The following is a 112525-nucleotide window of genomic DNA, read 5'->3' as shown; positions in this document are numbered from 1 at the left end:
GCCGGGCACTGACCGCGTTCCGGGGGCGCGAGTGAACACTCTGAAGATCATCTTATTCTCACTGTCGGCGGTCTCCTCGTACGCGGCCTTGCTGTACAAGCTTTTCTCGATGCGCCGCTCGTGGCGCGACCCGGCCTACATCGTGCTGATGACGACGCTGATCCTGCAGTGCGTCACCTTCACCCTCGGCGCGCTCTCGCTCAGCATCGGCTCGCTGTTCGGGATACCCAATCTGGCGATCTTGATCTTGCACCTGGCCGCGGTCGCGTACTGCATCAGCGCGCAGCTCCTGCTGATGCTCTGGGCGAATCCGCCCGCGGAAATCCGCACGCAGATCCGGGCGTGGATCGTTTCCGGCGCGGCGCTGTTCGTCGTGCTGACCGTGCTGTTCTTCATCGGCAACAAGCCGGGCACCCCGGGCACCGCTTTCGCGGTGGGCAGCAGCGACCCGGTGATTCTCACGTACCTCCTGCTGTTCATCATTTCGCAGGCAGTGCCGTGCGTGACGATCTACCTGCAATGCCGGCCGTACGCGCGAAGCACGTCGCGAGTGTGGCTGCGCCGGACGCTGCGGACGCTCGCGGTCGGCGCGGTGGTGCTGTTCTGCTACTGCGCCACGCGCGCGGTGAACATCGTGAGCCCGGCGCTCGGCTGGCGTCTCGGCCCGTGGGCGATCCTGCCGTCGGTGTTCAGCGCGCTGGGCATCGTGATCGTGTCGTTCGGGCTGACCATGCCGTCGTGGGGCGAGCACGTGTCGGCGCTCGCGCGCTGGCAGCGCAATTACCGTTCTTATCGCGCGCTCTACCCGCTGTGGCATTCGCTGTACGAATCCTCGCCGGGCATCGCGCTGGAACCGCCGACCGAGGGTGACCCGGATCGGCACTGGTCGGACCTGCACTACCGGCTGCACCGCCGGGTCATCGAGATCCGCGACGGCTGGCGGGCGCTGCGGCCGTACATGGACCGCGCCGACACCCCGGACGGCGACCAGGCGATGGCCGAGGCCCGCAAGATCCGCCAGGCGCTGGAGGCGAAGACCTCCGGCGTCGCTCCGTCGGAAAACCACGACAACGGCGCGTTCGACGACCACGACGCGAAAACGTTCGCCGCCGAGGTCGCCTGGCTCACCCAGGTCTCGGAGGCTTACGCCAAGCTGGGCTGAGGCTGGTCGCCCAGCAGCGTCTGGCCCTTCGTCAGCCACGCGAACCCGAATGCGAACACCGCGAGCGACTCCAGCCACAGCGTCGGATGCCAGGCCGCGGTGGCGGCGCTGAAGAACAGGCCATTCACCACGATCAGCACCAGGCACGCGAGCATCACGATGCCGCACGTCCGGTAGACCGCGTTGCGCGAACGTTTGCGCTTGGTCGGCGCGCCGTCGTCCTTGGTGAACAGGAAGAGGCAGAAGAACGCGAGGGTGAGGAAGAAGATCGCGGCGAACACGAGGTGCGCGACGCCGATCGCGTGCTGCGTGGGCGTCGGTGAGGCCGGCTGGGTCGGGAAGAGCGCGACACCGATGCCGGCGACCGCCGCGACGTTGGCCGCGATGTCGTCGACGCGGCCGTAACCGCGGTAGGCGATCAGGAAGACGCCGATCGCGCACAGCGTGCCGACGAAGACGTTCCGCAGATCGCTGTAGTAATAGCCGCTCAGCGAGCCGAGCAGGCCGCCGCCCTCGATCAGTTCCTTGCCGACGATCACGACGATCGGCAGCAGGATCCCGAGCACCCCGATGGCGCGGCGAAGGAACAGGTAAGAGCGCACGAAAGCGGTCATGGCACGGCTCCCCGAAGTCGTGCACTCTTTGTACCGGTTCCGTCACCGGGCCACCGGGCAACCGGGGAAATCCACCGGTTCAGCCCAGAAGTTCGTCCAATTCCGCGAGCAGTTTCGCCTTCGGCCGGGCCCCGACGAACGACGCCACCGGGGCTCCGTCGCGGAACAGCATCAGCGTCGGCAGCGCCATCACCTGATAGGCGCGCATCGTTTCGGGGTTTTCGTCCGTATTCAGCGCGCGCACGGTGAGTCCGGGGCGCTCCGCGGAAATCTCGGCGAGCACCGGCGCGATCATCCGGCACGGCGGGCACCAGTCGGCGGTGAAATCGACCAAAACGGGCTGGTCGTGTTCCAGCACGTCGGCGGCGAAGGTGGCGTCGGTGGTCATCGGGACTCCTCGAGTTCGGCAGGGGCGGCGCACGGATCGGCCGGGCGCGCGGTGGCGGCGGCGAGCTTGTCGAGCAGGGCGGAGCGGACCGCGGCGAGGTCGCGCATGCAGGCCTCGACCTCCTCCAGCTTCCGCCGGTACACCTCGACCGACGCCGGGCACGCGTCGCCCGCGTCGTGGCCGGTGCGGAGGCAGTCGACGAACGGGCGCGTGTCGTCGAGGCTGAACCCGACCGTGCGCAGGGTCTGGATTTCCCTGACCAGCCGCAGGTGGTTCTCGTCGTACTCGCGATAGCCGTTCGCCGCGCGCGCCGCCGGGAGCAGGCCCTGTGCCTCGTAGAAGCGCAGGGCCCGCGTGGTGGTCCCGGTCCGCTGAGCCAGTTCGCCGATCCGCATGTCTTCGACGCTAAACCTTGCCGTCCGCGTCAAGGCAAGGCATGCGCACGGGGTTGCGGGTATTCGCGGTACTTGACCGCGTTCGCCGCGCGGTTGCCCAGGTACTCGAAGACGCGGCGGCCGATCGGGCCGGCCAGCGAACGGTACATCCGGTTGCGCTTGCGCAGTTTTTCTTCGGTGGCCGGGACCAGGAAGTCGCCCGAACCGGCTCCGTTGCGCTGTCCGACGCGGGCGGGCTTGCGCAACCGCTGCTCGTAGCGAGCGAACGCGGTGACGTGGTCGTCGGCCGCGGCCAGCTCCCCGGCGAGCACCTGCGCGCCCATCATCGCGAGGCCGGTGCCGGATCCGCCCGGTCCGGCGCACCAGGCGGCGTCGCCGAGCAGTACCACGCGACCGCGCGACCAGCTGTCGAGCTTGATCTGGCCGACAGTGTCGAAGTACAGGTCAGGCGCGTCGGCCACGGCGGTGAGCAGCTGCGGGAGTTCCCATCCGGCGCCGGCGAAGACCTCGGTGACGATGTCCTTCTGCCGGGCCAGGTCGGGGCGGCCGTAGCCGTCCGGGTCGCCGCGGAAGGCGAGACCGACGGTGACCGTCGCCGGGTCGCGGTGGCTGGCGACGATCGCGCCGAGGCCGGGTTCGTTGTAGAGCAGGCCGGCGTGGTCGAGGCGCAGGTGGTTGGGCGCGGTGAACCCGGCGACGTGGTAGCCGAGGTCGGTGCGGAATTTCGCCTCCGGGCCGAACGCGGCCGTGCGCACGCCGGAGTGGACGCCGTCCGCGCCGACGACCAGGTCGAACCGGCGCGGCGCACCGTGGCGGAAGGTGACGTCGACGCCGTCGGCGGTCTCGGCGAGCGAGGTGACGCGGTCGCCGAAGACGTATTCGGTGTGGTCCTTGGTGTGCTCGTACAGGATGCGGGCGAGGTCGCCGCGCAGGACTTCCAGCTCGCCGTTGGTGAACCCGCTCGGCAGGGTGAACGCGGGTTTTCCGGCCGGGTCGAGCTGCACCTGCTCGCGCAGCGCGGTCTCGTGGTCCCGCAGGTCGTCGAGCAGGCCCATCGCTTCGACGAGCTTCATCTGCTCGCCGCGGAAGTCGACGGCCTGGCCGCCGGGCCGCAGCCGCGGCGCGGCCTCGACGACGGTCACCGAATAGCCGTACCGGTGCAGCCAGTAGGCGGCGGACGGGCCCGCGACGCTGGCGCCGGACACGAGAACGGTCTTGCTGGTCATCTCTGCTCCCCTGGATCGGTAGGCGATGCGGCAAGACTGCGGCGCACCGCTTACCGCGCCCGCACGGAGCGCTGACGAGCCCGGTCAGTCCTGCGCCAGCCGGGCGAGCATCCGGGAGAACACGCGGCCGAGCAGCTCCAGTTCGGGCCCGCTGACCTGGTCGAAGAAATACCGGCGCACGAGTTCGCCGTGCTGGTCCTTGGCCGCCGCGACCGCCGCCCGCCCGGCGTCGGTGAGCCGGACGTTCGCCCCGCGCGCGTCCTCGGTGCAGTTCTCCCGCGTGACCAGCCCGCGCTTGCACATCCGGCTCACGTGATGCGACAACCGGCTGCGGTCCCATTCGACGGTCGCGCCGAGTTCCCGCATCCGCAGCACGCCGTCCGGTTCGTTCGCGAGCGGCACGAGGAGGGCGTAGTCGGCCCCGGAGATCCCGGCGGCGCGCTCCAGCTGCCGGTCGAGCGCGCTGCCGAGCGCCCGCTGCACGCGCTGGTAGGAACACCAGACCTCGGCCTCGCGCCGATCGGTCGCCACGTCCGCCATCCGGTGATTCTACTAAGAGCGCGGGATTTCGCGTCGGTGCGTAAGTTGGGAGAGTGACCAGGTCCGCGCAAGAAACCTTCTTTCGTGCCTTCCACGCGAGCCATCCGGCGGTTACGTCGCGAATCTTCAGCGGCGGTCAGAACACCGGCGGGCGATCGAGCTACGAGCTTCTCCGGGACGAGATCGCCGGTGCGGGACGCGTGCTCGACCTCGCCTGCGGCGACGGATTTCTGCTCGACCTCCTTGCCGCGGCGGGACATCAGGCCGTCGGGATCGACCTGTCCAGTACCGATCTGGCCCTCGCCAAACAGCGTTCGGCGACGGCGGTGGAGGGGCGGGCGCAGCAACTGCCGTTCGCGGACCACGCTTTCGATGCCGGTGTCTCGCACATGGCGTTCATGCTGATGACTGACATCGACCAGGTGGCCGCGGAACTGGCTCGCGTACTGCGGCCGGGCGGGCAGCTCTCGCTTGTCCTCAGCGGCACCAGCGGCACCGCGGACAGAGGCGAAGCCCGCACGCTGTTCGGCAAGCTGTTGCGGGAAACCCTCTCCGAAGTCCCGGCTGAACAGCGGTTGTCTCCGCTCGGCGACAAGCGCACGAGGACGCGGGCCGGGCTGGACGAAATCCTCGGGGCGGCCGGGTTCGGCCCCGTTCAGTGGCGCACCGAGGAGATCGATTTCAGCGGTTCGCTCGATCAGGTCTGGGATTTCGTCTCGTCCGTCTACAACCTCTTCCCGCTGAGCGCAGCGGCTTCCAGCGCGCTGAAAACCGCCTTCTACACCGAAGCACCAGCACTGGCCCGGCCCGACGGACGAATTCCGCTTGTCTTCCCAATACATCTCGCCAGCACCCGAACCGTCCACAAAGGACAATGACCCGCCCTAGTGGCACCGGTCACCTTCTGGCAAGATCGAGGGCTCTGACGTCTCCAGTTCACGCCGAAGGGGCAGGGCATTGGGTCTGGGCAGGAAACTGGCCGTCGCCGCCGTCGCGGCGGTCACGTTGTTCACCGCGGCGCCGGCGAGCGCCTCGCCCGCCGCCATCGACTGGAAGCCGTGTCCTACCGCGCCGGGGGTCGAGTGCGGCAAGCTCACCGTGCCGCTCGACTGGGACCGTCCCGGCGACGGCACGATTCAGCTCGCGCTCGCGCGGCGCAAGGCCACCGATCCCGCGCACCGGATCGGTTCGGTGCTCATGGATCCGGGCGGGCCGGGCGGCGCGGGTGCGGGCGAGGTGCAGAGCGGCTGGTCGCTGTCGCCGAAGGTCGCCGCGCGGTTCGACACGGTCGGGTTCGATCCGCGCGGGGTCGGGGAAAGCACCGCGATCCAGTGCGGGCTCGACGAGATCACCGCGAAAAACCCGGTGCTGCCGAAGGATTCCGCCGAATTCCAGCAGCTGCTCGCGTACAACCGCGCGCTCGGCCGCAGCTGCGACCGGATCACCGGGCCGCTCGCCAGCCGCTCCGACACGCGCAGCGTGGTGCGCGACATGGACGCGATCCGCGCCGCGCTCGGCGACCAGAAGCTCACCTACTATGGCGTTTCCTACGGCACGCTGATGGGCCAGCAGTACGCCGAGACGTATCCGGACCGGGTGCGCGCGCTGGTGCTCGACAGCAACATGGACCACTCCATCCGCGGCACCTGGGAATTCCTGCGGGCGGAAACCCAGGCCACGCAAGAGTTGTTCGAGCAGTTCACCGGCTGGTGCGACCGGACGACGTCGTGCGCGCTGCACGGCCAGAACGTCCGCGCGGTGGTGGCGGACCTGTACGCCCGCGCCGAACGCGGCGAACTCGGCACCCCGGACGACCGGCTCGACCCGATGGCGTTCGTCGGCCTCGTCTCGCGGAACTTCTACGGCCCGACCTGGGACAAGCTCGCGAAGAGCCTGGTCGACCTGCGCGCCGGAAAACCGGCCGCGGCGGCCTTCGCCAAGGACGACCTCCCCATCCCGGACCCGTTCGCCAGCATCTTCTGCTCCGACTGGCGGCTGCCGATCGACAGCTACTCGCAGCTCGAACACTACCGGCGCGCGCTCTCCCGGGTCTCGCCCGACCTGCACTTCTCGCCGCTGGGCTGGACCGCGGCGGCCGGATGCGCCGGCTGGCCGAGCCCGGTGCGCAACCCGCAGCACCCGCTGTCGATCCGGCCGGGCGTGCCGATGCTGATCCTGAACAGCCGCTACGACCCGGCCACGCCGTACAGCTGGGCGGTGCGCGCGGCGCAGCAGTCCGGCGCGCCGCTGCTCACCTACGACGGCTGGGGCCACGGCGCGTACTTCAAGAAGAGCCAGTGCGTCACGGACGCCGCGGACGCGTTCCTGATCGACGCCGCGTTCCCGGGCCGCGGCAAGCATTGCCCGGCGGTCGAGCCGGAAGTCCAGTCCAGGATGGACGGTGTGCGGCCGCCGATTACGCAGCTGTACTGAGCCGGCGGCAAGCGGGGCCCTGATCGGATCAGGGCCCCGCTTGTTCGCCGTTCCGTCAGCTCAGTAGTCGTCACGCCCGGTGAACTGCTGTTCCAGCAGCTCGGCCGAACCGGCGACGAGTTCGAGCGGATCGGTGAACTCGTTGAGGTCGAGGTTCAGCAGCGGCAGCGAATGCCGCAGCACGAGGTGCTCGCCCATCACCACGAGCCCGCCGACCACCAGCGTCTGGCCTACCTCGGTGAGCACGGTGAGCAGATCCACCTCGTCCACGCGGGCGAACGGGGTCGCGATCTGCACCCAGTCCTCGCGCTGGTCGAAAATCTCCCTGGCGATCACCACGACCTGCGCGCGTCCCGTCGTCTCCGCGTCGTCGCCGAACAGGACCCGGATCCGGATTTCGCCCGGGTCGTCCCGGATCACCCGGTAGGTCTGCCTGATGTAGGCGACCAGGTCATTCCACTCCGCCACGCGCTTTCCTCCCGTTGGTAGGCAACGAAGATCAGCGTAGCGGGACAACCCGCGCGGCAGCGGGCGTCAGAGCAACTTCCACGCTCCGGTGAGCGCCTCGCGCAGAATCTGCTCCATCTCGTCGAACTGCGGCTGGTCGCAGATCAACGGCGGCGACAGCTGGACCACCGGCTCGGCGCGGTCGTCGGCACGGCAGTAGAGACCGCCCTCGAACAGTGCGTTCGACAGATAACCGCGCAGAATGCGTTCCGATTCCTCGGCGGTGAAGGTCTCCTTGGTCGCTTTGTCCTTGACGAGTTCGATGCCGTAGAAGAATCCGGTGCCACGGACGTCGCCGACGATCGGCAGATCGGTCAACCGGTCGAGGGTCGCCCGGAAGGCGGTTTCCTTTTCGAGTACATGGCCGTAAAGGTTTTCGCGCTCGATCAGGTCGAGGTTGGCCAGTGCGACCGCGCACGAAACCGGATGGCCGCCGTAGGTCGAGCCGTGCATGAAGGTCGCCTCGCCGCCGGCGAACGGCTCCATCAGCTTCTCGCTCGCGAGCACCGCGCCGAGCGGCGCGTAACCCGAGGTCAGCCCCTTGGCGGTGGTGATGAGGTCCGGCTGGTAGCCGTACCGTTTGGCCGCGAAATCGTAGCCGATCCGGCCGAACGCGCAGATCACCTCGTCGGAGACCAGCAGCACGTCGTGTTTGTCGCAGATCTCGCGGACTCGTTCGAAATACCCGGGCGGCGGGACAAAGCAGCCACCGGTGTTTTGCACGGGTTCGAGGAATACCGCGGCGACCGTGTCCGCGCCCTCGAATTCGATGGCCTGTTCGATTTGGTCGGCAGCCCAGCGGCCGTAAGCCTCGTAATCGTCGGCGTGCTCGGGTGCGCGATAGAAGTTCGTGTTCGGCACGCGCAGAGTGCTCGGCACGAGCGGTTCGAAATCGGCCTTCGCGCCCGGAATTCCGGTGATGGACAACGCGCCCTGCGACGTGCCGTGATACGCCAGCGCGCGGCTGATCACCTTGTGCTTAGTGGGTTTTCCGGTCAGCTTGAAGTACTGCTTGGCGAGTTTCCACGCCGTTTCCACGGATTCGCCGCCGCTGACGGTGAAGAACACGCGGTTGAGGTCGCCCGGCGACGCGGCGGCCAGGCGTTCGGCCAGTTCGAGCGCGGGCGGATGCGCGTGCCCCCAGAGCGGGAAGTACGCGAGCTGTTTCGTTTGGCGCGCGGCGGCTTCGGCCAGTTCCTCGCGGCCGTGGCCGACCTGCACCGCGAACAGCCCAGCGAGACCGTCGAGGTAGCGCTTGCCGGTGTCGTCCCAGACGTAGGTGCCCTCGCCGCGCACGATCACCGGGAAGTGCTCGGCCTGGCTGTGCCGGGTGAAGTGCAGCCAGAGGTGGTCGGATGCGGCGGCGCCCTGGACGGTGGCGATCCCGGCGGGTTCGGCGGTCGTGGTCATGGCTCCTCGAAACGGGCCTCGAAGCTGCCGGCACGCACCGTGGCGTACCGGCCGGACTTCTCGGTTATCGCACGAGCTGCCGCCGCTTGGCAAGCGGATCAGTCGTCGCTACCACCCACAACGACTAATTTCAGCAGTCTCATCGGGACAGACCTTCGGATTTCGTCGTCACCGCCGATGCGTGCCCCACTGGTACGACTGTTTCCGCAGCTTGAGGTACACGAGCGTCTCCGCGGTGCGCACTCCGGGCAGCGTCCGGATGCGGTTGGAGATCACGTCGAGCAGCGCCTCGTCGTCGGCGCAGAGCACCTCGCACAGCACGTCGAAGCGGCCGGCGCAGAGCACGACGTAGTCGATCTCGTCCATTTCGGCCAGTGCGTCGGCGACCGGATCGAGCGGGCCGTCGACGGTGATCGCGACCATCGCCTGGCGGAAAAGCCCGACCTGCAAGGGATCCGACACCGCGACGATCTGGATGACGCCCGAATCGGACAGCCGCTGCACCCGCTGGCGGACCGCCGCCTCGGACAGTCCGACGGCCTTGCCGATCGTCGCGTACGGCCGCCGTCCGTCCTCTTGCAACTGGGCGATGATCTGCTTCGAGATGTCGTCGACCACCGGCGGCGCGGGCCGGTTCGGGTCCTGGCTCTGCATCCCGGGATCATCTCCACTCGGCCCCCTCGCGGGCAACCGGGGGCGTGGCAGATCGTCGCGCTGAGTGTCCAGATGGGCCGTCCGCCCGCGGGTCCGACAACGGATTTCGTCGTCTTTCCGGCGTTGACAACGGCAAATCCGTCCTGTTCCATCCGTCGAACTCAAGCGCCGCCGACGGAGGGATCCCCATGCCGCCTCATCCGGTCCCCGTCCAGACCGACACTGCCGCCGGTTCGCCCGCGCGCCGCTCGCTGACCAGATCGATCGGGGTCGGCGGCGGAACTCTGCTGACGCTCAGCTGCGTGACCCCGGCGTCGTCGCTGTTCGTCCTCGTCCCGCCGTTGTTCGGCTCGCTCGGCACCGGCACCGCGCTGGCCATCGGGCTCGCCGTGCTGCTGTGCGTGGGAATCGCGTTCTGCTATTCCGAACTCGGCACACTGGTCCCGAGTTCGGGCGGCGAGTACGCCATGGTGTCCACAGTGGTCAGCCGGTTCGCCGGATGGATCACCTTCATGCTGTCGTTCATCGTGATCCTGGTGGTGCCGCCGATCATCGCGATTGGCGTCGCCGACTACCTGGCCGTGCTCGTGCACGTCGATCCGTCGGTGGCGGGAGCGCTGGTGATGCTGGCCTCCACCGGGATGGGCCTGGTGAACCTGCGCTCGAACGCCTGGCTGACCGGGATCTTCCTGGTGATCGAGATCGTCGCGATCGTCGTGGTGTCGGTGCTCGGATTCGCGCACACGGACCGGCCGGCCGCGGTGCTCGTGCGGCCCAGCATGGACGGCGTGCACCCGATCGCGCTGGTCTCGGTGATCGCCGGGCTGGCGGTGGCGTTGTTCGTGGTGCAGGGGTTCTCGACCGCGGTGTATCTCGCGGAGGAAATGCGGGAGCCGCACAAGACGGTCTCGCGGACCGTGTTCTGGACGCTCGGGGTCAGCGCGGTGGTCATCCTGGTGCCGGTCGTGGCGATTACGCTGGGCGTGCCGGATCTGGCGACGCTCGGGAACCTCGATCTGACCGCGCTCGTGGTGAGCTGGAGCAGTTCGACGTTCGGCACGATCGTCAGCCTGTGCATCGCGGCGGCGATCGTGAACGCGGTGATCGTGATGGTGATCCAGAACTCGCGCGTGCTGTACGCGTCGGGCCGGGATCACGCCTGGCCGGAACCGGTGAATCGCGCGTTGAGCGTGGTGAGCCCGCGATTCGGCGCGCCGTGGGTGGCGACGCTCGTGGTCGGCGTCTCGGAAGCGGTGCTGTGTTTCGTGCCGGTGGAAACGCTGAGCGGCGTGACCGGGGTGGCTGTGGTGGCGCTGTACCTGGCGATCGCGGTGAGCGTGCTGTGGGCGCGGCGTCCGGCGCACCGGCGTCCACACGTGTGGCGAATGCCGGGGTGGCCCGTGGTGCCGGTGGTCGTGGTGCTGGCGCTGGGGTACGTGCTGGTTTCGCAGAGCCTGCTGGACCTGGCTATTACCGCTGGGGTGCTGGTGGCTTCGGCGGGGTACTGGTGGGGGTACCTGCGTCGGCGGTCGGATCGGTGGCTGGTGACGGTTCCCTGATCCGAGGACGGACAGTTCGGTCGGGTGCCTTGAGGTCGAATCCGGCTTGGCCGAGGTGGTCGGTCAGCACTGGTTCTTCCTCGAGGTTGACCGCGACGAACGGGGTCCTGGTGCAGGCGTTCGCCTCAGGCGGCTTCGGCCGTCGGGACCGCCAGCGAAGCGTTCACCCGGGCGATGAATTCCGCATTGGACTTCGTCGTGCGGACCTGTTCCAGGAACTGTTCCGCGGCCCGCTTAGGGTCCTGGGTGGACAGCGCGCGGCGGACCTCGTTCATCACGGCCAGTTCCTGCGGCGGGACGATCAGCTCGTCGCGGCGGGTGCCGGAGCCGAAGAAATCTATTGCCGGGAACACGCGGTGGTCGGCGAGCATTCGGTCGAGACGGAGCTCCGAGTTGCCGGTGCTTTTCAGTTCCTCGAAGAACACCGTGTCCGCCAGCGAGCCCGTGCCGACCAGTGCGGTGGCGATGATGGTGAGCGAGCCGCCGCCTTCGATGTTCCTTGCCGCGCCTAGGATTTTCTTCATCGGGTGCAGTGCGCTGGCGTCGACGCCGCCGGACAGGATTCGGCCGGAGGTGCGGGCTGCCAGGTTGTACGCGCGGCCGAGGCGGGTCAGGGAATCCAGCAGCAGCACGACGTCTCGGCCGGTTTCGACCAGGCGTTTCGCGCGTTCCAAGGCGAGTTCGGCGACGGCGGTGTGCTCGGCCGGTTTGCGGTCGAAAGTGGACGCGACTACCTCGCCGTGCACAGAGCGGGTCATGTCGGTGACTTCTTCGGGACGCTCGTCGGCGAGCAGCACCATGAGGTGCGCCTCCGGGTGGTTGACCGCCACTGCTTGCGCGATCGCTTGCAGCACAGTGGTTTTCCCGGTGCGCGGCGGGGCGACGACCAGGGCGCGCTGGCCCTTGCCCAGCGGTGCCACGAGGTCGAGGACGCGCGTGGTGAGCTGGTGCCGGCTGGTTTCGAGGACCAGTCGCTGGTTCGGGTGAATGGGGGTGAGCTGGTCGAAATCGGGACGCTTTTCTCCGGGCGGGCGGCCGTTGACCGAGACGAGTTCTCCGTCGTCGAGGACGAGTTCGTCGCCGCGGCGCAGGCCGTGCGTGCGGATCAGGGACTGTGGCACGGACGGGCCGCCGGGGGCGTATCCCAAGGTGGCGGTCTTGCCGTGGAGGTCGAGAATTCCTTGCTGTGTCATGGTTTGGGCTCCTTGAGCGGGGACAGTCGACGCGGAACGCGGACCGCCGGATGAGACGAAGCGGGTCAGGCGACGAGCTTCGGGAAAGACGCCAATCCTCGTCGCGCGAACTCACGCTGGCGGAGGGGCGGAACCCCGGGGCGGCGGGGCCGACTTCCTGGGGTATGCGGTGAGAGTAGCGCATCGGTTCCGGCCGCACAAGCGAAAGGGGCCTCGTGAGCGTTTACGCCGGTGGGAACCGGCATCGCCACTCACAAGACCCCAACGCGCCCTGCCGCTGATCTATTCCGCGGCGGTCACAGCATCTCCCACGGAGCCTGCGGCAGCACGTGCCCGGTCTCCAGCAGCGACTTCAGGTTCGACAGCACCGCCGCCCAGCCGCCGGACACGTCCTGGTGCGCCTTCTCGTCCGGCAGGTCCTCGTGGGTCACCGTCAGCCGGACGATGCCCTCGTGCTGCTCGATGTCGAACATCGCACGCGACGGTTCCCGGCCCTTCGGGCCGTTCGGCTCGTGCCAAGTGGTGACCAGGCGCTTCGGCGGCACCGCCTCGAGCACCTCGCCCTCGACGTCGGCCACCCCGGACCCGTCGGCCCGCACGTGCGCCCACCGCGAACCCTTCTGCCAGTCGGATTCGTTGCGGTGGCCCCAGTACTGGGCGGTCAGCTCGGGGTCGGTGAGCGCCTGCCACACCTTCTCCGGCGTGCTCTCGATGTAGGTCACATACACAAAACTCGGCTTCATGGCTTCCTCTGCTCGACGTTTGACGGCACTGAGCATCCGCAGCCGCGGCTGCTCGAACCGGTTCACCCACCGCTCCTGCATTTCGTGCAGCGGCACCGGATTCAGGTAGTGCAGCTTTTCCCGGCCGCGGCGCACGCTGCTCACCAGATTCGCCGCCTCCAGCACGGCGAGGTGCTGGGTCGCGGACTGCCGCGTCATCTCCAGCCGGCGGCACAGCTCGCCCAGCGTCTGCCCGTTGTCCTCGCGCAGCTGGTCGAGCAGGTACCGGCGAGTCGGATCCGCCAGTGCCTTGAACACTTTGTCCAGGTCAGCTTGCACACATACAGTAAGGCAGGCAAATACCTGCCTGTCAAGCCAGCGTCCTCGAAAGCAGGTCAGCACCGAGGCGGGTTACGGACCGCCCCAGCGTTGACTACTCAGAGTGCTCAGAAGACCTCGGGGATGAGCGAAGGAGCCGCCATGTCGGGGTCGAACGGGAACATCGGCCGGACGATGCCGGAGTGGCCCAGCCGGAGCAGGTCTTGGTCGACGCCGCCGGGGGTGAGGGCCAGCAGCCAGTCCGCGGCCATGTCGTACAGCTCCGGCTCGAGGTAGCCGATCTTCACGATCACCACGTCCGCCTCGCGCGGGCGGAGGCCGAGCGCGTGGAAGTCGGATTCGAGGTGATACGGCTTGCGACGCGCGGTCACGATCACCCGCAAGCCGCCGACGGCCAGCACCACCGCGGTTCCGGCCACCGGATCGTCGGCGTCGATCGCCTCCACCCGTGCGGTGAGCGCGACCGGACCGTGCGGCCCGGAGTCGACCTTTCCGCCCAGTGCCACGGAAATCGTCGCCCCGACTCCGGCCTCCACGGCCGCCGCGACAGCTTCGGGGTCCACAATGGCCGCGTACAAAGTGGTCAGCGAAGAGTCCACAATGGCCGGTGTGTTGAGCAGGACGTCCAGACTCCACGACGTGTCCCCGGCACCGCCAGCGGTCGGGTTGTCGCCGGAATCGCTGATGAAGAACGGCCTCGATGGCGAAGCCACCGCCTGGGCAAGACATTCCGGCAGAGTGCCGGTCGGAGCGACGAAGGCGAAATCGTGCCGAGCGTCCCAATAGGACTGTGCGAGCCGCTCGGCTTCCTTGGTGATCAGCGGGACGTCGTCGCCCATCACCACCACCGCGGCCTGACAGCGCGGTTCGTCCGCCCACGCGTAGCCGACCCAGATCGCCGCGTCCAGCACTCCGTCCAGCGCTTCCACGGAATCCACTGCCGCGTAAACACTCTTCGCCGGTTCGAGCCGGGTGCTGGTCTTCTCCCCCGGCAACAGGACCGGAACCTGCACCCACGCCTTCTTCGGCCGGCCGCCGGACCGCAGCCGCGACACGAGATTCCGCACGGCCCGCTCGCGCGTCTCCCACGCGTCCTCGTGCGGGGCCATCCGATAGCAGGTGATCAGGTCCAGTGCGGTGACCAGTTCCCGCGAAACGTTGCCGTGCAAGTCCATCGACGCCGACACCAGGACGTCCGGGCCGACAATGGACCGGATCTCCCGCGCGAGCGAAGCCTCCACATCGGACCGTCCGACGACGCTCATCGCACCGTGGATGTCGAAGAACAACCCGTCCAGCTCGCCCGCCGAACGCAGCCGGTCCAGGATTTCCCCGGACAGCTCGGCGTAAGCCTCCTCGGTGACCGCGCCGCCGGGAAGCGACCGAGCGTCGACCAGCGGCACCCACTCGACATCGCGCGCCCAGTCCGCGTCGAGAAAGTCGTAGCGGGCAAGCAAAGCGGAACCGCGCAGCACCCGGAAGTCGTCCACAGTGGACCGATGCGGCGAGAAGGTACTCGATTCGATGGCGATTCCGGTGATCCCGACCCGCAGCTTCTTCATCGTCCACTCCGTTTGATCGCTTGCTCGAACACCGCGTCCAGCGCGAGCGCGCCCGCGCCGTAAAGTCCCGCGTCCGCACCGAAGCGCACCCGGTCGATCCGCAATTCCCTGGTAGCCAGGGGAAGACACCGTTCGTACAGCGCGCCGCGCACGGCCGCGACGAACGCTTCCGAACCGGACAGCGCACCGCCGAGCAGCACTTCGTCCGGGTTGCTGAAGTTGACCACCGTGGCCAGCACCTCGCCGAGCCGCAGCCCGGCGCGTCGCACGGCCGTGGTCGCCTCGGGATGTCCGTCCTCGGCGGTGGCCATCACCTGCGCGGTGGTTTCCAGCTTCAATCCCTGCGCCCGCAGCTGTTCGACGAGCGCGGCGCCGCTGGCCACCACTTCCAGGCAGCCGCGATTCCCGCAGGTGCACGGCTGGTCCTCGGCCGCGGGCACGCGGACATGGCTGATGTCGCCCGCGACCCCGGCCCGGCCGCGGTAAAGCTCGCCGCCCAGCACGATTCCCGACCCGATGCCGGTACCGGCCTTCACCACCAGCAACGTCCGGCCGGGCGCGCCGGAGACGGATTCGCCCAGCGCCAGCATGTTCGCGTCGTTGTCCACGACCACCGGCAGCTCGAAATGCCCGGCGAGCGCTTCCCGCACCGCGAAACCACGCCAGCCGGGCATCCGCGACGGCAGCGTGATGGTGCCCGCGTCGACGTCCACCGGACCGGGGAACGCGACGCCGAGACCGAGCGCGCGGCCCGGGCAATCCGCGCCTGCCATCACATCGCGCACCGCGGCCGCGAGCCCGGCGACCAGTTCGCGCGGCTCCTGGCTGATGTCCAGCGGCCGCTCGTGCACCTCGAGCAGGTGGCCCGCGATGTCGAGCGCGCCGATCCGCACGTGCCGCGAACCGACGTCGGCGGCCCAGACGTGGCCGAACTCCGCGTTGACCGACAGCAGCTTCGGCCGCCGCCCGCCCGCGGACCGGCCCTCGCCGGACTCGGTCAGCACCCCGGCGGACAGCAGCGCCTGCGTGCGCACCGACACCGTCGATTGCGGCAGCCCGAGCGCTCGCGCCAGGTCCATGCGCGACGTCGCGTGGCCGTGCGCGACCAGCCACAACAGCCGCAGCGGTCCGGCCGGATCCACCGCGTCACCTCTTTCATCAGAACTGATGTAACAAAACTATGCGACCGGACTCTTGGCAATTCCCGTCTCTCATGCGAGATTACTCGACAGCCAGGACACCGCATAGCACCTGGCACTGGTCTTTCATCAGAGTTGTTGGAAGTGATGCGAATGGCTCGACTCCCGTGGCGCGCCGCGCTCGGGGTCACGCTCGCCGCCGCGCTGGCGCTGTCCGGCTGCGCGGCGGGCCGGGAACCGCACGGCGGCGGTTCCGGCACCCCGAAAACCGGCGGGACCGTGCGGTTCGCGATGCCCCCGTCGGCGACGCCGAACTGGATCATGCCGTTCTCCATTCCCGGCTACAGCGGGTCGTACAACGGGATGATCCGGTCCACCATGTACGTGCCCCTGTACAGCTACGACGCCAGTTCCGGCTCGGTCACCCTGGACGACGCCGCGAGCGCCGCGAACGCGCCGAGCTACTCCCCCGACGGCAAGACCGTGACCATCACGCTCAAGCCGCTGACCTGGTCCACCGGCGAGCCGATGACCAGCCGCGACGTCGAGTTCTGGCTCAACCTCGCCCGCGCGGGCAAGGACAACTGGAGCAAGTATTCGAAGGGCCTGATCCCGGACAGCATCACCGGCTTCCGCGCCGTCGACGACCGCACGTTCACGTTCACCCTGGACAAGGCGTACAACCCGGACTGGTTCACCGCCAACCAGCTCAGCCTGATCGTCCCGATGCCGCACGCGTGGGACCGCACCAGCGCCGCGGGGCCGGTCGGCGACCACGACCGCACGCCCGGCGGCGCGAAGAAGGTCTTCGATTTCCTGGTGAGCCAAGCGAAACAGCTCGGCACCTACGCGACCAATCCACTGTGGAGAGTCGGGAATGGACCGTTCACGTTGGCCGGGTTCACCACGTCCGGCGAGGTGACGCTGCGGAAGAACCCGAAGTACACCGGCCCGGACCCGGCGAAGATCGACACCGTCCGGTTCCTGACCTTCACCAGCTCCTCGGCGGAGTACAACGTGCTGCGCGCGGGCGGCGTCGATTACGGCTACCTGCCGACGTCGAACCTCGGCCAGCGTTCGAAACTGGAGCAGCAGGGCTACCGGGTCGAACCGTGGAACGGCTGGTCCATCACGTATTCGCCGTACAACTTCAACAATCCGAAGCTGGGCAAGGTGTTCTCCCAGCTGTATGTCCGGCAGGCGATCCAGCACGCGGTCGACCAGGACGCCATCACCTCGGTGATCTGGCGCGGCGCCGCGCGCGTCGGCTACGGCCCGGTCCCGCAGGACAACGACACGAAGTACCTGTCGCCCAAGCAAAAGACCAATCCGTACCCGTTCGACCTGGACAAGTCGAGGCAGCTGTTCGCCGACCACGGCTGGAAACCCGGCTCGGACGGCGTCCTGCTCTGCGCGGACCCGGCGAAATGCGGTGAGGGCATCGCCCAAGGCACCCGCCTGTCGTTGACCATGCTGACCGAATCCGGTTCCGACGAGACCGACGGCACCATGCAGGAGCTGCGCTCGGAGCTGTCGAAGGTCGGCATCGAGATGAAGATCAACGCACAGCCGCTGAACACCGTGCTGGCCAACGGAACCACCTGCGAAGCGAAGGACCCGTCGTGCAGCTGGCAGCTGTCCTACTTCGGCACTCAGGGCAGCTGGTACTTCTCGGCGAACCCGAGCGGCGAGGAGCTGTTCGCGACCGGCGCGGGCACGAACTTCGGCGGCTACACCGATCCGAAGGCGGACAAGCTGATCGCGGCCACCAACCTGGCGTCGGACAACGGGGCGATGCTCGAGTACAGCGCTTACCTGGCCGAGCAGCTTCCGGTGCTGTGGCTGCCGAATCCGCCGTACCAGGTTTCGGCGATCGACACCGCGCTGCACGGCGTTTCCCAGGACCCGCTGGCCGGCCAGCTGCTTCCGCAACGCTGGTTCTGGACGAGGTGAGGACATGACGCGCTACATCCTCCGCCGGCTCGCGCTGGCCGTGGTGGTCGTGCTGCTGGTCACCGTGGTGACGTTCGTGCTGCTGCATTTGCTGCCCGGCGGCCCGGCCCGCGGCGTCCTCGGGGTGAAGGCCACCGAGGCGCAGATCGCCGCGTTCAACCACGCGCAAGGCTTCGACCAGCCGCTTCCGGTGCAGTACTGGGATTACCTGCTGCGCTTGCTGCGAGGCGACCTCGGCGAGTCGTACACGCAGAACTCGCCGGTCAGCACCCTGCTGGCCGAGCGGATGCCGAAAACCTTGCTGCTCACCGTGGTGTCCACCGCGCTCGCGATCCTCGTCGCGCTCCCGCTCGGGGTCTGGCAAGCGGTTCGCCGCGGCCGGACCGCGGATGTGCTCACCACGGCGATCACCTTCGTGCTCTACGCGACGCCGGTGTTTTTCCTGTCGCTAGTGCTGATCATCCTGTTCGCGCAGGTCTTGCCGTGGTTCCCGGCGCAGGCCGCCCAGGGCGAAACGATCGGCGAACTGCTGTCCCAACCAGGCGCGCTGGTCCTTCCAGTCCTCGCCGGGACCGGGGCCGCGCTCGCCGCGTTCAGCCGGTATATGCGGGCTTCCACTCTGGACAGTCTCGCCGAGGACTTCGTGCGCACCGCGCGAGCCAAGGGAACGCCGGAGCGCACGATCATCTGGCGGCACGTCTGGCCGAACTCGCTGACCTCGGTGGTTTCCATGCTCGGCTACTACGTGCCGGTGGTGTTCGGCGGTTCGCTGGTCGTCGAATCGATGTTCAACTACCCCGGCATCGGCCTGCTGTTCTGGACCGCGACCCGCACCGCCGATTTCCCGGTGCTGCTGGGCGTCGTGCTCGTGATCGCCGTGGCGACCGTGCTCGGCTCCCTGCTCGCGGACCTGCTCCAGCTGGCGATCGACCCGCGGGTGCGGGTGAAGGGAGCGCGGTCGTGACTGTCCTTTCGCGGCTGGTTGCCCGCAAATCCGCCGTCGTCGGAGCGATCCTGCTGCTGCTCGTGGTGGCGTTCTGTTTCCTCGGGCCGGTGTTCTACGGCACCGACCAGTCCCACACCGACCTCGCCTCGGCCCGCCTCGGACCGGGCGGAGCGCATCCGCTCGGCACCGACGACCTCGGCTACGACATCCTCGGCAGGCTGATGGTCGCCGGCCGGACGTCGCTGGTCATCGGCGTGCTCGCCGGGCTCATCGCGACCGCGATCGGCGCGGTGTGGGGCGCGGTCGCCGGGTACACCGGCGGCTGGCTCGACACCGTGCTGATGCGGATCGTCGACACCGGCGTCGCGATCCCGGCGCTGTTCCTGCTGCTGGTGGCCGCGACGCTGGTCACCCCGAGCGTCGGCGTGCTGGCCCTGCTGATCGGCGCGGTGTCGTGGCTGGTGCCCGCGCGGCTGATGCGCGCGGAAACGGTGAGCCTGCGCGAACGCGACTATATCCGCGCGATCACCGTGCTCGGCGCGAGCCGCACGCGCGTGGTGTTCCGGCACATCATTCCGAATGCGATCGGCACCGTGGTGGTGAACGCGACGTTCCAGATCGCCGACGCGATCCTGCTCGTGGCGTACGTCAGTTTCCTCGGCCTCGGCGTGCCCGCCCCCGATACCGACTGGGGCGCGATGCTGTCCAAAGGAATTACCTACACCTTCGACGGCGCGTGGTGGCTGATTCTGCCTCCGGGCATCGCGATCGTCCTGGTGGTGTGCGCGATCAACTTCCTCGGCGACGGGCTGCGCGACGCGTTCGCGGTGAAGGGGCGACGATGAGCGAAGCAGTGCTGGACATTCGTGACCTGCGGGTGTCCTATTCCGACGGCGCGACGGCGGTCGACGGGCTGAGCCTGTCGGTCGCGCCCGGCGAGATCGTGGCGGTGGTCGGCGAGTCCGGCTCCGGCAAGAGCACAGCGGCGCTCGCGGTGCTCGGGCTGCTGCCGGGCTCCGCGCGGGTCGCCGGGTCGATCGAACTGGCCGGGCAGAACGTGCTCGACCTGCGCGGCGAAGACCTGCGGAAACTGCGCGGGCCCGGTGCCGGGATGGTGTTCCAGGAGCCGATGACCGCGCTGAACCCGTTGCGGACCATCGGGTTCCAGCTCGCCGAGGCGATCCGCAACCACGATCCGGAGAAGCTGCGCCACCGCCGGTACTACGACCGGTGCGCCGAACTGCTCGACCGCGTCGGCGTGCCGGAACCGGCCGCGCGGCTCAAGCAGTACCCGCACGAGCTGTCCGGCGGGCTGCGGCAGCGCGTGATGATCGCGATCGCGCTCGCCGCCGGACCGAAGCTGATCATCGCGGACGAGCCGACCACCGCGCTCGACGTCACGGTGCAGCAGCAGATTCTCGACCTGCTGCGCGATATCCGCGACCGCGAAGGCACCGCGACTCTGCTGATCACGCACAACATGGGCGTGGTCGCCGATGTCGCGGACCGCGTCGCGGTGCTGCGGAACGGCAAGCTCGTCGAAGAAGCTCCGGCGGCAGAACTGTTCGAGGCGCCGAAGGCCGAATACACCCGGGAACTGCTGGCCGCGGTTCCGCAACTGGGTTCGTTCTCGCACGAACCAGCGGGCGAGGAAACCCGGAAGCCGGTGCTGGCGCTGTCGAAGGTGGTGGTCGAGTACAGCGGACGGCGGGTGGTGAACGACGTTTCCCTGTCCGTCTCACCCGGTGAGATCGTCGGGCTCGTCGGCGAATCCGGTTCGGGGAAAACCACGCTCGGGAACTGCGCGCTGGGCCTGGTCACACCGAAATCCGGCGCCGTCGAAGTGCTCGGCGGGCCGCTGCCGAAAGGCACCGGCCGTTCCGCGCGGGCGGTCCGGCGGCAGATCGGCGCGGTGTTCCAGGACCCGGCGTCGTCGCTCGACCCGCGGATGACGGTCGCGCAGACCGTCGCCGAACCGCTGGTGGTGCACACCTCGGCCGGCCGCAGCGAGCGCCGGCGGCGGGTGCGGGAACTCCTCGACGCGGTGGAGCTGCCGGAAAGCCTGCTCGACCGGTACGGGCACGAGCTGTCCGGCGGGCAGCGGCAGCGCGTGAGCCTCGCCCGCGCCCTGGTGCTGGGCCCGAAGCTGCTGATCGCCGACGAACCGACGAGCGCGCTGGACGTATCGGTGCAGGCAGCGGTGCTGGAGGTGTTCCGGCGGCTGCACCGCGAGTTCGGCTTCGGCTGCCTGTTCGTCAGTCACGACCTGGCGGTGGTCGACAGCCTGTGCGACCGGGTGGCCGTGCTGCGCGCGGGCGAACTGGTGGAGGAAGGGCCGGCGGACACGGTGTTGCGGACTCCGGAACACCCGTACACGCAGGCGTTGCTGCTTTCCTCGCCGGTGCCGGATCCGCAGCTGCAGCGAAGCCGGCGCGAGGCGCTGGCCGGCGCGGACCCCGCGGCGTGACGGGGTTGCGGGCCGGAGTCGACATCGGCGGGACGAAAACCCTGGTGGTGGTGTGCGACGAGGAAGGCAGGGAACTCGGGTCGGCGTCCGCGCCGTCGGAAGCGCACCGGGGCGGCGCGGCGATCCTCGACCGCGCGGCGGAGCTGGTCAGCTCGCTGGTGCCGGACCGCGCGGCGCTCGCCGGGGTCGGCGTCGGCGCGGCGGGCGTCGTCGACCCGGTGACCGGAACAGTGCTGGTCACCGGGGATTCGTTCACCGGATGGGCGGGCACGCCGGTCAACGCCGAGCTGTCCGCGCGGCTCGGCGGGGTGCCGGTGCGCACCGTCAACGACGTCGACGGCTTCCTGCTCGGCGAGCTGCTGCCGGGCGAGCGGAACGTGCTCGGCGTAGCGGTCGGGACCGGCGTCGGCGGCGCGTTGTTCGTGGACGGGCGGCTGCTGTACGGCGGCGCGACCGGGGCAGGCGAGATCGGGCACGTCGGCCGCTACGGGGAGGAACGCTGCACTTGCGGGCAGATCGGACACCTCGAGGCGTACGCGGCCGGACGGGCGTTGTCCCGCCGTTACGCCGAAGCGACCGGTCGAACCCGCCCCGCGGAGTCCGTCGCCGCGGAAGCGCTCGCCGGGGACCAGGCCGCGCAAGCGGTCTTCGCCGACGCGGGCCGGTTCCTCGGCCAGGCGATCGCGCACGCGGCCGGGCTGCTCGGCCTCTCGACCTGCGTGCTCGGCGGTTCGGTGGTCAAGTCCTGGGCCCTGCTGGAGAAACCGGTGCGGGAAGCGCTGCGGGAACGGCCGCTGCTGTCCGGGGAACCGGTGTCGATCCGGCTCGCCCGGCACGGGGCGAAATCCGTGGCGCTGGGCGCGGCCGGCCTCACTGATGGTATCCGGCGGTCACCGGACGTGAGCAACCCCTAAACCAGTCCTCTGTGGACCATCGAGAAAACCGCGGCCTCGGGGTATACGCTGTCGGGCACCGACGGAGCCGGGGGCAACGATGCGCGCGAAGCTGGGCGGAACGGGACAGGCGAGAACTGCGCGGGACCACGCGCGTGAGCGTGGTCTCCACCCCGCTGACAGCAGGTGACTTGGTCTATACCATTCCGGTGATCATTTCCCGTCCGGTGGCCAACGAGGGGATCCCATGCCCGTCATCAGGCGCAATATCGTCCCGCTCCGGTATTCCGACCCGAGCGTCGTGGCCTACGTGCGCAGCCCGAGCGACTGGATGGTGTCCAACTGCGGGTGGATCCGGGGCAGGGAAGGGGTTCTGCTCGTCGACACCTGCGGCACCGAACGCGACACGCTCGACCTGGTCAGCGACGTCCGCAAGTACTCGACCCGCGAAATGCCGCTCACGCTCGTGCTGACCCACGCGCACGGCACCCACCACAACGGAGCCGGGGTCGCGCTGCGCAACGGCGGCCGGATCCTGGCCGCGCCCGCCGCGGTGCCGATCATCCGCTCCGGACCGCAGTGCCACGAGGAGATCTTCGCCTGCGCGAACTGGGGCAAGCTCGAGGCGCCGCCGGCCGACGCGGTGCACGCGGTGATCGAACCGGTCGAGGTGGACCTCGGCGGAGTCGTCGTGGAGGTCGTCCCATTCCCCGGGACCGCGCACACCGACGGCGACCTCGTGCTGTTCGAACCGCGCACCGGCACGCTCTTCACCGGCGACCTGCTGTCGGTCGGGTCCACGCCGTTCGCCGTGCACGGCTCGATCCCGGGCTGGCTGACCGCATTGGACTGGCTCGACAAAATGTTCCCGGACGTCCGCACCTTCGTGCCCGGGCACGGCGGGCTCAGCCATCCGGGCAGTTTCCCGGTCGCGGTGCTGCGCACTTATCTGCACTGGCTGCTCGACGCGACCGCGGGCCCGGGCACGCCGGACTTTTCCGCGCTCGCCGCGATCGCCCGCCGCCGCTGGCCCACGTGGACGGTTCCGGAACGGCATATCGGGAATCTGCTGCGCGCGCACGCCGACCAGCACGGGGAACAACTCTCGTCCGCCGACGCGATGCGCGCGATCCGCGACGCCGCCGGCGGCAAGATCGACCTGGACGCACTGCTCGGACTCGGCAAGTCTTAACCGCGGGAAATCGATTCCCCGGCCCGCCGCCACCCGCTTCCGGCACGGCCGCGCGGCGGGGAAACCGCTATTTCCCCCTGGCAGCCAGAAGGGCGCCGCCGGGAATCCCGGCGGCGCCCGCACCGCTGATCACTAGCCGCGGCCCCCGCGGCACAGCTGCCGAAAAGAACGCTCAGGCGCTGGCCTTCTTGCGCGTCGCGCGCTTGCGAGCCGGCTTGGCCGGAGCCTCGGTGTCGCGCTCCTCGTAGGCCTTCACGATCTCCGCCGGGAGCCGGCCCCGGTCGGACACGGTGAAACCGTTGGCCTCGGCCCACTCGCGCATCGCCTTGTTGCGCTCGCGGTCCGCGGCGGTCGAGGCCGGCCGCGGGGACTGCCCGGCGGCCATCCGGACCTTGCGGCCGCCGACCCGGCGCGAGGCGGCGACGTAACGGGCCAGCTCTTCCCGCAGTGCGGCAGCGTTCTCTTCGGACAGATCGATCTCGTAGCTCACGCCGTCGAGACTGAACGGGACGGTCTGCTCGGCGATGCTGCCGTCGATGTCGTCCACCATCTCGACATGGACTTTTTGCGCCATGATTCGCGTTCCTTCACCTTCTACAGGATGTGCCTGCGATTACCCTATCGTGTCGAGTGACGGACCGCGCAGCGCGACTCCATTCTTGTCCCGGATCCCGTCCTTTCCCGGGCGCCTTCGGCGCCCAATCCGCGACTGCGCGCACAGTTCCCGCGCACTGGAAAATTTCCAGCATCGCGGTATTCGCACGTCGTTTCCCGCTGAGCGGACGGGAGACCGGCCCGGAAACGGCCGAAGGCCACCGGGTCGAAACCCGATGGCCTTCGGTGCGCGAGGCGAAACGCGAGCTAGTGCCGCCCGGTCGGAGCCCCGGTCTCCGGGTCGAGCGGGAGCTTGCCCGCCTGCGGCCGCCAGAAGTTGAACATGTTCCAGAGTCCGCCCGCGCGAGTGTCGAACGAGCCGTTCCCGACCCGGCCGGAGAACCAGTTGTCCTCGATGAACTTGAGCACCGAGGTCTGGTCGGTCCGGGTGTGGTCGACGAAGTTCACCTTGCTGTAGGGCGAGACGACCAGCAGCGGCAGCCGAGGGCCGTAGCCGCAGCGGTCGGCGTGCCCGCCGAGCCCGGCCGGCTTGCCGGTGCAGACGGCCTGGTCCTGCGACGCGTCCTGCGAACCGTTGACGATCTTGGAGTTCTCGTGGTCGTACCAGCCGTCGGAGTCGTCGTAGGCGAGCACGATCGCCGTCGAACGCCACTCCGGCGACTGCTGGATCTTGTTGATCTCGTCCACGACGAACCGCTGCTCGTCGAGCGGGTCGGAATAGCCCGCGTGTCCGTCCTGGTACTCCGGGGCCTTGAGGAAGCTCACCGCGGGCATCGAACCGGCCTTGAGCGCGTCGTCGAAGTCGCTCGTGTCGTACTGGTGGTTGGCCCGGTCGGTCTGCCCGATCGCCCGCACCGACGACGGCGGCAGGTGGTGCGGGTTCGAAGTGGACTTGTAGTACTGGAAGGGCTGGTGGTGCGGGCTGTAGTCCACGGAGGACTGATTGCCGATGTTCGCGTGCTTCTGCCCGCAGACCGCGTAGCCGTTCTCGGTGCCGGTCGGCTTGAAGCCGCCCTGGAACCAGCCCCACGTGACGTGCCGGTCGTTCAGCAGGTCGCCGATGTTGCGGCCCCGCATCGCGCCGAGGTTGTCCTTCGCGGTGTGGTTCTTGTCCGAACAGTCGTCCCACGCCGGGTCCGGGTCGTTGATCACGGTGCCGACGCCGTTCTCGTCCGGCGACGCGACGACGTAGGAGTCGCTCTTCGGCTCGTGCGTGACCGGGTCGACCGCCTGGATCCCGTGCGTCTGGCCGGAGATCAGGTTGATCGCGCCCGGGGTGGACGGGCCGAAGACGGTGTTGAACGAGTTGTCGCTCAGCGCGTAGTGCTGCGCGTAGTTCCACATGCCGGTGACGGTGTTGCCGTCGTAGTAGTCCATGACCAGGCCCGGCTCGCCGAAGAGGACCGGCTGGCCCTTGCACTTGTCGGTCTCGGTCTTCTCGACGAACTTGTCCATCTTTCCGCCGTCGAACGCGGCCTGCTCGGCGCCGTAGCTGTGGTTCTGGTCGCAGGTGAGCGCCTGGTCCGGTCCGAGCCGCTTCGGGTTGTAGGCGTTCGGGTTCCGGGTGAGCAGCTTGTCGTCGAGGCCGTTCAACTTCGGCGTGTTCTTCGCCGCCTGGAACGGGGTGCCGTTCTCGTTGGTGGCGTTCGGGTAGGTGCCGAAGTAGTGGTCGAACGAGATGTTCTCGCCGAAGATCACCACGACGTGCTTGATCGGGGTGAGCGTGGGCAGCCATGACGCCGGCAGCGGGTGCAGCGGCTGGGCCTGCGCGGACGACGCCGCGGACCCGGTGACGATCGCGAGCACGGCCGCCGAGGCGAGCGCTCCCGCGCCGAGCAGGCGACGGCGCCGCCTGCCGAATGCTGTGTCCACTGAGGATTCCTCCTGGTTTCGCGGGGTGGGGATCGGGACGCGCCTCAGGCGAGGAGCGCCCGGCCGAAGTGGTCGCTGGGACCGGTGACGCCGGGCAGCGCGAAGAAGTAGCCGCCGCCGAACGGGGAGAGGTAGTCGACGAGCGGTTCGTCGATCAGCCGCTTCTGCACGGTTTCGAACTGCCGCTCGAGATCCTGCTGGTAACAGGTGAAGACGAGGCCCATGTCGAGGTTGCCGTTGGCGTCGACCCCGCGGTCGTAGTTGACCGAGCGGCGCAGGATCCGCTGTCCGTCGGTCTGCGGGGTGCGCGGGTTGGCCTTGCGGATGTGGCTGGTGAGCGGGATGACGGTGCCGATCGGATCGTCGGCGTACCGCGGTTCGTCCTGTTCGGACGCCCCGTCCAGCGGTGCGCCGGTGTCGCGGCGGCGGCCGAACATGTTCTCCTGCTCGGCGATCGACACCCGGTCCCAGAACTCCACCAGCATCCGGATCAGCCGGATCACCTGGTAACTGCCGCCGGTCGTCCACGCCGGCTCGCCCGCTCCGGACACCCACACCAGGCGGTCCATTTCGGACTCGCCCGGATTCGCGATGCCGTCCTTGAACCCCATCAGGTTGCGCGGGGTGCCGGACGGCCGGGACGGAGAGCTGAAGCCGTTGATCTTCCAGCGCACCTGCATCCCGCCGCGGGTCGCCCGGGTCAGGTCGCGCAACGCGTGCAGCACGGTGTCGTTGTCGCTAGCGGACAACGTGAGCGACAGGTCGCCGTGGCACTGCGCGGCGTCGAGCGCGTCGTTGGGGAACATGGTCATCGGCTTGAGCTTCTTGGGCTTGCGGTCGGCCAGCCCGTACCGTCCGTCGAAAAGGGACGATCCGACGCCGACGATCACGCCGAGGTCGCTGTGCGGCACCACCGGCCCGAGCACGCCGGAATCCGCGGGCGGGGCGGTAATGCCGAGCGAGGCCGGAGCACCGCCGTTCGCGAGAAACCGCGCGCGGTCGGTGATCTCCTGGAACAACTGAGTCAATTCGGCACGGTTCTCAGCGACCACGTCGAAGGACGCCACGATGGTCTGCGCCGGTGGCTGGCGGAGAATCGCTGCTTGCTTAGGGCCGTGGAACGGAACCGTGTTCTGGCTTTCGCTCGCACTAGCAGTCACCCCGATCCCAGCCGCCGCGGTGATGCCCGCTCCGACGATGGTCCGGCGCAGGAAGGAGCGGCGAGAGGATTCCGTCGTCACGAGGTCCTCCTCGGCTCCGCGATCGCGGCGATCGGCGCGAGCAGCTCGGTCAATTCGCTGACGTCGGCGTTGAGCTTCTGCCGCTGCGCCGCGGACAACTGCCGCACCGGCGTCCACGAGTTGTCCGGCTTCTTGGCGCTGTCGAGGGCGGCTTTGGTGCGCTCCATCCACTTGTCCACCTTGGACAGTGCCGGATAGCGCGGAGCGAGCACCGGACGCAGCACGTCGAGGACCGCCTGTGTCCCCTCGAGATTCGCGCGAGCGGTGGCGAGATTGGTACCGCTGCCGTAATCGGTGCGCGCGGTCAGTTCGAATTGCAGGGTGTTCTCCACGATCTCGTGCGCGCGCAAGCCAAGGTCGTTCGGATCGACCTGACTGTCCGCAAAGGACTTGCGGAGCTTCTGCACGTCGCTGTCCAACTGCTCAGCCACCGGAACAAGGGCGGCGAGGTCTTCGTTGTGCCACAGCCCGGATTCGAGCCGATGAAACCCGGTGAACTCCGAACTCTTGACCCCGTCCGGCTTACCGTCAGCAGTACCGTTGATGGCTTTGTCCGAGTCACCGAAGGCGTTGTACGCCGCACCGAGCCGTTCGTAGTCAAGATGCGCCACGAGCCAAGCACCTTGACCCGCACCACGATCGTTGCCGCGAATGGCTTCCTTCACCTTGCCGACGTCAGCAGCCAACTGCTCGAGCCCGTGCGTCACCTGTGCTTGATAGGACTTCAACGGCCCGAGCAGATCATTCTGCGTCACCGGCGCGACCCCCGGTCCGCGCTCCGCCCCGCCACTCACCGTGACCGCAGGCCCGACAATCGCCGCCGAATCCTCAGGAAGGCAACGGAATGCGTAGGACCCATTGCCAAGCGTCACCTGCAGTGGCCGGATAGTCCCGCTGCCCAGACCCTCGACCTCGCCGTAAACAACCCCGGTCGCCGGATCGATCAGATCCACCTCGGCGGTGACGGTCCCGGTGTTGTGCAGGCGGAAAGTCTGCACGCCCGGCCGCGGATCCGCCCAGCCCTGCCCGCACGCAGAACGGGAAATCTGAATCTCCGGATCCTGCGCCGAAGCCCCTTCGGGCCACACCGCGACCGCGACCCCCGCCACGACCGCGATCGCGATCCCACCGCCGACCAAGCGGGCACGCACAGACCCCGGCACTCTTTTTCCTTCCGGCACACGTTCGGGCTACCGGCCGGAATTATGCGTGCGGAAAGTGAAGAAACCCTGGTCGAGAACATCGCCTACCCGGGAATTCACCAGGACTTCAACCAAACAACGGAAGAAATCGGATATAGCCGCCAAAGCGTATGACAATGAGCTGCCCGGTTCGCCGGGTATGACACTTTCGCTCAGCAGCCGGACAAGGGAGGTCTCCCAGTACCGGTATCACCAGGATCTCCCGCCGGTCCAGCGATCCCGGCAGCCTGGGCGAGCACCTGCTTCCCCAGCAAAGGAACGAAGACCCATGACGGACAGCCAGTTCACCACTCACTCCGGCCTTTTCGACCTGAGCGGAAAACACGCACTTGTCACCGGCGGCACCAGGGGAATCGGGATGATGATCGCGCGCGGCCTTCTGCGGGCGGGCGCCCGCGTGATCGTCAGCTCGCGCACGGCGGACGCGTGCGCGGAGGCACAGCGGCTGCTGTCCGAATTCGGCGACGTGCAAGCAATCCCCGCCGACCTGTCCAGGCACGACGAATGCCAGCGCCTCGCCGAGCTGGTCCAGACCGGTTCGGAACGCCTGGACATCCTCGTCAACAACGCCGGAGCGATGCGGCGCGCACCGCTGGAGACGTTCCCGGCGCAGGACTGGGACGACGTGCTCGACCTCAACCTCAAATCGCCGTTCTGGCTGGTGCAGGCGCTGCTCCCGGCTCTGCGCAGGGCGGGGACCGCCGCCGATCCCGCCCGGATCGTCAACATCGGCAGCATCGCCGCCGTCCACGTCGCCGAGGCCCCCAACTACTCGTACGCCGCCAGCAAAGCGGCACTCCATCAGCTCACCAGGGTGCTCGCCAGGGAACTGGGCCCGCAGCACATCACGGTGAACGCGGTGGCCCCGGGAGTGTTCCCGTCTCAGATGATGGCGGCCACGATCGACGCCATCGGCGACACGATCGCGGCGAAGACCCCGCTGCGCCGGCTCGGCCGCGCCGACGACATGGCGGGCGTCGCCGTCTTCCTCGCCAGCCGGGCCGGGTCTTACCTGACCGGCGCCATCGTCCCGGTCGACGGCGGCATCGCCACGACCGCCTCGGGCAGCTAGCCGTCACGGGCCTTTTCCGGCCGCGCCGCACGGGAACGCGGCCATCGGGGTACCGCCAGGGCCTCCCTCCGCGTTCGGGCAGGGCTTACCGTGAGGGGGTGGCCACGATCGATCCGCGCACCGAGATCAAGGAGTTCCTGAGCTCCCGTCGCGCGCGGATCACGCCCGAACAGGCCGGGCTGCCCGCTTACGGCGGCCACCGCCGGGTCAAAGGTCTGCGACGCGAAGAAGTCGCGCTGCTGGCCGGAGTGTCGGTCGACTACTACGTGCGCATGGAGCGCGGCAGCCTCGCCGGGGCCTCCGACGGGGTGCTCGACGCGGTGGCCGCCGCCCTGCACCTCACCGAGGCCGAGCGCGAGCACCTGTTCCAGCTCGCGCGCCGATCGAGGACACCCGGCAGTCCCCGCCGCCGACCCGCCGCGACGGTGCGCCCGGCGCTGCGCCAAGTGCTCGCCGCCATCACCGACGCCCCGGCCTGGATCTGCAACGGCCGCTACGACGTACTGGCCACGAACCCCCTCGCCCGCGCGCTGTATTCCCCGATGCTGACCGGCTCCCGGCAATCAGCGAACACCGCGCGCTTCCTCTACCTGGAACCCGACGCGGCGAGAACGTTCTTCGTGGACTACGACCGCGTCACCTCCGACGTAGCCGCGAAACTGCGCATGGAAGCCGGCCGCGACCCGCACGACCAAGACCTGATCGCCCTGGTCGGCGAACTGTCCACCCGCAGCGAACTGTTCCGGCGGCAGTGGGCGTCCCAGAACGTCCGGCTCCACCGGTCCGGCCGCAAACGCCTGCACCACCCGGTCGTCGGCCGGCTCGACCTGGACGTCGAATCGATGGACCTGCCCACCGACCCCGGCCTGCTCCTGAACGTCTACACCGCACCCGCCGGCACCGCCGCCGCGGACAGCCTCGCCCTCCTGGCGTCCTGGGCGGCCGGCCGGGAGACTCAAGCGCTCAGCTGACCTTCCACCGGCGCGGCGGCGAGCCGAAAACCGGTGCCCCCGCAGCACGGATTCCCGCTAGCGTGAAGCAGTTCGCACGAAGGGCGGGAAGCATGAACCACACCGAACTGACCGACCGTTTCGCCACCCTGACCACCGCACACCTGGCCGACGGCTGCCTGCGCGCCCGCCTGACCGTCCGCTGCGCCCCAGCCGGAACCCGGGCAGTCATCCCAGGTCAGAAGCTCTGCGGCAGGGTCCTCCCCGCCCGGCACGCGGGCAGCGTCGACGTCTTCCTGGAAGCCCTCACCGCCGCGCAGCCGGGCGACGTCCTCGTAGTCGACAACCGAGGACGCCTCGACGAGAGCTGTGTCGGCGATCTCATCACCGCCGAAACAGCGGCGGCCGGCCTCAGCGGCATAGTGATCTGGGGCCTGCACCGAGACACCGCCGAACTACGCGAAATCGGCTTCCCGGTGTACAGCCTGGGCTCGCTCTCCACCGGTCCGCTGCACCTCTACGACCGCGCCGCCGACGCGCTGGAAGCCGCCACCGTCGGCGAGTGGACCGTGACCACCGACGACCTCGTGTTCGGCGACGACGACGGCGTGCTTTTCGTCCCCGCCGCGCAAGCCGCCGAGGTATTCCGGCTCGCCGAGTCCATTCGCGACACCGAACACCGGCAGGCGGCGAAAATCCGCGACGGCGTCACCCTCCGCGAGCAGGTCCGGTTCACCGAGTTCCTGACCCGCCGGGAAAGCGATCCGTCCTATACGTTCCGGCAGCACCTCCGCACGAAAGACAGCGCCATTGAAGAATAAGAAAACGGCCTTGATCACCGGGGTCGGCAGGCAAGCTGGAATCGGAGCCGCGATCGCCGCCCGGATGCGAGAAGACGGCTGGAACGTCATCACGACGCACTGGTCCGACTACGACCGCCGAATGCCATGGGGAGCCGACGAAACCGCCCAGGGCATCGAAGCCGACCTAGCCGACCCGGAAACACCCGCGAGACTGTTCGACCAGATCGACGGTGACGTCCAGGCATTAGTGCTCGCGCATTGCGAGTCCGTGGATTCCAGCCTGCTCGACACCACAGTGGACAGTTTCGACCGGCACTTCGCGGTGAACGCCCGCGCGAGCTGGCTGTTGATCCGCGAGTTCGCGCAGCGGTACCGCGGACCGCACGGCGCTGGCCGGATCGTGGCACTCACCAGCGACGCCGTGGTGCACAACCTGCCGTACGGGGCAAGCAAAGGCGCACTCGACCGCATCATTCTCGCCGCAGCCGGGGAACTCGGTCGCCTCGGCATCACAGCGAACGCGGTAAACCCGGGCGCGACCGACACCGGCTGGATCCCCGACGCCCACCGAGAAGCCTTCGCACAGCACAATCCGCTAGGCCGGATCGGCACCCCACGCGACTGCGCCGGCCTAGTAGCGTTCCTGTGCGGCCCGGAAGGCGGCTGGGTGAACGGTCAGATCCTCGTCTCCAACGGAGGTGCGCCATAACCGACAAACATCTCGCCTACGTCCTGCTCCCCTGCGGCGAAACCGTGCTGCTGATCCGCCGCGCGCCGGGCACTTTCCTCGGCGGGCATTGGGAATTCCCCGGCGGCACCGTCGAACCCGGCGAAGCCCCGGAGGCCACCGCGGTACGGGAAGTCGCCGAGGAAACCGGGCTGCGCGTGCGGCTCGCCGGGGAACGGGCCCGCCAATCCTGGCCGGACCGCACCGGCAAGCCGTTCACCGTGCATGCCGCCTACTACGACGCGCATCCGGAATTCCTCGGCGACCTTCAGCTCAACCCGGCCGAACACGACGACCACCGCTGGCTGGCCCCCGCCGACGCGGCCGGACTCCCCCTGTCCGACCACGTCAGGCAGGTACTGCTCGGCTGAAATCCCGCGCGAGCTGCACGGCCCGGTCCCGCAACAACGCACGGGCCTCCGCTACGCACCGGTGCTCGTCCGGTTCCACATCGGTCAGCGCGTACACCCCGGCGAAACCTGCTTCCCGCCACTCCGGCGCGGAAAGCAGGCATCGCCCGGCCAAGGCGACCACTGGCGTGCCGCCTGCGGCCCGGAGAACGCCCATCGGCGCTTTCCCGTGCAGTGACTGGGTATCCAGCGAGCCCTCGCCGGTGATGACAAGCCGGGCGTCACGGGCCGCGGCCGGGAAACCCAGCAGCTCCAGCAACACCTCGATACCGGGCCGAAGGCGAGCTCCGAGTCCGGTGAGGACACCGAACCCGACGCCGCCTGCCGCGCCGGCGCCCGGGGTGGTGGCGTGCGCGGAGCCCACAACTTCGGCCCACCGAGCAAGTCCGCGTTCCAGCACCGCGATCTCGGCGGGACCAGCGCCCTTCTGCGGCCCGTAGACCGCGGCCGCGCCATCCACCCCCAGCAGCGGGTTGTCCACATCGGACGCCAGGACAATGTCCACTTCGGGCAGTCCGGACAGCTCCACTGTGGACAACTCCGCCAGCGCCGCACCGCCCGGTGGAAGCGGTTCGCCGGAAGCGTCGAGCAGTCGCGCGCCCAACGCGGTCAGCAACCCGGCCCCGCCATCCGTGCAGGCGCTGCCGCCGACGCCGAGCACGATCTGCGTCGCCCCGGCGGCGCGGGCGGCCGCGATCAGCTCGCCCGTGCCGTAGCTCGACGCGGTCAGCGGCTCCGGCCGGCCGCCGGGCAAGCGGTGGAGGCCGGACGCCTCCGCCAGCTCGACCACGGCGACCGTCCCGCGCAGCGCGTAGTACGCGGTGATCCGGCGGCCGGTCGGACCGGAAACCCGCACCGGAATCCGCCGGAACCCGGCGGCGACCGCGGCGGCGACCGTGCCGTCGCCGCCGTCCGCCACCGGCAGCTGCCGCACCGCCTCGCCCGGCGCGACCTCGGCGAACGCCGCGGCCACCACCTCCGCGACCTCCGCCGCGGTGAGCGAGCCCTTGAACTTGTCCGGGGCGACCAGAACCGTCACGCCGCGGCCTTGAACGCACGCCAGTCGCCGATTTCCGTGATGTCCCGCAGCTGCACGTGCGAGGTTTGCGGCCGCCGCAGCAGCATCGCGAACGCCGAACTGCCGTCGGCCAGTTCGACCACGCCCAGCTCCAGCTCCGGCGGTTCGGACGGGAGCACCCGGTCGCGCAATTGGTCCAGCGTGAGGTCGTACACCTCGCCGGAGATCGCCGCGCCGCCGTGCGCTACCGGGACCAGCGCCGGGCATTGCCCGCCCACCGAATAGAACCGGTACTTCGGGGCGGTGGTCGTTTCGGCCACCAGTGGAGCGCCGTCGAGCAGATGGTGCAGGGGTTCGCCGCGCATCGCGCCGCCGTTGAGGAACATCAGAGGCATTGTGGAATCCTTTCCGCGCGGCGCAGCCGCTCCGTTGAGGGTGGTGGTGGGGCGGTAGCCGGGCTTTCTGTCAGAGGATCGCCTTCACCACGTCGATTCCGAAATAGACGGTGAACACGAGCGCGAGCACGGTGAGGATCCAGCCTGCTTCACGCCACTTCCCGCGGAAGGTCTTGATCAGCACGAACGCGATGAGGCCCGCGCCGACGCCGTTGGTGATGGAGTAGGTGAACGGAATGAGCGCGACCGTCAGGAACACCGGAATCGTGTAATCCGGGTCGTTCCACGGGATATTGCGGCATTGCGCCACCATCATCCCGCCGATCACCACGAGCGCGGGCGCGGCGGCCTGCGCCGGGACAATGCCCGCGATCGGGGTGAACAGCAGCGTCGCCCCGAACAAGAGTCCCGTCACGACACTCGCCAGCCCGGTCCGCGCGCCCTCCCCGACGCCGGCCGCGGACTCCAGGAACACCGTGTTCGGCGACGAGCCGGACACCCCGCCCGCGATCGCCCCGGCCCCGTCCACGAACAGGATCCGGCCCATCCTCGGCACCCGGCCGTTCTTCGACAACCCGGCCTCGGCCGACACGCTGGTGATCGTGCCCATCGCGTCGAAAAATCCGGACAGCACCAGGGTGAACAGGAAGATCGTCGCGGTCAGCGCGCCCGCCCTGGCGAATCCGCCGAACAGGTCGACGTGCCCGAGCAGCCCGAAATCAGGAGCCGCCACCACGGAATTCGGCAGCGTCGGCGTCGTCAACCCCCATTCGCCGACGCCGAATCCGTCGTGCAGCACCACCGCGAGCACGGTCGCCGCGGCGATGCTGATCAGCACCGCGCCCGGCACCTTCCGCGACATCAGCACGGTCATCAGCAACAAGCCGAAGCAGAACACCGCGATCGGCCAGCCGTCGAGATGCCCGTCGAGCCCGAGTCGCACCGGGACAGTCGAATGCGCGGCGTCCGGGGTCCGCGTGACGAACCCGGCGCTCACCAGTCCGACGAGCGCGATATACAGCCCGATGCCGACGGTGATCGCGGTTTTCAGCGGCCCGGGAATCGCGTTCATAATGCGTTCCCGGACCCCGCTGACCGCCATCAGCACAATGCAGACGCCTTCCAGCACCACGAGCCCGAAGGCCTGCGCCCACGTCATCGCCGGGGCCATCTGGAACGCGACGATGCCGTTGATGCCGAGCCCGGCGGCGAGCGCGAGCGGCGCGTTGCCGACGAGTCCCATGAGGACAGTCATCACCGCGGCGGCGAGCGCGGTCGCGGTGGTCACTTGCGCGGCGCTGAGTTTCGCGCCGGTGATGTCGGCGGAAGCGCCGAGAATGAGCGGGTTGAGCAAAACGATGTAGGCCATCGCGACGAAGGTGGTCAAGCCGCCGCGCACTTCCCGGCCCACGGTAGTGTCGCGAGCGCGTATTTCGAACAGTCGCTCCACAATGGACTTGCGCTGCGGTCCGGGAGCCGAGGTCACCGCTTCGTCGAGGCGTACCTGGGTCATGCGTCCTCCCCTTGCCGGTGGGTGTGCCGAACCGCACCCCTTGGCACAGGCAACGGGCGGCGCGGCGGGACGGTTGCGTTTTTCTGGTGCTCCGGTCAGCACCGGGAGGGCGGCCCGGTGGGGTGGGGGGTCGTGAGCGGTGATCGCGGTTAGAACCGGGACCGCCACTCACGACGGCTCAGTACTCGATCCGGTCGGACCGGTTGAGCCAGGCGGAGAACGGGGCGAAAGCGTCCGGTGTGGACACTCGCGAAACCGGGGTCTGCCACGTTTCGCGCGGGTGTTCGAAAAGCTCGTAGAAGGCCCGGTCGTCGAAACCGGCGCGGGCGGCGTCGTCCCGGTCGGCCGCGTACAGCACGCGGTCCACGCGCGCCCACAGCGACGACGCGAGGCACATCGGGCACGGCTCGCACGAGGAGACGAGCACGCAGCCGGCCAGGCTGAACGTGCCGAGCGCCTGGCAGGCGGCGCGGATCGCGACCACCTCGGCGTGCGCGGTCGGGTCGAGTGTCGGGGTGACACGGTTGACGCCGGTCGCGACGATCTCGCCGTCCTTCACCACGAGCGCGCCGAACGGGCCGCCGCCGTCGGCGACGTTCTTCTCGGCGATCCGCACGCATTCGGCGAGCCAGGCGCGTTCGACGTCGGCATCGATGGACACGGTCATGACAGTAGCGCTCCCAACAGCTCGGGTTTCGGTGTGCTCAGGACCAGGCCGGGCCGGCCGGCGGGGCGTCGTCGCGCAGGACGGTGCCCTCGATCAGCCCGTAGGGCCGGTCGGCGGCGTAGAAGACCTCGCCGGGGTTGTCGAGGCCGAACGGCTCGAGGTCGACGAGGAAATGGTGCTTGTTCGGCAGCGAGAACCGGATCTCCGCGATCTCCGGGACGGCCTCCAGCACCGCCTGGCCCATCGCGTACAGGGTCTGCTGCAGGGAGAGGCTGTGCGTGCCGCCGAACGCGTCGAGCAGCGTGGCGACCGCGGTTTCGTGCGCGTGCGCCCAGTCGGTCTCCTCGACGGAGAACCGCCAGGTCGCGGACACCGCGGTGGCGAGGATCCGGTCCTTGACCTCGGCCAGCGTCGTGTACTCGTCGCGCGGGAAGCCCCAGAATTCCGATCCGGTGGAGTTGAGCACGGTCAGGTCCTCCACCCCGCCGAGCACCCAGGCCCGCTCGCCGTCGTAGGTGACGCGCGCGGTGCGCGTGCCCGCGCCGGAACGCACGAACGAATGGTGCGCCGGACGGCCGCCGACCCGCAGCCGCTCCCACGGATGGGCCACGATCCCGACGCGGGCGAGGTGGATGCTCTCCTGGCTGGACACGAAGTGCCGGGCCAGCCGCAGCGCGAAGTCCTCGATCTCGCCGATGCCGTCGCGGGCGAAGGCGAACACGGTGTTCTTCTGCGTGTCGGTGGCCAGCACCTTGTCGTTGGCCCCGGTCAGGTGGGTGTCGCTCAGGTCGCCCGACAGCGACACGCTCACGGTGAGGTCGGTGAGCCGGTGCTCGTCTCCGGCACGGTCGACGCGGACCAGCCGGTTCTCGGCCTTCCCGTAGCGGTTGTCGCCAAGAACGATCGCCATTGGTCATCCCTTCTCGTTCGCTCGCCGAGTGAGTACACCTGCCGCGGCGTGGCCCGGGCCACGGCAGATCCGCCGAAAGCGGCGGCGGCGAACGGCCGGTTTTTCGTAGTTTCCGCCAAACCCCTCTGGTGTGCGGTACTGATGGGCGGAAGGAGGCGCGCATGCGGCTGGGTGCACTGCTCGACACCCCGGAGCTGGGGTTGCGGCTGCTGGCGGGCGAGAAGGCGCGCGACCGGGAGTTCGGCCGCGTCTTCCAGGCGACCCTGCAGGATCCGACGCGGTACCTCGACGGCGGCGAGATCGTGCTGTGCGGCCTGCGCTGGCTGCCCGGTCCGGCGGACGCGGACGCGTTCGTCGGCAAACTCGCCGCGGCGGGCGTGACCGCGCTCGGGGCGGGCACCGCCGAGGTCGGCGGCCCGGTGCCGGACTACCTCGTGGCCGCCTGCGAACGCGTCGGCCTGCCGTTGTTCGAGGTGCCGGTGTCGGTTTCGTTCGCGACCGTGGCCGAACGGGTGATCCTGGGCCTGGCCGCGGAACGCTCGGCTCCCGCCCGCGATTCGCACCGGCGGCTGGTGGCCGCGGTGACCTCCGGCCACGGACTGTCCGCGCTGGTCAAGGCCGGCGAGGAGGAGCTGGGCGCCGGCTGTGTCGTGCTGAGCGCGACCGGGCGGCAGCTGGCCGGCGGACCCGAACTGCCCGCCGCGCGCCGCACCGCGCTGGCCCGGAAGTTCCTGCGCGCCGAACGGCTGCCGTGCCAGGACGGCCCGGTCACGCTGCTCGGCGCGGCCGGCCGCTCCGGGCACCGGATCGCGAGCTGGTTCCTGGTGGTGGACGGCGATCCGGCGCAGTGGCCGTCCGCGCGCCGGGAGCTGGCGCTGGAACTCGCGGCGCTGGTCGGGCTCGAACGGTCCCGGGTCGACGAGGCCCGGCGGATCGAGAACCGGGCGGCCGAACCGCTGCTGCGGCTGGTGCTCTCCGACGACGCCGCGCCGGGCGAGCTGACGTCGCGGCTGGCCGCCGCCGGGTTCGCGCCGCAGGAACCGGTGACGACGCTGTCCGCCGAGGTCCGCGGCGGCGGGCCCGGGCTCGCGCAGGTGCTGGTGGAGGAACTGCTTTCGGCCACCGGACAGCCGATGCTGGTGGCGACCGTCGACGGCGAGACGTTCGGCCTCTTCTCCTCGCGCGACACCGAGGCGCTGCGGGAAGCGGTGCACACGATCGAGCCCGCGCTCGGGTCCGCGCGATTGACGCTCGGCCTCAGCCGGGCCGCGGACGCCGCCGGTCTCCGCGCCGGCGTGCAGGAGGCCCGGCACGCGCGCACCCTGGCCGCGCTGACCCCGGGCCGCGCGACGGTGCTGTCCGGCGACGAGGTGGCGTCGCATCTGCTGCTGCTCGCCGCCGTGCCGGAGGACTTGCGCCGGACATTCGGCGAAAAAGTACTGGGTCCGGTACTCGCGTACGACGCGGCACACGGTTCCGAATTGATAACGACGCTCAAGGCGTTCCTGGAACATTCGGGATCTTGGACGCGAACTTCGGCCACTCTGCACTTGCACGTGAACACTCTGCGATACCGGATCACCCGGATCGGTGAACTCACCGGACGCGATCCGAGCCGGTTCGCCGACCGCGTGGATCTTTATCTGGCCGGCTGCTTCACGCAGAACTGGGGGTGGTCTTGACCATCCGCCCGAAATGTCCTGCGGAAACGCCGGGCGGCAGCATTTTCCGTACCCGGCAACGGAAATCCGGGCAGTACGGTTATCCGTAAAGAGTTATTGGGAATACTTGACCATTCGATGAAGCTAGCCGGCACTCGGGAGGAGGATGCACCATCCGACCGAGCGTCCTACCCTGAGGCCATGTACATCGCATTGCTGTCCTACACAGCGCCTCGAAACGAAGTCGACTACGCGCTCGCGGAACACGCGGAGTGGCTGCGAAGCCAGTTCGCGCACGGATTGTTCCTCGTTTCCGGAAAAGGAAACGAGGACGCCGACCAGGTCATCATCACCCGCCCGTGCGCGCGCGGCAAGCTCGACGCCGTGCTCGCCACCGACCCGCTCGTGCTGCAACGGCTCGCGCGCTACCGCGTGATCGAATTCTCCGCCACCCGCACCGCCGACGAGTTCCTGACCGTCAACGAGGCGCTCGTCTCCTGATCGCACCGCTGTCCGCAGCTCGACCGAACGCCCGGACGCAGGTGGCCTCCGGACCTCTCCGCCCGCCACCTGCCGGACGTACTCCCGCCGCGAACTCGCCTATGATCACGCGAGATCTTCGTTCCGGCCCGGGAGACCGCATGCACACGCCCGACCTCGTGTTCCGAGGCCGTCGCCTCACCAGTGACCGCGCCCTGGTGATGGCCATCATCAACCGCACCCCCGACTCCTTCTACGACAACGGCGCGACTTTCGAAGAAGCACCCGCGCAGGCCGCCATCCGCCGCGCGCACGCCGAGGGAGCCGACCTGATCGACATCGGCGGCGTACCCGCGGGCAAGGGCCCCGAGGTCACCGCGGCCGAAGAGATCCGGCGGGTCGTGCCGACTGTCGAATGGGCCCGCGAGAACTTCCCCGAGCTGGTGATCAGCGTGGACACCTACCGCGCCGAGGTCGCCGACGCCGTCTGCCGCGCGGGCGCGGACCTGGTCAACGACAACTGGGCCGCGGTGGAGCCGGAAATCCTCGACGTCGCCGCCGAACACGGCGCGGGCTACATCTGCTCGCACACCAACGGTCTCGTGCCGCGCACCGAAGCGCTCCGACCGGTGTACGACGACGTGGTGGCCGCGGTGGTCGAAGGAACCACCGAGCTGGCCGAACGCGCGCTCGCCGCGGGCGTGCCGCGCGAGGGCATCATGATCGACCCCTGCATCGACTTCGGGAAGAACTCCTACCAGTCGCTCGAGCTGCTGCGGCACGTCGACGTGCTGGTCGCGACCGGCTGGCCGGTGCTGATGGCGCTGTCGAACAAGGACGTCATCGGCGAAACGCTGGACCTCCCGGTCGGCGAACGAGTGATCGGCACGCTGGCCGCCACGGCGGTCTCCGCGATGCACGGCGCGGCGATGTTCCGCGCGCACCAGGTCCGCGAGACGCGGCAGGTCGCGGAGATGGTGGCGAGCATCGTCGGCACCCGGCCGCCGGCGAACGTTGTACGGTCGGTCTGATGCGCGAGATCTTTCCCGGAAACTCAGACCGCACCGAGGCCGACGTCGAGCGGCTGTACAGCTATCCAGACGTGCCGAAGTGGCTCGCGGTGAACTTCGTGTCGAGCGCCGACGGCGGGATCACCATCGACGGCCGCTCCGGCGGGCTGTCGACGCCCGCGGACCGGATCGTCTACCGGCTGGGCAACGACCTCGCCGACGTCCTGCTGGTCGGCGCGGGCACCGCGCTGGCCGAGGGATTCGAGGGCCTGCGCCCGGACGAGAAGACCGCGGAACGGCGGCGCAGGCACGGGCTGGCCCCGATCGCGCCGATCGCCGTGGTCAGCACCGGCCGTTCGCTGCCGCCGGACGCCCCGGTGATCACCAAGGCGCTGGTGCCGACGATCGTCATCACCAGCGCGGCGACCGACCCGGAGCTGCGCGCCGCGTGGGCGTCGGCCGGGGCGGACGTCCTGATCGCCGGGACCGGCGACCCCACGTTGCACGAGGCCACCGGCGACCCGGCCCTGCACGCGGACCCGGACGACCAGCGCCCGCGCCCCCGGCACGGCGACGTCGACCTGCGGGCCGCGGTGGACGAACTGGCCCGGCGAGGCCTCCGCCGGATCGACTGCGAGGGCGGACCGCACTTGTTCGCGTCGCTGCTGGCCGCGGGCGTGGTGGACGAACTGCGCCTGACCGTCGCCCCGATGCTGATCGCCGGGGACGCACCCCGCGTCGCGATGGGCGCGGCCATCGACCCGCGGCAGCTCGAACTGCTTTCCGCGCTGGTGGACGACAACTCAGTACTCTTGCGGTATCGCGTCCACTGACCCGGGGAGGGATCGTGGCCAAGACCGCTCTGCGCAACGCGCGCGTCTTCGACGGGCGAGGGCTCACCGAGCCGCGCACCGTCGTGATCGACGGGGCAGTGCTCGGCACCGATCCGTCCGGGGCCAGGGAAATCGACGCGGCCGGGGCGACGCTGCTGCCCGGGTTCATCGACTCGCACGTGCACCTGACCGAGCCCGCGCAGCTGGCCTTGCTCGCCGAGTGGGGGATCACGACCGGCCTGGACATGGCGTGTTTCCCCGCTTCTCGGGTGGCCGCTCTGCGCTCGGCGGGCCCGGCGGATTTCCGCAGCGCCGGCACGCCCGCGATCGGGCCCGGCGGCATGCACGTCCGGATCCCGGGGATGCCCGCTTCCGCCGTCGTGACGTCCGCGGCGGAGGCGGTCCGGTTCGTCGAGGAGCGGGTCGCGGACGGGGTCGACTACGTCAAGGGCGTCGCGGAGGCTCCCGGCGACGGCGGGCCGCCCGCCGAGGCGTTGCGGGCGCTGGTCGACACGGCGCGGAAACGCGGTCTGGACACCGTTCTGCACGCGGCGACTCCCGGCGCGTACCACCTGGCGGTGGCGACCGGCGCGCGGTTCGTGACGCATGTGCCGGTGCTCGGCCGGATCGCCCCCGAGGACGTCGCGGCGATGAAAGCCGCCGGGCAGACGGCGATTCCGACGCTCACCATGATGGAGGCGGCGCTGCCCTATTTCGCTGGCGCTCCCGGGGATTTCGTGGCCAACGTGGCCGCCCTGCGCGCGGCCGGGGTGGAGATCCTCGCCGGCACCGACAGCAACGCCGACCCCGGCGCCCCGGCCGCCGTCCCGCACGGATCGAGCTTGCACCACGAGTTCAAACTGCTGGCCGAGGCCGGGCTGACCACGGTGGAGATCCTGCGTGCCGCCACGGTCGACCCGGCCCAGGCGTTCGGGCTGACCGACCGCGGCGAGATCCGGCCCGGGCTGCGGGCCGACCTGGTCTTGGTCGACGGCGATCCGGTGGCGGACCTGTCGGCGACGCGGGCGATTCGCGCGGTGTGGTGCGCGGGAACGGAAATCTCCCGGTAGCCGAGGGCTGCCCCGCCGCTCGCGCCGTGAGGGGAACCCTCCGGGAATCAGCTTGGGTTCTGGTGGTTGGTGCGACGCCTGAGTTGTGTCAGGGCTGCAGTGTTCGAGGCTGGCGGCGGAACGCCGCCGGTATTTTGATCGGCCGATCCGGGCGGGAGGGCCCCGGCGAACTGCGCCGCACAACTCAACCGCCGCCCCCGCAAGAACACTCGACTGGGACACCCCAGCCGAACGCCTCCCCCACATCAAATAACCACCCGCGTTGCAACCACCCCTCGAATGCCCTCAGGGTTCCCCTCACGAACCTTCGGCCCCGCCTCAAGACCGCTGGACGGCGTCGTCGGCTTCCTCGAAGGTCTTCTGCGCCCTGGCCAGTTCGTCGGCCGCCCGGGCGGCGCGGCGCTCCGCGTCGGCGAGCCGTTCCCGCAATTCGGTCACCCGGTCGTCGGCCTGCTCGGCCGTCCGTTCCGCGCGCTGCAGATTCCGTTCGGCCTCCGCCCGCGCCCGCACCGCCTGCCGCCGTTCCAGTGCGCGGACCCGGGCTTCCTCCTCGGCCTTCCGGTCCTTTTCGGACTGCCGGGTCTTCTTGGCGGGCGCGGGATTCGTCGGCAGCGAGAGCCAGCGGTCGGCGTCCTGGCGGGCCTTCGACGTCAGCCGCCCGGCCAGGGCCAGCCGGGCGAGGTCGGCGTCCGCGACGATCGCCTCCAGCGTCTCCTCCACCTCGCGCTCGACGGTATCGCTCAGGCCGGTCGCGTCCCGGATGATCCGCTGCACCAGCTCGGCCCGCTGGTGCGCCAGTTCGCGCAGCCGGGAGCCGTCGAGCTTCTCGTGCGCTTCGCGCAGTTTGTCGCCGAGCGAAGCCAGCTCGGCCAGCGGAGCGGACCCGTCGCGCGCCAGGCGGTTGACGTACGCCGCGGCCGCGGTCGGCTTGCGCAGCGCGCGGATCCGGCGCGCCAGCTCGACGTCGCCCGCTTCCTTCGCCGCGCGGGCGGCCGCGGTGCGCTCCGCGACGAAGTCGGCCGGTTCGCCCGCGTAGAGCCGGTCGGCGACGGTATCGAAATCCGAGGTTGCCACGTGTGCCACCGAACCACACGAGTAGTCCGAACGCGACGCAACGCGTAACGTGGACGTCCACCCCTCAAGGTCGAGTGAAGCGGGACGGTGCCCATGACGCCTCCGGGCCGGCTCGCGCTGACGGCCAGCCCCCTGGTCGCCGGCGCGCTCAAAGCACTGCAAATCGCCACTGAGCTGCCGGTGGCGATGGGCGGACCGGTCTCGACGGCTTCCCGTTCGCACGTGATCGACCAGCTGCGCGGCACCGACACCCGGTCGATGCAGCACCTGCGGGTGGACACCGGGGCCGGGCTCGGCGGCAAGGCGGTGGCGCTGGCGCGGCCGTCGACGGTGGTCGACTACCTGAGCGCGCAGGGCATCACGCACAAATACGACCACGCGGTGGCCCCCGAACGGCTGCGCGCGATGGTCGCGCTGCCGGTGCGCGTCGGCGAGACCACGCGCGCGGTGCTGTACGCGGCGTCCCGGGATTCGATCACGTTCGGCGACCGGCTGCTGCACGCGGCGACCGCGGTGGCGACGCGGCTGGGACGCGACATCGAGGTCGAAGAGGAAGTACAGCGCCGGCTGGCCGCGCCGGCGGTCGTCCCCGCCGCCGAACGCGGCGACCTGCACGCCGAACTGACCGCCATCGCCGGTTCGATCAGCGACGAGAGCGCCCGGCAACGGCTGCTGGCCGTGTGCGAGCGGCTGCGTCCGGAGCTGGACCTGCCGGGCGTCGCGCTGACCCCGCGCGAGGTCGACGTGCTGCGGCTGGTCAGCGAGGGCTGCACGAACGACGAGATCTCCGACCGGCTCGGCCTGCTGCCGAACACCGTGAAGTCGTATCTGAAGCATGCGATGCGGAAGCTCGCGGTGTCCAACCGGATACAGGCGGTGAACCGGGCTCGGGCCGCCGGGCTGCTGCGGTAGGACCTGGCGACGGCCGATGCGGAGAAGTCCCGCCGCGGCGAGCCAGCGCCCAGCCCGCCGGGGAGACACCCTCCATGTGGGGTGGCTGGATGTGGTCCGCCGAGCGAAAATCACCCGCGCGGGCAGTGCGGCCCGCTGACGCGAAGGGATCGGCACGTGTTCTATGACCTCAGTGTCCGCGATTTCCTCGACCGCGCCGAAACGGTGTATCCGGACCGGATCGCGGTGGTGGACGAGCCCGCCCAGCCCGCGCAGTCCTGGGGCGAGGTGACCTACCGCGAACTCGCCCGCCGCGCCCGCGCGCAGGCGGCGAATCTCGACGCACTCGGCGTTCCCGCCGGCGGCCGGGTCGCGATCGTCTCGCACAACTCCGCGCGGCTGCTGACGTCGTTCTTCGGCGTTTCCGCCTGGGGCCGCATCCTGGTGCCGGTGAACTTCCGCCTCGCGCCCGCCGAGGTGCGCTACATCGTCGAGCATTCCGGCGCCGAGGTCCTGCTGATCGATCCCGAGCTGAAACCGTTGCTGGACAGCGTGACCGCGAAGCACGTGTTCGTCCTCGGCGAGGACGACGACAAGATCTGGGGCGGCGACGGCGAACCGCGGCCGTGGTCCGCCGACGAATCCGCGACCGCCACGATCAACTACACCTCCGGCACCACCGCGCGGCCGAAGGGCGTGCAGCTCACCCACCGCAATTTGTGGCTCAACGCCACCACTTTCGGCCTGCACACCACGCTCAGCGACAACGACGTCCTGCTCCACACGCTGCCGATGTTCCACGCGAACGGCTGGGGCATGCCGTACGCGGTCACCGGTCTCGGCGGACGGCACATCGTGCTGCGCAAAGTGGACGGCACCGAGATCCTGCGCCGCGTGCAAGAACACGGCGTGACGATCATGTGCGCGGCCCCCGCCGTGGTCACCGCCGCGCTGGACGGCGCCGCCGCCTGGGACGGCGAAATCCCCGGCCGCGACCGGGTCCGCATCGTGGTGGCCGGCGCGCCGCCGCCGACCCGCACCATCGAACGCGTGCGCGCGGAACTCGGCTGGGAGTTCATCCAGATCTACGGCCTGACCGAGACCTCGCCGCTGGTCACGGTCAACCGCTTCCGCAGCGAATGGGCCGGCCTCGACCCGCACGAGCAGGCGAAACTCCTCGGCCGCGCCGGCGCTCCCGCGCTGGGCGTCCGGGTCGCGATCGACGCGGACGGCGAGGTCCTCACCCAGAGCAACCACAACCTCGACGGCTACTGGGAAAACCCGGAGGAGACCGCGCGGGTCCAGGAAGGCAACTGGTTCCACACCGGCGACGGCGGCACCTTCGCCGACGGCTACCTGACCATCGCCGACCGCAAGAAGGACGTCATCATCACCGGCGGCGAGAACGTGTCGTCGATCGAGGTGGAGGACGCGCTGAACTCGCATCCGGCCGTCCGGGAAGCCGCGGTCATCGGCATCCCGGACGAGAAATGGGGCGAGCTGGTCACGGCGCTGGTGGTGACGGACGGGACCGAGGTGACAGCGGACGACCTGATCACGCACTGCCGCCAGCACCTGGCCGGGTACAAATGCCCGAAGCGGGTGGAATTCCTCGCCGAACTGCCGCGGACGGCTACCGGGAAGATCCAGAAGTTCAAGCTGCGCCAGCCGTTCTGGGAGGGGCAGGAACGGCAGGTTAACTGAGCTTGAGGTCCGGGCGGGGAACCCCGAGGGACTCAGCGTCCCGGAGGGTTCCCCTCGCGAACCGCTGCGAAAGCCGGGGTTCGCAGCGGCCTAGTCGTCCGAAGGCTGATACACCAGCCGCAGCACCCCGTTGCGGAACGCCGTGGTCTCCGCCAGCCGGAAGTCCAGCTGCGGCCCGTCCGCCGGGAACAACCGCCGTCCCTTCCCGACGACCACCGGGTACTGCAGCAGGGTCAGCTCGTCCACCAGCCCGTGCGACAGGAGCCACCGCACCAGCGTCGTGCTCCCGCTGGTCATGATGTCGCCGCCCGCGCCGGATTTCAGGTCCGCGATCGCCTCGCCCAAGTCGCCGCGCAGCAGGGTCGTGTTGTGCCAGTCCGCCGCGGTCAGGGTGGTGGACGCGACGTACTTCGGCACGCTGTTCATGAATTCCGCGCCCGGGTCGTCCGTGCGGCCGGGCCAGGCCTCGGCGAACCCCTCGTAGGTCACGCGGCCCAGCAACATCGCGTCGGCGTCCGCCATGCCGTCGCCCACCGCGTGTTCCAGCTCGTCGTTCCAGTACGAGAGCGACCACTGGTCCGGTGCCTCGACCACGCCGTCAAGCGAAACGAACAACGTGGACACGATCTTGCGCATCGAGCGACTCCTTGCGGTTCGGGATCGCCGACACTATGGCGCAGCCGGACCCGCCGACGCAGCCGGTTGGCCCAATACTCGGTCTCTCAGGGCACTTCCGTGACCAACTCGAGTGCCCGGCCGAGCGCGGCCAGCCGCTTGTCCAGGGTGTCGCCCGCCGGATACAGCCGGACCGTGTCGACCCCGGCGGCGCGCCACACTTTCAGCCGCGCGCGGACCATGTCCTCGGTGCCGATCAGCGTCGTGGCGAGCACCATCTCGTCGGTCACCAGCCCGGCCGCGCCGTCGCGATCGCCGGACTGCCAGCGTTCCCGCACCTGCCCGGCGACCTCGGCCCAGCCTTGCCTGCTGTAGGCGTCGTGGTAGAAGTTCGTGCTCGCCGAACCCATCCCGCCCAGCGAAAACGCCAGTTCCTTCTTGCGCCCGGCGATCATGGTGCGCAGTTCGTCCTCATCGGACGCGAACGCGACCTCCGCGCCTTGGCACACCACGAGATCGGCGCGGCTGCGACCGGCTTTCGCGAGCCCGGCGTCGAGGTGGCGGAAGTAGGCTTCAGCCCCTTCCGGGACGAAGCTCGTGCCCAGCCAGCCGTCGGCGAGTTCGCCGGTGAGTTCCAGCATGCGCGGCGACAGCGTGGCCAGGTAGATCGGGATGTCCTCGTTCGGCGTCGCCGACAGCCGCATCGGACGGGATTCGCCGGGCAACGGAATCTGAAAAGCCTTGCCAGCAAAGGAAATCTTCTCGCCGGCGAACGCGCTGCGGATGATCTGCACCGTCTCGCGCATCCGCGTCAGCGGCCGCGCGAACGGCACCCCGTGCAGCCCCTCGATCACCTGCGGACCGGACGGTCCGAGTCCCAGCGAGAACCGTCCGCCGGACATCTCGGCGAGGGTGAGCGCGGCCTGCGCGGCCGCGACCGGCGTGCGCACGCCGAGCTGCATGATCCCGGAGCCGAGCCGGATCCGGTTCGTGCGCGCGGCGAGATAGCCGAGCACCGAAGGCCCGTCCGACCCCCACGCCTCGGCCACCCAGCATTCGCCGAGGCCCAGTTTTTCCGCCTCCAGCACGAAATCCCGGGTTTCCGGCCAGCCGGACGACGCCTCGACGGTGGTGGCCGTGCGCATCATCCGGCGGTCTCCACGCGCTCCTTGATCGCGCCGAGCGTGGCGGCCATCGCGGCCTCGAACTCGGTCAGCCGGACGTGCACGATCTTCTGTTCCTTCTCCGGCATCCGCGCGATCACCTCGGTCACCCCGGACGGCCCCGGCCCCATCTGCGCCCACTGCGTGAGCCGCGTGCCGCCGTTCTCCGGGGCGAGGGTGAACCGCCAGACCGCGGTCGGATTGGCCGGATCGCCGACCGCCCAGGCGAAGACGCGCGGTTCCTCGCACTCGACGATGCAGGAGGTGGTTTCCCAGTCGCCGCGCATCTTGTGGTGATTGCGCCCGACGAAAGACCGGCCGAGCGCCGGCGCCGAACCCTCGTCGCACCACCGGACCGACTGCAGTTCACCGCTCAGCTCCGGCATGAGCGCGACGTCGGAGGCGAACCGCCAGACCTGCTCGGGCGAGCCGTCGATCCACTCGTCCACCTGCACGGTCGGGGCGTCCGCGTACCGCGCGCCGGTCCACTCCATCGTGAGTCCTCCTCCATTGGCGTCTCGACCAGCATAGTTGCGTAACTAGACTGACGCTGTCAATCGCCACCGGCCGCCCGGAAGCCGGGAGGACAGCTACTCCTGCGGAGCGAACCGCGCCTGGACGTCCGGCCGCTGCGCGAGCCGCTCCGGAAAGCCCGGCCCGCGCCGCATCCGGGTGTCGTCCGCGGACAACGGCTCGCCGCAGTCCGCGCACACGACGGCCGCGGTCGTGTCGTGCCCGCAGGCGTCGTGGTGCAGCACGATCGGCGGGCCCGCCTCGGTGGCCAGCCACCGGTCGCCCCAGGCCGTCATCGCGGCCAGCACACCCCAGAAATCGCGCCCCTTCTCGGTGAGCACATAGTCGTAGCGCACCGGTTCGGCCTGGTAGGCGCGCTTTTCCAGCAGCCCCTCGTCGACCAGCCTGCGCAGCCGGTCGGCGAGGGTGTTGCGCGCGATGCCGAGCGCCTGCTGGAACTCGTCGAAGCGGCGGACGCCGTAGAAGGCGTCCCGCAGCACCAGCGGCGTCCACCAGTCCCCGAGCAGGTCCATGGTCCGGGCGATCGAGCACGGCCACTGCGCGAAGGAAGTGCGTTTCATGACGGCGAGGATACGCCGTCCCACAGTGCAACCCAGCAGGTCAGACGCGATGCCCGACGGTCACGTCGACAAGGTCGGGCACTTCTTCGTGCTCGTCGCCGACAGAAAGCGTGCCGGTCGGCTCCACGAGCAGCACCACCGCGCCCTCCTTCGAGGACGGCTTGTGGAACGTGCCGCGCGGGACCACGAACCCCTGCTCGCGGGTCAGCGTCACGGTCCGTTCGCCGTCGGCTTCGCGCAGGCCGAGTTCGATGCTGCCGTCGAGGACGAGGAAGAACTCGTCGGTGTTGTCGTGCTTGTGCCACACGTGTTCGCCGAGGAATCGCGCGAGGCGGATGTCGTAGTCGTTGACGTTCGCGACGATCCGCGGGCTCCACGGAGCGTCGAAACCGGCGAGCACGGCCCGCAGGTCGAGGGGCTGAGTTGGCATAGGTCGATCTTGAGCCTGGTCTCGCGCGACCGGGAGTGCTAGGAATCGCATATGTCGAAAGGATCCTCGCATCGCGTCGTGATGATCGTCGGCGACGGCTCGAACCCGTTCGAGATGGGGGTCGCGACGGAGCTGTTCGGCCTGCGCCGGCCGGAACTGCGGCGGCCGTGGTACGACTTCGCGCTCGCTGCCCCCGGCGGGCAAGCCCGGATGCACCTCGGCTTCTTCACCCTCGCCGACGTCGCCGGCCTCGACGCGGTGGACAGCGCGGACACGGTGATCGTCCCCAACCGGCCGGATCCGCACACTCCCGCCGACCCGGAAATCCTCGCCGCGATCCAGCGCGCGGACGCCCGCGGCGCGCGGTTGATGAGCTTCTGCACCGGCGCGTTCACCCTGGCCGAGGCGGGCGTGCTGGCCAATCGCCGGGCCACCACGCACTGGCGATGGGCCGAGGCGTTCACCGCGAGTTATCCGGAGGTTCGGCTGGAGCCGGACGTGCTGTTCGTCGAGGACGGCACAGTTTTCACCGCCGCCGGAAGCGCGGCCGCGCTCGATTTGTCGCTGCACGTGATCCAACGCGACCACGGCGCGGAAATCGCCAACGCGGTCAGCCGCCGCCTCGTTTTCACCGGACATCGCGAAGGCGGCCAGCAGCAGTTCGTGGAACGCCCGATGCCGGAGATTCCCGACGCTTCGCTCGCACCGGTACTGGAATGGGCCCGCCAGCGTCTTGACCAGCCGCTCACGGTCACCGACCTCGCCGCCCGCGCGTCGACCAGCGCCGCCACCCTGCACCGCCGGTTCCGCGCGGAACTCGGCACGACGCCGCTCGCCTGGCTCACCGCCGAGCGCGTGACGCTGGCCCGCAGGCTCATCGAACGCGGCGAAGCTGGTCTGGACCGCATCGCCGCCCGCAGCGGGCTCGGCACCGGCGCGAATCTCCGGCTGCAGCTGCGCAGGCACACCGGCCTGTCGCCGTCCGAATACCGCAAACGATTCGGCCCGGCGGCGTAATTCGGCTCGGGGTCCACTGTGGACCCGACGAAGGGATTGCTCCATTCGGCCTAATCGGCGAAGTTCCGGTTAAGCCCCGATGACCGGAACCCGCCAAAGGTTTTATGCCAGACGAACGAAAGTTGGCCGGAACGGACAGAATTCCGCCGAGCCCTCACCGGATCGCGGACGGATCCGCTAGCTTGGCCGCAGACGGCAGAACGAACGGGGAGACGAGCATGGCCAGACGCCGCCCGCAGGGACGGAACGCCCGGAGCCGGGCTTTCGCCGCCCTCGCCGGAGGCGCGCTCGTGGTGCTGCCGACGGTGACGTCGTCCGGCATCCCGGTGGCGTTGCGCGCCGCTGAGCCGCCGTCGGCCGCCCAGGCCGCGCCCAGCGTCCCCGGGCTGCCCCCGGGCATCACGCTCCCGCCGATCGGCGTGGACGGCAGCCTCCCGCAGCCGCCGGTCCCGCAGGCGCTCGGCGTCCCCGGCTACCCGAACGGCCCCGGTTCGGCGACCACCGCCGGTCCGCTGGGCATCCCGGACAGCATGCTGCGCGCCTACCGCAACGCCGCCGACATCATGGCCCGCGAACAGCCCGGCTGCCACGTCGACTGGGCGCTGATCGCGGCCATCGGGCGGGTCGAGTCGAACCACGCGCGCGGCGGCTACGTCGACGCCCGCGGCAACACCCTCGAACGCATTCTCGGCCCGGTCCTCGACGGTTCCGGCGCCTTCGCCGCGATCCGCGACACCGACCACGGCCGCTACGACGGCGACCCGGTGTGGGACCGCGCGGTCGGCGCGACCCAGTTCATCCCGTCGACCTGGGCGTCCTACGCCTCCGACGGCAACGGCGACGGCGTCTCCGACCCGAACAACGTCTACGACGAGACCCTCGCCACCGCGCGCTACCTGTGCTCGGGAGGTCTGGACCTCTCCAGCGACGCCAACCAGCGCCTCGCGGTGCGCCGGTACAACAACTCGCAGTCCTATGTGGACACCGTGATGGCCTACGCGTACGGCTACCGCAACGGCGTCTCGAAGCTGCCGGACAGCCAGGTCCCGATCGGGGCCCCGCCCGGCCCGGGCGCGGTCGAAGCCGCCGCGGGCAGCCCGGCGGGCGACGTCGCCCCGCCCCCGCCGCCGGTCGCCCCGCCCCCGCCGAGCCAGCAGCCCGGCACCCCGACGCAGCTTCCCGGCAGCAGCACCGCGCCGAGCAGCAGCTCCTCCCCGAAGCCGACCAGCACCACGCCGACCACCCCGTCGACGCCTTCCACGCCGACGAGCACCAGCCCCACCCCGACGACGAGCACGCCCCCGTCGTCCAGCTCCGCCCCGGCGAACCCGACCACCTCCAGCACCACGACTTCCAGCACCACCACCGGGGCCGCGCCGACGCACTGACCGCCGCGTTCGTATAGTCCGAACCGACAGCGGACTAGGCGGGGGAGCGATCATGGCGTGGAATCCGCGACACCTGCCTGACCTCACCGGCCGGTGCTACGCGGTGACTGGCGGAAACGCCGGAATCGGCTACTTCGTCACCGAGCAACTCGCCGCCGCCGGAGCCCACGTCGCACTGCTGGGCCGCGATCCGTCCCGGCTGCGCGCGGCGGTCGAGATGGTGCGCACGCACGTCGGTTCGGCTTCGCTGAGCACGATCCCGCTGGACCTCGCCGACCTGGACTCGGTCCCGGCGGCCGTCGAGGCGCTGGGACGGCTGGACCGCGTGGACGCGTTGATCGAAAACGCGGGCATCACCGGGCCGGGCCCCGTGCGCCGAACCACGAAACAGGGCTTGGAGCTGGCGGTCGGCACCAACCACTTCGGCCACTTCGCTCTCACCGCGCTGGCGATGCCGGTACTGACCGCCTCGGCCGCGCGCGTGGTGTTGGCGGGCAGCCTGATCACCCGGATGTACCCGTACGACCTCGACGATCTGCAGAGTTCGCGCAAGTATTCGGACTTTCGCGCGTATGCGCTGTCGAAGCACGCCGTGCAATCGTTCGCGATGGAACTGGACCGACGCCTGCGCGCAGCGGGCTCCCCGGTGCAGGCGATCCTCGCGCATCCGGGGTTCAGTCTCGAACGCACCAGCCCCGCGCGGCCGGGAATCACCCAGCCGGTGCCGATAATGCGGCTGCTCGCGCCCGGCACCCAGGGCAAGGACCACGGCGCGTGGCCCACGGTCCGTGCCGCCGTCGATCCCGCCGCGACCGGCGGTTCCTGCTACGGCCCGGCCTTCGGCTCGGTGGGCCGCCCCCGGCCGGGCACGGTGCCGGGCGCTTCCCGGGATCCTTCCCGGGGCCGTCGATTGTGGACGCTTTCCGAGGAAGCCACCGGAATCGAGTTCTCCCTCGGGAATTCCTGACCGCCGGACCCTACTGACCGATCCGGGCCGCGATCCCGTCGAGAAGCCGGTCCAAGCCGAACTCCGACGCGTCCGACGCCTGCTCCGCGGAAGGCTTTTCGAAACCGCCGGCAAGCCAGGTCCGGTTTATCGCCGGATGTGATTCGACGTCGAAATACGTGTACCAGAACGAAGAACGCTGCCCCCACCAAGCGTCGTTGGACTGTCCGGTCGTCCGTTCCAAGTGGACACTCTCCGCCTCGGCCGCCGCGTTCGCGTCCACATAGCCCGCGACCGCGTTGGCCGCCGCGGCGACCTCGCGCGCGGGCAGACCGAGACTCTCCATAATGGACAGAAGGTATTCCTGCCCGGCCAGCTGCCCCGGACCGAGCGCGGGCCGGACCCGGGACCTCTCGCGCAGCCACGGATGCCTGCGGTAAATGTCGCGTGTCCGGTCGGCGTAAATCCGCACCTGCGCACGCCAGTCCTCCGGACGCGGCTCGCCGGGTCCGGGAAGATTCCGTTCGAGGAGAACGGTGTCGACCATGAGGTCGATCAGCTCGGTTTTGCCGGGAACGTAGGTATAGAGCGTCATCGTGCCCGCGCCGAGTTCCTTCGCGACGCGGTGCATCGACGTCGCGACAAGTCCTTCGGCGTCGGCCACCGCGATGGCGGCCACGATGATCCGTTCGATCGTGAGCGTCGGCCGCCTGCCCCGGGCGGAGGGTTCCGGGGCTCCCGCGCAGTCGCGCCACAGCAGCGCGAGCGTGCGCTCGACCTCCTCGCGCGCGGCCTCGGGACCGTCGCCCTCGTGCTCGACGATCATCGTGTCCCCTCCCGGCCGCGTACCGTCAGCGTGGGATCTTACCTGCCGTTTCAGGACCTTCGTCCCCTCCGCGCGGGCTGATCGGCCGCTACGCTGGGCAGTGAGGGAGGTGGTTCCGGTGACGGAACGCAAACCACCGGGCGTGTCGTTCGGCACCTGGATCGACCGGCAAATCGCCTTCGCCGAAGCCCGCGGAGACTTCGAAGACCTTCCCGGAGCGGGAAAACCGCTGCCGCCCCCGACCGGCCGCGACGCCGCGACCGACTGGGCGCTCCGCCGCGCCCGGGAAGGCGACCTGGACGCGACCGCGTTCCTGCCGCCGTCGCTCGCCCTGCCGCGGGAAATCCAGGACCTGCCGGGGAAACTGGCGAAAGTCCGTTCGGAGGCGAAGGTGCGGGAGATCGTCGAGGACCTGAACGCCCGCATCCGCAAGGCACACGCACTTCCCCAGGACGGCCCGGTGCTGCGCGCCCGGCCGCTGGACGTGGAGGAAACGGTGGCCAGCTGGCGAGCGGGGCGGGGAGAGTCCTGAGCCAGGCGAGCTGATCCCGGGCTGCCCCGGCTCTGCTGCATCGGAACAGCCACGCGCGGCTCGGGCCGCCGTTGGCTTCCTCGCGGCCGCCTCGCCGAACCTGGCCGCGCCGCCCACTGCCGTCCCTTCACGCGCCAATCGCGCAGCCCCGGACAGCTCCGTTCCGCCGACCGCCGCTGGGATCCTCGCGCCCACGCCGAACCCGACCCGCCACCTGCTTGCGGAACCCCGCCCTCGCAGTGCCAGCCCCACCGCCCCCGGACCCAGCTCCGATCAACCGACCCCGCCGACATCCTCGCGCCCACACCGAACCCGACCCGCCGCCCGCTCGCGATACTCCGCCCTCCCCACGGCCAACTCCGTTGCCCCGGACACAGCTCCGCTTAACCGGCCGCCACCAGGACCCTCTCGCCCACCATCGAACCGACCCGCCACCTTCTTGCGAAACTCCGCCCTCCCCCACGGCCAACCCCACCGCCCCGGACGCAACTCCGCTCCACCGGCCGCCTCCGGAACCCTCTCGCCCACCACCGAAACCGACCCGCCGCCCGCTCGCGAAACTCCGCCCACCGCTCTCCCTCACGGGCCGACCCCGCAGCCCCGGACCCAGCTCCGCTCCACCGACCGGCGCTGGCATCGTCGCGCCCACCACCGAAACCGACCACGTCACCCACTCGCAGGGCCCTCCCCCTCACGGGCCAACCCCCGCCGCCCGCTCCACCGATCGCCGCCAGCACCTCACGCCCCCCACCAAACCCGACCGCGTCACCCACACGCGGAACTCCGCCCGACCGCCCCGCCCACAACCGTCCCCGCACGCCCCAACCCGACCGCCCCGAATGCAGCTCCGCTCACCCCAGCCGCCGGGAACCTCCCGCCCCACCCGTGCCGAATACCGCTCCACCCCCGCTGAAACTTCTCCCACCATCCCGACGCGACCACACCACCCCTCCACGCTCCGGCCCCACTCCCCGGCTACGGCTACGCTGGGTAGCACCTGGGCGAAGGGAAGAGAACCGTGGTCGGAGTTCGTCGGGCTGCCTTCGTGGTCGCCGCGGTGCTCTTGTTGTTCGGCGAGCCGTGGTCGGTGCTCGTGGTGCTGCCGGGCTGGCCGGTCGCCGTCACCGTCGTGGGCACGGTCGTTTTCGCCGGTGCCGCGCTGAGTTTTCCGGTGCTCATGGCGCTCGGGCACGGTCCGAAACAGAGCGATGCCGCCGCACGGGTCGGGGACGTCACGCTCGGCGTCGTCTGGGTGCTGTTCACCTGGAGCGTCCTCACGCAGCTGCTGCGGCTGGTCCTGCTGGTGTCCGGAGTGGACGATCCCGCGCGGCCACGGATCGTAGCCGCGGTCACGCTCGCGGTCTCGGCGGTGCTGCTCGTCAGCGGGAACCGGATCGCGATGCGGGTGCCGCCGGTGAAGCCGGTCGACGTCGTGCTGCCGAAGCTCGGTCCCGGGCTCGACGGGTTGCGCGTCGCGGTCGTCACCGACACCCACTACGGCCCGCTCGATCGCACCCGCTGGTCCGAGCGGCTGGTCGCGGAACTGAACCGGCTGCGGCCCGACGTCGTCTGCCACGCCGGGGACCTCGCCGACGGGCCGGTCGCCAAGCGGCGCAAGCAGGTCGACCCGCTCGGCGGCGTGCAGGCCCCGCTCGGCCGGTTCTACATCACCGGCAACCACGAGTACTTCGGCGAGGCCCAGGCGTGGCTGGACCACATGGCGAGCCTCGGCTGGGACACCCTGCACAACCGCTCGACCCTCCTCGAACGCGACGGCGCCCGCGTGCTCTTCGCCGGCATCGACGACCCGACCGGCGCCGCCTCCGGACTGCCTGGACACGGTCCCGACCTGGCCGCCGCACTCGACGGCTCCGATCCGGACGTCCCCGTCGTCCTGCTCGCCCACCAGCCGAAACAGGTCGCTCAGGCCCGCGAGGAAAACGTCGACCTGCAGATCTCCGGCCACACCCACGGCGGCCAGATCTGGCCGTTCCACCTCCTCGTCCGCCTCGACCAGCCGACCCTCTCCGGCCTCACCCGGCACGGCCCGACCCAGCTGTACACCAGCCGAGGCTCCGGCTTCTGGGGCCCGCCGTTCCGGGTCTTCGCCCCCAACGAGATCGCCCTGCTGACCCTGCGCAGCGCCTGAACCCCCAGCCTCCCGCCCGCGGCCCACCGCCAGTCCCACCGAATAATTTTTTTGTCTTGACAACTCCACTCGTCGGATGCGAAGGTTCTCCCAACGGCACCACCCCTTCGAGGAGAACCCCATGCCCACCGTCACGTCCGCCGACGGCACCCAGATCGCCTACTCCCGCCTCGGCTCCGGCCCCGCGCTCGTCCTCGTCGACGGCGCGCTCTGCTACCGCACCTCGACGCCCAACGACGATCTCGCCAAGGCCCTCTCCGACCGCTTCACCGTCTACACGTTCGACCGCCGAGGCCGAGGCGAAAGCGGCGACACCGCCCCGTACGACGTCGAACGCGAGATCGAAGACATCACCGCACTGGCCAAGGAAGCCGGCGGCGAGATCGGCCTGTACGGCATCTCCTCCGGCGCCGCCCTGGTACTGGAAGCCGCCCACCGAGGCGTGCCGGTCAAGAAGGTCGCGGTTTACGAACCGCCCTTCGTCGTCGACAACACCCGCAAGCGCGTGCCAGCCGACTATCAGGCGAAACTCGAAGCCGCCATCGCCGCCGGAAAACCAGGCGACGCGATCAAGACGTTCATGGTCGAAGGCGTCGGGCTGCCGTCGCTGATGGTCACGATGATGCGCCTGATGCCCGCCTGGCCGCGCATGAAGCGGGTCGCCCCCACCCTCGCCTACGACGCCCAGATCATGGACGACAACCAGGCTGGCCGCCCGCTGCCGGAGAACCGCTGGTCCGGAATCACCGCCCCCACCCTCATCCTCGACGGAGGCAAGAGCCCGGAGTGGATGCGCAACGGCGTCGCAGCGGCCGCGGCCCAGCTCCCGAACGCCGAATACCGCACCCTGCCCGGCCAGACCCACCTGGTGAAAACCGCCGCCCTCGCCCCGGTCCTTGCGGAGTTTTTCGCCACGAACTGACCCCGCCGCCGGACCTGGTGCGGCAAGCTGCCGGACGTGGCCACGCGAGCATTGATCTTCGACTTCGACGGCACCCTGGCCGACACCGAAGCAGCGGTACTGCGTTCCTGGCAGGAAATGTTCGCCGAACACGGAGCAGAACTGCCCTTGGATGTCTGGCACACCGTCATCGGCACCCAGAACACCGCGACGACGATGTTCAAACTCCTGGCCGAACAAGCAGAAAACGTCGACCCGGAATCGCTGCGCCCAGCAATGCGCGCCCGAGTACACGAACTCCTAGCCGAAGACGGCCCACGCGATGGCGTACTCGATTATCTGGAGGAAGCCGCCCACCACGGCCTGGCACTGGGCATCGCCTCCAGCTCCTCCAGCACCTGGGTACACGGCCAACTAGCCCGGCTAGGACTGGCCCACCACTTCACCGCGGTAGAAACCGGCGACCGGCACAACCCAAAACCAGACCCAGACACCTACCTGGCAGCCCTGCGCACCCTAGGCGTACCCGCGGAAGAAGCCCTGGCCTTCGAAGACTCCCCCCACGGAGTCAGCGCGGCAAAAGCAGCCGGAATCCCCACCATCGCAATCCCCAACCCCATCACCGCCCCCCTGGACTTCGCCAAAGCAGACCTAGTCCTCCCCTCCTTCACCACCACAACGCTAACCAAGCTCCTGCAATACTTCAGCCAATAACAACCCGCAACCAGCGCACCCAAAGAGCGTGGCACCCAGCCCCTCCCCCACACCCCGATACGAAGCCTCCCTGCGGTTCGGGGGTGCTTGTCAAGGCATCTTTCCCGCCTTGACAAGCACCCCCGAACCGTCAGCACAATCAAGCTTCGGGGTGCCCCACGCAACCCAAGACACGGCAATGTCGCCCGCCAGGGCGACGAGCCGAAACCTCACAACTCCGCAACCCGATCCAAAAACCCCCGCTGCCCCTTGACCAGCTTCTCCCGGGCAACGTCCAAGGAAAACCACTCCACCCGATCCACCTCAGGAAACTCCCGCATCACCCCAGACCGAGGCGGCCACTCCATCTCGAACACCCCCGGCACCACCTCCGCCGGATCAAGCTCCCCCTCCACCGCCCAAGCAGTCACGACCTTCCCCGACTGCCGAACCTCCCCCAGCGCCACCCATTCCCCGTCAGGCACCGGCACCCCCAGCTCCTCCGCGAACTCCCGCCGAGCAGCCACCTCAGCCGGCTCCCCCTCCTCCACCTCCCCCTTGGGCAACGACCAAGCCGCCAAGTCCTTCTTGGCCCAAAACGGCCCGCCCATGTGCGCGAGCAACACCTCGACCCCGCCCGCGCCCCGACGGAAAACCAACACCCCAGCACTACGCCTGACCACCATCCCCCCACCCTGCCAGCCCCGCTGACCAGCCCAAACACCAGCCCGAAAAAACTTCCCGGCACTGTGTCGATCCAAGCCGGCGCCGTTCGACGCATCAGCAGAAGGCACCCCACAGCCACCCGGGAGGGACCCAAGATGACCACCACGACCGCCCCCAAGACCAAGACGACCGAAGCGACCAAGTCCCTGGCAGACCGAGCCCGCCCCACCGTCCTGGCCCTCTTCCGCGCCGTGACGTCGTTCCTCTTCCTCTGCCACGGCCTGATGGGCTTCGGCCTCTTCGGCGGAATCGACAACGCGGGCGGCGCGGTCCCCTTCGGCCAGTGGCCCGGCTACTGGGCCAGCCTGATCGAGGTCGTCGGCGCGATCCTCGTCTTCGCCGGACTCTTCACCCGCGTCTCCGCGACCGTGCTCTCCGGCGTGATGGCCTACGCCTACTTCACCGTGCACGCCCCGGAAGGCCTGCTCCCCCTGCACAACATGGGCGAACCCGCCGCGCTGTACGCCTGGATCTTCCTCACCATCGCGGTAGTCGGCCCGGGCGCGGCCTCCCTGGACCAGCTGCGCCGCCGCTAAAACAACCGCGGAGAGCGGCAATCCCGGGAGAACTACCCGGGGTTGCCGCTCACCAGCATGGCCCGCCCGAGCGCGTGCTCCATCAACACCGTCAGCACCTGCTTGGTCGAATCCCGCTCCCGCGCGTCGCACAGCAGCAACGGCACCTGCGGATCCAGATCCAGCGCCGCGCGCACTTCCTCGGTCCCGTACCGGTAGGCGTCGTCGAAGCAGTTCACCCCGACCACGAACGGCAACCCGCGCTGCTCGAAGAAATCGACCGCGGGGAAACAGGATTCGAGCCGCCGCGTGTCCGCGAGCACCACCGCGCCGAGCGCGCCCTCGGCCAGTTCGTCCCACATGAACCAGAACCGGTCCTGTCCCGGCGTGCCGAACAGGTACAGGATCAGCTCCGGGTTGATGGTGATCCGGCCGAAGTCGAGCGCGACCGTCGTGGTGGTCTTGCCCTCGACGCCGGACAGGTCGTCCACGCCCTCGGACGCGGCGGTGATCACCTCTTCGGTGCGCAGCGGCGGCACCTCGCTGACCGAGCCGACCAAGGTCGTCTTGCCGACCCCGAAGCCTCCCGCGACGAGCACCTTCACCGCTTGCGCGGTGAGCGACCGGCGGGGCTCAGAGTTTCCGGATGCCATCGAGAACCGCCTGGAGTACGTGGGGGCTGGGGGCGTCGGTCACCGGCGTCGCGGTGCGGAACAGCACGAGATTGCGCTCTATCAAATCGCTCAGCAGCACCTTGACCACCGGCAGCGGCAGATCCACCCGCGCGGCCACCTCGGCCACCGAAACCGGGCGCTGGCACAGGGAAAGGATGCGCGAGTACTCCGGTTCGAGGTCGGGCGTCTCGCTCGCCGTGCGCAGCGCGACGACGAGCGTGATGAGGTCGAGCCCGCGGGTGTCGGAGCGGGTGCGCCCGCCGGTGACGGCGTAGGACCGCACCAGCGGACCGGCCTCGTCCTCGTACCAGGATTCGCGGCCCCGCACCGTCATGGCGAAGTCCGCTGGACCGCTCCGGCCCGCGGCGCCGCGGTGAGCACCGCGCCGACCCGCTTGACCATCAGGTTCATCTCGTAGGCGACGAGCCCCATGTCCGCGTCGACCCCGGCCAGCAGCGCGAGGCAGGCGCCCCGGCCGGCCGCGGTGACGAACAGGAACGCGTGGTCCATCTCGACCATCGTCTGCCGCACGTTGCCGCCGCCGAAATGCCGTCCGGTGCCGCGGGCGAGGCTCTGGAACGCCGACGCGGCCGCGGACAGGTGCTCCGCGTCCGCCTCGGACAGATTGCCCGACCGGCCGATCAGCAAGCCGTCCGCGGACAGCACCACCGCGCGGTCCGCGCCGGCGACCCGCTGCACGAGGTCGTCGAGCAGCCAGTCGAGCTCGTTGACGCCGTTGTTCGCCATCAGTCGCGATCTCCGTACCTGTTGTCGTGCCCGGGATCGGCCTCGCGGGCCCGCCGGGTGCCCTGCTGGAACGCGCTGAGCCGGGAGCGGGCCTGCTCCGGCGAATCCTCGCGGACGTCCTCGGGTTCCGGCGCCGTCCGGTCGCCGCGCAACTGCGGAACCAGATTCTGCTGCCGGCGCCGCTGCGGCAGCGGCGGACGTCCGGGCGGACGCGGCGGCGCGGCCCGGCCGTTCTCGACCGCCGGACGCGGCGCGCGGGCATTGTCCGCGGGCGGACGCGGCTCGCGGTTCTGCGGCGGACGCGGGGCACGCGGGGCCTCGGCCGCCGGACGCATCGCGCGGCGCGTCGGCAACTCCGGCCGCTGCTGCTCCGGCGCGACCCGCGGTTCCGGGGCGACCCGCGACGGCTGTGGCAATTCCGTCTGCTGCGGTTCCGGCCGTGTCTGCTTCCGCTGCGGCAATTCCGGTCGCTGCTCAGCCCGCTGCGGTTCCGGCGCGGGCCGCGAAGGCTCCACCGCGAGCCGGGAAAGCTGCGGCACGTCCGGCTCCGGACCGGCGTCCGCGTCCGAAGGCTCCGTCTCGCTGATCGGCGCGAGCAAATCCTTGCGCACCAACACGATCGCCCGGGTGCCGCCGTACGCGGAGTCGCGCAGGTGCACCGAAATCCCGTGCCGGGACGCCAGCCGCGCGACCACGAACAGCCCCAGCCGCGGTTCGTCGGACAGCGCCATGATCCCGAAGTCCGGCGGGTCGGCGAGCATCGCGTTGAACTCGTCGGCCTGGTCCTGCTCGATGCCGAGGCCCTGGTCCTCGACCTCGATCACGACACCCTTGCCGACCACGTTGCCGCGCAGTTCGACGCGCGATTCCGGCGGCGAGAACGACGTCGCGTTGTCGATCAGCTCGGCGAGCAGGTGCACGAGGTCGCCGACGACCGGCCCGCGCACGGCGACGTCGGGCAGCTTCGCCGTCTTCACCCGCGCGAAGTGCTCGGTTTCCGCCGCCGCGCCGCGGACGAGTTCCACCAGCGACACCGGATTGCGCCACTGCCGCCCGGGCTGGCCGCCGCCGAGGATGATCAGGTTCTCCGCGTTGCGCCGGGCGCGGGTGGAGAGGTGGTCGAGGCGGAACAGCGTGTCGAGCTGGTCCGGGTCCTCCTGCTTGCGCTCGGCCGCGTCGAGCACCTTCAGCTGCCGGTGCACGATCACCTGGCTGCGGTGCGCGATGTTGAGGAACACCGCCTTCGTGCCCTGTCGCGTCTTGGCCTCTTCGACGGCGGCGGCGATCGCGGACTGCTGCGCGAGGTTGAACGCCTCGGCCACCTCGCCGATCTCGTCCGTGCCGTGGTCGAGCAGGTGCCCGCCCGCGTCGAGGTCGACCGGTTCGCCGTCGCGCAGCCGGTCCAGGAGCTCCGGCAGCCGCACCTCGGCCGCGTCGAGGGTGTCCTCGCGCAGCCGGGCGAGCCGGGCGATGAACCGGTTGGACAGCCGCAGCGCGACCAGCACCACGGCGAGCGCGAAGAGCACCGCCGCCGCGCCCGCGATGATCGAGTTCCGCAGCGTGTCGTCCGCGTCGGCGATCGCCGCGTTGGTCGCGTGCGCGCTCTGCGCGGCGAACATCGTCATCAGCGTGGTGGCGACCTGTTTGGCGTCGGCGCGCCACTGTTCCAGCGGCACCGGAAGCTGTTTCGCGCCGGACAGCAAGGCGTTCTCGACCTGCGTCACGGTCGTCCACGCGGGACTCGAGACGAGCTTGTCGTAGTTCGCCCGCACCTCGGGCACCATCTGCGGCACCGACTGTTCGAGCTGCGCGTGGTACGCGCCGATCTGGCCGAGGTACGCGCGCTGCTCGTCGCCGGACAGCCCGCCGGCGGCGAGACCGGCCGACGCCAGCGCGTCGCTGCGCTGCATTTCCTCGGCAGCGTTGAAAATCGGGATCGCGGACAGCCGGGCGTAGGCGTTGTCCGCGCCGCGCGCGGCCTGCGCGAGCCCGGCGACGCCCTGGGTGAACTGGTCGATGATCTGGTTGTAGAAGGAAAAAACCTCGAGCCGCGGCGCCTGCCCGGCGTCGACCCGCTGGCGCAGCTGCGGCAGTTTCGCTTCCAGCGCGGCGAACGTGGCGATGTTCTGCTTGACGCTCGCGGGCACGTTCGAGTCGGTGGCGAAGTTTTCCTGCAGCACCGAGGTGATCTGCGCGGCGGACGCGTCCGTCTTCGGCCGGGTGGCCAGCAGCGCGGCGCGCGCGGCGTCCTGTCCGGCGAGCACGCTCATCGACAGCTGCCGCTCTTGTTCGGCGGCGAGCAGGAACGGAATGCCGGGGCCTTCCGAACCGCGAATCTTCTGCGCGTAACCGCGTGCCTGCGCGGCGTCGAAAATCAGGTATCCGGCGAGCGCGATACCGACCACCAGCAACGCCACGCTCGGAATCAATGCGATCGCGAGCACGCGAGAGCGAATAGACGACCCGCGGCCGTTTCGCCCGGAATTCTGCTTCACCGTGATCCGTTTTCCTTCCGGCCCTGCCATGGTATTCGGGTCCGCGGTGTTTTCCTCGCACCGGTCCGACCAGCCGGATCACAGTTCACCGTGGTCTGCGTTGCCCGCGACGACGGTAAGCAACCTTCACGGGCGAGTCAAGTCCGGACCCGGGTTGCCGTCATCCTCTTGTTACCTGCTAGTAACCCGCTGTGGTGCTTGGAAAACTGATCACCACCGGACGTGACCTTGGTCGCACCGGCCCGGTCGTTGCCCGCCGGGCGCCCGCGCGTGAGGTCCGTCACGACCTCGCGCGCGCGAAAACTCGCCGGAAACTCATGCGCATTTCCGCATCGGCGGCGGAATCGCACGGCGGAACCGAGATCGATTTCCGGAATTCAGCGCCGGACGCCATTCGGCGGACGGTGCGCGGAAAGCCGCGGCCCGGGAGCCGTCCCGGTTTCCTCCGGAACGGCCGGGCGGTCGCGGCGGAGCAGGTCGTGCAGCATCTCCCGGCACGCCCAGGCGAGCACCGCCACGGACGCGACCAGCACCGCCACCAGCGCCGATTCGACCGGATAGCGCGCGACCACCCCGCCGAAACGCGCGAGCACGAAGCCGATCGCCACGCCGACGAGCAGGGTCACGACATACGAGAGCGGCACTTCCCGACCGCGGTTCTCGATCATTTCGGCCCCTTCCGCCCCGGATTCGCGTGGCGAGGCCGCTCCCCGATCAGCTTCGGTCCGCGAAAAAACAGGCACCGAGCATACCCGCCGGGCAGTGCGCGGCGCCCCCGTCGATCACCCGAAGGGGCGAGCAGGACACCGATTGTTCACCCAGGACCGGCGAATCCGGCCCCGATCCGCGCGAATCCTCGCGGATATTGCGCGAATTCTTTTCAGCGCACCTCGCGCAGCACGGTGACCGCCCGCAGCACCTCGGCGTAAGTCGTGTACAGCGGGGCCAGCCCGAAACGCAGCACGTCCGGCGGCCGGAAATCCCCGAGCACCCCGCGTTCGTGCAGCGCGTTCATCGTCTGCTGCCCGCCCGCGTCGCGCACCGAAACCTGGTGTCCGCGGGTGTGCTCGCGCGGCGTCGGAATGTCGGCTCCCGGAAGCAGTTCGTCCGCACACCGGAAAAAGAAATCGCCCAGTGCCAAGCCTTTCGCGCGCAGCACGGAAAGGTCGACGCCGTCCCAGACGTCCAGCGCGGCGTCGAGCGCCAGCATCGACAGGATGTCCGGCGTTCCGGCGCGGGCGCGCGCGATCCCCGCGCTGCCGCGGTATCCCGGTTCCATTCCGAACGGATCCGCGTGCCCGGCCCATCCGGCGAGCGGCTGATCGAATTCCGCCTGATGGCGTTGTGCCACATAGACGAACGCGGGCGAACCCGGTCCGCCGTTGAGGAATTTGTACGTACAGCCCACCGCGAAGTCGACGCCGCACGCGTCCAGCTGAACCGGGATCGCGCCGACGCTGTGGCAGAGGTCCCACACCGCGAGCGCGCCGGCCGCGTGCACCGCCTCGGTGACCGACGGCATGTCGTGCAGCCGCCCGCTGACGTAGTCGACGTGGTTCACGAGCGCCGCGGCGGTCCGTTCGCTCACCGCGCCGGGCAGCTCCGCCACCGGCACGCGCCGCACGGTGTGCCCGGTGAGCCGGGCCGCCTGGTCGGCCACGTAGCCGTCGGTCGGGAAGGTTCCCGCGTCGACCAGGACCTCGTCGCGGCCGGGATTCGCCCGCACCGCCGCGACGAGCACCTTGAACAAGTCCACACTGGTCGAATCCGCCACCACGACCTGTCCGGCCGCGGCCCCGACCAGCGGCGCGATCCGCTCCCCGACCCGCTGCGGCGCTTCCCACCAGCCCTCGGTCCACGACCGGATCAGCCGCCGCCCCCACTGCTGCCGCACCGCCTGGCTCAGCCGCTCCGCGACGTGTTTCGGCGGCGCGCCAAGGGAATTCCCGTCGAAGTACGCGACCTCCGGGTCAAGGTCGAACTCCGCGCGTTTCGCGGCGAGCGGGTCGGCGGCGTCGAGTGCGGCGGCCTCGTCGGCAAGGCTCGCGCGGCGCACGGCGGATTCGGTCATCGACGCTCCTCAGGTCCTGGTCCGCCCCATTCATAACAGGACCCGGGCGGTCTTATCGAGCACCGAGGCTGGCCGGGATTCTCTATCGAAGGCCGCTTCGACGACCTACAGTGACCTGACCAGGCACCACCGGAGGAGGTCAGCGTTGACCCAGTCGATCGCCGAACAGGCCGAGGGCCAAACCATCCCGCTGCTGCTGCGGCGCAACGCCGTCGAGTACGGGGACCGGCCCGCGCTCACCTCGCTCGATCTCGAGGGCAGGCCGACGCTCACCTGGAGCGAGTTCCGGGCCGCGATCGCCGAGGTGTCCCGGGGGCTCGCCGGGCTCGGCCTCGCCGCGGGCGACCGGATGCTGATCATGGCCCCCAGTTCGCCGGACCACCTCGTCGCCGACCTCGCCGCGGTGCACCTGGCGGCCATCCCGTGCACGGCGTACGCGACGCTCAGCCCGGAGCAGATCCGCTACGTCGCCCGGCACAGCGCCGCCCCGGTCGTCGTCCTCGCCGGCGCCGACGAGCTGTCCCGCTGGCTGCCGGTGCTCGACGACCTGCCCGCGCTGCGCCGCGTCGTGGTGATGGACGAATCCGCGATCCCAGACGGCGACGACCGGTTCGTCGCGTACTCCGCGGTGCGCGAATCCGGCCGCGCCGCGCTCGCCGCCGACCCCGAGGCGTTCGACCGGGCGTGGCAGGCGATCCGCCCGGACGACCCGCTCGCGATGATCTACACCTCCGGCACCACCGGCGACCCCAAGGGCGTCGTCCTCTCCCACCGCAACGCGATCCACGAGGGCATCGCCGTGCACACGCTGCACAAGGCCCCGATGCACCCCACGAACATCGCGTACCTGCCGCTGGCGCACATCGCCGAACGCGAGTTGTCGATTTATCTGCCGATCGTCGCGGCGGGCCACGTGCACACGGTCGCCGATCCGTCCGGCGCGGTCGCGGCGCTCGGCCAGGTGCGTCCGCAGAGCTTCTTCGGCGTGCCGCGGGTGTGGGAAAAGATGGTGGCGGGCCTGAAGAACATGCTCGCCGGCGTGCCCGAGGACCGGCGCGAAGCGCTCCTCTCGGCCAACGAACTCCTGCAGGAGGGCTACAAACTCCGCAGCGCGGGCAAGGAGGTCCCGGCCGATCTCGCCGAACGCATCGCGAAGACCGACGAGACCGTGCTCGCGCCGGTACGCGGGCTGCTCGGGCTCGACCAGCTGCACATCGCCTCCAGCGGCGCGGCCGCGTTGCCGCTGGAAGTGCTGTACTTCCTCGCCGGGCTGGGCGTGGAGATCCGCGAGGTCTGGGGCCTGTCGGAGACCACCGGCGCGGCGACCGCGAACAGCGCCGAGGCGTTCCGCGCGGGCACCGTGGGGCGGCCGATCGACGGCGTCGAGGTGAAGACCGGCGAGGACGGCGAACTGCTCGTCCGCGGTCCGATCGTGTTCCTCGGCTACCTGCAGCCGGACGGCACGATCGAACCGGCCACCGACGCCGACGGCTGGTTCGCCACCGGCGACATCGGCACGATCGACGACGACGGCTACGTCACGATCACCGACCGCAAGAAGGAACTGATCATCACCTCGAGCGGCAAGAACATCGCGCCGACCCGGATCGAGGGCTTGCTGAAAGAGCACCCGCTGATCGGCCAGGCGGTAGCGATCGGCGACGCGCGGCCGTACGTGACCGCGCTGATCGTGCTCGACGACGAAAGCGCCCCCGGCTGGGCAGCGGCGAACGGCATCGAAGCGGCCGGGATCGAGGCGCTCGCCGCGCACGAGGCGGTCCAAGCGGAGATCGCCCGAGCCGTCGAATCGGCCAACAGCAGGCTGGCGCGGGCCGAGCAGATCAAGAAGTACCACGTGATCACCACCGCGTGGACGCCCGAAACCGGCGAACTGACCCCGACGCTCAAGCTCAAGCGTCGGGTGATCAACGACCGCTACGGCACCGACATCGCCGCGCTCTACGCCTGAAACCGGTGCGGCCGGGCGAGTCCCGGCCGCACCGTTCTCTTACGCGCGACCGACCTGCCCCGCTGACCCCAGGGTCACGACGCCCGGATCGAGTTCTCCGTCCACTTGCGCAGCCGCGGCGGCACGCGCTTCTCCAGTCCGTAGTTCTCCAGGTGGGCGGAGAACACCTCGTCGAACGCCTGCTGCACGGTCTCGGTGTCCCAGTCCGGCCGCTCCAGGATCGGCTGCTTCAAGTACGGCTGCCCCATCACGTGCAGCTGCGGGCCGTTGCACCGGATCAGCTGCCCGGTGATCCCGTGCGAGCCCTCGCCGAGCAGGAACAGCACGAGCGGCGCGATCTTCGCCGGCGTGCGCTCCGGCGGGCAGGCGCGCAGCGCGCGTTCGGATTTCCAGACCATCCGGGTGTGCGCCACCGGGCAGACCGCGTTCACCCGGATCCCGGAGTCCTCGAGGTCCAGCGCCCACGAATAGGTCAGCGACGCGACCGCGCCCTTGCTCGCCGAGTACACCCCGAGCTTGCGCTGCCCGAGCGACGCGCCCGAGGAGATGTTCACGATCGACCCGCCGCCGCCCGCGCCGACCATCGCCCGGATCGCGGCCAGCCCGGTGTACATCACGCCGAGCACGTTCACCTCGACCAGCTGGCGGGCCTGCTCCGCGTCGTCCTCCCAGGGGAGTGCCTCGTAGTTGAGCCCCGCGTTGTTGACCAGGCCGTCGATCCGGCCGAACTCGGCGACGCACTGGTCGACGATCGCCTGCGCCTGTCCCGGATCGGCCACGCTGTGCCCGTTCGCGACCGCGCGCCCGCCGTGGCCGCGGATCGTCGCGGCGGTGCGCTCGGCCAGTTCGGCGTCCACGTCGTTGACCACCACCGCGCCGCCCGCCCTCGCGACGTGCACGGCGAACGCCTCCCCGAGCCCGCGCCCGGCCCCGGTCACGACCACGGCCTTGTCCTGCAACAGTCTGTCCACGCTCACTCCCCGCTGGTGCGCCCGGCGCGAGGACGGCCGCTCCGCCGGGTCTCTCCCAGTGTTGGACCGTTCGGCCCAGTCGCACCGGACGATGGCGACGAACGGTGGTCGCGCTGCGCCGAACGAGGAAAGCTGATCAGTGCTACGGGTACCCCGCGGCAGGTCAGTCCGAACGGCTTCGCGTTCCGGCCACCGGATTCTTCCCGACTGTTCACCCTGGTGTGATCAGCGGCATACTGAACGTGCATGCCCTGGCCGGAGTAGTGACACTCGGGGCCAGGAGCGCATCAGGCGAAGGCACAATGCGGAGCACCCGCATTCACTCGATCGGGGAGGGGGCAGTGGTCATCTCGTGACGACCGAAGCGACCTCTCGGCTTACGGCGCCGCTGCGGAATGTCGAATACCGCGTGCTCTGGGCGGCGGAGGCCATCTCGAGCGCGGGCGACCAGCTGGCGAAGGTGGCGCTGTCCATCCTCGTCTACCACCGCACCGGTTCCGCGCTCTGGGCCGCGGTCGTCTACGCGCTGACCTTCCTGCCCGCGCTCGCCGGCGGGCTCGGGCTGTCCTTCCTCGCCGACCGCTACCCGCGCCGCGCCGTGCTGAGCGTGAGCGCCGCGGCGCAGGCGGTGCTGGTCGGGCTGATGAGCCTGCCCGGGATGCCGCTGGCCGCGCTGTGCCTGCTGCTGGTCGCGGTGCAACTGGCCGCGTCGCCGGCGAACGCGGCGCAGAACGCGATCACCCGCGAGGTGTTCACCGACGACCACTTGTACCTGCGCAGCCAGGACCTGCGCGGGATCACCACCAACACGGTGCAGCTGCTCGGCCTGGCCGGCGGCGGCGTGCTGGTGACCGCCGTGGGCACCTCGTGGGCGCTGGCGATCGACGCGGTGAGCTTCGCGGCGGCCTCGGTGCTCGTGCGGGTGTGGGTGCGCGACCGGCCCGCCGCCGGGGGCGAGCACAGCACCTGGTTCTCCGCCACGCGCTGGGTGTTCGGGCAGCGCAAACTGCGCGTGCTGATCGCGTTGTCGTGGCTCGTGGGGCTGGCCGTGGTGCCCGAAGGGCTGGCCGCGCCGCTGGCCCAGCAGCTGAACGCGCCGTCCGCGGCGGTCGGCTGGCTGCTCGCCGCCGACCCGCTCGGCTTCGTCGCCGGGGCCTATCTGCTGTCGAAATTCGCGTCCGCCGAGGTCCGGCAGCGGCTGCTCGGCGTGCTCGCGACGACCTCGCTGGCCCTGCTCGCGCTCTTCCTGCTGCGGCCGAATCTGGTCGTCGCGCTGGTGCTGCTCGCGCTCGCCGGTGCGATGGGCGCCTACATCATCACCGTGACCGCGACGTTCTCCACCTGGGTGCCGAACGAACTGCGCGGCGGTGCCGGCGGGCTCTACCGCACGGGACTGCGCGTCGCGCAGGGCATCGGGGTGGCTCTCGGCGGGGTGGTCGCACAGGCGACCGGGTCCGCGGTCACCGCCATCGCGCTGGCCGGCCTGGCCGGCGTGGCGCTGGCGATCCCCACCGCGTTCTCGTGGACCCGGGTGCGGCACGCGGTCGCGGCCGGGGCCTGATCGTGGGTTGCCGGAGGGAACGGCGGCCGGGGTCGAGGCACCGGCCGAATGGGTCCGGATACGCCGGACGGGAAGTCGTTTCACGCTTCACGGTCACGCACGGAACACACCTCCGTTCGCATTGTCACGAATCCGCTGTCGATCGGTCACGGAACTCACGCTTCACGGTCACGCACAGCTGTCCACCTCCGCTCGCTGACAATTCATCGGAAAATGACAACAGCTCGATTCACGCTTCGCGGTCGCGCACGGGAAAACACCTCACTCGGGGGGACGTCGGGGGCTCTCCTCCGCAATTTACTTCATGGATGCAGCAGTTGTCGCGGAAGGCGTCTCCGGGTTCGGAGACTACCGAATACAGCGTTCGAAGTCGGTGAGTGAGATGATACCGGCAACTGATAACGGCGCAGAACCGGGAACCGTCCGGGAACCGCATCCGACACCGGAGGAGGCACGGCCCGATGCCCGGAACCGAACCGGCGCGCGGTGAACGCCGCGGCCCCGGGGAGGAACCACCCGCCGCGACGGGCTTCGCCGGACGGCTGCGCGCCGTGCTCGCCGCGAACCCCGTTTCCTCGTGGGATCTCTGGACGAAACCGCGCCGGATGGTCGCGTTCCTGCTCGCCTGGGACGCGATCGCGGCGGCGCTGCTGACCTTCGGCGTGATCGCGTCGCCGAGCCCGGATCTCGTGGACTGGGGCCGGTTCGCGATCCTCGCCGGGTGCGCGACGGTGCACATCCAGCTCACCCGGCGGCAGGAGGAACGGCGGCGCAACCGGGTCACCGCCGTCCACATCGACCTGACCGGCATCTGGGTGTTCCCGGCCGCGCTGCTGCTGCCGATCCCGCTGACGCTGCTGCTGATCGCGCTCCTGCGCGTGCAGCGGTGGTTCAACTCCCGGCGACCGCCGCACAAGTTCGTGTTCACCTCGTTCACGCATGCGGTGTCGGCACTGCTGGCGCACCACCTGTACCAGACTTTCGCGTCCGCCGAACTGGCCCGGCTTTCGCCCGCGAACTCGTTGCAGGTCTTCGGGATCCTGATGCTCGTCGGCTTCAGCTACGCGGCGCTGCAGGCGATCGTGATCGGCGGCCTGCTCGCGCTCGGCGGCACGTCCGCGCCCACGCTGCGCAACGTGTTGGGCACCAAGGACGACAACCTGCTGGAGCTGTCGACGATCAGCCTCGGGACCATCGCGACGATCCTGCTGGTGAACATCCCGCCGGCGATCGTGATCCTCGTGCTGATCACGGTGCTCGGCAACCGGCTGGCGGAAATCAACCAACTGCAGTCCGAAGCGCGCACCGATCCGAAAACCGGGATCTTCAACGTGCGCGGGTGGTCGGAGTCCGCGGAACGCGCGCTGGCGCGGGCCGCGCGCGGCGGGGAAACCCTGGCACTGCTGATGATCGACCTCGACCACTTCAAGTGGATCAACGACACGTACGGCCATCCGGCGGGCGACGACGTGCTCCGCACGGTGGCGCAAACTCTCGACGAGATCACGCGCCCCAAGGACATCATCGGCCGCTTCGGCGGCGAGGAGTTCCTGATCCTGCTGCCCGATGTGGACAGCACGGCGGCGAAGGTGACCGCGGAACGGATCCGTACCGCAATCGCCGATCAGCGCATCGTGACGACCGACAAACGCGGCGGTTCCGCATTGATCACCGGCCGTACCGCTTCGATAGGCGTCGCATTGCTCGGCGTGAACGGAACGGAACTGGAACAGTTGCTGCAAGCCGCCGACGCGGCCGTCTACACCGCGAAGGAAGGCGGCCGGAACCAGGTGCGGTTCGCGGACGCGAATCTGCCGTCCGAGTGATCCACAATTCCGATCACCGGCACTGTTCGCGATTAATCGCGAAACCGATTCAGCAACTGTCCGCGACGACCGGTTCCCCGTTCCGCCGCCGGATTGAGCCGCCGGGTTAATTGTCGGCCGGACCGCTAACCGCACCGGCCGGTTTTCGGGACGGATCGACCGCCGCGAGGATTGCCGGACCCGGATGGCCGAGGACGGAAATCCCGTCCCGGCTCCCGCGGACTCGAGCGCCGGGCCCGGATCGCCCAGCCCGCCGACGCACCCGGCGCACGAGGCCGAAGTCAGTGAGGGAGCCCGTCACGGACTCGGATTCCCTCAGGACCAGCTGCTGTCCGGAAGGGGACGGCGCCCGCACGGACTTCCCGCGAGAGCCGTCCGGCCCAGCCGGTGCACCCGAGGCGACTGCCGGGGCGCCCAGCGCGACCCGCCCAGGTCAGACCCTCTGGGGGTTATCCCCCACGCAGGTGAGGGGGACAGCCGCCTCCCGGATCGCGCGCCGGGCTGGCACCCTGGTGCGCATGCCAGCCACCGACGACCGTGCCCCGGCCGCCGTTCGCCTTCGCCGACCCTGGTCGACGTCCGGCTGGCTGCTGCTCGTCCTGCTCGTGGTGTTCGGGTTCGGCTTGATCGCCTCCCGGCCCGCGTCTCCGCCCGACCAGGGCCCGCCGACCGGCGGCGTGCTCGCGGCGCGGAACGCGGTCGACGCGCTCGCCCACCCGGACGGGCAAGCCACCGCGCTCGCGCTCCTGCCCAAGGACTTCACCGCGGTCACCGGCGTGAAGCCCGGCGCGCTGCCCGCCCGCGATGGCACCGTCCGCGCGGCGCATCTCGACGGCGGCTGTTCCGCCCCGTGGGGCGACGACAACACGAAGTGGGACTTCTCCGTCCCGTGCAAGGCCCACGACCTCGGCTACGACCTGCTCCGCTACGCCAACGACAAGGGCCATCCGCTCGACCAGTCCGCCCGGGCCGCGCTCGACGACCGGCTCGAGCAGGACATGCACCGCACCTGCGAGCTGAACCCGATGAACTCCGAGCGCACCTGCCAGCTGGTCGCGTCGGTGTTCACCGGCGGGCTGGTGGTCAACTCGTGGCATCAGCGCTGGGGTCCGCCGGTCGGCGACCCGATCGGCCCGATGGTCGCCGGGGTCCTGGTGATCGGCTGCCTGCTCGTGATGCGGCTGCGCGGCTGGCACACCGCCCGCCGCACGGCCCCGCGTCCGCGCCTGCCGCGCGGCGTCCCCCGGCCCTGGGCGGTGCTCGGCATCGCCGGAGCGGTGCTGCTCATGGTCGGCGAATCGGCGACCGCGCTGGCCGACTGGGCGGGCGCGCCGGAACCGACCTGGTGGCCGCTGACCTGGCTGGCGCAGCTCACCCCGCTGCTGTTCTTCGCCGGCGGGCTCGCCAACGCGGCGGGCTGGCGGGCCGAACGCCACCGCGGCTACCGGCATTACCTCGCCGAACGGTCCAGCCCGCTGCTGCGCCCGGCGCTGATCTTCGCCGTGGTCGCCCTCATCGTCCCGCTGGCACTGGAGCTGCTGGGCATCCCGGCCGGGACCAACGCCACCGTCATGCGGATCGCGCTGCACCCGCTGTGGCTGCTGGGCGTCTACCTGCTGACTGTCGTCGGCGCACCGCTGCTGCTCGCGCTCTACCGCCGTACGCGGCTGTGGTCGGTCGCGGCGCTGACCGCCGTCGTCGTAGCCGGTGAACTCGCCGCGAGCTGGACGGACGTGTCCTGGCCGCGCTACGCCGCCACGCTCGGCCTAGCGCTCCTCGCGCAACAAGTGGCGTTCGCGTACGCGGATGGAGTCCGGCTTCGCCGCCCAGTGCTCGCCCTCGCGGCCGTAAGCGGCGTCGCGGCCCTCGCGGTCGCAGTGTTCGCCTTCGACGCTTCGCCGGTACTGCTGGGCAACCCGGGCGCGCCTGCTGCACTGTCCGCGCGGCCGTGGACCGTACTGCTGCTGGGCGTGTCGCAGCTCGGCCTCGTCGGGCTCCTCGCGACACCGCTGCGTCGCTGGGCCGCCCGCGACCGCGTCACCCGTACCGCGGCGCTTATGCTGCGCGCGCCGATGAGCCTGTACCTGGCGTTCCTCGCCGCGATGCTGCTGCTCGTCGCCGTGGTCTACCTGCCCGGTCCGATCGCGGACGGCCTGAGCTGGCTGCTGCGGCCGCGCATGCTCGCCGCGGTGGCGCTGCTGCTCGTGCCCGCGGCGCTGGTGTTCTGGTGGTTCGAGCGGCACCCGGGCAAGTCCGCCAAGGCCGCCGAAGCACCCGTCGCCCCGCTTCCGCACCCCCCGGCCGGCCGCCGTCAGGTGCTGCTCACGCAGGCCGCCGCCGCGCTGGGCATCGGCTACGCGACGCTCGGCGTGTTCGGTCTCGCGCTGGCCCGCTTCGGAGCCGAAGCCGCGGACGCCGACGTGCTCGGCTTGCGGCTGGACCCGGTCCAGAGCCTCGTGCACCTGCTCCTCGGCGTCCTGCTGCTGCACGCGGTCCGCACCGGCGGCGCGGCGACCTCGGCCGCGACGTGGTTCGCCGCCGCGCTGACCTGCGTCCCGTCGCTGGTGGCCGCCGCGGGCGGCGAGGCCCACGGAGCGGCGATCGTCGTCCTGCACCTCCTCACCGCGGTGTTCGCGCTGGTCGGAGCCGGTTCGTGCCTGGTGCCGGCGAAGCGGGCGGCCACCGCGGCGCCCTGACCGGCGACACGCGTACCGCCGACCGGGCGAAACTGCTTCGGATAACGGAATATGGGTGGTGCACACCACACCGCCCGGGGGAGGTGCGAATCCTTCGCAACCCCCGCCCGGCACCATGCGTCTCCAGAAGCGGACGACCAGAACGACGAGAAGGAGCCGGCCCCGTGGACTACCCGCCTCGGAACGGGCAAGGCGATCGCCGCCCCGCCCGCTCGTGGCAGGACCAGCCCGGCCGGGGACCGGCGCGGCGGCCCGGACCGCCGCCCCGCTCGCGACGCGAACCGCCTGCCCCGGGTCCGCCCCGGCGTTCCGGACCGCCCCCGCGCCGTCCGTACCGGGGGTCCCGCCGCGGCGGCCTGCGCGGCGCGAAAATCGCCCTCACCGTGGTGTCCCTGCTGGTCATGGGGCTCACCGGATACGCGTGGGCGTCGCTGCAGGGCCTGGTCAACGGGCTGAACTACTCCGACGTGATCGGCGAGGGCGGGGGCGGCGACAAGCCCGCCGACGGCGCCCGCGACATCCTTCTGGTCGGCCTCGACAGCCGCACCGACGCCCAGGGCAACCCGCTCTCCCCGGAACTGCTCGCCCAGCTGCGCGCGGGCGAATCGGACGGCGAGCTGAACACCGACACGCTGATCCTGGTGCACATCCCGAACGACGGCAGCAAGGCCGTCGCGCTCTCGCTGCCGCGCGATTCGTACGTGGACATCCCCGGCTACGGCAAGCACAAGATCAACTCGGCGTACGCCAGGGCGATGCTGCAGGCGCGCAAGGACCTGCAGGCCCAAGGCGTCACCGACCCGAAGGAACTCGACGTCAAGGCCAACCAGGCCGGGGCGCGGCTGCTGATCGCGACGATCCAGGAGCTGACCGGGTCCACGATCGACAACTACGCGGCGATCAACCTGCTCGGCTTCAGCGACATCACGAAGGCCGTCGGCGGCGTGGACGTCTGCCTGAAAAACAACGTCGACGACGAGTACTCCGGCGCGAACTTCACCAAGGGCCAGCACACCATCTCCGGGGTCGAAGCGCTGGAATTCGTCCGGCAGCGGCACGGCCTGCCGCGCGGCGACCTCGACCGCGTGGTGCGCCAGCAGGTGTTCATGGCGGGCATGGCGCGCAAGGTCCTCTCCGCCGGAACGCTGACCGACCCGGGCAAGCTCAACGCTCTGGTGGACGCCATCAAGAAGTCCGTGGTGCTGAACCAGAACTGGGACATCTTCAACTTCGCCCAGCAGATGAAGGGCCTCACCGGCGGGCAGCTGGAGTTCCGCACCATCCCGGTCGACAACGTCGAGTACCGCACGCCGACCGACGGCGTGGCGGTGAAGGTCGACCCGGCGAAGGTGAAGGCGTTCGTGCAGAGCCTCGCCGGCCCGCAGGCCGGGGCCGACGGCGCACCGGCGCAGCAGCAGCCGCCGAAGCCGGACGAGTCGCATAAGGACACGACAGTCGACGTGCGCAACGCCTCGGACCGCACCGGTCTCGCGGCGAGCGTGTCCAAGCAGCTGGTGGAAAAGGGCTTCACCGCGGGCGACACGGACAACGCGTCTTCGCGCAAGACGACTGTGATCTGGGTCCCAACCGGCGGCGAGGCGGCCGGGCAGGCGGTCGCCGACGCGCTCGGCACCAAGGCGACGGTGCAGGAGGACAAGAGCGTGCCCAAGGGCCACGTGCGGGTCTTCCTCGGCGCGGACTACGAGCCGTCCGCCGGCGCGTCGAGCGGAACCGGTGCGGCACAAGCCCCTCCGGCGCAGCAGCAGGCCGCGCCCCCGTCGACGCCCACCGGTCCGGGCAGCGACGACCAGCCGATCACCGCCGACGGCGTGCCGTGCGTCAACTGACGCGTTGCTCCATTCGGGGCAAGTAGAAATTTCTCCCGAAACCCGCGTAATGAGCGGCCGCTTCGGCACTTTCACCACCGGGACGCAAGCCCGCGTCCGCGAAGTTGGTTGAGGGGCAGGGGCCGTGATCGACGCTGAGCACTACCAGCGGGTGCTGGGAGACGAGCTGCGCAAGCTCAGGCGTGGCCGGGGATGGACGCGCAAAGAGCTGAACGCGCATCTGCAGAGCGAAATCTCGCTGCAGACACTGGCGACGTACGAACTGGGCACGCGGCAGTGTTCCGTGGTGCGCCTGGTCGAACTGTGCGTGGCGATGGACGAGCTTCCGCAGGATCTGCTGGCGAAAGTGCACAGCCGGGTCTTCACCGAGGAACCAGGACGGGTCCGCGTGGACCTGCGCCGAGTCGTCGCGGAAGCCGGTCCGGAACTGACTCCGCTGCGACGCTGGGCCGAAGGAAGGTTGCGGCAGAACGGAGTCGCGATGCCAGCCTCGCCCGCCCGGGCGAACGCTGCCGCTCCGGCACCCGGATCCGCAAGCACGCCAACCCCTTCCGCACCCGCGAGCCAACCCGCTTCGGCGACCGCCTCGGCCGACGAGGTGTCGTTCGACTTCGCGGCACTGGAACGAATGGCCGAACTGTGCGGCCTTCCGACCGCAGAGCTGGTTTCACACCTGCGCAAGCTCGCTCCGGCCTGACCCGCACCCACAGACCACGAGGGGGACCTTCGCGACTCCTCCCCTGCCGCGAAAGTCCCCCTCGTACTGCTTCACCGCCACGCGTCCTTGGCGGGCGAGGTTCCGCTCGACCTTGGGGCGGACTGGTTCGGCGAAGTTCCTTCCGTTCGTCCGCAACGCGACCTCGGCTGCCGAAGTTTCTTGCGCCTGACCGTCGCTCGACCTCGTCCAACGAAGTTTCTTCCGCTCAACCGCAACACGACCCCGGCTGGCGAAGCTTCCTCCGCCCGACCACCACCCGACCTCGACCGGCGAAGCTCCTTCCGCCCGACCACCACGCGACCTCGTCCAGCGAAATTCCTTCCGCTCAACCGCAACCCGACCTCGTCTGTCGAAGTTTCTCCGCCTGGCCACCGCTCAACCTCGTCCAGCGAGGTTTCTTCCGCCCGACCGCAACGCCACCTGGTCCGCCGAAGCCCCTTCCGCCCAACCACCGCACAACCCCGGCCACCCAAGCACCCTCCGCCCGACCGAAATCCCGCCCCCGCAGCGTCCACTGTGGAGCGACCCGCTCCGCACCGAACGCTGCCCGCGCACTACGAGGGGAACCTTCGCGACTCCTCCCCTGCCGCGAAAGTCCCCCTCGTACTTGGCAGTCCACTGTGGACTTCCACACGGACCACGAGGGGGACCTTCGCGACTCCATCCCCCGCCGCGAAAGTCCCCCTCGTGCCGGGTCACCCGAGCAGTTCGTAGTCCTCCCGCCGGACCGTCCGGGTGTCGAGCCAGTACCGCCAGGTGAAGCCCGGCCACAGCGTCCGGTTCACGCCCTTCGCGTCCAGATACCAGCTCTTGCAGCCGCCCTGGGTCCAGATGCCCTTCTCCAGTTTCCGCTGCACCTGCGCGTTGAACCGCTCCTGCACGTCCTCGCGCGGGTCCAGCGCCCGGCCGCCGGCGAGCCGCAGTGCCTGCGCGATATAGGAAATCTGCGCCTCGATCATGAAGACCACCGAGTTGTGGCCCAGTCCGGTGTTCGGCCCGAGGAGGAAGAACAGGTTCGGGAAGCCGTTGACGGTGATCCCGAGGTGCGTCCGCATCCCCTCGCTCGCCCACTCCTTCGCGAGGTTCCGGCCGTCGCGGCCGACGATCTCCAGGCTGTCGAACGCGTCGGTCACGTGGAAGCCGGTGCCGTAGACGATCGCGTCCACCTCGTGTTCGACGCCTGCCCGGTCGACGATGCTGTGCTCGCGCACCTCGGCGACGCCGTCGGTGACCACGTCGACGTTGTCGCGGGCCAGCGCCGGGTAGTAGTCGTTGGAGATGAGCACGCGTTTGCAGCCCATGGTGTAGTCCGGGGTCAGCTTGGCGCGCAGCTCCGGATCCTTCACCGCGCGGTCGATGTTGGCCTTCGCGAGCCGCTGCCCGATCTTCATGATCCACGGCTGGCCGTTGAAGCCGATCGCGCGCGCTTCCAGGGTCCAGTAAAGGAAATTCCGGTACAGCCGCTGCACCGGCGGCACCGCGCGGAACAGTCCGCGCAGCCAGCCCGGCATGTCGCGGTCGGCCTTCGGCATCACCCACGGCGGCGTGCGCTGGAACAGCGTCAGCTCGGCCACCTCCGGCGCGATCTTCGGCACGAACTGGACCGCGCTGGCCCCGGTGCCGACCACGGCGACGCGTTTGCCTGCGAAGTCGAAGTCGTGGTCCCACTCGGCGGAGTGGAACGCGCGACCCTGGAACCGCTCGATGCCCGGCAGATCGGGGATCATCGGCCGGTGCAGCGCGCCGACGCCCGCGACCAGCGCCGGAGCCACGAACTCGGCGCCGCTGCGGGTGCTGACGTGCCAGCGGTTCTCCTCGGCGTCCCAGCGCGCGCCGGTCATCTCCTGGCCGAAGCGGATGAAGCGGCGCAGGTCGTACTTGTCCGCGACCCCGCGCATGTACTCGTAGATCTCCGGCTGCGGCGAGTACGCGCGCGACCAGCCGGGGTTCTGCTCGAAGGAGAAGGAGTACATGTGCGACGGGATGTCGCACGCGCAACCGGGGTAGCTGTTGTCGCGCCAGGTCCCCCCGACGTCGTGCGCCTTCTCGAGCACCACGAAGTCGTCGCGGCCGTCCTTGCGCAGCTGGATCGCCATGCCGAGCCCGGAGAACCCGGTGCCGACCACGATCACGCCGGTCTCGGTGCGGTTGCCCATGCGTCCTCCCGTTTAACTGTTACCCGAAGTCCAGCTTACTCGGAGTAGGTTACTGGCGGTAGAGTGTGCGCCATGACCACCGCCAAGCGCAAGCGCATGCCCCGAGCCGAGCGGGAACGGCAGATGATCGAGGTCGCCGAGCAGGTCTTCGGCGAGCGCGGCTACGCGATGGCGTCGATGGACGAGATCGCCGAGCTGGTCGGCGTGTCCAAGCCGATGCTGTACGAGTACTTCAACTCGAAAGAGGGCCTGCTGCTGGCGTGCATCCGGCAGTCGCGTTCGGCGTTGCAGGAGGCCACCGAGCAGTCGATCGTCGGCGCGGAGTCCGCGCAGGAGGCGCTGCGCCGCGGGTTGCTGGCGTTCTTCGTCTTCATCCGCGAGCGCCGCCAGGCCTGGTCGCTGCTGCGGCACGAGATGGCGCTGATCGGCACCCCCGCCGCGGACGAGATCGAGGAAACGCGCCGCCAGCAGACCGACCTGATCACCGCGTTGATGAGCGGCTACTTCGACAACGAGGACACCCTGCGCGCCGAAGCGTCGGCCGAGTTCGTGGTCGGCGCCTGCGAGCGGCTGGCGATCTGGTGCGAGCGCTTCCCCGAGGTGACTCCGGAGAAGGCCACCGAGTACGCGATGGATCTGCTCTGGGCCGGGTTGTCACAGCGCGCGATCTAGCGTGCACGTGAAGACGACCGTGCATTAGGCCATTCGGTCGTCACTCAGCGCACATCTCGTCCCGTTACTTGTGACACAGAGTTTTCTTGCGGTATCGATGACACGGTAGAAAGACACACTGAGTGTCGCGCCAGCGGCCGGCAGGCAGGAATCGCGTCATGAGTTTGCGGTGGCCGGGTCTCGACCTGTGACGCATGCTGATGACGAGAGGGGTGAGGCAGTGGTGGAAACGATCACGGCGACGTACAAGCACGACAACGACGACTGGACGATCACCGTCAGCGGCCGCGGCAAGGAGCTGACCGGCAAGGCGCCGGGCATCATCGCCGCCCGCGACCGGGCCGACCAGCTCGTGGAGAAGCTCGCCCCGAACGAGCGACCCACGGTCGTGCACCTGCTGAACGGCAACGCACTGGAGTTCACCAGCGCGTACATGGCCGCCCGCCTGACGCTGCCGGAGATCGAGCCGCTGGAAATCCCGCCGTCGGGCGGTGCCAAGGCGGCCAAGGACTCTTCCGCGGAGGCCAGCAAGGCTGAACCGCCCGCGTCCGCCGCCGCCGCTGCGGAGAAGGACAAGGCCGCCAAGCCCGCGCTGCCGCCGAGCAAGCAGCTCCCGAAAGAGGTCGAGGACCGCAAGCCTGAAGAGCCGAACCGCCCCGGCGTGACGGCGGGCGCGTCGGCTACTCCGCCGGTCGCTCGGGCCTGACCCTTACTTGCGTTAGTTCCGCACCCGCTTCGCGGGCTGAGTCGCCCTGTGCGCGTCCCTGCTTGAGCGCGCCCTTTTGCCGCTTCGCGCACCCTCGCCCCGTGCGCATTGCTGCTTGAAGGTGCCCTTTTCCGGCTGCCGTTGCCGCCTTGCGCGCCACTCGCCCCGTGCGCATCGCTGCTGGAACGCGGCTTATTTCGGCTGTCTTCGCCGCGTTGCGCGCCGCTCGCCTGTTCACGCCTGCCGACACGTGGCCACGTCGGAAGAAACCGCCTCGTCACCCTCAAGGGGTAGCCCGATTCGGCGAACGTGATGCCCCCGACCGACCCAGGTGAGCGACCGCCAAATAGGTGACCCCTGGTTCAGTGGCACTTCTCACGAAGTTCACTTGGCGTAACGATCAGGGCAAGGCCATCCGCCCTCCAGGACGGAACCGGCGAAGGGGCGCGGCAGCACCCGGCGTAACCGCGACGGCCCTTCAGCGAACCGTCAGCGGAACAGCTTCCGCACCAGCAGCACGGCCACCAGCACGCCAGCCCCGATGAGCGGGTACTTGACCTTCGGGTTGTCGAGCTTCGCGCGCACGCCGTCCTTCGCCTGCTCGGCGAGTTTCTGCGGATTGGCTTTCGTGCCCAGCTGGTCGAGGGTCGCCGCCAAAGCGGTCCTCGCCTGCTCGATCTCACGCTCGATGGTCTCGGGGTCGCGAGCCACGTGCCCTCCTCGCCGCAGTCGGACTGTAGGCGGTCCACGGTAGAGGACAACCCACGCGCGACCGCGACTGGCCACGCCGAGCAGACCCGAACGTGGCGCGCGCTACGATCATCCCTGGTTCCTGGGGGCCGTAGCCCAATTGGCAGAGGCACACGGTTTAGGTCCGTGCCAGTGAGAGTTCGAGTCTCTCCGGCCCCACAGCAACGCTCTGACCAGCAGGTTTAGCTGATGAGCTGAACATCAACAGGAACCGCGTACAGCAGATTTACAGCAGAAGCACTGATGGAGCCCCGGTCGGCAAGCGTTGGACCGGGGCTCCGCTGTGTCTACGGTGGCGGGCATGGCTGATCATCTTCTTGTCATGACGACCACACCGGACCGCGAGTCGGCGGCCCGAATCGCCTCGTCCGCGGTCGCGCTCCGGCTCGCCGCGACGACACAGGTGCGCGGTCCGGTCACGTCCTACTTCTGGCACCTCGGGCAGACCGGCGAGGGCGAGGAATGGATCGTGACGTTCAAGACCACAGGTGCCCGCTACGACGAGCTCGAAGCGCACATCGTCGCCGAGCATCCGTGGGACAAGCCGGAGGTGACCGGGATCGAGCTGGCGCGCGGGTCGGCGGACTACCTGCGGTGGATGGAGACGACGACCGCGCTGAAGTGAGTCAGCCGCGGATCAGGTCGAGCGCTGATCACCTGCTCGTCATGACGACCACCCCGGATCGGGCCTCAGCCGCGCGGATCGCTCTCCGGCTCGCCGCGACGACGAGCTTGAGGCACACCTCATCGCCGAGCATCCATGGGACAACCCGGAAGTGACCGGCGTCGACCTGGCACGCGGGTCCGCGGCCTATCTCGCCTGGCTGGACACCGCGACCGCGCCGGAAGGACTCACGCGCGGGCCAGGTTGAGGACCGCGGCGTCCGCAGCGGTGTCGCGGCACCAGCGCGTCACTCGCCAGCGACCCCGCCCCGCGAAGCAGCCGCCCGCGAGGACAGTTTCTCCCGGACCCGGGTCAGCGCCTCGATCCGCTCGTCCAGCACTGCCAGCCGGCGGTCCACCAGGGCCACCGCGCTCGACGACAAGCGGCGGGAGGGCAAGTCGCCCTGCAGGCAGGAGCCCAGTGGGCGGATGTCGTCCATCGTGAGGCCCGAATCGAGCAGGTAGCGGATGTTCGCCACCCGCTCGATCGCGGACTCGTCGTAGTGCCGGTATCCATTGCGGGAGCGGGCCGCGGTCAGCAAACCCTGCTCCTCGTAGAACCTCAGCGCCCTGGTCGTCACGCCGGTGGCTTTCGCCAGCTCTCCGATCCGCACCGACCCGAGGGTACGCCGTTAAGCGATCACTGCGCCGCCGTCGACGGGCAGCACCACGCCGGTCAGGTACTCGGCGCCAGCACCCGCCAGCTGGACGATCCAGTGCGCGACTTCCTCCGGCCGGGCCAGCCGCCGCAGGGGCACCATTTCCTGCAGGGCTTCATGCTGGGCCTTGCCTTGTTCGGGGGTCAGGCCTTCGCGCGCGTAGATCTCGGTGGCGACCGGGCCGGGCGCGACGGCGGCGACTCGGATGCCGCGCGGGGCGAGTTGCACTGCCCAGCTTCGGGTCAGCGAGTCGAGTGCGGCTTTCGTCGCCGCGTAGAACTCGCGGCCCGGCATCGGCCAGCCGCGCTGCCCGATCGCGGTCGTCACGTTGACCACCGCGCCCTCGGTTTCGCTCAGGTGCGGCAGCGCGGCCTGCACGAGGTAGACCGGCGCGAGCAGGTTCGTCGCGACCACGGCGTCGAACGCACCGGGCTTGATCTCGCCGAGCGCGGCCGGTCCGACGATGCCCGCGTTGTTCACCAGCACGTCGATCCGGCCGAATTCGGCAAGCGCCGCGGCGACGATCTCCTCCGCGGCGCCCGCCTCGGTGAGGTCGGCGGCGAACGGGCGGATCCGCGGGAAGCCCTCCGCGGTTTCGGCGAGCCGCTCCGCCGTCCGGCCGGCCACGAGCACGTTCGCGCCCTGGCCGGCGAACTCGCGTGCGGTGACCTGTCCGATGCCCGTTCCGCCGCCGGTGACGATCACGGCCTTGCCTGCGAACTGTCCTTCACTCATGTCCTCGACGCTAAAGATTGCCGTATGGGTGAAGGTCAAGCCGCTCAGCGCACGCGGTCGTAAACCAGGGCCACTTCGCCGAGATCGCCAGTCTCCTGGTGCGCGACCGTCCACTTGGTACCCGGCAGGCCGTCGTCGAACAACCGGGGTCCGCCGCCGGCGATTTGCGGGCAGATGGTCAGGTACAGCCGGTCGATCAGGTCCTCGGCGAGCAGCGCCTTGATCACGCTGACGCTGCTGTTGACCAGGATGTCGCCCTCGCCGTCGGCCTTGAGCGAGGCGACGACCTCGGCGGCGGGCGCGTTCACGATGCGCGTGCGCTCCCACGGCGATTCGGAGAGCGTGCTCGACAGGACCACTTTTTCCGTGTCCACCAGCCATTTCGCGTAGCCGCGGTCGCGCGGGTCGGCGTTCTCGTCGTTGGCGACGTTCGGCCAGAAACCGAGGAAGCCCTCCGCGTTGCGGCGGCCGAGCAGCGCGGTCGTCGCGTTCTCCCAGATGCGGGTCATCTGGTTGCGCGCGGTTTCGGTGGTCACGTACGGGATGATCGCGCTCATGTCGCCGGGGCCTTCCGGACCGTGGTAGCGGCCGTCGAGGGTGAGGGCGAGGTTGGCGGTGACACGACGCTCGGTCATGACTGGATGTCCTTTCGGGTGATGACTTCGGTGAGGTGGTCGAGGACCTGTCCCCAGCCGGTTTCGATTCCGGCGATGGCGGACACGGCCTCGACTGTCGTTGCGCTGATTTCCAGACCCAGCCGCAGCCGGGTGCCGCCGTTCGCCGCGGCGGCGAGGGCGAGGTCGTAGTGGCCGCTGAACGCGACGGCGCCGGCCGCGTCCAGCACCGACAGGTCGAACACGAGCCGCTCGGTTTCCTGAGCGGTCCGGACCTGCCCTTCCGAGCGGTACGTGCCCTCGGCGTCGCGGTAGGCGAGAACGACTCGCCCACCCGGCTCCGGTTCGAGGACACACTCGGTGACAGTCAGGGACGGCGGGACCCACCACGACGCCAGCAGCCCGGCGTCCGTCCAGTACCGCCAGACCGTTTCCGGCGGCACCGGCAGCACGCGCTCGAAGGAGAACACGCGGCCGTCGGCCCAGCGATCCCGGTCCGCCGCCGCGGTATCGGCTTCGATCGCGGCGCGATAGCGGTCGAGCACGTCGCGCTCCCCCGCGTGCGCCTCGATCGTCGCAGCCAGCTGGTGGAGCTGATCCGCGAACTCCCGCAGCGGAGCCGCTTCGGCCGCGTAGACCCGCCGCTGCCCGAGCGGGGCCATGGTGACCAGGCCGGCGCGGGCGAGGGTCTGCAGATGCTTGGTGGTCTGCGGCTGCCGCAGCCCGGTCAGCTCAGCCAGCTCGCCGACCGACCGCGGCCGCTCGGCGAGCAGTGCGACCAGCTGCCACCTGGTGGTGTCTGCGAGTGCTGAGGCGATCCCGTCCATGCCTCGAAGCATTCACTACTGAGAATATTCGTGTCAAGGAATTCTTTTCGGCCGATCTCACCCGGGAAGCAACCCGGCGGATCGACCACGGCGAAGAACACGTCGTCCGCCGCCTCGAAGCGGACCAGCAACTCCGGGACCCGCCAGCCGAGACCGCGGTAAGCGGGGGGCCCGATTTCCTTGCCCGGTCCGGGATTCTGCGCGCGGAAGTCCACGCCAGCCGGCCGGAAACCGTTGCGCGCCAACCAGAACGCCCGGCCCTGCTCGCCGCCCTCGCGAACCGCGTCCTTTCAGATCATCGGCAAGCTGAGCCGCACGAAGCGACCCGTCCGGCTATCCTGACGACGCCCATGCCGCTGCTCAGGCGGGACTGACGTGCTCCGCGCACAGGCACGCGACCGCGGTGTCGATCCACTCGCGGCCTTCCCACTCCGGATGCCGCTTGATCAGCTCGGCCCGCACTTCCGCGGTCACGGTCGCCTCGTCCATCCCCGAATCGCGGCGCCGCCAGGTCTCGTCGCGCAGCAGTTCGAGGTAGGCACGCAGGTCGTCGAGCAGTTCCGGACCGCTGAGGGCACCGTGGCCGGGCACGACGATTTCCGGCCGCTGTTCCGCGAGTTTCCGCATGACCTCGATCCAGCGGATCCCGGACACGTCGGTGTCGTGCGGCGGGAACCACGGGAAGATCGCGAACTGGCCGGTCTCGGCGAGGTCGCCGGTGAACAGGACGCCCGCGTCCGGGACGGTGACGACCTGGTCGCCCTTGCTGTGCGCGCGGCCGGTCGCCCGTAGCCGCACTACGCGACCGCCGAGGTCGAGGTCGTGCGACGAGTCGTAGACGACGTCTGGGGTCGCCAGTTCGACGCCCTCCAGCTGCCGCGCGACTGGCTCCCCCAGTCCGCGGAACATCCGCAGGTAGCCAGGGCCTTTCGCGGCGAGGTCGGTCGCCTGCGCGCGGTTGACCAGGTAAGTCGCGGCTCCGGCGAAGGTCTGCGCGCCGAACGCGTGCTCGGGGTGGAAATGCGTGGTGGTCAAGTAAATCCGGCGGCCGCGCGCGTACTCGGCGGCGAAGTTCAGCACGGTTTCCGCGTTGCGCGGCCCCATGCCGGTCTCGACGACGAGCACGGAATGCGACCCGCCGACGACGCCGACGTTCGGCACCAGCTGTACGCCCTGGTTCGGGAGCACGACGAGGTCGCGGGCGAGTTCGCGCGCCTGCGAGGTCTGCACGACGGGATCGGGATACGGGTAGTCGGCCATCGCCGGGGCTCCTCAACGCGCGGAATCAGGGACCGTTCCAGTCCAGCGCCGGGCCCGCGCGGTGTCCAAGACCGATCCGCTTTTCCCGATACCGCACGGGTATCGTCGCTGGTCGTGGATCTCCGTTCGCTCCGGTACTTCGTCGCGGTCGCCGAGGAACGCCACTTCGGCCGGGCGGCGGCGCGGCTGCACATGACCCAGCCGCCGCTGAGCCGTGCGATCAAGCAGCTCGAAACCGACCTCGGCGCGGCGCTGCTGGACCGTTCACCGTCCGGAGTCACGCTCACCGCGGCCGGAAGCGCGCTTTACGACGAAGCCCGCACCCTGCTCGCGGGCGCGGACCAGGCGCGCGCGAGGGTCGCCGCGGCTGCCGGGCCGGGGACGCTCACGCTCGGCACTCTCGCCGACAGTTCGGAGCCGGTCGGAATCCGGCTCGCCAGCGAGTTCCGCGAGCGGCATCCGGGCGTGCGGATCACCGTCCGCGAGGCCGATCTCACCGACCCGACGACCGGTCTGCGCGCCGGGCTCGTGGACGTCGCGCTCACCCGGATTCCCTTCGACACCACCGGAATCCGCACGCACGTGCTGCGCTCCGACCCGATGGGCGTCGTCCTGCGCGCGGACGATCCGCTGGCCGGACGCGCCGAGGTGCGCCGGGAGGAACTCGCCGACCGGACGTGGTTCCGGTTCCCCGACGGCACCGACCCGCAGTGGCGGGCCTTCTGGAGCGGCGGCACCGTGGGCGGCCCGGTCGTGCGGACGGTCCACGAATGCCTGCAAGCCGTGCTGTGGAACGGAACCGTCGGACTCGCCCCGCTCACCCACCCGTTTCCCGACGGCATCGCGACAGTCCCCCTGACCGGCTACCCGCCGAGCCAACTCGTGGTCGCCTGGCGCGAAGACTCGACACCGCCGCTCGTCCGCTCCTTCGCCGAACTCGCCGTCCGCATCGCCGGGCTCCACGACCGCGAAACCCTGGTGAACCCGTAGGCTGGACCCGGGACATCGGGGAGGTGCGAGCGGTGCCGGAACGCAATCCGCTGCGGATCCTGCGCAAATGCGCGGACTGGTTCGAAAACCGCGGCGTGTACATCCCCGGCGAGGAAAGCCGCGCGGTCGACCCGGTGCGCGACTTCGGCTGGCTCATGGTCGCCTGGGGCGCGGGCGTCGCGGTGTTCATCCTGTTGTTCGCGTTCGCGGTCTGAATCCCGACCGACGGCCGTTGACATCGGGGTGACGACTGTCACCCGGTGTGCTCTTTCGATCACGGATCGGCCACGGGTGTACACCAGGTCCGCGTCTTCCGCACCGTGACGGCAATAGTGCCGCCAGAGTGGAGCGGGTCCGCCCGGCAACTACGCCGAACGGCACACCGCCCCACCCCGACTGGAGTACCCCCGCGATGGCGCCCGCGCGCACCCCGAAACTGCTGTTGACCGCCTGCCTGCTGTTCTCCGCGGCAGCCTGCGGCGGCGTCAACGCTCGGGAAGGCTCCGCCGCGATGGGCGTCGGCAACCCGGCGGCGCAGCCCGCGGCCGCACAGGCCTCCGGCGACCTGCAATTCGGCGCCAACCACCGCTTCGCCAGCGGGATCACGGTCTCGCTGTCCGCACCGCAGTCGTTCCAGCCGAGCCCGGCGGCGTACCCGCGCAGCGCCCGCGCGGCGGCGTTCTACATCCAGGTCACGAACAACGGCACCGACCCGTACCGGGTTTCCGGCCTCTCGGTCACCGCGACGGTCGACGGGAAACAGGCCAAGCAGGTCGTGGATGCCACGCAGGGCCTGGGCGGCGTGTCCGACGCGGGCCGGGATTTGCTGCCGGGCCGGTCCACGCAGGTCACACTCGCGTTCGCGGTGCCCGCCGACAGCGCCCGGATGGCGGTGCAAGTGCGGCCGAGCACGGGCGAGCCCGCCGTCGTCACGTATTGCGGCGACGCCTGAATTACTCTCGTCCCCATGACCGACCAGCGACTTGCCGTGGGCGACGAAGCGCCCGAATTCACCCTGCCGGACAGCACCGGCAAGAACGTCTCGCTCAGCGACTTCCGCGGCCAGGCCGTGGTGGTGTACTTCTACCCGGCCGCGGGCACGCCGGGATGCACCAAGCAGGCCTGCGACTTCCGGGACAATCTCGCGGAGCTGAACGACGCGGGGTACCAGGTGCTGGGGATTTCCCCGGACAAGCCGGAGAAGCTGGCCAAGTTCGTCGAGGCGGAGAAGCTGACCTTCCCGTTGCTGTCCGATGTGGACAAGACCGTGCTGACCGAATGGGGCGCGTTCGGGGAGAAGAAGAACTACGGGCGAATCGTGCAGGGCGTGATCCGGTCGACGTTCATCGTGGACGCGGAGGGGAAGATCGCCAAGGCCGCCTACAACGTGCGGGCGACCGGGCATGTGGCCAAGCTGATCCGGGATTTGGGGATCGCTTCCTGACTTGCCCCGGAGCGCGGAGAGGCGGCCGGGCCTCTCCGCGCGTTCGGTCAGCGCCGCACCTGATAACGGAGGTGAAGCACCCGATCGCCCTGGACCACGTCGGGGTTCTCCAGCAGGTGCGGTGCGTTGACTGAGCCGAAGTAGCGTTTGCCGGAGCCGAAGACAGCCGGGACGACATCCATCCGCACCTCGTCTACCAGGCCTGCGGCGAAAATCTGGCCGCCGACGTCGCCAGCCGCGACCTCCACGACGCGGTCGCCAGCCAGCTCCTGCGCCTTCGCCACGGCGGCCTGGACGCCGTCGACGAAGTGGAACGGCACCTCGGGATTCCAGCCCTCGGGCGCGGGACGGTGGGTCACGACGACCACGTGGTCGATTCCGCTCGGCGGCGTTCCGTCCCAGCCGTCTGTCAGGTCGAAGACGTGGCGGCCGACGATGGTCACCCCGATCTGGTCCCAGTACGCCCGGGTGTAGTCGTAGGACGCCTGCGACACCTTCAACGCGCCGCTTTCGTCCAGCGGGACCTCGCCGCTGGACAGCCAGTCGAACAGGGGGCCGGGCTGGTCGTCGTGGTCGGCGATGAAGCCGTCCGCCGACACCGAGCTGTACATGACGACCTTGCCCACGAGGCTCTCCTCTGCTTCCGATGGGCCCAAGTTAGCGGGTTGGGCGCGGTCGCTCTTGTAAGAAATCAATCGGCGGGCAGCGACCAGCCGTCCAGGGTGTGACCGGGATGTTCGCGCAGGAACCGGCACCGGATTTCGAGGTACTGGGTCGGCGTGCAGCCGGTGAAAGCCCGGAACTCGTGGCCGAAGTGGGCCTGGTCGAAATAGCCCGCGCGGGCGGCGAGGGCGGCCCAGTCGACCGGTCCGGCGGGGTCGATCCCGAGCACGGTGGCGGTGAAGCGGTGGGTGCGGGCCAACCGCTTCGGCGTGACGCCGACGAGGGTCTTGAACCGCTGTGCCAGATGGGTGCTGCTGACCCCGGCCGCCTCGCTCAGTTCGCCGATCGCCACCGAGCCGCGGGTCGCCGCGATGACGCTGCTCGCGTGGCGGACCAGGCCCAGGCCGGCGGTTTCGCGCAGCCGTCGCCGCAGCTCTTTCTCGAGCAGTGTCAGCATCTGGTGCGGGGTTGCGGCGGTGGCCAAGCGATCTCGCAGTTCGGCGACGGCGGGTCGGCCCCAGACCTGCTCGATCGTCACCGGCCGGTCGCATAGTTCGGCGGCGGGCATCGGCAGGAACGGTGCCAAGCCCCAAGGTTTGAAGTGGACGCCGACGGACCGGGTCCGGGGCGGGTAGCCGAAGTCGTACGCGCGGGTGGGCGTGGTGATCACGCAGCCGTCGGCGTACTCCGCCGGTGCGCGGTCGGTGCCGCCGCGGATGCGGAACGGCGGCCCGAGGTTGACGATGAGCAGCGCCGACGGTGCCGGCGGCAACGTCAGCCGGGCGTACGGCGACGGACCCGCCAGGTAGTAAAGGTCGTCGATCAGCTCGTCCAGCGGCGGCCGCGGCGCTCTGGACACATACTCCACGTCCCCAGCATCGCCGATGCGCGCCCGCGAGCGCTACTGCGCGGGGAAGCGCAGGGTGAAGGTGGTGCCTTCGCCGGGAGTGCTGGCGGCGGTGACTTCCCCGCCGTGGGCTTCGGCCAATTTGCGGACGATCGCCAACCCCAGGCCGCTTCCGCCGGAAGTTCGGCTTCGCGACGGATCGGCGCGCCAGAAACGGTCGAACACGCGGGGCAGGTCTTCGGGCGCGATGCCGGTTCCGGTGTCGGTTACTTCGAAGACCGCGTCGTTTTCGCGCCGGCTCGCGGCGACGGTGACCGAACCGCCGGGCGGGGTGTGCCGGATCGCGTTCGAGACCAGGTTGTCCAGGGCTTGGCGCAGGCGCACCGGATCCGCGGTGATGGCCGGGTTTTCCATGGGCGGGACGGAAAGGCGGACGCCGGCGGATTCCGCGCGCGGAGCGTGCGCGGCGGCCAGGTGGGCCAGCAGGATGTTGGCGTCGACGGGTTCGGGGTGGACGCGCAGCGCACCGGCGTCGGCCAGGGCCAGGTCCTGCAGGTCGTCCACGATGTGCTGCAGGTGGACCGCTTCTTCCAGCAGGGAGGCGACGAGGTCGTCGTCGAGCTGGCTGATGCCGTCCTGAGCCGCTTCCAGCCAGCCTCGGATGGTGGCCAGCGGGGTGCGCAGTTCGTGCGCGACGTCGCTGACCATGGCCTTGCGGGCGTTCTCCAGTTCTTCCCGCGCCCGCGCCATTTCGTTGAACGCGGTGGCCAGGCGGGCGATTTCGTCCTTGCCTTTGACGCGGACCCGGGCGCCCGTCTCGCCTGCTTTCAGGCGTTGCGCCGCACCGGTCAACGCGCGGAGAGGGCGGATCAGGCGGATCGACGCCAGCCCGGTGACGACGACGGTCAGCAGAAGGATGGCGGCGGTGACGGCGATGAGTTTCGTGCGGTTTTCCGCGGAGAGGGTGAAGCCGGTCGGGGGCTGGTCGGTGCCCTTTTCGGTGATGTAGAGCCAGGCCGCCGGGGCCACGTAAGGGGTCAGCTGCTCTTTGCGGGCCGACGTGACGCAGTTGGTGATGGTCTGGTCGGTGGCCTGCGCGACCGGGCCGTCGAAGGTCCAGGACAGGGCCAGTTTGGCGACCGGGACGGTGCTGTCGTTCCGGCCGAGGCAGGCGTCGATCAGACCGGACAGCTTGTCCAGGGCGGCTCGTTCGGTCGCGGTGGGGCGTTCCAGGAGGCCGGTGCCGCATTGGGCGGTGCCGGCCGGGGCGATCACCCTGGGGTGGCCGCTCGGGGAGATTTCCAGGCTGCCCAACCCGGTTCTGCGCTGGGTGCAGGACAGGACCTTGTCGGCTATTTCCTGAAGCTCTTCGCGTTCTTCCGCGGGAAGGCGGTAGGGGCCGACCGCGTCGGGGTCGATCCGGTCCGGAGTGGATTTGACGCCCAGCCGGGCGTCGACCGCCAGCGGGTCGATCACCGCGGACGGCTGGGGCGGCAGTTTTCCCGGGTTTTCCTCCGAGCTGGCGATCAGCTTGCCCTGCGGGGTGGTCAGGACGATTTTGCGGCCGGTTTTCTCCGCGTAGTCGTCGATGGTTCTGGTCGCGCCGGACCACGTCGGATGGGTCGCCGCGTACGAAAGCAGGGCCTGGTAAATCGTGCCGTCGTCGGCGAAGAGCTGGCCCTGTTCCCGTTCGATGGCACCGGAAGTGGTCCGGGAGGCCAGCCACGCGGTCGCGGCGATGGCGCACACCGCGATGGCCGCGGTGACCGCGAAAAGGCGGAAGAGAAGGCTACGGGGCATCGGACTTCGCGGTCAGTTTGTAGCCGACGCCGTACACCGTGAGCAGTTTCGCAGGTTTTCTGGGATTTGTTTCGATTTTCTTCCGGAGATTCATGATGTGCACGTCAATGGCGCGCTGAGTGATGTAGCGGTCGAAGCCGTGCAGATGTTCCAGAAGCTGCGCCCTGGTGAAAACCTGGTCCGGCCGCGCGGCCATCACCTCCAGGATGCGGAATTCCCCGGGGGTCGTTTCTATCGGGTTTCCGCTTACCGTGACCTCGTGTTTTTCCTTGTCGACGGTCAGCGTGCCGACTTTGCGGGGACCGTCTTTGGCCGCTTTCGTCCTCCGGAGGAGGGTCCGTACCCGCGCCATGAGTTCCCGCGGGCTGTAGGGCTTGGTGACGTAGTCGTCCGCGCCCAGGTCGAGGCCCTGGAGCAGGTCGTCCTCGGTCGAGCGGGCCGTGAGCATGAGGATCGGCAGGTCGGAGGAGGCCCGGACGGTCCGGCAGACGGTCAGGCCGTTCATGCCGGGGAGCATGACGTCCAGGATCAGGAGATCGGGTTCCGCGGTGCGAAGATGCGCCAGCGCGGCCTCGCCGGTGGACGCGACGGTGACGGTGTGCTGTTCGTGTTCCAGATAGCGGCGGACCAGTTCCGCTTGTTTCGGATCGTCTTCGGCCAGGACGATATTGGCGCACATGCCTGCCGAGACTAGCCGCCGGCCTGCCCCGGAGCCACCAGGGCAGGCCGCGACGTTATCCGTCGGCCAGTTTTCGCAAGGCCGGCAGAAGTGCGCGCAGGGCCTTGCCGCGGTGGGAAGCGGCGTCTTTTTCCGCCGGGCTCAGTTCCGCGCTGGTTTTCGTTTCGTTTTCCGGCACGAAGATCGGGTCGTAGCCGAAACCGTTCGTTCCGCGCTTTTCCCGCGTCAGCGTGCCACGCCATTCGGCCCGGACCGTGGTGGTCTCGCCGGACGGGAGAGCCAGCACGGCGGCGCAGACGAACGCCGCGCCCCGGCGCTCGTCCGGGGTGTCCGTCAGCTGGGCCAGCACGAGGTTCAGGTTCGCTTCGTCGTCGCCGTGTTTGCCGGACCAGCGGGCCGAGAGGACGCCCGGCATGCCGTTCAGCGCGTCGACGGCCAGCCCCGAATCGTCCGCGATGGCGGGCAATCCGGTGGCGGCCACCGCGTCCCGGGCCTTGGCCGCGGCGTTGCCTTCGAAGTCGGGGGCGGTTTCCGGGGCCTCCGGGAACTCCTCGACGTCGTTCAGGCCGAGCACCTCGACGCCCTGGATGCCTTCCGCCTCCAGGATCCGGCGCAGTTCGCCCAGTTTCTTCGCGTTCCGGGTGGCCAGCAGCAGTTTGGTCACTTCTGGCCCTTCTTCTTGTCCGGACGCGGTTCCGGCAGCTCGCCCGGATACGGCAGCGCCAGCGCTTCGTTCTGCAGCCGCGTCAGTTCCGCGCAGCCGGCCAGCGCCAGGTCCAGCATGGTGTCCAAAGTGGACCTCGCGAAGGTGGCTCCTTCGCCGGTGCCCTGCACCTCGATGAGGGTTCCGGCGTCGGTGGCGACCACGTTCATGTCGACCTCGGCGCGCGAATCCTCCTCGTACGGCAGGTCGAGGCGCACCCGGCCGTCCACGACGCCGACGCTCACCGCGGCCACCGAGGACGACAGCGGCTGCGGGTCGTTGAGCCGGTTCGCCGCGCCCAGCCAGGTGATCGCGTCCGCCAGCGCCACGTAGCCGCCGGTGACCGCGGCGGTGCGGGTGCCGCCGTCGGCCTGGAGCACGTCGCAGTCGATGACGATGGTGTTCTCGCCGAGCGCGGCCAGGTCGATGCAGGCGCGCAGGGAGCGGCCGATCAACCGGGAGATCTCGTGCGTGCGGCCGCCGATCCGGCCCTTGACCGCTTCCCGGTCGCTGCGGGTGTTGGTCGCGGAGGGGAGCATCGCGTACTCCGCGGTCACCCAGCCGAGACCGGACCCGGCACGCCAGCGCGGCACGCCCTCGGTCACGCTCGCCGCGCACAGCACCCTGGTGTTGCCGAACTCGACGAGCACCGACCCGGCAGGCCACTTCTGGAACCCGCGGGTGAGCTTCACTTCGCGGAGCTGGTCGTCGTTCCTGCCATCTTTTCTAGCCACGGGGAGCACTCTAGGACGTCACCCTGACAGTTTCGCGATCAGAGGTCGTACACCGCGCCCTGCGTCACCAGCTCGGCGTCCGGGAACACCGCTTTGGCCTCGGCCAGGACCGCGTTCCGGTCCGTCCACGGCGCGACATGGGTCAGCAGCAGACGGCCGACCCCGGCGTCCTTGGCCAGTTCACCTGCTTCTTTCCCGGAGAGATGCACGCCTTGCGGACGGTCGGCGGCGTCGGTCCACGAAGCTTCGGAAAGCAACACATCGACACCGTCGGCCAGTTCGCCGAGGCCGCGGCACAACCCGGTGTCGCCGGTGTACGCGAGGATGGTGCCGCCGTACGCGATGCGCAGGCCGAAAGCGGGCGTCGGGTGGTACACGGCGACGGCGGTCACGTCGAAGGGCCCGATCTGGACTGTCTCTTCGCGCAGCTCGTGGAACTCGTACACGTCCGACAGATCCGCGCCAGCGCGCTCCGCCGCGTCGGCTGCGTACGCGTGCGCAAGGCGCGAAGGAGCTTCCGCGGGTGCGTACAGCGGCAACCGTCGCGGGCGCGCGGGATACGGCGGCGCGGGGTGGTAGCGGCGAAGCACGGTCAGGGAGTTGACGTCGGCGCAGTGGTCGGCGTGCAGGTGCGAAAGAACCAGCGCGTCCAGGTCGAACGGGTCCAGCACGGTCTGCAATTGGGCGAACGTGCCGGTGCCCAGCTCGAGCCCGAGCCGGTAGCCCTCCGCCTCCAGGAGATATCCGGACGCGGCGGCGTTCGGCCCGGGGATGCTGCCCGAACATCCGAGGATCGTCAGTCGCACCCGGTAACCCTAACTCTGCTCAGCGCCGCCGCAGTGTCACGCACTGACCGGAGCCAGCGCACCCGGCGCGAAGCCCATGAACCGCTGCGCCAAGCGGGCGAACGGCTCCGGCGAACCAGTGGCGAGGAACTCGTGCCGCGGCGGCTCGTCGCGCTCGGCCAGCAGGTCGAGTTCGGTCAGCACGCGGTAGAGGTCCTTGGCGGTTTCGTCGGCGCTGGAGACGAGCGTGACGTCCTGTCCCATCACGATCTGCAGGACACCGGACAGCAGCGGATAGTGCGTGCAGCCGAGGATGAGCGTGTCGACGTCAGCTTCGAGCAACGGCTGCAGATACCCCTGTGCCAGACCGAGAATCTGTCGGCCGGTCGTGATGCCGCGCTCCACGAAGTCCACGAAGCGCGGGCAGGCGACGCTAGTGAGGCGTACGTCCGGCGCGGCGGCGAAGGCGTCGTCGTACGCCCTCGAACGCACAGTGCCCTCAGTGCCGATCAGACCGACCCGCCCGCTGTGCGTTGCGACCGCGGCCCGGCGCGCGGCCGGAAGGACCACTTCGATCACAGGCACGTCGTAGCGTTCGCGCGCGTCGCGAAGGCAGGCTGCGGACGCTGTGTTGCACGCGATCACCAACGCCTTCACCCCGCTCTCGACCATGTCGTCGAGAGCGGCCAACGCGTACTCGCGGGCAGTGGCGATGGGCAGCGGGCCGTACGGGTTGCGCGCGGTGTCGCCTACGTAGCGCAGCTGTTCGGCAGGAAGCAGTTCGAGGATCGAGCGTGCGACGGTGAGCCCGCCGACGCCGGAATCGAAGACACCGATGGGCGCGTCAGGAGAACTCACAAGCCGAGGTTACCCGGGGCCTGCGGAGCGATCTTCGGGGATTTGACGCGTTCGCCCCGTGAGGTCAGCCACGCGGCGAGGATGCCGGCCAGCGCGCCGAAGAGGTGGCCCTGCCAGGAGATCCCGGGGTTGCCGGGCAGCAGGCCCCAGAGCATCCCGCTCCAGATGCCGAGCAGCACGACGGCGACCGCGATCTGCGCGAGCGACCGGTGGAACAGGCCGCGCACCAGCAGGTACGCGAGCCAGCCGAAGGCCAGCCCGGACGCGCCCACGGTGTAGGCGTTCGCCGGTCCGACCAGCCACACGCCGAGCCCGGAAACCAGCCAGATGATCCCGGTGACCACGGCGAACCGGCCGATGCCCGCCGCCATCGCGAGGAAGGAGAAGACCAGCACCGGCACCGTGTTGGAGAACAGGTGCGACCAGCCCGCGTGCAGCAGCGGCGCCCAGAGGATGCCGTCGAGGCTGGACGCCTCCCGCGACAGGATCCCGCCGTGGGTGAACTCGCCCGGCAGGATCACGTCGAGCAGTTCCACGAGGTACAGCACCGCCACGAACCCCAGCGCGACGAACGCCGCGGCCTTGGGATGGGGCGGCAGGATGCGCTTCGCGGCGTCGACCGGCTTGCCGCTGCCAGCGGGCGGCGGCGACGTCGGCGGGAGGGGAGGCAGTGTGCTCACACCCTCAGGCTACGTCGAGGCCGGGCGGGCGGCCTCGGGAGAAATCCCTGAACTTCGCCTCCGGGTGAGCGGTCAGGCCATCGCGGGCTTCCGGAGCAAGTTTCCGTAGCCGGCCGCGAATACTGCCGACAGCAGCGCGGCCACCGCCGCCACTGCGAAGCTCCATCCCGGACCGCCGGCCGACAACACCACCGCGCCAACGGCTCCGGCAAGGCTGCTGCCCACCACGCGAACCAGCGCGTTGATCCCGCCAGCCGCGGCCGTTTTCGCGGGTTCGACATGCTCGACCGCCATCGTCCCCAACGCGGCGTATCCCAGCCCGATCCCCAGCCCCAGCACAGCGGCGACGGCGTAAAGCGCAAGCCCGTCCCCCGGCAACGCCGTCAGCCACAACGCGGCCGCCAGGACCACCACCGAACCGCCTGCGACCAGCGCGGGCGCGCTGAACCGGCGCATCAACGAACCGGCCAGCACCGAGACCACCAGCATCAGGATCGTCGTCGGCAGAAGGTAAAGCCCCACCTGCAAAACCGACGCCCCGAGCACGCCCTGCGCATACGCCGACAGCGTCATGATCGTGGAGAACAACGCGAAGCCCAGCAGGAACGACGCCACCGTCGCGCCGACCGTTTTTCGGTGCAGCAGCATCGGAATCTCGATCAACGGCGTCTTCGCGCGCCGCGCCGTCACCACCCACACCGCCGCCAGCACCACGGCCGCGGCCAGCAGACCGACGGTCGCCCAGCCCCATTCGGCCCCCTTGCTGATCGCCAGCAGCAGGCAGATCAGCCATCCCGACACCAGCACCGCGCCCAGCAGGTCCGGCGAACCGCTCCGCACCGCCGCCGTCCGGTCCTCGCGAACCGCCGCGACCAGCGCGAACGCCACCACGCCGAGCGCCGCCAGCACCCAGAACACCAGCCGATGATCGCCGCCGGCCAGCCCGGCCAGGATCATCCCGCCGCCGCTGCCCGCCCCGATCGTCGCGCTCAGCACCCCGATCGCGGTCGGCAACGACCGGGGAGGCACGACGTTCCTGGCCTGGCCGATCGCGAGCGGCAGCAACGGCGCGGCCGTGCCCTGCAGGATCCGGCCGGCGACCAGCAACGGCAGCGAATCCGCCACCGCCGCCAGCACCGATCCCCCGACCAGCAACCCGAGCACGACCAGCGACATCGTGCGCCGGCCGTAGAGGTCGCCCAGCTGCGCGACCAGCGGAATCGCGACCGCGCCCGCCAGCAGCCCGGCGGTCAGCGCCCACGACACCGAACTGAGCGGCACCCCGAGCTTGAGCTGCAGCCGCGGCAGCAACGGCACCACCACGGTCATCTGCAAAGTCCCGACCGCCACCGCGAACGCCAGCGCGGCGACCGTCCCCCAGTAGTTTTTGTACATGTATAAAAAGTAGCATGGCGGCATGCCAGCGCGCACCGGCCGACCGCCGAAGATCTCCAAGGCCGACATCGTGGCCGCCGCCCACCGGGTCATCGATTCCGAAGGCGTCGACGCGTTGACCATGCGCAGGCTCGCCCGGGAGGTCGGCAGCACGGCGATGGCGCTCTACCACCACGTGCGCGACAAAGAGGGGCTGCTGCTTCTGCTGCTGGACGACTACGCGCACCGCGAAATGCCTCGGCCGGAGAACCTCCCCGAGGAACCGGAAGACCGGATCGTGGCGGTCGCGAAGGCGATGCGGGACGGGCTGGCGGGCTGCCCGTGGATCGTGGAGGTACTGCGCTCGGACGACCTGCTGTCGGTCGGAGGACTGTGGTACCCGGAGAAAATCGTTGCCGCGGCGGGAAAAGCCGGTCTGCCGCTGGAAGCGGCGGTGGAGGTCTACCGAGCGGTGTGGCACTACACGCTCGGCGAGATCAGCTCACGCGCGGCGGCCGCGCGGCGACGGGACCAGGGCGGCGGCACCTACCGCGAGCGAGTCTTCGCGGACCTGGACGCGACGGAATTCCCCACGCTCGCCGAGATCGGGCCGCGCTGGGAAAGCCTTACCGCACAAGACAGTTACGAACGAGGCGTACGCGCACTCGTCAAGGGATTGCTGCCGTGAGGGGAACCCGGCCGGATTCCCCTCACGAGCGAGCGTCCGGTCAGGCCCAGAGCTGACCGTCGAGCCGTTCTGCCGCTTCGTCCAGCGACCCGGAATACGCGCCGGTCGACAGGTACTTCCAGCCGGCGTCCGCGACCACGAAAGCCACGTCCGCCTTCTCGCCGCGAGCCGCGGCCTTCTCCGCGACCCCGAGCGCGGCGTGCAGCACCGCGCCCGTGGAGATCCCGGCGAAGATGCCCTCGTGCTCCAGCAACTCCCGCGTCCGCCGAAGAGCGTCGTACGCCCCCACCGAGAAGCGTCCGTTGAGCACGCTCTCGTCGTACAGCTCGGGAACGAATCCCTCGTCGAGGTTCCGCAGGCCGTACACCAGCTCGCCGTACCGGGGCTCCGCCGCGATGACCTGGACGTCCGGCTTGTGCTCGTGCAGGTACCGGCCCACGCCCACCAGCGTCCCGGTCGTCCCGAGCCCGCCGACGAAATGCGTCAGCGTCGGCAGGTCCTTCAGCAGCTCCGGGCCGGTTCCGCGGTAGTGCGCGTCCGCGTTGGCCGGGTTGCCGTACTGGTAGAGCATCACCCAGTCCGGGTTCTGCTTCGCCAGCTCCTTGGCCCGCCGCACGGCCTCGTTCGAGCCGCCCGCGGCCGGCGAGAACACGATCCGCGCGCCGTAGGCCTGCAGCAGCTGCTTGCGTTCGGCGGAGGTGTTCTCCGGCATCACGCACACCAGGCCGTAGCCCTTGAGCTTCGCGGCCATGGCCAGCGAGATCCCGGTGTTGCCCGAGGTCGGTTCGAGGATCGTGGACCCGCGGCGCAGGATGCCGTCCCGCTCCGCCGCCTCGATCATGGCCAGCGCGGGCCGGTCCTTGATCGAGCCGGTCGGATTGCGGTCCTCGAGCTTCGCCCACAGCCGCACCTCGTCGGTCGGCGACAGCCGGGGCAGGCCGACCAGCGGGGTGCCGCCGAGCGCGTCGAGGAGGGACTCGTAGCGAGCCATCGGCTCAGCGCGCGCCGCCCGCGACGGCGGGCAGGATGGTGAGGGTGTCGCCGTCCTTGACCTCGGCGTCGAGCCCGCCGGAGAAGCGCACGTCCTCGTCGTTGACGTAGACGTTGATGAAGCGGTGCAGCTTCTCCTCCTTGACCAGGCGGGCCTTCAGCCCGGCGTGCCGCGACTCGACGTCGTCGATGATCTCGAGGACAGTCTTGCCCGACGCCTCGACGGACTTCTCGCCGCCGGTGTGGGTGCGCAGGATGGTCGGGATGGACACGGTCACGGCCATGGTTTTCTACCTCCGGGTGGGTTCCTACACGCTGACGTATCGGACGCCGCGCTTTATTCCGGCAGTCAGTCGATGATCTCGACCGGCTCCTCGGTGATCTCGGCGTCCACGATCCGGTACGAGCGGAACTCGTGCGAATCGGGCTCTCTGGTCGAGACGAGCACGTAGTGCGCGTCGGGTTCGGCGGCGATGTTCGCGTCGGTGCGCGACGGGTAGGCCTCGGTCGCGGTGTGCGAGTGGTAGATGACCACCGGGACCTCGTCGTTCGCTTCCATCTCGCGGTAGAGCTTGAGCAGGTCGCCCGAGTCGAACTCGTAGAACGTCGGCGAGCGGGCCGCGTTCAGCATCGGGATGAACCGCTCGGGGCGGTCCGAGCCGGCAGGACCGGCCACCACCCCGCACGCTTCGTCGGGGTGGTCGCGGCGGGCGTGGGCGACGATCTCGTCGACGAGTTCACGGCGGATCCGGAGCACACGGACATCTTAGTTCGTGGACCGAACGAGTCCACACTGTGAGAGCTACCGCTCAACCGCAGGTCAGGGCACAATTACCGGATGCCGGTGTCCTCGAAGATCCGCGAACGCTGCCGTGGCCTGCTGGCCGAAGGGGACGTCGTCCAGTACGTGTTCCCCGCCACATCGCTGATGGTCACGATGATGGCCGCGCACCGGAACTTCCTCGTCGTGGTCACCGACCGGCACGTCACCGTGCTCGCCTGCAGCGCTTTCCGCCGGTGGAAGCCGGTTTCGGTGTGGGCGCAGCTGCCGCGTTCCACCGAACTGGGCCCGGTGGAGACGCATCCCTCGCTCGGGCCGACCGTGTCGTTCGGCGAGCTGGTGCTGGAGATCGACGAGGAGTACGTGGCCGTCGTGCGCGCCGCCGACCTCGAGCGGAGCGAGGACTGCCTGCCTAAGGACCCGTTCTGACCTCCAGCGCCTCCGGCCACACGTCGCGATAAGCCGGGACGCCGGCCGCGGAGGTCGCGGACAGCAGCCCGTGCACCATCGCCCGCGCGAACACCCGCGCCGCCGCCGCGCAGAGCGCGTCCAGCGCACCCGCTCGCGCCGCCAGCGCGAACGACCCGGGCTCCCCCGGCAGCTGCTGCGCGCCCGTCGCCAGCGCGAACACGGTGTCGCCGTCGAACATCGAGTGCGCCGGACGCACCGCGCGCGCCAGCCCGTCCTGCGCGGCCACCGTCAACCGGCGCGCCTCGGCCTTCGTCAGCGCCGCGTCGCAAGCCACCACGCCGATCGTGGTGTTCAGGTCGGTCCGCTGGCTCGGCGCCTCGCCGGGGCGATCCGGCCAGCGGACACCGAACTCGCCGTCGACTTCGTGATCAGCGGCGAACGCCCGTCCGGTCGCGAAATCCACCGCCTGGCCGGCCGCGTTCACCGCGGCGATCGCCCCGACGGTCACGTCTCCGACGACCTCGCTCGCCGTCCCGATGCCGCCCTTCAGCGAACCGACCACCGCGCCCGAGCCCGCGCCGACGGTGCCCATCGCGACGGCTTCCCCGGCTGCTTCGCAAGCGGCGTAACCGAAATCGGCATCCGGCCGATTGCCCCACGCGCTGCGCGGCAGGTCGAACAGCACCGCGGCGGGCACGATCGGCACCACCTCATACGGCTGCGCGCCAACGGGAAACCCGTAGTTCCGCTCGGAAAGCCACCGCATCACGCCGTCCGCCGCCGCGAGCCCGTACGCGCTTCCGCCGGAAAGACAGACCGCATTCACCTGCTGTACCAGGTTTTCCGGCTCCAGCAGGTTGGTTTCGCGCGTGCCGGGCGCGCCGCCCCGCTGGTCGACCGCGCCGGTCGCGCCGTCGGGGACGAGCACGACAGTGGTTCCGGAAGCCCAGCCGTCGCCGAGCCGTTGGTGATGGCCCACGAGCACGCCGGGGACGTCGGTGATTTTCCCGCCGGTCAGCCGGTCAGCGCCTGGATCAGCGTCTCCTGCACCCATGTCAGCCAATGGTAGACGCCGAGATGGGGTGCGCGGGGGTCGTCTTCCGGCAGCTCGTCGGGCATGTCCTCGGTGACGTCGAGCGCGGTGCCGAGCGCCAGCCGGACGTCGTTCAGCGCGCCGAGCCAGGCGTCGGCCTGCTCGAAGGTCAGCTTCACCGAACCGCCGTCGCGCGGGAGCGTGTCGAGCACGATCTTCGCGACGCCGACCTTCTTCTCCAGCAGCTCCGGCTCGTGCAGCGACCGCATCGCCGCCGCCGAATCGAGGTCCTCGCGGCTCGGGTTGTCCGGGTCGAGCCGGTGGAAGTCCGGCAGCAGCCGCGACAGCACCGGGTCGTCCGGCGATTCGGCGGGCCCGGTGCGGATCCCGGTCAGCTCGGCCAGTTCGTCCTGCGGGGCCTCCTCGGCCCGGGCGGTGAGCATGTCCTCGAGCTGCCCGACCAGCCCGCGCAGCACCGCGGCCTCCTGCTGCTCGAACCCGGCGAGGATGGCGTCCCCCTTGCGCCGCCAGGCCTTCACGAGGGCTGTTCCATGGTCGCCCACAGGCCCGCCGCGTGCAGCTTCGCCACGTCGGTCTCCACCTTCTCCTTCGAACCGGACGACACGATCGCCCTGCCCTTGTTGTGCACGTCGAGCATCAGCTTCGTGGCGTGGTCCCGGCTGTAGCCGAACAGCTTCTGGAAGACGTACGTCACGTACGACATCAGGTTGACCGGATCGTTCCAGACGATCGTCCGCCAGGGCTGGTCGGATTCGGCCAGCTCGGCCCCGAGTGGATCGACCTGCGTCTGTTCGGATGCGACAGGCGTGGACATGCACCCCATGGTGTCACGGGGCCATCCCGGTACGCCGCGCCAGGTCCGTCCATGTGAGTGAATAGGCTGCTCCCATGGGTTCCCCCGAGCCGGTCACCAGCGCCAGCACGGCGCTGCTCACCGACCACTACGAGCTGACCATGCTGGCGAGCGCGCTCGCGGACGGGACGGCCGACCGGCCGTGCGTGTTCGAAGTCTTCGCGCGCCGGCTTCCCGACGGCCGCCGCTACGGCGTCGTCGCGGGCACCGCGCGCGTGCTCGACGCGATCGCCGACTTCCGGTTCACCGACGCCGAACTGGCCATGCTGGAGCAGACCGCGGTCGTCGACCCGGAAACGCTGGCGTGGCTGGCGGACTACGAGTTCCGCGGCGACATCGACGGCTACCGCGAAGGCGACCTGTACTTCCCCGGTTCGCCGATCCTCACCGTGACCGGCAGTTTCGCCGAAGCGGTGGTGCTGGAGACGGTGGTGCTGTCGATCCTCAACCACGACAGCGCGATCGCGTCGGCGGCGGCGCGGATGTCCGGCGCGGCGCACGGCAGGCCGATCATCGAGATGGGCGGACGGCGCACGCACGAGTACGCCGCGGTCGCCGCCGCGCGCGCCGCCTACCTGGCCGGATTCGCCACCACGTCGAATCTCGAAGCGGGCCGCCGCTACGGGATCCCGACCCGCGGCACGGTCGCGCACGCGTTCATGCTGCTGCACGACAGCGAGGAAGCCGCGTTCCGCGCCCAGGTCAGCAAAATGGGTGCGGATACCACTCTCCTGGTGGACACCTACGACATCACCGCGGGCATCGAGGCGGCGGTGCGCGTCGCCGGACCGGAGCTGGGCGCGATCCGGATCGACTCCGGCGACGTCGGCCCGCTCGCCCGCAAGGCCCGCGACCAGCTCGACGCGCTCGGCGCGAAGGACACCCGGATCGTGGTGTCCGGCGACCTCGACGAGCACGCGATCGCAGCGCTGCGCGCGGAGCCGGTGGACGCCTACGGCGTCGGCACCTCGGTGGTCACCGGATCCGGGGCGCCGACCGCCGGGATGGTGTACAAGCTGGTCGAGGTCGACGGACGGCCGGTCGCGAAACGCAGTGCGCACAAGGAATCCCGCGGCGGGCGCAAGCACGCGCTGCGCCGGCACCGGAGCACCGGCACGGCGGTCGAGGAAGTGGTCTGGACCGCCGCCGGCGGCCGCCCGGAGCCCGGCGAGAACGATCTCGAGCTGCAGATCCCCCTGGTGCGCGGCGGCGTGCCGGTGGATGATCTGCCCACGCTGGACGACGCGCGCGCCCGCCTGCGGCGCGCGCAGGTGAGCCTGCCGTGGGAGGGCCTCAAGCTCTCGCACGGCGAGCCCGCGATACCGACGACTTTTTTGTAGGGAGCCGACCATGACAACCGCGCTGATCGTGGTGGATGTGCAGAACGACTTCTGCGAGGGAGGCTCGCTCGGCCTGCCGGGCGGGGCGGCCGCCGCGGCCGCCATCTCGCGGCGGATGGCCGAGGGCGGCTACGCGCACGTCGTCGCCACCCGCGACCACCACATCGACCCGGGCGACCACTTCAGCGACACGCCCGACTTCAACACCAGCTGGCCGCCGCACTGCGTCGCGGGCACGGCGGGCGCGTCCTTCCACGACGCGCTGGACGTGGTGCCGGTCGAGGCGGTGTTCTCGAAGGGCGAGTACAGCGCGGCGTACTCCGGTTTCGAGGGCAAGTCCGGCGACGGCAAGACCCTCGAGGAGTGGCTTCGCGCGCACGAGGTGACCGACGTCGACGTGGTCGGCATCGCGACCGACTTCTGCGTGCGCGCGACCGCCCTCGACGCCGCGCGGGCCGGGTTCAACGTGCAGGTGCTGCTGGACCTGACCGTCGGCGGTTCGCAGCCGACGGTGGACGCGACGCTGAAGGACTTCGACGAGGCGGGGGTGCGCTACACCGGCACGCCCGCCCTGCCGCCCTCGTGAGTGTTAATCCCGGTTAGAACCGGCATTGCCGCTCACGAGGCCGGCGCGCCGCCCTTGCCGTACGGATCGCACGCCGCGGTGCCGAGGTAGATGTCCCCGCTCGCCGGACCGCCCTGCGGGAACAGCTTCACGTGAACCGCGTGCGTGACCAGGCTGCCGTCGGCGGGCTGCGGCGTCACGGTCTCGTTCAGCGTGATCGTGGCCAGCGCGGTGCCCGCCGCGCCGCCGGGGATCGTGATCCGGTAGTTCGCCGGGATCGACGACGGCACGGTGAAGCCGGAGACCTCGCCGATCGACATCGATCCGGTGCTGCCCGAATCCGTCGTGGTGGCGCAGCCTGCCGAGTACGTGCGGACCTTCAGCTCCGGCCCGCCGTACCGGGTGAGCAGGTCGGATTCGAACCGCTGCCCGCCGGTCCGCACCTTGGCGACCGGGCCGTTCCGCTCGCAGGTGGCTCCGCCGAAGCCGAACACCGCGACCTCGCCCGCCGCGCCGCCGGCGGTGCGCGCGGAAGCCGGGCCGTCTGCGTCGCAACGCGCCAGTTCCCCGGTGACCACGTGCTCGTGGTCCACCATGACGTCGAGGCTGCCCGCGGAACCCCAGCCGGTTGACGTCGGCGGATCGGCGTGCGCCGCCGTCGGGGCCGCAGCCAGGAAAACCCCGGTGACCAGCAGGATCCGTCCGCGCATTCGACCTGTCTCCCTTCGCCCGTGCTTCGACATCGGCGCCGCGGCGGGGGTCCCAAACGTCGACGGTCGCAGCTCACCCGGACGTGTGGCGGGAGACAGGGGTGGTGAGGAACGCAACTTGTCTCGTTCCGTCCGGTCCCTCGGCGATAACCTGCCCGGACGTCCGTTTTCCGTGGTTGGAGGTCCCGTGTCGTCACTGTCTCTCCCGGCCCGCCGTCAGGTGCTGGCCGACCTCGTGCCCGGCACCCTGGTGCGCGACCTGGCGCTGGTCGCCGGCGGCGCCGTGCTCACCGGCGCGGCCGCGCAGCTGATCATCCCGATTCCGGGCACGCCGGTTCCGATGACCGGCCAGACTTTCGCCGCGCTGCTCGTCGGCGCGACGCTCGGCATGCGCCGCGGCGCAGCCTCGCTGCTGCTGTACTTGCTCGTCGGCGCGGCTGGCGTGCCGTGGTTCCAGGGCGGCACCTCCGGGCTGTCCGGCGCCTCGGCGGGTTACATCGTCGGGTTCGTGGCCGCCGGCGCGGTCGTGGGCGCGCTCGCCCGCCGCGGCGGCGACCGCACTCCGCTGCGCACGGCGGGGACCATGGTGCTCGGCAATGTCGTGATCTACGCCTTCGGCGTGCCGTGGCTGATGGCCGCCACCGGATTCGATCTCGCCACCGCGTTCGACAAGGGCGTCACGCCGTTTCTCGTCGGCGACGTGCTGAAGACCGTGGTCGCGGCCGGGGTGCTGCCGCTCGCGTGGGCCGCGGTTTCGCGGTTCCGCAAGGAAGACTGAGGCGGATTTCCGGGATCTTCGGTCCGGCGCGAGGGGTCCGTTCGCGCCGGATCGAAGATCCTGTCGTACCTGGCGGCTATCGTGTCTCGCTGTGCCCGCCCGAACCGATTTCCCCGGCGTCCTCGAACTCCTCACCCACGCGGTGGAGTCCGTCGGCGGCGCTGAACGCCCCGGCCAGGTGAAGATGGCCGATGCCGTCGGCCACGCCATCCGCACCGGCGAACACCTCGCCGTGCAAGCGGGAACGGGCACCGGCAAATCGCTGGCGTACCTGGTGCCCGCGATCCGGCACGCGGTGGAGAAAGACACCACCGTCGTCGTCTCCACGGCCACCATCGCGTTGCAGCGCCAGCTGGTCGACCGCGATCTCCCGCGCCTGGCGAAGGCGCTCAAGAAGCCGCTCGGGCGCGAACCGACCTTCGCGATCCTCAAGGGCCGCCGCAACTACCTGTGCCTGCACCGGCTCGACACCGGTCCGGCCGACGAGCCCGAGGACGCGCAGCTGTTCGACCCGTTCGCGGTGTCCCGCCTCGGCAAGGAAGTCACGCGGCTGCACGAGTGGGTGTCGGACACCGAAACCGGCGACCGCGACGAGCTGGTGCCCGGCGTGTCCGATCAGGCGTGGCGGCAGGTTTCGGTCACCGCGAGGGAATGCCTCGGGGCCGCGAAGTGCCCGGTCGGCACCGATTGCTTCGCCGAACGCGCGCGAGCCGAGGCCGGCAAAGCCGACGTCGTGGTCACCAACCACGCGCTGCTGGCCATCGACGCGCTGCAGGGCTATCAGGTGCTGCCGGACCACGACCTGGTGATCATCGACGAGGCGCACGACCTGGTCGACCGGGTCACCTCGGTCGCGACCGGCGAACTCACCAGCGCCATGGTGTCGGCCGCCGCGCGCCGCTGCGGCAAGCTGATCGACGCGGGAATCGCGGACCGGCTGCTGGAGTCGTCGGACGGGCTCGCGCTGATCCTCGACGACATCCCGGCCGGAAGGCTCGACGCGCTGCCCCGTCCGTTGCAGGGCGCGATCCCGGCGGTGCGCGACGCGGCGAAGGAATGCCTCACCGCGCTGGGGTCGGATCGTAAGGAAGACGTCGGCGAAGCCACCGCGCGCAAGCTGGCGCGGTCGCTGCTCGAGGAAGTGCACGACACCGCGGTGCGGCTGCTCGACGCGTACGACGAGGATCTGGCGCACCAGCGCGACGTCGTCTGGGTGACCGGAGACAAGTACTCGGCGAACCCGCGCCCGCCCGCGTTGAAGGTCGCTCCGCTCGGTGTCGCCGGGTTGTTGCGGGAGCGCGTGTTCAACCAGCACACCACCGTGCTGACCTCCGCGACGCTCACGCTCGGCGGCGAATTCGACACCATGGCAGGGCAATGGGGCCTCCCGCCGAGCGGCGCGCGCGTGGTGAAGTCGCCGGGCACGGCCACCGACAAGGAAGCGCCGTCGGACGAGGAGACCGGCCCGAAGTGGACCGGCTTGGACGTCGGTTCGCCGTTCGACCACCGTCGCAACGGCATCCTCTACCTCGCCAAACACCTGCCGCCGCCGGGCCGCGACGGACTCGCCGAGTCCACAATGGACGAACTGGCCGAACTGGTCGAAGCCGCGGGCGGCCGGACGCTGGGCCTGTTCTCCTCGATGCGCGCGGCGAAACAGGCCGCGGAAGCGATGCGGGAACGGCTCGATTACCCGATCCTCTGCCAGGGCGACGACGCGACGCCGTTGCTGGTGCGGCAGTTCGCCGAAGACGCGCGCACCTGCCTGTTCGGCACGCTGACGCTGTGGCAGGGCGTGGACGTGCCCGGGCCGTCGCTGCAGCTCGTGGTGGTGGACCGGATCCCGTTCCCCCGCCCGGACGACCCGGTGTCGTCGGCTCGCCAACGCGCGGTGGAAGCCCGGGGCGGCAACGGATTCCTCACCGTCGCCGCGACCCACGCGGCATTGTTGCTGGCCCAGGGCACCGGCCGCCTGCACCGCTCGGTCACCGACCGCGGCGTAGTGGCGGTGCTGGACTCCCGCCTGGCCACCGCCCGCTACGGCGGTTTCCTGCGCGCGTCGCTGCCGCCGTTCTGGCCGACCACAGATCCGCAGGTCGCCCGCGCCGCACTGAAGCGACTCGACGCCGCCGCGCCCGCCTGACCGAGCGAACCGGACAGGCGGGTACGGTGAGTGGAACGAACACGACAGGGAGCACCGTTGACCCAGGATTCGTCCAGCGCCCAATCCCGGACCGTCAGTGTTGACGACACCGGGGTCCGGCGCCGGCTCGCCGATGGCAGCGAAGAAGCTGTGACGTGGTCGGACCTGCAATCGGTCATGGTGAGAGTCATCCCGGACGGCCCCTGGAACGAAGACGTCTTCTTCATGCTGGTCGGCAACGACGGCAAAGGCACCGCGGTCCCCAGCGGCGACCCGGCCGCGGACGCCCTCATCGAACGCCTGCAGACCTTGCCGGGGTTCGACAACGAGAAGTTCATCGAGGCGATGACCACGGACGCCGACCAGGCGTACGTGGTGTGGCAAAGCTGAGCCGGGCTCGTTCGACAGTGCCGGGTCGCTGACCACTATCCGGCTGGAAAGCCTTGGCGGACAAGGGTTCGCGGACGCGCGCTGCTGTTCGGTTCGATGGGGGCGAGTTGGCAGCGGCAGCGTGGTGCCCGCCGGTCTCGTTCGGCGCGGTCTGGCGACCGCTTCACAAGTCCGCTACGCGGCTCCGCTTGCGAGAGACCCCGGCAACCCGGCAACCCGGCAACCGACGATGAAACGCCCGCCACCGCAAGAACCACCCGCCGCCATTGCCGCTCAGCAGCCCCGCCGCTAACGTCGCCCGCCGACTGGATCGGCGGCCCGCGCACCACCTCGCACCGCAGCCTGGCAGCCCGGCGACGGAACAGCCGCCACAGCGACTCCGCCACCGCCGCGCAGCAGCCCTACCGCACACCGAGGCCGCCGCTCCGCAGCTTCACCACAAACCGCCCCCGGCCCCGGATCGGCGGCTCGCACCCCGCAGCGAGAACTCAAGCGGTCGGGAAGGTCTCCGTAACCGGAATGCCCTTCTTCAGCGTCCGGCTCACCGTGCACAGCCGCTCGATCGCCCGGTCCACCGCGCCCGCCAGGGCTTCTCGCTGGTCCTCGTCCAGGGCCGAGACGTCGACGTCGAACGCGACGTGCACCGCGTCCAGTTCCGATGCTCCCTCGCGCCGGTCGGCGGTCACCGCGACCCGGAATTTCGAATCCTCGCCCACCCGGCGCGTGATCAGCTGTTCCGCCGTCACCGCGGAGCAGCCCGCTGCCGCGATCTGCAGGAGTTCCGCCGGGGAGAACGCGCCCTCCGCGCCGGCCCGGCCCAATCGCACCTCCGCGCCGCGCTCGTTGCGGCCCACGAAACTGTGCGTGCCTTCGCGCTGTACTTCCAAGGTCATCCGAGACGCCTTTCCGCCCGTCGGGTCACTGCATTGGCCCAACCGCGCGGGTCACGCCGATGTTCCGGGCTGCTGCGCCAGCACGGTGATCGTGCCGGGGTCGACCTCGGTGAATCCCGCATCGCGGACAGCGATGACTCGGTTGTCCCGCCAGCCCGCCTCCGGGTCGTCGACCGGGCACAGCTCCTTCCACCGGGCCGGGCTGGGCGTGCGGACCGCGACTCGGTAGTCCTTCGCCGCCCACGCCGCCAGTTCGTCGTCCGGCAGCAGCGACGCGAGGATCATCGTGGCGTGCCCGACCTGCGCGGACGCCTTGCCGACGGTCATCGGGACGTCCGGGTTCAGCATCAGCAGCGGAACGTCCGCCGGGGCCGGACCGGGGGTGTCGGCGGGCAGTTCGCTGCCGGAGATCTGCAAGCGCGAGACCTCTTTCGGGGCCTCCTTGACCAGCCCGGGCACGAGCGCCCGCGCCTGCGCGCCGTCGACCTCGACAGTGACTCCCGGCTGGTCGAGCACCGCCTGCCAGTGCGCGCCGCGAGCCCGGCGCGCGACCTTCCGGATGCGGTTGTCGAGCCACGCGTGCACCGGTTCGGCCCATTCGCCGCCGGGCTCGGCGCGTTCGTCAAGACACACCGCCAGCGCCGCCGCGGCCGCCGCTTCGAGCAGCGCGGTGCGGCCGGGCGGTTCGGCTCGTTCGATGCGCAGGATGACCGGCATCGCGCGGACCTCGTCCGGGTTCTCGTCGGACGTGTCCGAGGTGTCCTCGGCGGGCAGACCGAGCCACGAGGCGTAACGACTGCGCAGGGGTTCGAGCAGCGGGTTCACGGGCGGGCCAGTTCTAGTCCGTCGGCGGCGTCGGCTGCCTCGACCTCGGCGCGCGTGACGCCGAGGACGAACAGCACCGCGTCCAGGTACGGGTGGGACAGGGCGGTGTCGGCGACCTCGCGCAGCGCGGGCTTCGCGTTGAACGCGACACCCATGCCCGCCGCGGCCAGCATGTCGATGTCGTTGGCCCCGTCGCCGACCGCGACGCACGCGCCCAGCGGGATCCCGTACTCCCCGGCGAACCGGCGCAGCGCGGTCGCCTTGCCCGCACGGTCCACGATGTCGCCGACCACGCGGCCGGTGAGCTTGCCGTCGACGACTTCCAGTTCGTTGGCCGCCGCGAAGTCGAGGCCGAGGTCGTCCACGAGATGGTCGATGACCTGGGTGAATCCGCCGGAGACGACACCGCAGCGGAACCCCATCCGCTTCAGCGTGCGGACGGTCGTGCGGGCCCCCGGGGTCAGCTCCAGCTTCGCCGCGACCTCGTCCATCACGCTCGCGGGCAGCCCGGCCAGCAGCGAAACGCGCCGCTCCAGCGACTCGGCGAAATTCAGCTCGCCGCGCATCGCCGCCTCGGTGATCTCGCGGACCTGCTCCTCGACCCCGGCGTACGCGCCGAGCATCTCGATGACCTCGCCCTGCACGAGCGTCGAATCGACGTCGAAGACCACCAGCCGCTTCGCCCGGCGCGTGATGCCCGCGCGCTCGACGGCGACGTCGACGTTGGCCTCGGACGCCGCGTCGGCCAGCATGGACCGGAGTTCGGCGTCCGTCTCGTCGGTGTCCTCGCGGACCGAGACGTACAGTTCGAGACCGGTCACCGGGTAGTCGGCGACGCTGCGGATCGAGTCGATGTTCGCCCCGACGCCCGCCAGCCGCCGCGCGATCTCGGAGAACGCCCGCGCGGTCACCGGACGCCCCAGCAAGACGAGCACATGCGACGAATCGCGCCGGCCGAGCGCGAACGGATCCGCGCCGATCGCGTCGCCGATCCGCACCTCGACCTCCATGCCGACGGTCGCCATCGCCTGCTCGACGGACTCCTGGAGCCCCTCCGGATCGCGGTACACGCCGGCGAGCACGCCGAGCACGAGCTGCCCTCGGATGACCACCTGCTCGATGTCGAGCACGTCCACGTCGTGCCGCGTGAGCACGGCGAACAGCACGGACGAGACCCCGGGCTTGTCCGGACCGGTCGTGGTGATGAGGACGGGAGTCTGGCTCACTGGTTCGGTATCCCTCGTTCGTCTCGGCACCGACGCTTAGGCCACGGCGAGTCGGCACGCCCAGTCTGGCCTCCTGCGGGGGCGGGCAGAACGCCCCCGTGCCGCGCTTCACACCGCCGGTGCCACGAACGGGCGACGAGCGCCCTCGCCGGTCGACGTCCCACGCGCTTTCGACCCCGCCCCGACGTCCGGTTAGGGGTGCTCTCCTCCCGACTGTCTCGATACACACGAAGGATGACCAGCAACTTGCAGATCGAACCCGTCAGCTATCCCTTCGGCTCGGCCGAGGGGGTCGCCCTCCACCCGGCCTACGAGGAGGCGCGCGACGCGCCAGGGATGATCCGGATCAAGCTGCCCTACGGCGAGCCGGCGTGGCTGGCCGCTCGCTACGACGACGTTCGCCTGGTCTTCGGCGACCAGCGGTTCAGCCGGGCCATGGCCCTCGACGCCGACGTGCCGAGGATGACGCCGCACAAGCTGGACGGCGGGATCATCATGATGGATCCGCCGGAACACAGCCGGCTGCGCAAGCTCGTGGCCAAAGCCTTCACCCAGAACAGAGTGCAGCAGTTGCGCGGACGGGTCAGACAGCTGGCCGAGGACCTCGTGGACGCGATGGTGGCCGGCGGCAGACCGGCGGACCTGGTGGAACATCTCGCGTTGCCGCTGCCGGTGGCGGTGATCTGCGAGCTGCTCGGCGTGCCCGTGGCGGACTGGCCGAAGTTCCGGGTCTGGAGCGACCGGCTCCTGTCCACGAGCGAGACCACCGCTCAGGAGTACGAGGCCAACGAAGCGGAACTCCAGGAGTACATGAGCGGGCTCATCGCCGCCCGGCGCGCGGAGCCCGCCGACGACCTGATGACCGCGTTGGTCGAGTCCCGCAACGAGCACGACAGGCTCTCCGAGGCGGAGCTGATCGATTTGTGCGACGGGCTTCTGGTGGCCGGCCACGAAACCTCCGCGTCCCTGATCGCCAGCTCGGTCTTCGTCCTCCTGGAGCACCCCGAACGGCTGGCCGAGCTGCGGGCCGACCTCAGCCTGATGCCGGCCGCGGTCGAGGAGCTGACGCGGTTCATCCCGCTGAGCCACTGGCAGGGCTTTCCTCGCTATGCGACGGAGGACGTCGAGGTGGGTGGTTCGCTGGTGCGCGCGGGCGAGCCGGTGGTGTCCGACTTCGCCTCGGCCAACCGGGATCCTCGGCAGTTCGAGAACCCCGATGTGCTGCGCTTCGACCGGAAGGGGGCCTCGCACCTGGGTTTCGGGCACGGGGTGCATCACTGCCTCGGTGCGAACCTCGCCAGGGTCGAGCTGCAGGAAAGCCTGCGCGCGCTGCTGAGCAAGCTGCCGAGACTGCGGATCGCCGGAGAGATCGAGTGGAAGGTCAACATGCCGGTACGCGGGCCGCGCCGGATGCCGGTCAGCTGGTGACGGACAGGGTTGTCGCTCCGGAGCAGCCGCGGAGTTCGTCGCCGGCGGAGGGCGCGCCGAGCTGACTCGAGGCACCTCGGCCGTAGTGACCCATCAGGCTGGCAGCGAGACCTTCCCGCCCCGGACCTCGGATCTTCGGATTCCTCGCCGACACCTTCGGGTCGCGGATCTCCTCGCTCCAGGCGCGAAACGGCGCGTGACCGGCCGAGAAACCTCGACCGGGCACGCGCCGGGAAAATCTTCGAGCGGCTGGTTACTGCTCGCTCGCGTTGTCCTTGCTGTGGTCGCCCGGCATGGTCGCGTCCACCAGCTTCTGCGACGGGGCCCCGACGTGCTTGGCCTTGCCGAAGAAGCCGATCTCGCCTTCCGCGTGGAGGCGTTCGACCATGTGCGGGTAGTGCAGCTCGAACGCCGGACGCTCGGAGCGGATCCGGGGCAGTTCGGTGAAGTTGTGCCGCGGCGGCGGGCAGGACGTGGCCCACTCGAGCGAGTTGCCGTAGCCCCACGGGTCGTCGACCGTGACGATCTCGCCGTACCGGTAGCTCTTGAACACGTTCCAGATGAACGGCAGCGTGGACGCGCCGAGGATGTACGCGCCGATCGTGGAGATCGTGTTCAGCGTGGTGAACCCGTCGCTGGCCAGGTAGTCCGCGTAGCGCCGCGGCATGCCTTCCGCGCCCAGCCAGTGCTGCACCAGGAACGTGGTGTGGAAGCCGATGAACGTGGTCCAGAAGTGCCACTTCCCGAGCTTCTCGTCCATCATCCGGCCGGTGATCTTCGGGAACCAGAAGTAGATCCCGGCGAAGGTCGCGAACACGATCGTGCCGTAGAGGACGTAGTGGAAGTGCGCCACCACGAAGTAGCTGTCC

General features: G+C 69.9%; 117 protein-coding genes and 1 tRNA gene (1 of these 118 running past the window's edge). 54 read left to right on the top strand and 64 right to left on the bottom strand.

Annotated features, from left to right (window positions below):
* Positions 1–31 precede the first annotated feature (31 nt).
* Positions 32–1162, top strand: coding sequence for an MAB_1171c family putative transporter (locus F9C12_RS32655; RefSeq protein WP_409185592.1), 1131 nt, complete (start codon positions 32–34; stop codon positions 1160–1162).
* On the opposite strand, the gene F9C12_RS32650 is transcribed toward F9C12_RS32655, so the two are convergent.
* The 5 genes from F9C12_RS32650 to F9C12_RS32630 all read right to left on the bottom strand — a co-directional run bounded on the left by F9C12_RS32650 (position 1144) and on the right by F9C12_RS32630 (position 4325).
* Positions 1144–1776 (bottom strand): DUF998 domain-containing protein, encoded by a 633-nt coding sequence (locus F9C12_RS32650; protein WP_409462922.1) that lies wholly within the window; start codon positions 1774–1776, stop codon positions 1144–1146. The two genes, F9C12_RS32655 and F9C12_RS32650, sit on opposite strands and share 19 nt — an antisense overlap.
* 79 nt (positions 1777–1855) lie before the next feature.
* Positions 1856–2164: a thioredoxin gene (gene trxA / locus F9C12_RS32645; protein WP_409462921.1), complete on the bottom strand. Its 309-nt coding sequence runs from the start codon at positions 2162–2164 to the stop codon at positions 1856–1858.
* The gene (locus F9C12_RS32640) at positions 2161–2559 is read right to left on the bottom strand and encodes a MerR family transcriptional regulator (protein ID WP_409462920.1); all 399 of its coding nucleotides are present in this window, start codon (positions 2557–2559) and stop codon (positions 2161–2163) included. Before F9C12_RS32640 ends, trxA begins: the two co-directional genes overlap by 4 nt.
* A 29-nt stretch (positions 2560–2588) precedes the next feature.
* A complete protein-coding gene (locus tag F9C12_RS32635; protein WP_409462919.1) occupies positions 2589–3785 on the bottom strand; it encodes an FAD-dependent monooxygenase in 1197 nt (398 codons plus the stop codon).
* A gap of 84 nt (positions 3786–3869) precedes the next feature.
* On the bottom strand, positions 3870–4325 hold the full coding sequence (locus F9C12_RS32630) for a MarR family winged helix-turn-helix transcriptional regulator (RefSeq protein ID WP_409185587.1): 456 nt from the start codon (positions 4323–4325) through the stop codon (positions 3870–3872).
* 53 nt (positions 4326–4378) lie between these two features.
* Between F9C12_RS32630 and F9C12_RS32625 the strand changes: the two genes are divergently transcribed.
* Entirely contained in the window at positions 4379–5203 is an 825-nt protein-coding gene (locus F9C12_RS32625) for a class I SAM-dependent methyltransferase (protein ID WP_409462918.1), read from the top strand.
* 79 nt (positions 5204–5282) lie between these two features.
* Entirely contained in the window at positions 5283–6758 is a 1476-nt protein-coding gene (locus F9C12_RS32620; RefSeq protein ID WP_409462917.1) for an alpha/beta hydrolase, read from the top strand.
* A gap of 60 nt (positions 6759–6818) precedes the next feature.
* Here the strand turns inward: F9C12_RS32620 and F9C12_RS32615 are convergent, their stop codons facing one another.
* From F9C12_RS32615 to F9C12_RS32605, 3 genes are all read right to left on the bottom strand, one after another.
* Positions 6819–7226 carry a hypothetical protein gene (locus F9C12_RS32615; RefSeq protein ID WP_409185584.1) on the bottom strand — a complete coding sequence of 136 codons (408 nt, stop codon included), beginning with the start codon at positions 7224–7226 and terminating at the stop codon, positions 6819–6821.
* Positions 7227–7292: 66 nt separating this feature from the next.
* Positions 7293–8675 carry an aspartate aminotransferase family protein gene (locus F9C12_RS32610; protein ID WP_409462916.1) on the bottom strand — a complete coding sequence of 461 codons (1383 nt, stop codon included), beginning with the start codon at positions 8673–8675 and terminating at the stop codon, positions 7293–7295.
* Positions 8676–8843: 168 nt separating this feature from the next.
* Positions 8844–9329 carry an Lrp/AsnC family transcriptional regulator gene (locus F9C12_RS32605; RefSeq protein ID WP_409185582.1) on the bottom strand — a complete coding sequence of 162 codons (486 nt, stop codon included), beginning with the start codon at positions 9327–9329 and terminating at the stop codon, positions 8844–8846.
* Between the two features lie 188 nt (positions 9330–9517).
* On the opposite strand from F9C12_RS32605, the gene F9C12_RS32600 reads away from it, so the two are divergent.
* Complete coding sequence (locus F9C12_RS32600; protein ID WP_409185581.1) at positions 9518–10888, top strand: APC family permease; 1371 nt, start codon at positions 9518–9520, stop codon at positions 10886–10888.
* A 125-nt stretch (positions 10889–11013) separates the two neighbouring features.
* Here the strand turns inward: F9C12_RS32600 and rho are convergent, their stop codons facing one another.
* From rho to F9C12_RS32580, 4 genes are all read right to left on the bottom strand, one after another.
* Complete coding sequence (gene rho, locus F9C12_RS32595) at positions 11014–12081, bottom strand: transcription termination factor Rho (RefSeq protein WP_409462915.1); 1068 nt, start codon at positions 12079–12081, stop codon at positions 11014–11016.
* Between the two features lie 296 nt (positions 12082–12377).
* Positions 12378–13142 (bottom strand): ArsR/SmtB family transcription factor, encoded by a 765-nt coding sequence (locus F9C12_RS32590; RefSeq protein ID WP_409462914.1) that lies wholly within the window; start codon positions 13140–13142, stop codon positions 12378–12380.
* A gap of 107 nt (positions 13143–13249) precedes the next feature.
* The gene (locus tag F9C12_RS32585; RefSeq protein ID WP_409462913.1) at positions 13250–14704 is read right to left on the bottom strand and encodes a M81 family metallopeptidase; all 1455 of its coding nucleotides are present in this window, start codon (positions 14702–14704) and stop codon (positions 13250–13252) included.
* Positions 14701–15846 (bottom strand): ROK family protein, encoded by a 1146-nt coding sequence (locus F9C12_RS32580; protein WP_409185577.1) that lies wholly within the window; start codon positions 15844–15846, stop codon positions 14701–14703. Before F9C12_RS32580 ends, F9C12_RS32585 begins: the two co-directional genes overlap by 4 nt.
* A 150-nt stretch (positions 15847–15996) precedes the next feature.
* On the opposite strand from F9C12_RS32580, the gene F9C12_RS32575 reads away from it, so the two are divergent.
* The 6 genes from F9C12_RS32575 (at position 15997) to F9C12_RS32550 (ending at position 23294) form a co-directional block, all read left to right on the top strand.
* Positions 15997–17796: a peptide ABC transporter substrate-binding protein gene (locus tag F9C12_RS32575; protein WP_409462912.1), complete on the top strand. Its 1800-nt coding sequence runs from the start codon at positions 15997–15999 to the stop codon at positions 17794–17796.
* Between the two features lie 4 nt (positions 17797–17800).
* Entirely contained in the window at positions 17801–18760 is a 960-nt protein-coding gene (locus F9C12_RS32570) for an ABC transporter permease (protein ID WP_409462911.1), read from the top strand.
* Complete coding sequence (locus tag F9C12_RS32565) at positions 18757–19587, top strand: ABC transporter permease (protein ID WP_409462910.1); 831 nt, start codon at positions 18757–18759, stop codon at positions 19585–19587. Before F9C12_RS32570 ends, F9C12_RS32565 begins: the two co-directional genes overlap by 4 nt.
* Complete coding sequence (locus F9C12_RS32560; protein ID WP_409462909.1) at positions 19584–21209, top strand: dipeptide ABC transporter ATP-binding protein; 1626 nt, start codon at positions 19584–19586, stop codon at positions 21207–21209. The genes F9C12_RS32565 and F9C12_RS32560 overlap by 4 nt, the downstream gene beginning before the upstream one ends.
* Positions 21206–22123, top strand: a complete 918-nt coding sequence (locus F9C12_RS32555) for an ROK family protein (RefSeq protein ID WP_409185572.1) — start codon at positions 21206–21208, stop codon at positions 22121–22123. Before F9C12_RS32560 ends, F9C12_RS32555 begins: the two co-directional genes overlap by 4 nt.
* Before the next feature lie 226 nt (positions 22124–22349).
* Positions 22350–23294 (top strand): MBL fold metallo-hydrolase, encoded by a 945-nt coding sequence (locus F9C12_RS32550; protein ID WP_409185571.1) that lies wholly within the window; start codon positions 22350–22352, stop codon positions 23292–23294.
* A 172-nt stretch (positions 23295–23466) separates the two neighbouring features.
* On the opposite strand, the gene F9C12_RS32545 is transcribed toward F9C12_RS32550, so the two are convergent.
* The 4 genes from F9C12_RS32545 to F9C12_RS32530 all read right to left on the bottom strand — a co-directional run bounded on the left by F9C12_RS32545 (position 23467) and on the right by F9C12_RS32530 (position 28173).
* Positions 23467–23868 carry a histone-like nucleoid-structuring protein Lsr2 gene (locus tag F9C12_RS32545; protein ID WP_009082354.1) on the bottom strand — a complete coding sequence of 134 codons (402 nt, stop codon included), beginning with the start codon at positions 23866–23868 and terminating at the stop codon, positions 23467–23469.
* 287 nt (positions 23869–24155) lie between these two features.
* On the bottom strand, positions 24156–25781 hold the full coding sequence (locus F9C12_RS32540; RefSeq protein ID WP_409462908.1) for a phospholipase C: 1626 nt from the start codon (positions 25779–25781) through the stop codon (positions 24156–24158).
* Between the two features lie 44 nt (positions 25782–25825).
* On the bottom strand, positions 25826–27022 hold the full coding sequence (locus tag F9C12_RS32535) for a Dyp-type peroxidase (RefSeq protein WP_409462907.1): 1197 nt from the start codon (positions 27020–27022) through the stop codon (positions 25826–25828).
* Complete coding sequence (locus F9C12_RS32530; protein WP_409467113.1) at positions 27019–28173, bottom strand: EfeM/EfeO family lipoprotein; 1155 nt, start codon at positions 28171–28173, stop codon at positions 27019–27021. Before F9C12_RS32530 ends, F9C12_RS32535 begins: the two co-directional genes overlap by 4 nt.
* A gap of 319 nt (positions 28174–28492) precedes the next feature.
* Here F9C12_RS32530 and F9C12_RS32525 point away from each other — a divergent pair, with 319 nt between their 5' ends.
* The 5 genes from F9C12_RS32525 to F9C12_RS32505 all read left to right on the top strand — a co-directional run bounded on the left by F9C12_RS32525 (position 28493) and on the right by F9C12_RS32505 (position 32147).
* On the top strand, positions 28493–29296 hold the full coding sequence (locus F9C12_RS32525; RefSeq protein WP_409185567.1) for an SDR family oxidoreductase: 804 nt from the start codon (positions 28493–28495) through the stop codon (positions 29294–29296).
* Positions 29297–29394: 98 nt separating this feature from the next.
* Positions 29395–30267, top strand: coding sequence for a helix-turn-helix transcriptional regulator (locus F9C12_RS32520; RefSeq protein WP_409462906.1), 873 nt, complete (start codon positions 29395–29397; stop codon positions 30265–30267).
* A gap of 92 nt (positions 30268–30359) precedes the next feature.
* Positions 30360–31067 (top strand): RraA family protein, encoded by a 708-nt coding sequence (locus F9C12_RS32515; protein ID WP_409185565.1) that lies wholly within the window; start codon positions 30360–30362, stop codon positions 31065–31067.
* Between the two features lie 10 nt (positions 31068–31077).
* On the top strand, positions 31078–31758 hold the full coding sequence (locus F9C12_RS32510) for an SDR family oxidoreductase (protein ID WP_409462905.1): 681 nt from the start codon (positions 31078–31080) through the stop codon (positions 31756–31758).
* A 44-nt stretch (positions 31759–31802) separates the two neighbouring features.
* On the top strand, positions 31803–32147 hold the full coding sequence (locus tag F9C12_RS32505) for an NUDIX hydrolase (protein WP_409462904.1): 345 nt from the start codon (positions 31803–31805) through the stop codon (positions 32145–32147).
* Here F9C12_RS32505 and F9C12_RS32500 read toward each other — a convergent pair.
* The 5 genes from F9C12_RS32500 to pucL form a co-directional block, all read right to left on the bottom strand.
* Positions 32125–33225 (bottom strand): glycerate kinase, encoded by a 1101-nt coding sequence (locus tag F9C12_RS32500; RefSeq protein ID WP_409462903.1) that lies wholly within the window; start codon positions 33223–33225, stop codon positions 32125–32127. The genes F9C12_RS32505 and F9C12_RS32500 overlap by 23 nt on opposite strands.
* Positions 33222–33599 (bottom strand): gamma-glutamylcyclotransferase, encoded by a 378-nt coding sequence (locus F9C12_RS32495; RefSeq protein ID WP_409185561.1) that lies wholly within the window; start codon positions 33597–33599, stop codon positions 33222–33224. Before F9C12_RS32495 ends, F9C12_RS32500 begins: the two co-directional genes overlap by 4 nt.
* Positions 33600–33669: 70 nt before the next feature.
* A complete protein-coding gene (locus F9C12_RS32490; RefSeq protein ID WP_409185560.1) occupies positions 33670–35112 on the bottom strand; it encodes an NCS2 family permease in 1443 nt (480 codons plus the stop codon).
* Positions 35113–35290: 178 nt separating this feature from the next.
* Positions 35291–35779 carry a nucleoside deaminase gene (locus tag F9C12_RS32485; RefSeq protein ID WP_409462902.1) on the bottom strand — a complete coding sequence of 163 codons (489 nt, stop codon included), beginning with the start codon at positions 35777–35779 and terminating at the stop codon, positions 35291–35293.
* A gap of 37 nt (positions 35780–35816) precedes the next feature.
* Positions 35817–36689: a factor-independent urate hydroxylase gene (gene pucL / locus F9C12_RS32480; protein WP_409185558.1), complete on the bottom strand. Its 873-nt coding sequence runs from the start codon at positions 36687–36689 to the stop codon at positions 35817–35819.
* Positions 36690–36850: 161 nt separating this feature from the next.
* On the opposite strand from pucL, the gene F9C12_RS32475 reads away from it, so the two are divergent.
* The 5 genes from F9C12_RS32475 (at position 36851) to F9C12_RS32455 (ending at position 41743) form a co-directional block, all read left to right on the top strand.
* Entirely contained in the window at positions 36851–38371 is a 1521-nt protein-coding gene (locus F9C12_RS32475; RefSeq protein ID WP_409462901.1) for a PucR family transcriptional regulator, read from the top strand.
* A gap of 180 nt (positions 38372–38551) precedes the next feature.
* On the top strand, positions 38552–38851 hold the full coding sequence (locus F9C12_RS32470; protein WP_409185556.1) for a YciI family protein: 300 nt from the start codon (positions 38552–38554) through the stop codon (positions 38849–38851).
* 140 nt (positions 38852–38991) lie between these two features.
* Positions 38992–39861, top strand: a complete 870-nt coding sequence (gene folP, locus F9C12_RS32465) for a dihydropteroate synthase (protein ID WP_409185555.1) — start codon at positions 38992–38994, stop codon at positions 39859–39861.
* The gene (locus F9C12_RS32460) at positions 39861–40673 is read left to right on the top strand and encodes a dihydrofolate reductase family protein (protein ID WP_409462900.1); all 813 of its coding nucleotides are present in this window, start codon (positions 39861–39863) and stop codon (positions 40671–40673) included. Before folP ends, F9C12_RS32460 begins: the two co-directional genes overlap by 1 nt.
* Positions 40674–40687: 14 nt before the next feature.
* Positions 40688–41743, top strand: a complete 1056-nt coding sequence (locus F9C12_RS32455; protein ID WP_409462899.1) for an amidohydrolase family protein — start codon at positions 40688–40690, stop codon at positions 41741–41743.
* A gap of 318 nt (positions 41744–42061) precedes the next feature.
* Here F9C12_RS32455 and F9C12_RS32450 read toward each other — a convergent pair whose 3' ends face one another.
* The gene (locus F9C12_RS32450) at positions 42062–42817 is read right to left on the bottom strand and encodes a hypothetical protein (protein WP_409462898.1); all 756 of its coding nucleotides are present in this window, start codon (positions 42815–42817) and stop codon (positions 42062–42064) included.
* A 93-nt stretch (positions 42818–42910) separates the two neighbouring features.
* On the opposite strand from F9C12_RS32450, the gene F9C12_RS32445 reads away from it, so the two are divergent.
* Both F9C12_RS32445 and F9C12_RS32440 read left to right on the top strand, forming a co-directional pair.
* Positions 42911–43729, top strand: coding sequence for a LuxR C-terminal-related transcriptional regulator (locus F9C12_RS32445; protein ID WP_409462897.1), 819 nt, complete (start codon positions 42911–42913; stop codon positions 43727–43729).
* A gap of 156 nt (positions 43730–43885) precedes the next feature.
* Positions 43886–45412 (top strand): AMP-binding protein, encoded by a 1527-nt coding sequence (locus F9C12_RS32440; RefSeq protein WP_409462896.1) that lies wholly within the window; start codon positions 43886–43888, stop codon positions 45410–45412.
* A gap of 90 nt (positions 45413–45502) precedes the next feature.
* Here F9C12_RS32440 and F9C12_RS32435 read toward each other — a convergent pair whose 3' ends face one another.
* The 5 genes from F9C12_RS32435 to F9C12_RS32415 all read right to left on the bottom strand — a co-directional run bounded on the left by F9C12_RS32435 (position 45503) and on the right by F9C12_RS32415 (position 48714).
* Entirely contained in the window at positions 45503–46048 is a 546-nt protein-coding gene (locus tag F9C12_RS32435; RefSeq protein WP_409185550.1) for a dihydrofolate reductase family protein, read from the bottom strand.
* A gap of 86 nt (positions 46049–46134) precedes the next feature.
* On the bottom strand, positions 46135–47172 hold the full coding sequence (locus F9C12_RS32430) for an LLM class flavin-dependent oxidoreductase (protein ID WP_409467112.1): 1038 nt from the start codon (positions 47170–47172) through the stop codon (positions 46135–46137).
* On the bottom strand, positions 47172–47684 hold the full coding sequence (locus tag F9C12_RS32425; protein WP_409462895.1) for an SRPBCC family protein: 513 nt from the start codon (positions 47682–47684) through the stop codon (positions 47172–47174). Before F9C12_RS32425 ends, F9C12_RS32430 begins: the two co-directional genes overlap by 1 nt.
* A 96-nt stretch (positions 47685–47780) precedes the next feature.
* Positions 47781–48284: a winged helix-turn-helix transcriptional regulator gene (locus F9C12_RS32420; RefSeq protein WP_409185548.1), complete on the bottom strand. Its 504-nt coding sequence runs from the start codon at positions 48282–48284 to the stop codon at positions 47781–47783.
* Between the two features lie 40 nt (positions 48285–48324).
* Positions 48325–48714: a cupin domain-containing protein gene (locus F9C12_RS32415; protein ID WP_409185547.1), complete on the bottom strand. Its 390-nt coding sequence runs from the start codon at positions 48712–48714 to the stop codon at positions 48325–48327.
* A gap of 51 nt (positions 48715–48765) precedes the next feature.
* On the opposite strand from F9C12_RS32415, the gene F9C12_RS32410 reads away from it, so the two are divergent.
* The 3 genes from F9C12_RS32410 (at position 48766) to F9C12_RS32400 (ending at position 52086) form a co-directional block, all read left to right on the top strand.
* Entirely contained in the window at positions 48766–49731 is a 966-nt protein-coding gene (locus F9C12_RS32410; RefSeq protein ID WP_409462894.1) for a helix-turn-helix domain-containing protein, read from the top strand.
* Between the two features lie 218 nt (positions 49732–49949).
* Positions 49950–51119 (top strand): lytic murein transglycosylase, encoded by a 1170-nt coding sequence (locus tag F9C12_RS32405; protein ID WP_409462893.1) that lies wholly within the window; start codon positions 49950–49952, stop codon positions 51117–51119.
* A gap of 52 nt (positions 51120–51171) precedes the next feature.
* Positions 51172–52086 carry an SDR family NAD(P)-dependent oxidoreductase gene (locus F9C12_RS32400; RefSeq protein ID WP_409462892.1) on the top strand — a complete coding sequence of 305 codons (915 nt, stop codon included), beginning with the start codon at positions 51172–51174 and terminating at the stop codon, positions 52084–52086.
* Between the two features lie 10 nt (positions 52087–52096).
* Here F9C12_RS32400 and F9C12_RS32395 read toward each other — a convergent pair whose 3' ends face one another.
* Positions 52097–52891: a TetR/AcrR family transcriptional regulator gene (locus tag F9C12_RS32395; RefSeq protein ID WP_409185543.1), complete on the bottom strand. Its 795-nt coding sequence runs from the start codon at positions 52889–52891 to the stop codon at positions 52097–52099.
* Positions 52892–53009: 118 nt separating this feature from the next.
* On the opposite strand from F9C12_RS32395, the gene F9C12_RS32390 reads away from it, so the two are divergent.
* From F9C12_RS32390 to F9C12_RS32375, 4 genes are all read left to right on the top strand, one after another.
* Positions 53010–53423, top strand: coding sequence for a DUF1992 domain-containing protein (locus tag F9C12_RS32390; RefSeq protein ID WP_409185542.1), 414 nt, complete (start codon positions 53010–53012; stop codon positions 53421–53423).
* A gap of 1018 nt (positions 53424–54441) precedes the next feature.
* On the top strand, positions 54442–55572 hold the full coding sequence (locus F9C12_RS32385) for a metallophosphoesterase (RefSeq protein WP_409462891.1): 1131 nt from the start codon (positions 54442–54444) through the stop codon (positions 55570–55572).
* 121 nt (positions 55573–55693) lie between these two features.
* Positions 55694–56494 (top strand): alpha/beta fold hydrolase, encoded by an 801-nt coding sequence (locus F9C12_RS32380; RefSeq protein WP_409185540.1) that lies wholly within the window; start codon positions 55694–55696, stop codon positions 56492–56494.
* A gap of 36 nt (positions 56495–56530) precedes the next feature.
* On the top strand, positions 56531–57187 hold the full coding sequence (locus tag F9C12_RS32375) for an HAD family hydrolase (RefSeq protein WP_409462890.1): 657 nt from the start codon (positions 56531–56533) through the stop codon (positions 57185–57187).
* A gap of 209 nt (positions 57188–57396) precedes the next feature.
* On the opposite strand, the gene F9C12_RS32370 is transcribed toward F9C12_RS32375, so the two are convergent.
* Positions 57397–57852 (bottom strand): NUDIX domain-containing protein, encoded by a 456-nt coding sequence (locus tag F9C12_RS32370; protein WP_409462889.1) that lies wholly within the window; start codon positions 57850–57852, stop codon positions 57397–57399.
* Positions 57853–57987: 135 nt separating this feature from the next.
* Between F9C12_RS32370 and F9C12_RS32365 the strand changes: the two genes are divergently transcribed.
* A complete protein-coding gene (locus tag F9C12_RS32365; RefSeq protein ID WP_409462888.1) occupies positions 57988–58428 on the top strand; it encodes a DoxX family protein in 441 nt (146 codons plus the stop codon).
* A gap of 32 nt (positions 58429–58460) precedes the next feature.
* Here F9C12_RS32365 and F9C12_RS32360 read toward each other — a convergent pair whose 3' ends face one another.
* The 6 genes from F9C12_RS32360 to kynU form a co-directional block, all read right to left on the bottom strand.
* Positions 58461–59060, bottom strand: coding sequence for a GTP-binding protein (locus F9C12_RS32360; protein ID WP_409185536.1), 600 nt, complete (start codon positions 59058–59060; stop codon positions 58461–58463).
* Positions 59041–59415: a DUF742 domain-containing protein gene (locus F9C12_RS32355; protein WP_409185535.1), complete on the bottom strand. Its 375-nt coding sequence runs from the start codon at positions 59413–59415 to the stop codon at positions 59041–59043. The genes F9C12_RS32360 and F9C12_RS32355 overlap by 20 nt, the downstream gene beginning before the upstream one ends.
* A complete protein-coding gene (locus F9C12_RS32350; RefSeq protein WP_409462887.1) occupies positions 59412–59828 on the bottom strand; it encodes a roadblock/LC7 domain-containing protein in 417 nt (138 codons plus the stop codon). The genes F9C12_RS32355 and F9C12_RS32350 overlap by 4 nt, the downstream gene beginning before the upstream one ends.
* Positions 59828–62272 carry a nitrate- and nitrite sensing domain-containing protein gene (locus tag F9C12_RS32345; protein WP_409462886.1) on the bottom strand — a complete coding sequence of 815 codons (2445 nt, stop codon included), beginning with the start codon at positions 62270–62272 and terminating at the stop codon, positions 59828–59830. Before F9C12_RS32345 ends, F9C12_RS32350 begins: the two co-directional genes overlap by 1 nt.
* Before the next feature lie 428 nt (positions 62273–62700).
* The gene (locus F9C12_RS32340) at positions 62701–62991 is read right to left on the bottom strand and encodes a hypothetical protein (RefSeq protein ID WP_409185532.1); all 291 of its coding nucleotides are present in this window, start codon (positions 62989–62991) and stop codon (positions 62701–62703) included.
* 212 nt (positions 62992–63203) lie between these two features.
* A complete protein-coding gene (gene kynU / locus F9C12_RS32335) occupies positions 63204–64394 on the bottom strand; it encodes a kynureninase (RefSeq protein WP_409462885.1) in 1191 nt (396 codons plus the stop codon).
* A 145-nt stretch (positions 64395–64539) separates the two neighbouring features.
* Here kynU and F9C12_RS32330 point away from each other — a divergent pair, with 145 nt between their 5' ends.
* Positions 64540–66363 carry an AMP-dependent synthetase/ligase gene (locus F9C12_RS32330; protein ID WP_409462884.1) on the top strand — a complete coding sequence of 608 codons (1824 nt, stop codon included), beginning with the start codon at positions 64540–64542 and terminating at the stop codon, positions 66361–66363.
* A gap of 74 nt (positions 66364–66437) precedes the next feature.
* Here the strand turns inward: F9C12_RS32330 and F9C12_RS32325 are convergent, their stop codons facing one another.
* Positions 66438–67334, bottom strand: a complete 897-nt coding sequence (locus F9C12_RS32325) for an SDR family NAD(P)-dependent oxidoreductase (protein ID WP_409185529.1) — start codon at positions 67332–67334, stop codon at positions 66438–66440.
* 352 nt (positions 67335–67686) lie between these two features.
* Here F9C12_RS32325 and F9C12_RS32320 point away from each other — a divergent pair, with 352 nt between their 5' ends.
* The 5 genes from F9C12_RS32320 (at position 67687) to F9C12_RS32300 (ending at position 75961) form a co-directional block, all read left to right on the top strand.
* Complete coding sequence (locus tag F9C12_RS32320) at positions 67687–68895, top strand: MFS transporter (RefSeq protein ID WP_409185528.1); 1209 nt, start codon at positions 67687–67689, stop codon at positions 68893–68895.
* A 461-nt stretch (positions 68896–69356) separates the two neighbouring features.
* Positions 69357–70721 carry a GGDEF domain-containing protein gene (locus F9C12_RS32315; RefSeq protein WP_409185527.1) on the top strand — a complete coding sequence of 455 codons (1365 nt, stop codon included), beginning with the start codon at positions 69357–69359 and terminating at the stop codon, positions 70719–70721.
* Between the two features lie 518 nt (positions 70722–71239).
* Positions 71240–73417 carry a phospholipase A2 gene (locus F9C12_RS32310; protein WP_409462883.1) on the top strand — a complete coding sequence of 726 codons (2178 nt, stop codon included), beginning with the start codon at positions 71240–71242 and terminating at the stop codon, positions 73415–73417.
* Positions 73418–73581: 164 nt separating this feature from the next.
* Entirely contained in the window at positions 73582–75264 is a 1683-nt protein-coding gene (locus F9C12_RS32305) for an LCP family protein (RefSeq protein ID WP_409462882.1), read from the top strand.
* 124 nt (positions 75265–75388) lie between these two features.
* Positions 75389–75961: a helix-turn-helix domain-containing protein gene (locus tag F9C12_RS32300; RefSeq protein ID WP_409185525.1), complete on the top strand. Its 573-nt coding sequence runs from the start codon at positions 75389–75391 to the stop codon at positions 75959–75961.
* A gap of 716 nt (positions 75962–76677) precedes the next feature.
* On the opposite strand, the gene F9C12_RS32295 is transcribed toward F9C12_RS32300, so the two are convergent.
* Positions 76678–78138 carry a flavin-containing monooxygenase gene (locus F9C12_RS32295; RefSeq protein ID WP_409462881.1) on the bottom strand — a complete coding sequence of 487 codons (1461 nt, stop codon included), beginning with the start codon at positions 78136–78138 and terminating at the stop codon, positions 76678–76680.
* A gap of 72 nt (positions 78139–78210) precedes the next feature.
* Between F9C12_RS32295 and F9C12_RS32290 the strand changes: the two genes are divergently transcribed.
* Together F9C12_RS32290 and F9C12_RS32285 are read left to right on the top strand one after the other, a co-directional pair.
* Positions 78211–78810 (top strand): TetR/AcrR family transcriptional regulator, encoded by a 600-nt coding sequence (locus F9C12_RS32290; RefSeq protein WP_409185523.1) that lies wholly within the window; start codon positions 78211–78213, stop codon positions 78808–78810.
* A 220-nt stretch (positions 78811–79030) separates the two neighbouring features.
* Entirely contained in the window at positions 79031–79516 is a 486-nt protein-coding gene (locus F9C12_RS32285) for a hypothetical protein (RefSeq protein ID WP_409462880.1), read from the top strand.
* Positions 79517–80005: 489 nt separating this feature from the next.
* Here the strand turns inward: F9C12_RS32285 and F9C12_RS32280 are convergent, their stop codons facing one another.
* Positions 80006–80227, bottom strand: a complete 222-nt coding sequence (locus tag F9C12_RS32280) for a DUF3618 domain-containing protein (RefSeq protein WP_037358573.1) — start codon at positions 80225–80227, stop codon at positions 80006–80008.
* 124 nt (positions 80228–80351) lie between these two features.
* Here F9C12_RS32280 and F9C12_RS32275 point away from each other — a divergent pair.
* From F9C12_RS32275 to F9C12_RS32265, 3 genes are all read left to right on the top strand, one after another.
* Positions 80352–80425, top strand: a tRNA-Leu gene (locus F9C12_RS32275).
* A gap of 163 nt (positions 80426–80588) precedes the next feature.
* Complete coding sequence (gene cutA / locus F9C12_RS32270; RefSeq protein ID WP_409462879.1) at positions 80589–80891, top strand: divalent-cation tolerance protein CutA; 303 nt, start codon at positions 80589–80591, stop codon at positions 80889–80891.
* A gap of 121 nt (positions 80892–81012) precedes the next feature.
* Positions 81013–81138, top strand: coding sequence for a hypothetical protein (locus F9C12_RS32265; protein ID WP_409467111.1), 126 nt, complete (start codon positions 81013–81015; stop codon positions 81136–81138).
* A gap of 39 nt (positions 81139–81177) precedes the next feature.
* On the opposite strand, the gene F9C12_RS32260 is transcribed toward F9C12_RS32265, so the two are convergent.
* Genes F9C12_RS32260 through F9C12_RS32245 form a run of 4 tightly spaced genes read right to left on the bottom strand, consistent with a single transcriptional unit; the run spans position 81178 to position 83764 of the window.
* A complete protein-coding gene (locus F9C12_RS32260; RefSeq protein WP_409462878.1) occupies positions 81178–81543 on the bottom strand; it encodes a MerR family transcriptional regulator in 366 nt (121 codons plus the stop codon).
* Positions 81544–81561: 18 nt separating this feature from the next.
* Positions 81562–82323, bottom strand: a complete 762-nt coding sequence (locus F9C12_RS32255; RefSeq protein ID WP_409462877.1) for an SDR family NAD(P)-dependent oxidoreductase — start codon at positions 82321–82323, stop codon at positions 81562–81564.
* Positions 82324–82367: 44 nt separating this feature from the next.
* Positions 82368–82958, bottom strand: coding sequence for a dihydrofolate reductase family protein (locus tag F9C12_RS32250; RefSeq protein WP_409462876.1), 591 nt, complete (start codon positions 82956–82958; stop codon positions 82368–82370).
* The gene (locus F9C12_RS32245; protein WP_409462875.1) at positions 82955–83764 is read right to left on the bottom strand and encodes a metalloregulator ArsR/SmtB family transcription factor; all 810 of its coding nucleotides are present in this window, start codon (positions 83762–83764) and stop codon (positions 82955–82957) included. Before F9C12_RS32245 ends, F9C12_RS32250 begins: the two co-directional genes overlap by 4 nt.
* On the opposite strand from F9C12_RS32245, the gene F9C12_RS32240 reads away from it, so the two are divergent.
* Positions 83743–84138, top strand: coding sequence for a hypothetical protein (locus F9C12_RS32240; RefSeq protein WP_409462874.1), 396 nt, complete (start codon positions 83743–83745; stop codon positions 84136–84138). The two genes, F9C12_RS32245 and F9C12_RS32240, sit on opposite strands and share 22 nt — an antisense overlap.
* On the opposite strand, the gene F9C12_RS32235 is transcribed toward F9C12_RS32240, so the two are convergent.
* Positions 84125–85024 (bottom strand): MBL fold metallo-hydrolase, encoded by a 900-nt coding sequence (locus tag F9C12_RS32235; RefSeq protein WP_409462873.1) that lies wholly within the window; start codon positions 85022–85024, stop codon positions 84125–84127. The genes F9C12_RS32240 and F9C12_RS32235 overlap by 14 nt on opposite strands.
* A 114-nt stretch (positions 85025–85138) precedes the next feature.
* Between F9C12_RS32235 and F9C12_RS32230 the strand changes: the two genes are divergently transcribed.
* The 4 genes from F9C12_RS32230 (at position 85139) to bcp (ending at position 87458) form a co-directional block, all read left to right on the top strand.
* The gene (locus tag F9C12_RS32230; RefSeq protein WP_409462872.1) at positions 85139–86014 is read left to right on the top strand and encodes a LysR family transcriptional regulator; all 876 of its coding nucleotides are present in this window, start codon (positions 85139–85141) and stop codon (positions 86012–86014) included.
* A 32-nt stretch (positions 86015–86046) separates the two neighbouring features.
* Entirely contained in the window at positions 86047–86229 is a 183-nt protein-coding gene (locus F9C12_RS32225; RefSeq protein WP_037358542.1) for a hypothetical protein, read from the top strand.
* A gap of 197 nt (positions 86230–86426) precedes the next feature.
* On the top strand, positions 86427–86966 hold the full coding sequence (locus F9C12_RS32220) for a DUF4352 domain-containing protein (RefSeq protein ID WP_409185515.1): 540 nt from the start codon (positions 86427–86429) through the stop codon (positions 86964–86966).
* 15 nt (positions 86967–86981) lie between these two features.
* Positions 86982–87458, top strand: a complete 477-nt coding sequence (gene bcp / locus F9C12_RS32215; RefSeq protein WP_409185514.1) for a thioredoxin-dependent thiol peroxidase — start codon at positions 86982–86984, stop codon at positions 87456–87458.
* A gap of 47 nt (positions 87459–87505) precedes the next feature.
* Here bcp and F9C12_RS32210 read toward each other — a convergent pair whose 3' ends face one another.
* The 10 genes from F9C12_RS32210 to F9C12_RS32165 form a co-directional block, all read right to left on the bottom strand.
* On the bottom strand, positions 87506–88084 hold the full coding sequence (locus tag F9C12_RS32210; protein ID WP_409462871.1) for a dihydrofolate reductase family protein: 579 nt from the start codon (positions 88082–88084) through the stop codon (positions 87506–87508).
* Between the two features lie 65 nt (positions 88085–88149).
* Entirely contained in the window at positions 88150–88989 is an 840-nt protein-coding gene (locus tag F9C12_RS32205; protein ID WP_409462870.1) for a helix-turn-helix domain-containing protein, read from the bottom strand.
* A gap of 33 nt (positions 88990–89022) precedes the next feature.
* Entirely contained in the window at positions 89023–90768 is a 1746-nt protein-coding gene (locus tag F9C12_RS32200) for a sensor histidine kinase (protein ID WP_409462869.1), read from the bottom strand.
* On the bottom strand, positions 90758–91447 hold the full coding sequence (locus tag F9C12_RS32195) for a response regulator transcription factor (RefSeq protein WP_409185510.1): 690 nt from the start codon (positions 91445–91447) through the stop codon (positions 90758–90760). The genes F9C12_RS32200 and F9C12_RS32195 overlap by 11 nt, the downstream gene beginning before the upstream one ends.
* Before the next feature lie 55 nt (positions 91448–91502).
* On the bottom strand, positions 91503–92111 hold the full coding sequence (gene rdgB / locus F9C12_RS32190; RefSeq protein WP_409462868.1) for an RdgB/HAM1 family non-canonical purine NTP pyrophosphatase: 609 nt from the start codon (positions 92109–92111) through the stop codon (positions 91503–91505).
* Positions 92108–92884, bottom strand: coding sequence for a ribonuclease PH (gene rph, locus F9C12_RS32185; RefSeq protein ID WP_037358517.1), 777 nt, complete (start codon positions 92882–92884; stop codon positions 92108–92110). The genes rdgB and rph overlap by 4 nt, the downstream gene beginning before the upstream one ends.
* A gap of 38 nt (positions 92885–92922) precedes the next feature.
* The gene (locus F9C12_RS32180; protein WP_409185508.1) at positions 92923–93690 is read right to left on the bottom strand and encodes an MBL fold metallo-hydrolase; all 768 of its coding nucleotides are present in this window, start codon (positions 93688–93690) and stop codon (positions 92923–92925) included.
* Between the two features lie 36 nt (positions 93691–93726).
* On the bottom strand, positions 93727–94527 hold the full coding sequence (gene murI / locus F9C12_RS32175) for a glutamate racemase (protein WP_409185507.1): 801 nt from the start codon (positions 94525–94527) through the stop codon (positions 93727–93729).
* Positions 94524–95207: a rhomboid family intramembrane serine protease gene (locus F9C12_RS32170; RefSeq protein ID WP_409185506.1), complete on the bottom strand. Its 684-nt coding sequence runs from the start codon at positions 95205–95207 to the stop codon at positions 94524–94526. The genes murI and F9C12_RS32170 overlap by 4 nt, the downstream gene beginning before the upstream one ends.
* A 72-nt stretch (positions 95208–95279) precedes the next feature.
* Positions 95280–96602, bottom strand: coding sequence for an MFS transporter (locus F9C12_RS32165; protein ID WP_409462867.1), 1323 nt, complete (start codon positions 96600–96602; stop codon positions 95280–95282).
* A gap of 22 nt (positions 96603–96624) precedes the next feature.
* Here F9C12_RS32165 and F9C12_RS32160 point away from each other — a divergent pair, with 22 nt between their 5' ends.
* Entirely contained in the window at positions 96625–97269 is a 645-nt protein-coding gene (locus F9C12_RS32160) for a TetR/AcrR family transcriptional regulator (protein WP_409462866.1), read from the top strand.
* 40 nt (positions 97270–97309) lie between these two features.
* Here the strand turns inward: F9C12_RS32160 and F9C12_RS32155 are convergent, their stop codons facing one another.
* From F9C12_RS32155 to F9C12_RS32145, 3 genes are all read right to left on the bottom strand, one after another.
* Positions 97310–98260, bottom strand: a complete 951-nt coding sequence (locus F9C12_RS32155; RefSeq protein WP_409462865.1) for a PLP-dependent cysteine synthase family protein — start codon at positions 98258–98260, stop codon at positions 97310–97312.
* 4 nt (positions 98261–98264) lie between these two features.
* Positions 98265–98543, bottom strand: coding sequence for a MoaD/ThiS family protein (locus tag F9C12_RS32150; protein WP_009082495.1), 279 nt, complete (start codon positions 98541–98543; stop codon positions 98265–98267).
* Positions 98544–98608: 65 nt separating this feature from the next.
* On the bottom strand, positions 98609–99016 hold the full coding sequence (locus F9C12_RS32145) for a Mov34/MPN/PAD-1 family protein (RefSeq protein ID WP_409185503.1): 408 nt from the start codon (positions 99014–99016) through the stop codon (positions 98609–98611).
* 81 nt (positions 99017–99097) lie between these two features.
* Here F9C12_RS32145 and F9C12_RS32140 point away from each other — a divergent pair, with 81 nt between their 5' ends.
* Positions 99098–99469 carry a hypothetical protein gene (locus F9C12_RS32140; protein WP_409462864.1) on the top strand — a complete coding sequence of 124 codons (372 nt, stop codon included), beginning with the start codon at positions 99098–99100 and terminating at the stop codon, positions 99467–99469.
* Here the strand turns inward: F9C12_RS32140 and F9C12_RS32135 are convergent.
* From F9C12_RS32135 to clpS, 3 genes are read right to left on the bottom strand one after another with little or no spacing between them, the layout of a single operon-like run.
* Complete coding sequence (locus F9C12_RS32135; protein ID WP_409185501.1) at positions 99453–100505, bottom strand: P1 family peptidase; 1053 nt, start codon at positions 100503–100505, stop codon at positions 99453–99455. The genes F9C12_RS32140 and F9C12_RS32135 overlap by 17 nt on opposite strands.
* Positions 100466–101023 carry a DUF2017 domain-containing protein gene (locus F9C12_RS32130; RefSeq protein ID WP_037715369.1) on the bottom strand — a complete coding sequence of 186 codons (558 nt, stop codon included), beginning with the start codon at positions 101021–101023 and terminating at the stop codon, positions 100466–100468. Before F9C12_RS32130 ends, F9C12_RS32135 begins: the two co-directional genes overlap by 40 nt.
* A complete protein-coding gene (gene clpS, locus F9C12_RS32125; protein ID WP_037718267.1) occupies positions 101020–101319 on the bottom strand; it encodes an ATP-dependent Clp protease adapter ClpS in 300 nt (99 codons plus the stop codon). Before clpS ends, F9C12_RS32130 begins: the two co-directional genes overlap by 4 nt.
* A 74-nt stretch (positions 101320–101393) precedes the next feature.
* Here clpS and F9C12_RS32120 point away from each other — a divergent pair, with 74 nt between their 5' ends.
* Both F9C12_RS32120 and F9C12_RS32115 read left to right on the top strand, forming a co-directional pair.
* A complete protein-coding gene (locus F9C12_RS32120; RefSeq protein ID WP_409185500.1) occupies positions 101394–102698 on the top strand; it encodes a nicotinate phosphoribosyltransferase in 1305 nt (434 codons plus the stop codon).
* Positions 102699–102708: 10 nt separating this feature from the next.
* Positions 102709–103284, top strand: a complete 576-nt coding sequence (locus F9C12_RS32115) for an isochorismatase family protein (RefSeq protein WP_409185499.1) — start codon at positions 102709–102711, stop codon at positions 103282–103284.
* 32 nt (positions 103285–103316) lie between these two features.
* On the opposite strand, the gene F9C12_RS32110 is transcribed toward F9C12_RS32115, so the two are convergent.
* The gene (locus F9C12_RS32110) at positions 103317–103973 is read right to left on the bottom strand and encodes a choice-of-anchor P family protein (RefSeq protein ID WP_409462863.1); all 657 of its coding nucleotides are present in this window, start codon (positions 103971–103973) and stop codon (positions 103317–103319) included.
* Positions 103974–104160: 187 nt separating this feature from the next.
* On the opposite strand from F9C12_RS32110, the gene F9C12_RS32105 reads away from it, so the two are divergent.
* The 3 genes from F9C12_RS32105 (at position 104161) to F9C12_RS32095 (ending at position 107284) form a co-directional block, all read left to right on the top strand.
* Entirely contained in the window at positions 104161–104751 is a 591-nt protein-coding gene (locus F9C12_RS32105; protein ID WP_409462862.1) for a biotin transporter BioY, read from the top strand.
* Positions 104752–104842: 91 nt separating this feature from the next.
* A complete protein-coding gene (locus tag F9C12_RS32100; RefSeq protein WP_409462861.1) occupies positions 104843–106894 on the top strand; it encodes an ATP-dependent DNA helicase in 2052 nt (683 codons plus the stop codon).
* A gap of 57 nt (positions 106895–106951) precedes the next feature.
* Positions 106952–107284, top strand: coding sequence for a hypothetical protein (locus F9C12_RS32095; protein WP_037815281.1), 333 nt, complete (start codon positions 106952–106954; stop codon positions 107282–107284).
* Positions 107285–107772: 488 nt separating this feature from the next.
* On the opposite strand, the gene F9C12_RS32090 is transcribed toward F9C12_RS32095, so the two are convergent.
* From F9C12_RS32090 to serB, 3 genes are read right to left on the bottom strand one after another with little or no spacing between them, the layout of a single operon-like run.
* Positions 107773–108177 carry an OsmC family protein gene (locus F9C12_RS32090; RefSeq protein WP_409185495.1) on the bottom strand — a complete coding sequence of 135 codons (405 nt, stop codon included), beginning with the start codon at positions 108175–108177 and terminating at the stop codon, positions 107773–107775.
* A 51-nt stretch (positions 108178–108228) separates the two neighbouring features.
* Entirely contained in the window at positions 108229–109002 is a 774-nt protein-coding gene (locus F9C12_RS32085) for a peptidyl-tRNA hydrolase (protein WP_409462860.1), read from the bottom strand.
* Positions 108999–110228: a phosphoserine phosphatase SerB gene (serB, locus tag F9C12_RS32080; protein WP_409185493.1), complete on the bottom strand. Its 1230-nt coding sequence runs from the start codon at positions 110226–110228 to the stop codon at positions 108999–109001. The genes F9C12_RS32085 and serB overlap by 4 nt, the downstream gene beginning before the upstream one ends.
* Before the next feature lie 234 nt (positions 110229–110462).
* Between serB and F9C12_RS32075 the strand changes: the two genes are divergently transcribed.
* Positions 110463–111656, top strand: coding sequence for a cytochrome P450 (locus F9C12_RS32075; RefSeq protein WP_409462859.1), 1194 nt, complete (start codon positions 110463–110465; stop codon positions 111654–111656).
* 253 nt (positions 111657–111909) lie between these two features.
* On the opposite strand, the gene ctaD is transcribed toward F9C12_RS32075, so the two are convergent.
* A protein-coding gene (ctaD, locus tag F9C12_RS32070; RefSeq protein WP_182891010.1) for a cytochrome c oxidase subunit I crosses the window boundary here: on the bottom strand, positions 111910–112525 show its final stretch. 1157 nt of this gene lie beyond the right edge of the window; the window shows 616 of its 1773 coding nt (coding positions 1158–1773); the start codon falls outside the window, past its right edge; its stop codon occupies positions 111910–111912.

Source organism: Amycolatopsis sp. GA6-003, from assembly GCF_046267895.1.
Classification (GTDB): Bacteria; Actinomycetota; Actinomycetes; order Mycobacteriales; family Pseudonocardiaceae; genus Amycolatopsis.
This window is presented reverse-complemented; position numbering and strand designations above follow the sequence as displayed.

Coding starts and splice junctions, on each gene's coding strand:
- kynU (WP_409462885.1), bottom strand. CDS start 64,394: ATGACCGAATCCGCCGTGCGCCGCGCGAGCCTTGCCGACGAGGCCGCC.
- F9C12_RS32560 (WP_409462909.1), top strand. CDS start 19,584: ATGAGCGAAGCAGTGCTGGACATTCGTGACCTGCGGGTGTCCTATTCC.
- F9C12_RS32165 (WP_409462867.1), bottom strand. CDS start 96,602: ATGTACAAAAACTACTGGGGGACGGTCGCCGCGCTGGCGTTCGCGGTG.
- F9C12_RS32460 (WP_409462900.1), top strand. CDS start 39,861: ATGCGCGAGATCTTTCCCGGAAACTCAGACCGCACCGAGGCCGACGTC.
- F9C12_RS32135 (WP_409185501.1), bottom strand. CDS start 100,505: ATGGGTGCAGGAGACGCTGATCCAGGCGCTGACCGGCTGACCGGCGGG.
- F9C12_RS32110 (WP_409462863.1), bottom strand. CDS start 103,973: ATGCGCGGACGGATCCTGCTGGTCACCGGGGTTTTCCTGGCTGCGGCC.
- F9C12_RS32490 (WP_409185560.1), bottom strand. CDS start 35,112: ATGACCCAGGTACGCCTCGACGAAGCGGTGACCTCGGCTCCCGGACCG.
- F9C12_RS32415 (WP_409185547.1), bottom strand. CDS start 48,714: ATGCCAACTCAGCCCCTCGACCTGCGGGCCGTGCTCGCCGGTTTCGAC.
- F9C12_RS32410 (WP_409462894.1), top strand. CDS start 48,766: ATGTCGAAAGGATCCTCGCATCGCGTCGTGATGATCGTCGGCGACGGC.
- F9C12_RS32355 (WP_409185535.1), bottom strand. CDS start 59,415: ATGACGGTGCGGGGCCGCGAATCCTGGTACGAGGACGAGGCCGGTCCG.
- F9C12_RS32435 (WP_409185550.1), bottom strand. CDS start 46,048: ATGCGCAAGATCGTGTCCACGTTGTTCGTTTCGCTTGACGGCGTGGTC.
- F9C12_RS32485 (WP_409462902.1), bottom strand. CDS start 35,779: ATGACCGTGTCCATCGATGCCGACGTCGAACGCGCCTGGCTCGCCGAA.
- F9C12_RS32630 (WP_409185587.1), bottom strand. CDS start 4,325: ATGGCGGACGTGGCGACCGATCGGCGCGAGGCCGAGGTCTGGTGTTCC.
- F9C12_RS32420 (WP_409185548.1), bottom strand. CDS start 48,284: ATGAAACGCACTTCCTTCGCGCAGTGGCCGTGCTCGATCGCCCGGACC.
- F9C12_RS32195 (WP_409185510.1), bottom strand. CDS start 91,447: ATGTGCGCCAATATCGTCCTGGCCGAAGACGATCCGAAACAAGCGGAA.
- F9C12_RS32115 (WP_409185499.1), top strand. CDS start 102,709: ATGACAACCGCGCTGATCGTGGTGGATGTGCAGAACGACTTCTGCGAG.
- F9C12_RS32140 (WP_409462864.1), top strand. CDS start 99,098: ATGCCGGTGTCCTCGAAGATCCGCGAACGCTGCCGTGGCCTGCTGGCC.
- F9C12_RS32650 (WP_409462922.1), bottom strand. CDS start 1,776: ATGACCGCTTTCGTGCGCTCTTACCTGTTCCTTCGCCGCGCCATCGGG.
- F9C12_RS32430 (WP_409467112.1), bottom strand. CDS start 47,172: ATGCGCACGGCCACCACCGTCGAGGCGTCGTCCGGCTGGCCGGAAACC.
- F9C12_RS32475 (WP_409462901.1), top strand. CDS start 36,851: ATGCGGCTGGGTGCACTGCTCGACACCCCGGAGCTGGGGTTGCGGCTG.
- F9C12_RS32310 (WP_409462883.1), top strand. CDS start 71,240: ATGCCAGCCACCGACGACCGTGCCCCGGCCGCCGTTCGCCTTCGCCGA.
- F9C12_RS32605 (WP_409185582.1), bottom strand. CDS start 9,329: ATGCAGAGCCAGGACCCGAACCGGCCCGCGCCGCCGGTGGTCGACGAC.
- F9C12_RS32635 (WP_409462919.1), bottom strand. CDS start 3,785: ATGACCAGCAAGACCGTTCTCGTGTCCGGCGCCAGCGTCGCGGGCCCG.
- F9C12_RS32075 (WP_409462859.1), top strand. CDS start 110,463: ATGACCAGCAACTTGCAGATCGAACCCGTCAGCTATCCCTTCGGCTCG.
- F9C12_RS32400 (WP_409462892.1), top strand. CDS start 51,172: ATGGCGTGGAATCCGCGACACCTGCCTGACCTCACCGGCCGGTGCTAC.
- F9C12_RS32380 (WP_409185540.1), top strand. CDS start 55,694: ATGCCCACCGTCACGTCCGCCGACGGCACCCAGATCGCCTACTCCCGC.
- F9C12_RS32550 (WP_409185571.1), top strand. CDS start 22,350: ATGCCCGTCATCAGGCGCAATATCGTCCCGCTCCGGTATTCCGACCCG.
- F9C12_RS32155 (WP_409462865.1), bottom strand. CDS start 98,260: ATGGCTCGCTACGAGTCCCTCCTCGACGCGCTCGGCGGCACCCCGCTG.
- F9C12_RS32340 (WP_409185532.1), bottom strand. CDS start 62,991: ATGATCGAGAACCGCGGTCGGGAAGTGCCGCTCTCGTATGTCGTGACC.
- F9C12_RS32200 (WP_409462869.1), bottom strand. CDS start 90,768: ATGCCCCGTAGCCTTCTCTTCCGCCTTTTCGCGGTCACCGCGGCCATC.
- F9C12_RS32360 (WP_409185536.1), bottom strand. CDS start 59,060: ATGGCATCCGGAAACTCTGAGCCCCGCCGGTCGCTCACCGCGCAAGCG.
- F9C12_RS32120 (WP_409185500.1), top strand. CDS start 101,394: ATGGGTTCCCCCGAGCCGGTCACCAGCGCCAGCACGGCGCTGCTCACC.
- F9C12_RS32365 (WP_409462888.1), top strand. CDS start 57,988: ATGACCACCACGACCGCCCCCAAGACCAAGACGACCGAAGCGACCAAG.
- trxA (WP_409462921.1), bottom strand. CDS start 2,164: ATGACCACCGACGCCACCTTCGCCGCCGACGTGCTGGAACACGACCAG.
- F9C12_RS32250 (WP_409462876.1), bottom strand. CDS start 82,958: ATGACCGAGCGTCGTGTCACCGCCAACCTCGCCCTCACCCTCGACGGC.
- F9C12_RS32570 (WP_409462911.1), top strand. CDS start 17,801: ATGACGCGCTACATCCTCCGCCGGCTCGCGCTGGCCGTGGTGGTCGTG.
- F9C12_RS32575 (WP_409462912.1), top strand. CDS start 15,997: ATGGCTCGACTCCCGTGGCGCGCCGCGCTCGGGGTCACGCTCGCCGCC.
- F9C12_RS32585 (WP_409462913.1), bottom strand. CDS start 14,704: ATGAAGAAGCTGCGGGTCGGGATCACCGGAATCGCCATCGAATCGAGT.
- F9C12_RS32160 (WP_409462866.1), top strand. CDS start 96,625: ATGCCAGCGCGCACCGGCCGACCGCCGAAGATCTCCAAGGCCGACATC.
- F9C12_RS32295 (WP_409462881.1), bottom strand. CDS start 78,138: ATGGGCAACCGCACCGAGACCGGCGTGATCGTGGTCGGCACCGGGTTC.
- F9C12_RS32370 (WP_409462889.1), bottom strand. CDS start 57,852: ATGGTGGTCAGGCGTAGTGCTGGGGTGTTGGTTTTCCGTCGGGGCGCG.
- F9C12_RS32150 (WP_009082495.1), bottom strand. CDS start 98,543: ATGGCCGTGACCGTGTCCATCCCGACCATCCTGCGCACCCACACCGGC.
- F9C12_RS32245 (WP_409462875.1), bottom strand. CDS start 83,764: ATGGACGGGATCGCCTCAGCACTCGCAGACACCACCAGGTGGCAGCTG.
- pucL (WP_409185558.1), bottom strand. CDS start 36,689: ATGGCGATCGTTCTTGGCGACAACCGCTACGGGAAGGCCGAGAACCGG.
- bcp (WP_409185514.1), top strand. CDS start 86,982: ATGACCGACCAGCGACTTGCCGTGGGCGACGAAGCGCCCGAATTCACC.
- F9C12_RS32640 (WP_409462920.1), bottom strand. CDS start 2,559: ATGCGGATCGGCGAACTGGCTCAGCGGACCGGGACCACCACGCGGGCC.
- F9C12_RS32290 (WP_409185523.1), top strand. CDS start 78,211: ATGACCACCGCCAAGCGCAAGCGCATGCCCCGAGCCGAGCGGGAACGG.
- F9C12_RS32610 (WP_409462916.1), bottom strand. CDS start 8,675: ATGACCACGACCGCCGAACCCGCCGGGATCGCCACCGTCCAGGGCGCC.
- F9C12_RS32405 (WP_409462893.1), top strand. CDS start 49,950: ATGGCCAGACGCCGCCCGCAGGGACGGAACGCCCGGAGCCGGGCTTTC.
- F9C12_RS32350 (WP_409462887.1), bottom strand. CDS start 59,828: ATGGCGAACAACGGCGTCAACGAGCTCGACTGGCTGCTCGACGACCTC.
- F9C12_RS32220 (WP_409185515.1), top strand. CDS start 86,427: ATGGCGCCCGCGCGCACCCCGAAACTGCTGTTGACCGCCTGCCTGCTG.
- F9C12_RS32315 (WP_409185527.1), top strand. CDS start 69,357: ATGCCCGGAACCGAACCGGCGCGCGGTGAACGCCGCGGCCCCGGGGAG.
- F9C12_RS32515 (WP_409185565.1), top strand. CDS start 30,360: ATGAACCACACCGAACTGACCGACCGTTTCGCCACCCTGACCACCGCA.
- F9C12_RS32090 (WP_409185495.1), bottom strand. CDS start 108,177: ATGACCTTGGAAGTACAGCGCGAAGGCACGCACAGTTTCGTGGGCCGC.
- F9C12_RS32395 (WP_409185543.1), bottom strand. CDS start 52,891: ATGATCGTCGAGCACGAGGGCGACGGTCCCGAGGCCGCGCGCGAGGAG.
- clpS (WP_037718267.1), bottom strand. CDS start 101,319: ATGTCCACGCCTGTCGCATCCGAACAGACGCAGGTCGATCCACTCGGG.
- F9C12_RS32495 (WP_409185561.1), bottom strand. CDS start 33,599: ATGCCTCTGATGTTCCTCAACGGCGGCGCGATGCGCGGCGAACCCCTG.
- F9C12_RS32235 (WP_409462873.1), bottom strand. CDS start 85,024: ATGGCCGACTACCCGTATCCCGATCCCGTCGTGCAGACCTCGCAGGCG.
- F9C12_RS32425 (WP_409462895.1), bottom strand. CDS start 47,684: ATGGAGTGGACCGGCGCGCGGTACGCGGACGCCCCGACCGTGCAGGTG.
- F9C12_RS32600 (WP_409185581.1), top strand. CDS start 9,518: ATGCCGCCTCATCCGGTCCCCGTCCAGACCGACACTGCCGCCGGTTCG.
- F9C12_RS32545 (WP_009082354.1), bottom strand. CDS start 23,868: ATGGCGCAAAAAGTCCATGTCGAGATGGTGGACGACATCGACGGCAGC.
- F9C12_RS32255 (WP_409462877.1), bottom strand. CDS start 82,323: ATGAGTGAAGGACAGTTCGCAGGCAAGGCCGTGATCGTCACCGGCGGC.
- F9C12_RS32445 (WP_409462897.1), top strand. CDS start 42,911: ATGACGCCTCCGGGCCGGCTCGCGCTGACGGCCAGCCCCCTGGTCGCC.
- cutA (WP_409462879.1), top strand. CDS start 80,589: ATGACGACCACACCGGACCGCGAGTCGGCGGCCCGAATCGCCTCGTCC.
- F9C12_RS32525 (WP_409185567.1), top strand. CDS start 28,493: ATGACGGACAGCCAGTTCACCACTCACTCCGGCCTTTTCGACCTGAGC.
- F9C12_RS32470 (WP_409185556.1), top strand. CDS start 38,552: ATGTACATCGCATTGCTGTCCTACACAGCGCCTCGAAACGAAGTCGAC.
- folP (WP_409185555.1), top strand. CDS start 38,992: ATGCACACGCCCGACCTCGTGTTCCGAGGCCGTCGCCTCACCAGTGAC.
- rho (WP_409462915.1), bottom strand. CDS start 12,081: ATGACACAGCAAGGAATTCTCGACCTCCACGGCAAGACCGCCACCTTG.